This window comes from Arthrobacter sp. NPDC090010, assembly GCF_044748305.1.
Taxonomy (GTDB): Bacteria; Actinomycetota; Actinomycetes; order Actinomycetales; family Micrococcaceae; genus Arthrobacter_E.
In genome coordinates this window covers 1-82604 of record NZ_JBIVFT010000013.1, presented here as the reverse complement: position 1 = coordinate 82604, position 82604 = coordinate 1, and the positions used below count along the sequence as shown (strand labels likewise).

The 82604-nt window shown below is 65.9% G+C and carries 80 protein-coding genes and 1 tRNA gene; 25 read left to right on the top strand and 56 right to left on the bottom strand.

What is annotated here, in order from left to right:
* Window positions 1-160: 160 nt before the first annotated feature.
* On the bottom strand, window positions 161-436 hold the full coding sequence (locus tag ACIPXZ_RS16200) for a GlsB/YeaQ/YmgE family stress response membrane protein (protein ID WP_400596186.1): 276 nt from the start codon (window positions 434-436) through the stop codon (window positions 161-163).
* 166 nt (window positions 437-602) lie between these two features.
* Here ACIPXZ_RS16200 and ACIPXZ_RS16195 point away from each other — a divergent pair, with 166 nt between their 5' ends.
* On the top strand, window positions 603-2564 hold the full coding sequence (locus ACIPXZ_RS16195; protein ID WP_400596184.1) for a penicillin-binding transpeptidase domain-containing protein: 1962 nt from the start codon (window positions 603-605) through the stop codon (window positions 2562-2564).
* 3 nt (window positions 2565-2567) lie between these two features.
* On the opposite strand, the gene ACIPXZ_RS16190 is transcribed toward ACIPXZ_RS16195, so the two are convergent.
* Genes ACIPXZ_RS16190 through ACIPXZ_RS16180 form a run of 3 tightly spaced genes read right to left on the bottom strand, consistent with a single transcriptional unit; the run spans window position 2568 to window position 4790 of the window.
* A complete protein-coding gene (locus ACIPXZ_RS16190) occupies window positions 2568-3071 on the bottom strand; it encodes a GNAT family N-acetyltransferase (protein WP_400596182.1) in 504 nt (167 codons plus the stop codon).
* A gap of 9 nt (window positions 3072-3080) precedes the next feature.
* Window positions 3081-3779 (bottom strand): hypothetical protein, encoded by a 699-nt coding sequence (locus ACIPXZ_RS16185; RefSeq protein WP_400596180.1) that lies wholly within the window; start codon window positions 3777-3779, stop codon window positions 3081-3083.
* A 39-nt stretch (window positions 3780-3818) separates the two neighbouring features.
* The gene (locus ACIPXZ_RS16180; protein WP_400596178.1) at window positions 3819-4790 is read right to left on the bottom strand and encodes an endonuclease/exonuclease/phosphatase family protein; all 972 of its coding nucleotides are present in this window, start codon (window positions 4788-4790) and stop codon (window positions 3819-3821) included.
* A 379-nt stretch (window positions 4791-5169) separates the two neighbouring features.
* Between ACIPXZ_RS16180 and ACIPXZ_RS16175 the strand changes: the two genes are divergently transcribed.
* The gene (locus ACIPXZ_RS16175; RefSeq protein WP_400596176.1) at window positions 5170-6066 is read left to right on the top strand and encodes a LysR family transcriptional regulator; all 897 of its coding nucleotides are present in this window, start codon (window positions 5170-5172) and stop codon (window positions 6064-6066) included.
* A 78-nt stretch (window positions 6067-6144) separates the two neighbouring features.
* On the opposite strand, the gene ACIPXZ_RS16170 is transcribed toward ACIPXZ_RS16175, so the two are convergent.
* The 3 genes from ACIPXZ_RS16170 to ACIPXZ_RS16160 form a co-directional block, all read right to left on the bottom strand.
* On the bottom strand, window positions 6145-6777 hold the full coding sequence (locus tag ACIPXZ_RS16170) for a hypothetical protein (protein WP_400596174.1): 633 nt from the start codon (window positions 6775-6777) through the stop codon (window positions 6145-6147).
* Window positions 6778-6823: 46 nt separating this feature from the next.
* A complete protein-coding gene (locus ACIPXZ_RS16165) occupies window positions 6824-7255 on the bottom strand; it encodes a hypothetical protein (RefSeq protein WP_400596172.1) in 432 nt (143 codons plus the stop codon).
* Window positions 7256-7501: 246 nt separating this feature from the next.
* Entirely contained in the window at window positions 7502-8098 is a 597-nt protein-coding gene (locus ACIPXZ_RS16160; protein ID WP_400596170.1) for a DUF998 domain-containing protein, read from the bottom strand.
* An 82-nt stretch (window positions 8099-8180) separates the two neighbouring features.
* On the opposite strand from ACIPXZ_RS16160, the gene ACIPXZ_RS16155 reads away from it, so the two are divergent.
* Window positions 8181-8573, top strand: a complete 393-nt coding sequence (locus tag ACIPXZ_RS16155; protein ID WP_400596168.1) for a MerR family transcriptional regulator — start codon at window positions 8181-8183, stop codon at window positions 8571-8573.
* Here ACIPXZ_RS16155 and ACIPXZ_RS16150 read toward each other — a convergent pair.
* From ACIPXZ_RS16150 to ACIPXZ_RS16135, 4 genes are read right to left on the bottom strand one after another with little or no spacing between them, the layout of a single operon-like run.
* Window positions 8554-9444 carry a hypothetical protein gene (locus ACIPXZ_RS16150; protein WP_400596166.1) on the bottom strand — a complete coding sequence of 297 codons (891 nt, stop codon included), beginning with the start codon at window positions 9442-9444 and terminating at the stop codon, window positions 8554-8556. The two genes, ACIPXZ_RS16155 and ACIPXZ_RS16150, sit on opposite strands and share 20 nt — an antisense overlap.
* A gap of 48 nt (window positions 9445-9492) precedes the next feature.
* Window positions 9493-9801: a hypothetical protein gene (locus ACIPXZ_RS16145; RefSeq protein WP_400596164.1), complete on the bottom strand. Its 309-nt coding sequence runs from the start codon at window positions 9799-9801 to the stop codon at window positions 9493-9495.
* Between the two features lie 54 nt (window positions 9802-9855).
* Window positions 9856-10890, bottom strand: coding sequence for an aldo/keto reductase (locus tag ACIPXZ_RS16140; protein WP_400596162.1), 1035 nt, complete (start codon window positions 10888-10890; stop codon window positions 9856-9858).
* Window positions 10887-11294: a carboxymuconolactone decarboxylase family protein gene (locus tag ACIPXZ_RS16135; protein ID WP_400596160.1), complete on the bottom strand. Its 408-nt coding sequence runs from the start codon at window positions 11292-11294 to the stop codon at window positions 10887-10889. Before ACIPXZ_RS16135 ends, ACIPXZ_RS16140 begins: the two co-directional genes overlap by 4 nt.
* Window positions 11295-11350: 56 nt before the next feature.
* Between ACIPXZ_RS16135 and ACIPXZ_RS16130 the strand changes: the two genes are divergently transcribed.
* A complete protein-coding gene (locus ACIPXZ_RS16130; protein WP_400596158.1) occupies window positions 11351-11911 on the top strand; it encodes a TetR/AcrR family transcriptional regulator in 561 nt (186 codons plus the stop codon).
* Window positions 11912-12222: 311 nt separating this feature from the next.
* Here the strand turns inward: ACIPXZ_RS16130 and ACIPXZ_RS16125 are convergent, their stop codons facing one another.
* The gene (locus tag ACIPXZ_RS16125) at window positions 12223-12669 is read right to left on the bottom strand and encodes a GNAT family N-acetyltransferase (protein ID WP_400596156.1); all 447 of its coding nucleotides are present in this window, start codon (window positions 12667-12669) and stop codon (window positions 12223-12225) included.
* A gap of 84 nt (window positions 12670-12753) precedes the next feature.
* On the opposite strand from ACIPXZ_RS16125, the gene ACIPXZ_RS16120 reads away from it, so the two are divergent.
* Window positions 12754-13575, top strand: a complete 822-nt coding sequence (locus tag ACIPXZ_RS16120; RefSeq protein ID WP_400596154.1) for an SDR family NAD(P)-dependent oxidoreductase — start codon at window positions 12754-12756, stop codon at window positions 13573-13575.
* Here the strand turns inward: ACIPXZ_RS16120 and ACIPXZ_RS16115 are convergent.
* The gene (locus ACIPXZ_RS16115) at window positions 13545-13919 is read right to left on the bottom strand and encodes a hypothetical protein (protein WP_400596152.1); all 375 of its coding nucleotides are present in this window, start codon (window positions 13917-13919) and stop codon (window positions 13545-13547) included. The two genes, ACIPXZ_RS16120 and ACIPXZ_RS16115, sit on opposite strands and share 31 nt — an antisense overlap.
* Before the next feature lie 217 nt (window positions 13920-14136).
* Entirely contained in the window at window positions 14137-14661 is a 525-nt protein-coding gene (locus ACIPXZ_RS16110) for a MarR family transcriptional regulator (protein ID WP_400596150.1), read from the bottom strand.
* An 86-nt stretch (window positions 14662-14747) separates the two neighbouring features.
* On the opposite strand from ACIPXZ_RS16110, the gene ACIPXZ_RS16105 reads away from it, so the two are divergent.
* On the top strand, window positions 14748-15968 hold the full coding sequence (locus ACIPXZ_RS16105; RefSeq protein WP_400596148.1) for an FAD-dependent monooxygenase: 1221 nt from the start codon (window positions 14748-14750) through the stop codon (window positions 15966-15968).
* Window positions 15969-15991: 23 nt separating this feature from the next.
* Here the strand turns inward: ACIPXZ_RS16105 and ACIPXZ_RS16100 are convergent, their stop codons facing one another.
* Window positions 15992-16594: a hypothetical protein gene (locus ACIPXZ_RS16100; protein ID WP_400596146.1), complete on the bottom strand. Its 603-nt coding sequence runs from the start codon at window positions 16592-16594 to the stop codon at window positions 15992-15994.
* Window positions 16595-16668: 74 nt separating this feature from the next.
* Between ACIPXZ_RS16100 and ACIPXZ_RS16095 the strand changes: the two genes are divergently transcribed.
* Window positions 16669-17460, top strand: coding sequence for an MBL fold metallo-hydrolase (locus tag ACIPXZ_RS16095; protein WP_400596144.1), 792 nt, complete (start codon window positions 16669-16671; stop codon window positions 17458-17460).
* 21 nt (window positions 17461-17481) lie between these two features.
* Here the strand turns inward: ACIPXZ_RS16095 and ACIPXZ_RS16090 are convergent, their stop codons facing one another.
* The gene (locus tag ACIPXZ_RS16090) at window positions 17482-18516 is read right to left on the bottom strand and encodes a DinB family protein (protein ID WP_400596142.1); all 1035 of its coding nucleotides are present in this window, start codon (window positions 18514-18516) and stop codon (window positions 17482-17484) included.
* 107 nt (window positions 18517-18623) lie between these two features.
* On the opposite strand from ACIPXZ_RS16090, the gene ACIPXZ_RS16085 reads away from it, so the two are divergent.
* On the top strand, window positions 18624-19187 hold the full coding sequence (locus tag ACIPXZ_RS16085; protein WP_400596140.1) for a GNAT family N-acetyltransferase: 564 nt from the start codon (window positions 18624-18626) through the stop codon (window positions 19185-19187).
* A 53-nt stretch (window positions 19188-19240) separates the two neighbouring features.
* On the top strand, window positions 19241-19681 hold the full coding sequence (locus ACIPXZ_RS16080) for an SRPBCC family protein (RefSeq protein WP_400596138.1): 441 nt from the start codon (window positions 19241-19243) through the stop codon (window positions 19679-19681).
* Here ACIPXZ_RS16080 and ACIPXZ_RS16075 read toward each other — a convergent pair.
* Together ACIPXZ_RS16075 and ACIPXZ_RS16070 are read right to left on the bottom strand one after the other, a co-directional pair.
* The gene (locus ACIPXZ_RS16075) at window positions 19640-20713 is read right to left on the bottom strand and encodes an IS481 family transposase (RefSeq protein ID WP_400596136.1); all 1074 of its coding nucleotides are present in this window, start codon (window positions 20711-20713) and stop codon (window positions 19640-19642) included. The two genes, ACIPXZ_RS16080 and ACIPXZ_RS16075, sit on opposite strands and share 42 nt — an antisense overlap.
* Window positions 20710-22053: an MFS transporter gene (locus tag ACIPXZ_RS16070; protein ID WP_400596134.1), complete on the bottom strand. Its 1344-nt coding sequence runs from the start codon at window positions 22051-22053 to the stop codon at window positions 20710-20712. The genes ACIPXZ_RS16075 and ACIPXZ_RS16070 overlap by 4 nt, the downstream gene beginning before the upstream one ends.
* Window positions 22054-22401: 348 nt before the next feature.
* Between ACIPXZ_RS16070 and ACIPXZ_RS16065 the strand changes: the two genes are divergently transcribed.
* Genes ACIPXZ_RS16065 through ACIPXZ_RS16055 form a run of 3 tightly spaced genes read left to right on the top strand, consistent with a single transcriptional unit; the run spans window position 22402 to window position 25110 of the window.
* Window positions 22402-23829: a ferric reductase-like transmembrane domain-containing protein gene (locus ACIPXZ_RS16065; RefSeq protein ID WP_400596132.1), complete on the top strand. Its 1428-nt coding sequence runs from the start codon at window positions 22402-22404 to the stop codon at window positions 23827-23829.
* Complete coding sequence (locus ACIPXZ_RS16060; RefSeq protein ID WP_400596130.1) at window positions 23826-24326, top strand: FMN-binding protein; 501 nt, start codon at window positions 23826-23828, stop codon at window positions 24324-24326. The genes ACIPXZ_RS16065 and ACIPXZ_RS16060 overlap by 4 nt, the downstream gene beginning before the upstream one ends.
* A gap of 10 nt (window positions 24327-24336) precedes the next feature.
* Window positions 24337-25110 carry an FAD:protein FMN transferase gene (locus tag ACIPXZ_RS16055; protein ID WP_400596128.1) on the top strand — a complete coding sequence of 258 codons (774 nt, stop codon included), beginning with the start codon at window positions 24337-24339 and terminating at the stop codon, window positions 25108-25110.
* A 98-nt stretch (window positions 25111-25208) separates the two neighbouring features.
* On the opposite strand, the gene ACIPXZ_RS16050 is transcribed toward ACIPXZ_RS16055, so the two are convergent.
* Complete coding sequence (locus ACIPXZ_RS16050) at window positions 25209-27185, bottom strand: alkaline phosphatase (RefSeq protein ID WP_400596126.1); 1977 nt, start codon at window positions 27183-27185, stop codon at window positions 25209-25211.
* Between the two features lie 200 nt (window positions 27186-27385).
* On the opposite strand from ACIPXZ_RS16050, the gene ACIPXZ_RS16045 reads away from it, so the two are divergent.
* Window positions 27386-27703 (top strand): antibiotic biosynthesis monooxygenase family protein, encoded by a 318-nt coding sequence (locus tag ACIPXZ_RS16045; protein ID WP_400596124.1) that lies wholly within the window; start codon window positions 27386-27388, stop codon window positions 27701-27703.
* 74 nt (window positions 27704-27777) lie between these two features.
* On the top strand, window positions 27778-28176 hold the full coding sequence (locus ACIPXZ_RS16040; protein WP_400596122.1) for a VOC family protein: 399 nt from the start codon (window positions 27778-27780) through the stop codon (window positions 28174-28176).
* Window positions 28177-28185: 9 nt separating this feature from the next.
* Here ACIPXZ_RS16040 and ACIPXZ_RS16035 read toward each other — a convergent pair whose 3' ends face one another.
* Window positions 28186-28800, bottom strand: coding sequence for a LysE/ArgO family amino acid transporter (locus ACIPXZ_RS16035; protein ID WP_400596120.1), 615 nt, complete (start codon window positions 28798-28800; stop codon window positions 28186-28188).
* 70 nt (window positions 28801-28870) lie between these two features.
* On the opposite strand from ACIPXZ_RS16035, the gene ACIPXZ_RS16030 reads away from it, so the two are divergent.
* A complete protein-coding gene (locus ACIPXZ_RS16030; RefSeq protein ID WP_400596118.1) occupies window positions 28871-29752 on the top strand; it encodes a LysR family transcriptional regulator ArgP in 882 nt (293 codons plus the stop codon).
* Between the two features lie 2 nt (window positions 29753-29754).
* Here ACIPXZ_RS16030 and ACIPXZ_RS16025 read toward each other — a convergent pair whose 3' ends face one another.
* The 3 genes from ACIPXZ_RS16025 to ACIPXZ_RS16015 form a co-directional block, all read right to left on the bottom strand.
* Window positions 29755-30840, bottom strand: a complete 1086-nt coding sequence (locus ACIPXZ_RS16025; protein ID WP_400596116.1) for an ATP-binding protein — start codon at window positions 30838-30840, stop codon at window positions 29755-29757.
* A 207-nt stretch (window positions 30841-31047) separates the two neighbouring features.
* On the bottom strand, window positions 31048-35376 hold the full coding sequence (locus ACIPXZ_RS16020) for a BNR-4 repeat-containing protein (protein ID WP_400596114.1): 4329 nt from the start codon (window positions 35374-35376) through the stop codon (window positions 31048-31050).
* A 292-nt stretch (window positions 35377-35668) separates the two neighbouring features.
* Window positions 35669-36667, bottom strand: coding sequence for a YeiH family protein (locus ACIPXZ_RS16015; protein WP_400596112.1), 999 nt, complete (start codon window positions 36665-36667; stop codon window positions 35669-35671).
* A 70-nt stretch (window positions 36668-36737) separates the two neighbouring features.
* Between ACIPXZ_RS16015 and ACIPXZ_RS16010 the strand changes: the two genes are divergently transcribed.
* The gene (locus ACIPXZ_RS16010) at window positions 36738-37643 is read left to right on the top strand and encodes a LysR family transcriptional regulator (protein WP_400596110.1); all 906 of its coding nucleotides are present in this window, start codon (window positions 36738-36740) and stop codon (window positions 37641-37643) included.
* Window positions 37644-37655: 12 nt separating this feature from the next.
* Here ACIPXZ_RS16010 and ACIPXZ_RS16005 read toward each other — a convergent pair whose 3' ends face one another.
* Window positions 37656-38060, bottom strand: coding sequence for a nuclear transport factor 2 family protein (locus tag ACIPXZ_RS16005; protein WP_400596108.1), 405 nt, complete (start codon window positions 38058-38060; stop codon window positions 37656-37658).
* Between the two features lie 63 nt (window positions 38061-38123).
* Here ACIPXZ_RS16005 and ACIPXZ_RS16000 point away from each other — a divergent pair, with 63 nt between their 5' ends.
* From ACIPXZ_RS16000 to ACIPXZ_RS15980, 5 genes are all read left to right on the top strand, one after another.
* Window positions 38124-38774 (top strand): peptide deformylase, encoded by a 651-nt coding sequence (locus ACIPXZ_RS16000; protein ID WP_400596106.1) that lies wholly within the window; start codon window positions 38124-38126, stop codon window positions 38772-38774.
* Window positions 38771-39652, top strand: coding sequence for a putative RNA methyltransferase (locus ACIPXZ_RS15995; RefSeq protein WP_400596104.1), 882 nt, complete (start codon window positions 38771-38773; stop codon window positions 39650-39652). The genes ACIPXZ_RS16000 and ACIPXZ_RS15995 overlap by 4 nt, the downstream gene beginning before the upstream one ends.
* 116 nt (window positions 39653-39768) lie before the next feature.
* The gene (locus tag ACIPXZ_RS15990) at window positions 39769-40233 is read left to right on the top strand and encodes an NfeD family protein (protein WP_400596102.1); all 465 of its coding nucleotides are present in this window, start codon (window positions 39769-39771) and stop codon (window positions 40231-40233) included.
* Window positions 40234-40287: 54 nt separating this feature from the next.
* A complete protein-coding gene (locus ACIPXZ_RS15985) occupies window positions 40288-41214 on the top strand; it encodes an SPFH domain-containing protein (RefSeq protein ID WP_400596100.1) in 927 nt (308 codons plus the stop codon).
* A gap of 194 nt (window positions 41215-41408) precedes the next feature.
* A complete protein-coding gene (locus ACIPXZ_RS15980) occupies window positions 41409-41753 on the top strand; it encodes an RNA polymerase-binding protein RbpA (protein ID WP_400596098.1) in 345 nt (114 codons plus the stop codon).
* Between the two features lie 87 nt (window positions 41754-41840).
* On the opposite strand, the gene ACIPXZ_RS15975 is transcribed toward ACIPXZ_RS15980, so the two are convergent.
* From ACIPXZ_RS15975 to ACIPXZ_RS15890, 18 genes are all read right to left on the bottom strand, one after another.
* Complete coding sequence (locus ACIPXZ_RS15975) at window positions 41841-42578, bottom strand: polyprenol monophosphomannose synthase (RefSeq protein WP_400596190.1); 738 nt, start codon at window positions 42576-42578, stop codon at window positions 41841-41843.
* 548 nt (window positions 42579-43126) lie between these two features.
* Window positions 43127-44770 (bottom strand): amidohydrolase, encoded by a 1644-nt coding sequence (locus ACIPXZ_RS15970; RefSeq protein ID WP_400596096.1) that lies wholly within the window; start codon window positions 44768-44770, stop codon window positions 43127-43129.
* A gap of 40 nt (window positions 44771-44810) precedes the next feature.
* Window positions 44811-47654 carry a DEAD/DEAH box helicase gene (locus tag ACIPXZ_RS15965; protein WP_400596094.1) on the bottom strand — a complete coding sequence of 948 codons (2844 nt, stop codon included), beginning with the start codon at window positions 47652-47654 and terminating at the stop codon, window positions 44811-44813.
* Between the two features lie 99 nt (window positions 47655-47753).
* The gene (tatC, locus tag ACIPXZ_RS15960) at window positions 47754-48548 is read right to left on the bottom strand and encodes a twin-arginine translocase subunit TatC (RefSeq protein WP_400596092.1); all 795 of its coding nucleotides are present in this window, start codon (window positions 48546-48548) and stop codon (window positions 47754-47756) included.
* A 48-nt stretch (window positions 48549-48596) separates the two neighbouring features.
* A complete protein-coding gene (tatA, locus tag ACIPXZ_RS15955; protein WP_400596090.1) occupies window positions 48597-48863 on the bottom strand; it encodes a Sec-independent protein translocase subunit TatA in 267 nt (88 codons plus the stop codon).
* Window positions 48864-48900: 37 nt separating this feature from the next.
* Window positions 48901-49239: a hypothetical protein gene (locus ACIPXZ_RS15950; protein ID WP_400596088.1), complete on the bottom strand. Its 339-nt coding sequence runs from the start codon at window positions 49237-49239 to the stop codon at window positions 48901-48903.
* The gene (locus ACIPXZ_RS15945; protein ID WP_400596086.1) at window positions 49239-51233 is read right to left on the bottom strand and encodes a helix-turn-helix transcriptional regulator; all 1995 of its coding nucleotides are present in this window, start codon (window positions 51231-51233) and stop codon (window positions 49239-49241) included. The genes ACIPXZ_RS15950 and ACIPXZ_RS15945 overlap by 1 nt, the downstream gene beginning before the upstream one ends.
* A 104-nt stretch (window positions 51234-51337) precedes the next feature.
* Window positions 51338-51733, bottom strand: coding sequence for an FKBP-type peptidyl-prolyl cis-trans isomerase (locus ACIPXZ_RS15940; protein ID WP_400596084.1), 396 nt, complete (start codon window positions 51731-51733; stop codon window positions 51338-51340).
* Between the two features lie 31 nt (window positions 51734-51764).
* Window positions 51765-52682: an FKBP-type peptidyl-prolyl cis-trans isomerase gene (locus tag ACIPXZ_RS15935; protein ID WP_400596082.1), complete on the bottom strand. Its 918-nt coding sequence runs from the start codon at window positions 52680-52682 to the stop codon at window positions 51765-51767.
* A gap of 102 nt (window positions 52683-52784) precedes the next feature.
* A complete protein-coding gene (gene pafA, locus ACIPXZ_RS15930; RefSeq protein ID WP_400596080.1) occupies window positions 52785-54155 on the bottom strand; it encodes a Pup--protein ligase in 1371 nt (456 codons plus the stop codon).
* A 48-nt stretch (window positions 54156-54203) separates the two neighbouring features.
* Window positions 54204-54962, bottom strand: a complete 759-nt coding sequence (gene prcA, locus ACIPXZ_RS15925) for a proteasome subunit alpha (protein WP_400596078.1) — start codon at window positions 54960-54962, stop codon at window positions 54204-54206.
* Window position 54963: 1 nt separating this feature from the next.
* Window positions 54964-55758 carry a proteasome subunit beta gene (gene prcB, locus ACIPXZ_RS15920; RefSeq protein ID WP_400596076.1) on the bottom strand — a complete coding sequence of 265 codons (795 nt, stop codon included), beginning with the start codon at window positions 55756-55758 and terminating at the stop codon, window positions 54964-54966.
* Window positions 55759-55776: 18 nt separating this feature from the next.
* Window positions 55777-55980, bottom strand: coding sequence for a ubiquitin-like protein Pup (locus ACIPXZ_RS15915; protein WP_400596074.1), 204 nt, complete (start codon window positions 55978-55980; stop codon window positions 55777-55779).
* 92 nt (window positions 55981-56072) lie between these two features.
* Entirely contained in the window at window positions 56073-57686 is a 1614-nt protein-coding gene (gene dop, locus ACIPXZ_RS15910; protein ID WP_400596188.1) for a depupylase/deamidase Dop, read from the bottom strand.
* A gap of 50 nt (window positions 57687-57736) precedes the next feature.
* Window positions 57737-59494, bottom strand: coding sequence for a proteasome ATPase (gene arc, locus ACIPXZ_RS15905; protein WP_400596072.1), 1758 nt, complete (start codon window positions 59492-59494; stop codon window positions 57737-57739).
* A 107-nt stretch (window positions 59495-59601) separates the two neighbouring features.
* Window positions 59602-60639, bottom strand: coding sequence for a tRNA (adenine-N1)-methyltransferase (locus tag ACIPXZ_RS15900; protein WP_400596070.1), 1038 nt, complete (start codon window positions 60637-60639; stop codon window positions 59602-59604).
* Between the two features lie 63 nt (window positions 60640-60702).
* Window positions 60703-61839, bottom strand: coding sequence for a site-2 protease family protein (locus ACIPXZ_RS15895; protein ID WP_400596068.1), 1137 nt, complete (start codon window positions 61837-61839; stop codon window positions 60703-60705).
* Window positions 61836-62600, bottom strand: coding sequence for an HAD family hydrolase (locus ACIPXZ_RS15890; protein WP_400596066.1), 765 nt, complete (start codon window positions 62598-62600; stop codon window positions 61836-61838). The genes ACIPXZ_RS15895 and ACIPXZ_RS15890 overlap by 4 nt, the downstream gene beginning before the upstream one ends.
* A gap of 86 nt (window positions 62601-62686) precedes the next feature.
* On the opposite strand from ACIPXZ_RS15890, the gene ACIPXZ_RS15885 reads away from it, so the two are divergent.
* A complete protein-coding gene (locus tag ACIPXZ_RS15885) occupies window positions 62687-63598 on the top strand; it encodes a PAC2 family protein (RefSeq protein ID WP_400596064.1) in 912 nt (303 codons plus the stop codon).
* An 85-nt stretch (window positions 63599-63683) separates the two neighbouring features.
* Here ACIPXZ_RS15885 and mshC read toward each other — a convergent pair whose 3' ends face one another.
* Both mshC and ACIPXZ_RS15875 read right to left on the bottom strand, forming a co-directional pair.
* On the bottom strand, window positions 63684-64961 hold the full coding sequence (gene mshC, locus ACIPXZ_RS15880) for a cysteine--1-D-myo-inosityl 2-amino-2-deoxy-alpha-D-glucopyranoside ligase (RefSeq protein WP_400596062.1): 1278 nt from the start codon (window positions 64959-64961) through the stop codon (window positions 63684-63686).
* Window positions 64962-64977: 16 nt separating this feature from the next.
* Entirely contained in the window at window positions 64978-65811 is an 834-nt protein-coding gene (locus tag ACIPXZ_RS15875) for an undecaprenyl-diphosphate phosphatase (RefSeq protein WP_400596060.1), read from the bottom strand.
* Between the two features lie 124 nt (window positions 65812-65935).
* Between ACIPXZ_RS15875 and ACIPXZ_RS15870 the strand changes: the two genes are divergently transcribed.
* Window positions 65936-66169, top strand: a complete 234-nt coding sequence (locus ACIPXZ_RS15870) for a DUF5703 family protein (protein ID WP_400596058.1) — start codon at window positions 65936-65938, stop codon at window positions 66167-66169.
* 47 nt (window positions 66170-66216) lie between these two features.
* Here the strand turns inward: ACIPXZ_RS15870 and ACIPXZ_RS15865 are convergent, their stop codons facing one another.
* Window positions 66217-67374 (bottom strand): acyl-CoA dehydrogenase family protein, encoded by a 1158-nt coding sequence (locus ACIPXZ_RS15865; protein WP_400596056.1) that lies wholly within the window; start codon window positions 67372-67374, stop codon window positions 66217-66219.
* Between the two features lie 10 nt (window positions 67375-67384).
* Window positions 67385-68707: a M20/M25/M40 family metallo-hydrolase gene (locus tag ACIPXZ_RS15860; RefSeq protein ID WP_400596054.1), complete on the bottom strand. Its 1323-nt coding sequence runs from the start codon at window positions 68705-68707 to the stop codon at window positions 67385-67387.
* 212 nt (window positions 68708-68919) lie between these two features.
* On the opposite strand from ACIPXZ_RS15860, the gene ACIPXZ_RS15855 reads away from it, so the two are divergent.
* Both ACIPXZ_RS15855 and ACIPXZ_RS15850 read left to right on the top strand, forming a co-directional pair.
* A tRNA-Leu gene (locus ACIPXZ_RS15855) sits at window positions 68920-69003 on the top strand.
* Between the two features lie 64 nt (window positions 69004-69067).
* Window positions 69068-69571 (top strand): hypothetical protein, encoded by a 504-nt coding sequence (locus ACIPXZ_RS15850; RefSeq protein ID WP_400596052.1) that lies wholly within the window; start codon window positions 69068-69070, stop codon window positions 69569-69571.
* 38 nt (window positions 69572-69609) lie between these two features.
* Here ACIPXZ_RS15850 and ACIPXZ_RS15845 read toward each other — a convergent pair whose 3' ends face one another.
* The 10 genes from ACIPXZ_RS15845 to ACIPXZ_RS15800 all read right to left on the bottom strand — a co-directional run bounded on the left by ACIPXZ_RS15845 (window position 69610) and on the right by ACIPXZ_RS15800 (window position 82443).
* Window positions 69610-70710, bottom strand: coding sequence for a PASTA domain-containing protein (locus ACIPXZ_RS15845; RefSeq protein WP_400596050.1), 1101 nt, complete (start codon window positions 70708-70710; stop codon window positions 69610-69612).
* Window positions 70703-71425: a class F sortase gene (locus ACIPXZ_RS15840; protein ID WP_400596048.1), complete on the bottom strand. Its 723-nt coding sequence runs from the start codon at window positions 71423-71425 to the stop codon at window positions 70703-70705. Before ACIPXZ_RS15840 ends, ACIPXZ_RS15845 begins: the two co-directional genes overlap by 8 nt.
* Window positions 71422-72372, bottom strand: a complete 951-nt coding sequence (locus ACIPXZ_RS15835) for a lytic transglycosylase domain-containing protein (protein WP_400596046.1) — start codon at window positions 72370-72372, stop codon at window positions 71422-71424. The genes ACIPXZ_RS15840 and ACIPXZ_RS15835 overlap by 4 nt, the downstream gene beginning before the upstream one ends.
* Window positions 72373-72387: 15 nt before the next feature.
* Window positions 72388-73299: a phosphate ABC transporter ATP-binding protein gene (locus ACIPXZ_RS15830; protein WP_400596045.1), complete on the bottom strand. Its 912-nt coding sequence runs from the start codon at window positions 73297-73299 to the stop codon at window positions 72388-72390.
* A gap of 22 nt (window positions 73300-73321) precedes the next feature.
* Window positions 73322-74263 carry a sortase gene (locus ACIPXZ_RS15825; RefSeq protein WP_400596044.1) on the bottom strand — a complete coding sequence of 314 codons (942 nt, stop codon included), beginning with the start codon at window positions 74261-74263 and terminating at the stop codon, window positions 73322-73324.
* Complete coding sequence (gene pstS, locus ACIPXZ_RS15820; RefSeq protein ID WP_400596042.1) at window positions 74260-76053, bottom strand: phosphate ABC transporter substrate-binding protein PstS; 1794 nt, start codon at window positions 76051-76053, stop codon at window positions 74260-74262. Before pstS ends, ACIPXZ_RS15825 begins: the two co-directional genes overlap by 4 nt.
* Window positions 76050-77291, bottom strand: coding sequence for a PstA family ABC transporter permease (locus tag ACIPXZ_RS15815; RefSeq protein ID WP_400596040.1), 1242 nt, complete (start codon window positions 77289-77291; stop codon window positions 76050-76052). The genes pstS and ACIPXZ_RS15815 overlap by 4 nt, the downstream gene beginning before the upstream one ends.
* Before the next feature lie 13 nt (window positions 77292-77304).
* Window positions 77305-78330, bottom strand: a complete 1026-nt coding sequence (gene pstC, locus ACIPXZ_RS15810) for a phosphate ABC transporter permease subunit PstC (protein WP_400596038.1) — start codon at window positions 78328-78330, stop codon at window positions 77305-77307.
* On the bottom strand, window positions 78327-81107 hold the full coding sequence (locus ACIPXZ_RS15805) for a hypothetical protein (RefSeq protein WP_400596036.1): 2781 nt from the start codon (window positions 81105-81107) through the stop codon (window positions 78327-78329). Before ACIPXZ_RS15805 ends, pstC begins: the two co-directional genes overlap by 4 nt.
* A 64-nt stretch (window positions 81108-81171) precedes the next feature.
* Window positions 81172-82443 carry a hypothetical protein gene (locus ACIPXZ_RS15800; RefSeq protein WP_400596034.1) on the bottom strand — a complete coding sequence of 424 codons (1272 nt, stop codon included), beginning with the start codon at window positions 82441-82443 and terminating at the stop codon, window positions 81172-81174.
* Window positions 82444-82604: the final 161 nt, after the last annotated feature.

Genomic DNA, 82604 nt, shown 5'->3' with positions numbered 1-82604 from the left:
TCGTTTTTTTGTGCGCGTGTGGGCGCGGTGGTGGGGGGGCCGCGGGGCCCGCGGTGCCCCCCCCCCCCCCGGCCCCGGCGCCCGCGCCCCCCCCCCCCCCCGCGCCCCGCCCCCCCCCCCCCCCCCCCCCCCCCCCCCCCCCCCCCCCCCCCCCCGCGTCTCAGTGGCTCACTCGCCGGTGCCCACCATGGCTGACCAGCCCGAAGACGAACAGTACGATGGCAGACCCGACGATGGCCAGGATCCAGCTCTGGAGGCTCCAGAATCCCGCCATGCCGACGTTGAAGACGACGGCTCCGATCCAGCCGCCGAGAATCGCTCCGACGACGCCGAGGATCAAAGTGGTGATCCAGCCGCCGCCATGCTCACCCGGCATGATCATCTTGGCGATCGCGCCGCAAATGAGACCCAGTACGAGGAAAGCCAGGAAACTCATGGCCGACTCCTTCCTTCTGTTTGCCGGTACGTGGCTTATGCCATGACCTACTTTGATTATCCGCCCGGTGGCGCGCTTATACCAGATGCCCAGTATGAGTCGCAATTGGATCTCACGGCCAGCCGCGGATCAGGGCGTCCATACTTTGTCGTAGCCTCAAGGCATAATGGCGCACGTGGGGAAAACACGCCTTCTGACAAGTACTCTGACAGCCCTGATCCTCCTGGGATCCCTGACCGCCTGTGATGACGGGCGCAAGGGAGCCGAAGCAGCGGGGCAGGCCCTGGCCGGAGCGCTCTCCTCTCTGGATCTGAGCAAGACCGCGTTCGACGGCGCCGACTCACAACAGACGGCTCAGAAGCTGAAGGACATCACCGCGGGGATGGGAACCGTCAAACCTGCCGTGACCGTCGACTCGGTGACTGTGAATGGGGACAAGGCGACGGTGAATCTCAAGTACGCCTGGAAGCTCTCCAGCGGCGAGTGGGGCTACACCACGCAGGCGACGCTGGATAAAAAGGGTGATCAGTGGACGTCCCAGTGGAGCCCGGCGAGTGTGGCACCGGACCTCAAAGACGGTGAGGTCCTCAGCCTCGCGAGTCAGAGTCCTGACCGGGCCTCGATCCTCGGTGCCGGCGACAAGGTCCTGGTCACCAACCGTCCTGTGATCAACTTCGGAGTGGACAAGTCGCGATTGCAAGGCAAGGATCCCGCCGCATCCGCCGCACAGGTGGCCCGGCTGGCAGATGTCGACGCAGCCGAGTTCGCAGGCCGGGTGAGGGCTGCCGGACCACAGGCCTTCGTCAGCGCGATCACCTTGCGTGCCGACTCCGCCGAGGCCAAAGCCCTCACCCCTGCCAAGCTGGACACGGTCCCGGGCGCACGGATCGTGGATGGGACTTTGGCTTTGGCCCCCACCCGCACCTTCGCCCGTGCCGTGCTCGGCACGGTGGGCGAGGCGACCGCAGAGCAGGTGGAAAAGTCGAAGGGGGCGCTCAAAGCAGGGGATCTGACCGGACTGGGTGGGCTTCAGGCCCGATACGACGCTCAGCTTCGAGGTCAGGACGGTGTGATCGTCACGGCCGGGAAGGCTGCGGTGAAGGGTCAGGAGCAGTCCGCGGACACCACCTCACGAGTGCTTTTCGAACGCAAGCCTGAGGCCGGCAAGCCCCTGAAGACCACCTTGGATCCTCGCTTGCAGCAGCTCGCGGACGACACGTTGGCGAGCGTTTCCGGAACCGCGTCCGCTCTCGTCGCGGTACGCCCCTCGGACGGGGCCGTCCTGGCGGCGGCTTCGGGGCCGGGAAGCAACGGGTACAACACGGCGATGGTGGGCCAGTACGCGCCTGGCTCGACGTTCAAGATCGTCGACTCCCTCGCCATGATCCGTAATGGCATGTCGCCATCGTCGACGGTGTCGTGCACACCGCAGGTGACGGTTGACGGCCGCGTCTTCAAGAACGCGCCCGGTTACCCGGAATCGTCTCTCGGCTCCGTCCCGCTCGAGACGGCGTTCGCTCACTCGTGCAACACCGCGTTCATCAACGCCCGGGACAAGGTGTCCCAGGCGCAGCAGGAGAACTCGGCACGGTCGCTCGGCATAGGGCTGCCTCCGGCGGACCTCGGGTTCGATGCCTTCCTCGGCTCGGTTCCTGAGACTGCCGACGGCACCGAGCACGCCGCGTCGATGATCGGCCAAGGCAAGATCCTGCTCTCGCCGCTCGCCGGGGCGGTCATGGCCGCCTCGGTCGAGAAAGGTGCCCCGGTGGCGCCGAAACTGATCCTCGGCGAAAGTGCGGGAAGTCTGCCGTCCGCCAGTGCCTCCGCCTCGGCTGCGCCGGTGATCGACAAACCGATCACCAAGGCTGAGGCGACGAAGTTGCAGGAGATGATGCGCGCCGTCGTGACTTCCGGGCACGCGGGTTTCCTGTCTTCAGTGCCGGGAGCCCCTGTGGGAGCCAAAACGGGCACCGCCGAGTACGGCACTGACAACCCGCCGAAGACGCATGCCTGGATCGTGGCCACCCATGGTGACTTGGCTGTGGCCGTCTTCGTTGAAGACGGCGGTTTCGGCGCCGAGACCAGTGGCCCGCTCCTGAAGAAGTTCTTGGACGGCGCGGCCGGCTGACCGTCAGTCCAGCTGGAGCTTCATGCCTACGTGGCTCGGCACAAAGCCGAGTCGCGTGTAGAAGCGATGGGCATCCAGACGCCGCGCGTCGGTGGTGAGCTGCACCAGACCTGCTCCGTGATCGCGGCCGAAGCCGATCGCCCAGCTCATCATGGCGCTTCCCAGACCCTGGCCCCGGTTGGCGGAGGAGATTCTGACACCTTCGACGTTCAGCCGGAGTCGCCCCCCGCGTGAGATCCCAGGGATGAGGCTCAGCTGCATCATGCCGAGCACGGTGTCCTGAGGATCCACCACGACAGCGAGGAACTGGCCTGGGTCGGCGTCGACGGCGGCGAAGCCACGGCGATAGGCGGCATCATCATGCTGCTCCCGGGTTTCGCCCAGGACGTCATCGTGAAGCATCGCGATCAGGACGGGCAGATCCTGTTCGGTCGCCCGCCGGACCCGGAGGTGCGGATGATCGGCTGAGAGTTGCGGCGCATGAGATCTCTGAGGAGAGTGGTCCATGGTCCCAGCCTAGAGTCCGCCCCTCGATTTGTTGTCCGCGTTCAGGAGGAGCTGGCGGATCCGTTCCTGTTCCCCGGGCTGCCACGGGCCGGAACCCGCCAAGGGGATTTCGGTCATGTAGCGGCGTTCGTGCTCGGGAATGCTTGCCGCTACCAGCTCGGGGGTCTCTGAGGCCGCCGTGTAGAGCCCGAGCCCATCCGCGTAGAAGAGGTCCATCACCACCAGATGGCCGTCGGCGGCCCGCATGACATTCGCGGGATTGTTATCGAGCGGACCACACCAGGGGAGCAGAGCGCGGGCGTCCTCGTGCACTCCGTCGATGATGGCGGCCAACGCTGCCGTCTCGGGGCGGCCCGTCGCGATGGCCTGATGGACATCTCGTGCAATATCCTCGGGGACCGGCGCCAGCCATTCCATGATCTGCAGATCGCCACCGCCCTCGAGCCTGAGGTGCAGGAGGAGCATCGGCACGTGCCTGGTGGCCGCGGCTTCCCGGTACAGCCGTGCGGTGTAGGGACCCATGGGGTCGAAGGGGCTGATCCGGGCCGCGAACGCACCGTCCGGCGAGCGGAGTGCGATGGCCCAGTCGCCGGCGCCCGCCGAACTCCAGCCGGCTGAGCGCAGAGCATGCTCGACGTCCCGGTGATGGGGCCGGTCGCCGAGCGCAGCGACGAGCGCAGGCCAAGGTCCGTTCCGCCACGAGGTCATACCTTGAGCTTAGCCATGGGGGTCGTTCAGTGCGCTGCGTCAGGCTGCCTCGAAGGAGGCGACGACGGCGCGGTGGTCGCTGCCCGGGATGTCCTGGACGATGTTTGAGACGGGGGTGAGGCCTCGCTGGTAGACGTGATCGATGCGCGCCAGAGGGAATGCTGATGGCCAGGTCATGCCGAACGACGGCACACTCTGGCGAGGTTCCTCCAGAAGCTCGCGGACGCCGGCCATCGCGGGGTCGTCAGCGACGGCGTTGAAGTCACCGATGGCGAGAATCCTCGGTGAGGAATCCTGACGTATGGCATCCGCGAGGTCACTGAGCATGAGATCACGCGCCTCCTGGTCGCCGGCCCGTACCGACGCCGCGTGGAGCGCGTAGAGGCTCACCGAACCGGCGGGGGAGTCTACGGTGACTTGCAGCGCCCTCTTCCACCCGAGCCCCAGTTCCAGCGGCTGCTCAGCGTGCAGGGGGAATCGGCTCCAGAGGCCCACGGTGCCCACCGTGGATGAATAGGGATAGCTGTCTGCCAAGGTGCGGGCGGCCACCGAGCGGGAGTTCTGGTCGAGCTCCACCAGGGCGATGACATCGGCCCCCTGGTGTTCGAGCGCGCCGGCCTGGGCGGAGACGGTGTCTGCGTCAGACCCCGCATGGACGTTGAGGCTCGCCACCGTCAGTCCCTTGCTCACCCCTCCGGGATGCTGCAGTGGAGGGATGACTCCGGGGAGAACCAGGACCGACCAGAGCCCGAGCGGGATCGCAAGCGCCACTGAGCTGCGCCACCGACGGGCGAAGAGAGCGCCTAGAGCGACAAGCGCTGACGGGAGCCAGAGCCACGGGCGGAGGATGGCCGCGAATGTTCCTACCGGACCGGGGAACAGCGGGCCCAGAACGAGCAGAACGAGAAGGACCAGCGCTAGGACGACTAGCGCGATGCGGATGCCGCCGCGCCGCGAAGGCGCTGACGAAAACGACGCCTGCGCGTTCGTCTCCAGGGTTTCATTGGGCATGTGTCCAACATTTATCAGAACAATCTGATGAGAACCTTGGAAGACCGTTGAGCGGGTGGATGGTGACGCTTTCCAGCCATGCTGTCCGCTCGGGCGGATTTTGCGTAGCTGCCTGGTTTCAATGCCGGAAGACCGGTTTCATCTTGGTGTCAGGCGAGAACATCGGGTTAGGTCAGGAGCAATTCGTGACGATCGAATACGGGCCTCCGGCAAATGCCCGAGAAGCGTTCAGCAATTTCATTGGAACGATTAACAATCAAGGTGGCGAGACGAATCCGAACTGCCGGTCAGGCTCGACTATTTGTTCGCATTTCAATTCGGGTATCCCATAGTCATCCGCCGAATTGGTATGCCTAGTTTCACTGGATATGATCCCTTGGTGAATATCAGGCGCGTGGCGCTCTTTTTGGAGGTTGTCGACCACGGCACGGTGACCGCGGCGGCGGAGGCCGTGCAGTTGGCCCAGCCTGCCCTCAGCCGGCAATTGAAAGCCCTGCAGGCGGAGCTCGGAATCAAGCTGCTCGAGCCCAGCGGACAACGGCTCGTTCTCACGCCCGGGGGAGAGGCATTCGTCCCTATCGCGCGGGAGCTTGTGCGTCAGCAGCGTTATGCCAATCAGGCCGTGGCGGTGCTTCGCTGGGGTTGCGTGAAGGAACTGCGCTGTGTTGCCACGATCGCGACGATCCGCGGTGTCCTTTCGCGCTACATCGCGGAAGCCGGCACGAGGATCCCGATGATCAGTGCACGAGTGGGAGGCCACTTCGGCTTGGACGCTGAGCTCAGCAAAGGTGCCGACTTCGTCATCTCACCGGTTCGCCCGAGCGACGACCTGGAACACGAGCTCCTCGGTTCGGGGTCTCTCAGGGTTCATGTCGGACAGGGGCATGAGTGGCATGGTCGCGCCAGTGTCGACTTTTCGGAGCTGGAGGATCGCACGCTCATTGTTCATCCTTCGCAGACCGTCAGCCGACAGATTCTGGAGGAGGCGCTTGCGCGCTGCGGCGTGACGCCTGGTGAGTTGCTCGAATGTGAAGAAGGAAGCAATATTCTGGCACTGGCCGCGGCAGGTTTCGGCATCGGCATCACAACAGAGCCCAGCGGCTATGGAACCTGGGGGTGCGATCTGGTCGACCCTGGAAGCGCGGAGCGCACTCAGACCGGCCTGTGGATGGCTTGGCGTCCGGGTCACTATGCCGAGAGCTGGTTGCGGGAGATCGCCGAGGACCTGCGTGCATTTGTTGAGAATCCCGAGTACGTGAGAAACAGCCCCGAGTAGAAAGCCTGGGACCCGGAATGACGAAAGCGTGGCATGCCCCGAAGGGCAGGCCACGCTTTCGTCAGGAGCGAGAGTGCCTCAGGGAACCGGGGTGGCCGTTCCCGTGTAGTTGAGCGTTCCCGCTCCGCCGAGGAACGTCGGGGTGACGACGCCTGTGGCGAAGACGTTCAAGTTCCAGGTCAGGGTCACCGGGCAGGTGATCTTGATCAGCGACGGCAGGCCGATCAGGATGATGCTCACCGTGGCAGTGATCCGGACGGGCCGGACCGGATTGCTGTTCAGCAGGTAGGTTCCGGACGGGAAATTGATCCCGCTGAAGAGCCAGGTGCCCGGCAGGGCGCCGATCTGGCCGAAGGTTCCGGTGGCGGTCCCGAGGCCGGTTCCGCTGTGGGTGCTCCCGTCGCTCATCGTCAGGGTCGCGGAGGTGACCACCGAGGTGTAAACCGGCTGGAACAGGGTCAGGTCACACTTCGTGGAGTCGAGTCCGAACACGCCGGCGAAAGCCAGCGCGCCCTTGTTGCCCACCACCGCGGACTGGCTGGTGGTCACACCACCGAGCAAGGTGCCCGCCTTGAGGCAGGTGGGGCAACTCGGTGCGCCGGATGCGACGGCGGCGGGTGCTGCGGCTGCGGCTGCGACGACGGGGGCCGCCCATGCGGCTCCGCGCAGTACTCGGCGTCGTTCCACGGACGTTTTCGTCTCGTTGGTCATGATTAACTCCTGGAATTAGTTGAGCGAAGGGGAAAGAAAACAAATCTCAGGACTGCAGGCCCGCGAGTACACGGGCAGCCGCCGGGCCCTGGATGTAGCCCTCGGCCCTCCACTGGCGGACTTGTTCCGAGAGGGAGACGCCTGATTCCTCGTACCAGACCAATGGCCAGGACTCGACGAGCTGTTCCTGCGAGGCCGGACCAATATCCTCAGACCGATGCCCGATGGAAGAATCACGCCTGAGGTGGCCTGATTCTCCCCCCAACTCACGAGCATCGGTCGAAGGATGAACGTCCGAAATCGAATCACCCCGCAAGCGGCTACGCCGCCGGATCACCGTATAGACGATCAGGGCGCAAACGGCAGCGACGGACCATGCCAGAAGGAAATCCGGCCACAGCAGAATCACCCCCATCGTCGAAAGAATGAGACAGAGCAGCAGGAGGGCGGCCTGTGATTCTTCATACAGTTTCTTCAAGCGCCCTCCTGCGGCCAGACTTTGCGTTTTCCGGTAAGAAGCGCAAAAGCCACTCACCCCCCTGAGTGCACCAGTGTCTTTCACCGTTAGATAAGAATCGAGCCGGTGAAGTGGTGCACAGTTCCTCAGTATTACGAAGCCCGGCGCAGGCGGTCCAAGACCGATGTGAGATGGAAGCGATACCGACTCGGCATGGTTCGCCGTGAGGTCCGTTGAAAGGGTGTGAGTTGGGTCCTCGCAGTGGATTCAGTGGGCCACGAGAGCCACGGCGGCCAGCAGGGGAGCGATGGTCACCACGAGGATGAAGATCCTCTCACTGATCCCGAAAGTGCGTCGACGCAACGCCGGGAGAATCAACGAGGCCACGAGTGCAGCGAGCGCGATCCCCGCCAGTGTATTGAGCGGATCCAGTGCCTGCGTGGGTGCGGCTCCGGCCACCAAGCGGCTCAAGGGACCGATGGTGGCGTACGCAAGGGTGAACCAGGCGATCGCGAGCAGAAGGTGGAGCCGCCCGCGCGCCGTCGTCGTCGTTCCCGTGCGATCGGTCGGTGCGAACGGCATGACCGACAGGAGGACCCCGAGGAGGAGGAGCCAGCCGCCGAGCGCCGGATCCTTCTGTGCGGAGTGAGTCAACACGCCGGCTCCTAGCGCCAGCCAGGCACCTGCCGCGGACCACGAAGCGATGGAGGCCAGCCGACGGGTCAGAGGTGAGTTGGAAGCGGCGTAGTCGCTCACAGTGTCCCGCGCCGGGTGGATTCCTCCCGGGATCAGATGGAGCGTCAGGAACAGGACGAGGCGGAGTGTGAACAGGGCCGCGGCGACGACGGCGAACAGCTGGGACATGATCGATGATCCTTCAATTCGGGAGTGCAATGCCTTTCTTCGAACGTTAAAGTGTGAAGTAACTTGAAGGTCAAGGAGCATCATGAGAATCAGTGAATTGGCGGCGCAGACGGGTCTTGCACCGTCCGCCATCCGGTACTACGAGCAGCGGGACATGTTCAGCACGGGCCAGATCACCCGTCATCCGAACGGTTACCGCGATTACTCGGAAGACGCCCTACGGAGGGTGCTGCTCATTCTCGCCGGTCGCGCGGCTGGTTTCTCCCTATCGCAGATGAGGCATCAGATGAGCGACTGGGAGACGCTGGGGAATGCCGAGCGCAGCCGGCTCCTGGAGGATCAGCTGGGAGTGATCGATTCACGGATCTCCGAACTGCGGCGCGGACGGGAGACCATCCAGGCGGCACTGCAGGAACTACGGCGTCGATCGGGCACGGGGGAGTCCCTGGAAACGCCTACTGGCCGTGAAGGTTGATGTCGGGGAATTCGCTGCTGTCGGGTTGGCTCGGGAGTTCGTAGCCGACGCTGTTACGGATTAGGGGTGCGATGTTTTCGGCCTTCCATCGTGCGGCCGCCAGGACCGATCCGACTATGGTCCAGAGGGCGAGCGGCAGGATGAAGGCGGCGACGTTCCCGGTGCCGAGGGCCGATCCGAGACCGAGCACGGTGACCGCCGTCCAGACCATCAGTGCGCCATCGCAGCTCGTGATCACCGCGGACATCGCAACGCGCGCAAGACGACGGTCAGCGGGTGTGGCCTGGTCGGGTCGCCGAACCGTTCTGCGGAGGGCCGACACCTTACGAAACAACATCAGCCCGTCGACCATCAAGAGTGCTACGAGGCCGATGAAGAGCAGGCCGCCGCCGCTGAGGACGATTCCCCCGATGACAGCCTCAGTGGATGCCGGGTAGGAGACCCTGTCGGCGCGCAGGCCGGGTTGGTGAACGTACAGCCCCAGGAAGATCAGCGCACCACCCCCGCCGGCGATGATCGAGCCGCCCAGATGCCACCAATCAGTAGCTTGCCGGCTACGGCGTGCGCGGCGGCGCTGCTGACGTGTCGTGATTCTGACAGCAGGGCCACGGTCGCCGAAGGAGACACGGGGGAGTGCCGCTCCGACGTCGGCCGTCCAGCGTCGGTTGAGTGCGGCGAGAGCGACAAAGACTGCAGTGCAGACGAGGACGACGGCGAGCAGGGCGCCGGACCATGCTGCCCAGGCGGTGAACGCTTCCCGATGTTCCAGATCGTCGCGCTGATCCGCTTCGCCCAGAGCGAGCACGATGCAGGGAATGGCGCCGAGTAGCGCGATAGACCCGAGCGACGCGCAGCTCCAGAGGGCTGGCACGTAGGGGTCTGACACCTGGCCTCGGACCACGACAGTGTCCGCGAGTTCCTAGCTTCGCGGGGCGAATTCCGAGTAGAACCTCGCTCGGGCGAGCCGCTCCGGAACGGCGCAGAGGCCCCAAAGCAGTCCCAGGAACACGATGCCCGCGGAAGAGGTCGCGAGGACGCCGAGCGCGACGGGACCGGTGCCGGCGGAAAAAGACAGGCTGGCCACCAGCATCACCACCAGGAGGAGGCCGAGTGCAGCAACGCTTCCGAGGACGCCGGCGTGAAGGAGCGAGAGCACCACTCCGGATGTCACGACGGCCCGGGGAGGCAGGGCTTCGCGGTGACGTTGCGGCTTGGAGTGACCTTTCACCTGTTTATTCAATCAGGCGCGGCTCCGGGCATGCCGGGGCGATGCGATGCCCGCTCAGTCGGACCGGCGCCTGAGACTTGGATCCTGTAGATGCGGCGGTGTGTAGTCGACGTCCTCAGGATTCAAATCGGTGGCAGGGGGAACGATTTCATCGATCCGGTCCAGAACATCGTTGCTGAGCCGCACGGAGGACGCTGCGAGAAGGTCATCCAGCTGGGCCGTGGTCCGAGGGCCGAGGAGGACCGAGGACACCGCCGGGTGCGAGGCTGCGAAGGAGAGTGCGAGGTGAGTCAGGGGAATGCCGGACTCGGCGGAGAGCCTGAGCAGTTGTTCTACGGCGTGAAGCTTGCGCTGATTGCCACCCTTGGAGAGATCGAACTTGTAGGAGATCATTTCCCGGAATCCTTCCAGGCGCATCTCGGAGCCGCCGCGGAACCGTCCGGTGAGCCAACCGCTGTTGAGTGGGCTCCAGGTAAGAACGCCCATGTCTAGACGCTGGGCGGTGGGCAGGACGTGGCGCTCGACGCCCCGTACGAAGATCGAGTATGGCGACTGCTCCGTGTGGAAGGGGATGTGCCCGCGCCGGTCCGCGACCCAATGCGCCTCCATCTGACGTTCAGCGGAGTATCCGGAGGAACCGATGGAGATGACTTTCCCCGCCCGGACGAGATCCGACAGCACACCGAGGGTCTCGTCCAGGTCCACGGTGGGATCTGGTCGATGGACCTGATAGAGATCGATGCGATCGGTGTCGAGACGTTTCAGGCTCGCGTCCACGGCTTGGGTGATCCAGCGGCGGGAGGAACCGCGCCGGTTGACATCGGAACCCATGGGGAAGAACCCCTTGCTGGCGAGCACCACATCGTCACGGCGGTCCTTGATCGCTTTGCCCACGATGAGTTCCGACTCGCCGTCGGAATACATGTCCGCGGTGTCCACGAGATTGATTCCGGCATCCAGGGCCCTGTGAACAAGCGCTGTGGCGTCGTCCGTGTCGGTGTTTCCCCAGGCGCCGAGGTGCATGGTGCCCAGACCGAATCGGCTCACGTGAATTCCGGTGCGCCCGAGGCGCCGGAAGGTCATGCTCATCGTGAACCGTCCTCGGATACGTGCTGGGCTTGCGCAAGAACCTCGGAGGCCACGCGAAGTCCGTTGACCGCGCGTGGGTGCCCGGCATAGAGGGCTGTGTGGATGACACTCTCGATGATCTGAGTGGGGGAGACGCCCACATTGAGCGCTGCACGCATGTGGAGTGCCAACTGAGGCTCAGCCCCTCCGAGTGCTGTCAGGATGGCGATGTTGAGAAGCTGCCGTTCGGGCAGGCTCAGACCGTCCCGGCCGTAGATATCTGCGAAACCCGCCTCCACGACGTAGTTGCCGAAGTCGGGGGAGATGGCGTTGAAGCCGTCGAGAACGGTCGAGGCATCCTCAGGGCCGAGGATGCGGTCCATGAGCGCTTTGCCGCGCTCGTAGCGTGATGGGGTAGCTGTCATGTTTAAAACGATACGATGCGTAGCGTTTCGTGTAAATGGCCGATATGATGATGTTCATGCCCGCACAACGCAGTAGCCGAGCCACGGAGAAGATTCAGGACGCCGCCTGGGAGATCTTCATGGAGAGGGGACTGCCGGGGGTCTCGATCGAGGAAATCGCTGGCCGGGCCGGTGTCGCGAAAACGACGGTGTACCGATGGTGGCCGAACAAGTCGGCAGTGCTCATGGACGCCCTGAGCCGGAGGCTCGCCCCCAAGGTCGTTTTCGAGGCCGCCGGATCCGCGCGAGAAGACGTCATGCGGCAGATTGAGCTTGTGATCGAGCTGTTCAACAACCCCGTCGGCCGCGGTTATCTGTCCTTGATCGCCGAGAGCACGCACGACGCCGAACTGGCCGATGCGCTCCGCGAACGGTACATCGCGGGCCGCCGGGAGGCCGCCGTCGAACGTCTGCGTCGTGGAGTGGAGCAGGGGGAGTTGCCTGCTGAGACGGATCTGGAGATGCTCGTCGACAGCCTCTACGGGGCGCTCTACTACAACGCGCTTGTTGCACACGCGCCACTGGACAAGGCCTATGCAGCCCGTCTGATCAAAACCATGTGGCCCACGGTTCAGTAGTCGGTGCAGGCAGGGTCACTTCCGACGGCGAAGAACCAGGACGACGAACAAGGCGACGAACACGGCCACTAGGGCTCCGGCGCTGATACCCACGATTACTCCTTCAAGACGCGCGTCCACTCAGAGGGACGGCCTGCCGCCATTACACCTCTGATGTGCGGTGCTTGCAAGGAGTCCGGGGCGACTGACAGGTGGAGGGGAGCTGGAGATTATTATTAGTTGACATAATGTAGATTATCGGTGCTTTTAGAACATCCTTGGATCTGTTGCCTTGTGTGTTGTCGTGCTGACGAACCTCTTACTCAAAAGCGTCAGATCCGCTGTTCAGGAGTGAACCGCAGAACGTTAGTGTCCCTGCGGATGAAGCCGAGCGACTCGTACAGTCGCAGCGCCGTCTCACGTGATGGCCGTGAGGTCAGCTCCAATGAGCGAAAGCCGCGATCAATGGCAATGTCGATCATTGTCGCCAGCAGGAGTCGTCCGATGCCGTGTCCACGCATCGTCGCGTCCGTGACCACGTCCTCGACGAATCCGCGGAACCCGGTCGGCAACGGAAACGAGACGAGCGTCGCCATGCCGACGATTTGATCATCGACACGTGCGACCAGTAGTTCAGTTGCGTCATGGCTGAGCAGCGATTCCATGCGAACGCGGTCGAACGTCGCGGAGGACGACAGCTGCCCGAGCAGGCCCTCAAGTGCGTCCGCGTCGGAGTCTGACAATGCTGCAAGTGTTTCGATCGTCGCCGTCTTACTCATGTATCGACGCTACCCGACAAGGGGGCCCGACTCCCCCGTACTGGCATCTCGTGCCGGCAATGTTGAGGGTCTACGATTCTCCTCATGAGCGACACTGCAATCATCACCGGCACCTCCTCTGGAATGGGTCTGTACGCGGCAATCAGTCTGGCGAAGCGAGGCTTGAACGTCGTTGCGACTCTCCGCGACACCGGACGAGCCGACCGGCTTCGCGACGCGGCCCAGGAGGCCGGTGTCGAGCTCGATGTTCGTGCATTGGACGTCACCGATCATGCGGCCGCCGCGCAGTTGGTCGCTGATGTCATCAAGGACTACGGGCGGATCGACGTCCTGATCAACAATGCCGGACAAGGCTGCGTCGCAACGGCGGAGCAGCTCAGCATGGAGCAGATCCAGGCGCAACTCGACGTGAACTACCTGGCACCCGTGAATCTGACGAAGCTGGTTCTGCCGGGAATGCGGGACCGTGGCCGCGGCCGGATCCTGACCATCACCAGCGTCGGTGGCGTCGTCGGTCAGCCCTTCGCCGATGCGTATTGCGGTGCGAAGTTCGCCGTCGAAGGTTTCATGCAATCGCTCCACGTCGTCGCCGCCACGTTCGGTGTGCACGTGGGCGTGATCGAGCCCGCGGCGGTGGCCAGCGAATTCGTGAACAACGTCGAGCGTCCCGCCGACGCTGGTGCCTACACTCCCCTACTGGACGCCTATCTTTCCCGCACCGCAGGTGCGTTCGCCAATGCGCAGTCTCCGCAGAGCGCGGGAGAAATGATCGCCGACGCCGCCGCCTCGGCCGACACCTCCTTCCGTCGGCAGTCCTCGGAGGCCGCCACCGCGTTCGTCAGTGTCTCGCTGGCAGACCTTGATGGCGGACGGGTTCAGGAGTTCACGGCGCCCTGGATCGGCTGATCCAGGGCGAGCAGTGCAGCGCGCACTCCCTCTGCCGCATAACGCTGCTTCGGGTGGCTGATGGCGGTCTGCTCGGCAAGGGTGCTGAGTCCGGCGGCCGTGGCAGGATCAATGCTCTGCGGGTAGCGCAGTATGGCCAGTTCGAGCTGACCGAGAAGGGCGCTTCGTCGTCCGATGAGCTGGTGGAACATCTCCCAGGCACGGCCATCTCCGTGCATTGCGAGCAGGTAGGCAGCCTCTGCTCGTATCTCAAGCGACGGCGAGGTCGCCTGCGCATCCGCTACCGCCGCGGACTGCTCATTCCAGGCAGCGGTCTCCCCGGGGCGGGCGACTGGCTCCCACATGGGATGTGAGATGTACCGCTCCGAGGCATTCCGGACAGCATTGAGAAGAAGAGCTGCCGTTTTCGCGCCGCCGCGCGGGCGACGTCGGCGTCCGCGGAGCGGAGTCCGTCCGAGATCTCGGCCAGCTCCTGCGCCACGACCGCGGCGCGCCGGGCATAGCGTTCAGAACTCAGCAACTCGCCGATGCGGCCGTCCCGTGAGTCCTGACCGGTGTATGTCATGGCTCAATCCTCCGTTCCGTCGATGTCCTCACCGCGCCGCCGCCTCGGGCCGGCGTGCCTCGCAGCGCTTCGACATGCCGTTGCTGGATGGCCGTGACAGTGCTCAGGAAGCGCCGCACTGACGCGAGCTCGTCCGCGGTGAAGTCTCCCGCGACGACGGCCGTCGACTCCTCGATGTGCGGACCGATGATCTCCCAGATCGCGGTCTGGGCTGACTCCGTGATCTTGACGATGACGCGCCGCCCATCACTCGGATGAGGACTGCGTGTCAGATGCCCCGCCTGCTCCAGGCGGACGAGCATCGTTGTCACGCTGCCGGTGGTCAGTCCGAGGCGATCGGCGATCTCCCGCGGAGAGATACCCCTCTCCCCCGCCGTGACCGCGAGTTCCAAGCAGCGGAGATCTGTTTCGTTCACGCCCAGGATGCGGGCGGACTCCCGGTCGAAATCATCGACGACGGCCTGATATTCCTGCACCACCGGCCCGAGCGCGGCGACGGAACTTTCAATGTCGCTTGACAATCAAGCTACCTCCTTCTCACAATAGCTTGATAATCAAGTTACTACGTCGGATGCCCGAACACCATCCGACGGGATCGGCAGGAGTCATGTCTCACGCACTCATCATCGGAGCGGGAATCGCAGGCCCGGTCCTCGCCGTCGCCCTGAGCAAAGTCGGTATCGACGCGACACTCTACGAGCGCGATGCGCCGGATCAGGACCGCCTCGGCGCCTGGATCTCCTTCCAGGCCAACGGCATGGACGCCCTGCGTGCGGTCGGTCTGGCCGCGCCTGTCGAAGAACTCGGCTATCCGATGGATGACATCAGCTTCATCAATGGCAAGGGCAAACACCTCGGGAGAATGCCGATGGCCGCACGGCGGCCGGACGGGCAGGTGTCCCTGCTGATGCCCAGGGCCGAACTCTACCGAGCGCTGGCAGATCAGGCACGGGCCCACGGGGTACGCGTCGAGTACGGGAAGGAGTTCGTGACGGCGGAGGCGACGGCAGACGGCGTCACCGCACGATTCGCGGATGGCAGCGTGGCCATGGGCGATTTCCTCGTCGGTGCAGACGGCATTCATTCCCGCGTTCGGACGACCATCGACCCGGACGCCGCCGTACCCCGCTACGTCCCTGTGCTGAATACCGGAGGGTACATCCCTGGCTTCACTGTCGAAGCGCGGCAGAGGGAGTTTCTGATGCAGTTCGGTACGAAATGCTTCTTCGCGTGGATGCCGACTCCCGACGGAGGAACGGTCTGGTTCGCCAACCCTCCGATGAAACACGAGCCTGCCAAGGGAGTGCTCTCCGGAATGAGTGACGCCCAATGGCGCGGCTGGCTCCATGAGCTCATGGACGGAGACGCCGGGCCTGCCGCGGCGATCATCGACGCGGCCCCGGGCCCGCTGACCGGCTGGACGACGTATGACATGCCGGTGGTGAAGCGGTGGCATGACGGCGCCGGACGCATGGTGCTGATCGGCGACGCCGCTCATGCGACGGCACCCTCAGCCGGCCAGGGGGCCGCCATGTCCCTGGAAGACGCCGTCGTCCTGGCCCAGTGTCTGCGCGACTGCCCGGATGCCGCGGCAGCCTTCGCGCACTATGAACTATTGCGCCGCGAACGGGTCGAGAGGATCGTGAAGCACGGACATCGAAGTTCCAACCAGAAGGCAGCGGGTCCGGTGGCCCGTCTGCTGCGCGATGCGATGCTCCCCATGATCTTCCGCCGCGCCGAACGCGATGGCGGCGAGTCGATGATGTGGTTGCAGGGTCATCATCTCGACTTCGATTCGCCCGTCACGCCCATCATCGCGCGCGCCTGATCCGGCCGCTTGCGCCGTGTGGTTCAGGGACGTCGGCTCGCCACGGACATGCGGTCCAGGAGCTGCTTCAAGGGTTCGGGCTCCTCCCCCGGCTCCAGCTCGGCGGCGAGTTCTCCGGCGAGCAGTTCCTTCCGTCCGGAGGCCACCCCGCAAAAGCGATGCAGCTGCTCGGCCAACGGCCGGCCCTGCCAGGCCGGCTGTTGCTGCAGTGCCGTGAGTTTAGGGCGAAGACCAAGCCGTTCGACGACGGCGACCGTGCGGCGCGTGCCGAGTGCCCGGATCAGTTCCTCCTCCAGGTCGGAACGGCAGAGAAAGAATCCGTGGTGCGGCAGTTCATCAACATGGTCGACGGGTGTCCCGATGGCTTGCAAGGCCTTGAGGACGAAGCGTGCCTCGCCTTCGTCGCACAGTCCGAGTGCGTCGTGGGCGACGCCGACGCGGGAGGACTCCACGAGGGCACGCCGGATGTTCGTCACTCCGCCGAGATCGACGAGTCGTATCTTCTGCAGCCCGAGTCCACGTCGACGGGCGAGGGACGAGACGGCCGCCACGTCGCTGACGCCTTCCAGGAACACGGGCACCGCCTCCATCCGATCGTTCCCTCGGCTTTCCGTCAAGTGGTCCATAGCGGCCAAGTCTGACAGCCTGTCTTAGAGCTGCCCGCAAGCCGCGCCGCCGCACATCATCGAAGGGAAGACCCGTGTCGAAGCATCATCACGGCAAGCAGGAGGACGGCACACTGAGCCGGTCTCCGCGAATCACCGAAGTCGAGCCCGGCGTGTTCTTCGTCCAAGGGACGTCCTCCAATTGGACCATCGTCCTGGATCAGGAAGGAGACACCGCGGCACGCCGGGGTTTCACGCTGGTGGACAGCGGCTATGCCGGAGACTATCCGCTGCTTCTTGAATCACTGTCATCGCTGGATCTCCACCCGACGGAGTGCGTGGCCCTCCTGGTCACCCACGGCCACGTCGACCATATCGGCGCGGCGCAGAAGCTGTCGGCTGAACACGGTGTCCCGGTCTGGTGCCATGAGCTGGAATCCGGCAATCTCGTCGGGCCGAAACGCGAGCAACTGAGCCTCCTTCAGGTGCTGCCCCGGCTCATCAGCCCACGGGTCAGGCATTGGCTCCGGCAGGCTCTCCGTCTCGGGGCCTTGGAGAAGGTCTCGATCACGCCGGCGAGGACCTTCCTGGACGGCGAGCGACTGGCAGTGCCGGGCGAACCCACCGTGGTGCACTGCCCTGGACATACGGCCGGGTCATCGGCGTTCCTCTTCGAGAGGTCCGTCGGAGGTGTCCTGGCGACAGGCGACGCACTCGTGACGGGACATGAGCTCCTTGACAGCCCGGGCACTGCCCAGCTCTTGCCGGGCTTCTTCACCGCCGATCAGACGAACGCCCTGCTCAGTTTCGCCGCGCTCCGGAAAAGGTCTCCCGCGTTGATCCTGCCGGGCCACGGCGAGCCTCTCCGGGCTACTCTGTCGTCGTGACACCGGGCTGTCCCGATCCTCTCAATCATCCAGACGAGGCAACGGCGGGAAGAGCGGAATCGGCAGGCCCTCCCGCTCGTCTTCCCAGATGATCGAACTGATCCGCCAGCCCGTGGAAGCGCGCACGCAGTGGATCCCTTTCAGCCCGCGGCCGCGATGGTCCAGGCCGTCCTGGCTCCAGGACTTGGCATAGCCGCACCACAGCTGGGCGATGTCTCCGAACAGATCGATCCGGGCGCTGTCGGCCCACTCACGGAATCCGAGGAGCTCTCCCCGGCTGAGCAGCTCGACCCGGGGTTCGATGAACTCCGCAACTCCGTACACCGCCGTCGAGCCGTTACCGGCACGGATGATCACGGCCTCAGGGAGGAGGGCCTCACGGAGGATCCCGGCGCCACGGTGGACGGCAGGACCTGGAACGAACGCGGAGAAGAAACGCTGGAGCAAGTCGATGATCTCCGCCCGGTCCTGAGCGGACTGCCCGGAACGGCCACCTCCTGCGTCTCTCAGATGGTGGTGAACCTCGTGGAGGAAGGTGGCGCACAGCTGGTTCAGTGTGAGGGTCCGGCCTCCCGAACGTCGGCCCGTCCGCTCCCCCTGAGCGGTGGAACAGGCCTCCAGCGCCGCAGCCGCGGCCGCAGCCCATCGGCTGAGATCATCGGCGATCGCCAAGGGTTCCTCCGTCCAGTACGCGTGCTCTTGTGCCGCCGCGTCCTGGTCCCAGTCCGGATACTCAGGGTTGTCGAAGGACAGGATCATGCTCAGCCGTGCCGGAAGCAAGCGGCACAGATCCCGGACGTGGCAGGCGTACTCGACCGGGGACCACACCGTGGGCATGGGCCGGTGTCGTACGTCATCGCTACGGAGAGCCTCCTCCCAGCCGGGCATGACATCGCGCAAGCGGTGCGCCGTTTCCTGAGGGGTCAATTCCCCCGCGGGGAAGCCGCACTCGGTGCAGCCGGTCTCAAGGACCCCTGACCAATCACGGGTTTCGCGTGGTGGCGGCTCCGGCGACCCGGTCCGCATTTCCTGGGAATCGTTGATCGCGCTGGACACGGCGGCTCCTTAGCTTGCCTGGCGGGTTTCTCATCAGCTTCACATCGCGGCAAGTGCCTGGCAAGAGCCGCCTTGCACTGCTCGGTGAGTCATGGGACGGTGGGGCCGTGATCCTGAACATCCGCCCTGAGCGATCCGATGACTTTCCGGCTGTCCGCGCCCTCGTCGCGACGGCATTCCGCACCGCACCGCACGCAGCGCCAGCGGTGGACTCGACGGGCGATCCGGGCGAGGCGACGCTCGTCGAATGGCTGCGGACGGATCGCTCATATCTGCCGGATCTGGCGCTGGTCGCCGAACTGGACGGTGCCGTCGTCGGGCACGTCATGACCACCCGCTCCGTCCTGGAACAAGACGCGACGGGGAGCGCGGAGGTCCCCGTCCTCGGACTCGGGCCGATCTCCGTCCGTCCGGACCACCAGAAGCTGGGCATCGGCTCGGCCTTGATCGATGCGACGATCGCCGTCGCGGAACGGAACCGCGAGAAGCTGATCGCCCTGCTGGGCGATCCTGGCTACTACGGACGGCACGGCTGGGAGCCGGCGACCCGGCACGGGGTGGCCTCCCCCGATCCCTCCTGGGGCGAATTCTTCCAGGTCAGGCTTCTTGCTGCGTACGACGGCGAGGTCGGCCGGTTCCGCTATGCGGAACCGTTCTCCCGGCTCGGCTGAACGCTGCGACGCACGCCCTTGCCAGGGGCCGCAGCGCGGTATTTGATGAGGGCATGTCAAAGACAGCGCGTGCCAGCAATAGTGTCGTGATCTCAGCTTCCCCGGAGGTGGTCTTCGCCTTCTTCGCCGATGCGGAGAACGATCCGCGCTGGCGGTCAGGAGTCGCATCGATCCGCCGCAAGGGCGACCTCGCCGTCGGTGTCGAATATGAGCAGACCGTTGCGGGGCCCGGTGGCAGACCGATCTCCGCGGACATCCGGGTGACGGCCTATGAACCGCCGTCGCGAGTCGACTTCGAAGGCATCAGCGGCCCTGTCCGGCCGCGGGGTGAGTATCGCTTCGAGCCCGAAGGGTCCGGCACCAGAGTCACGTTCACTCTGGAGGCCGAACTTGGAGGCCTGAAAGCCCTCGTCATGAGTGGGCCGGTCCAGAAGACCATGAACGCCGAGGTGTCAGCTCTGGAGCGGGCCAAAGCGCACTTGCAACAGGACTGAGTGCCCTGAGACGGGGGTGCCCCAGGACAGAACTGATGGCAAGCTGTACTGAACGAGGACGTTAGTCAATCGTGAGAACGGTGGCTGGTTCTCGCAGGCCGTATGCGGACGGTGTTGGTTGTAGTGGTGTAGCCACGCTTCGAGGGCGTCACGGCGTTCCTGCTCGCTGGAGTAGCAACGAGCGTAGGCCCAGCCGTCGGCCATCGTGCGGTGGAAGCGTTCGACCTTGCCGTTGGTCTGCGGCCGGTACGGGCGCGTGAATTTCGGTCGGATCGACAGTGCCTCGCACGTGTCACGCCACAGGTACGACCTGTACGCGCCGCCGTTGTCGGAGAGAACTCGCTCTCTGGTGACGCCCCGATCGGCGAACCAGTCGACGGCCCGGTGCAGGACACCGACGGCGGTGACGGCAGTCTCGTCGTCGTGGATCTCGGTGTAGGCGACGCGAGAGTGGTCGTCGATGACGGTGTGGACGAAGGCGTACCCGAGCTTGGGGTTGTACCACTTGCTCTTGGGTCTGTCCGGGGTGGCGGCACGGTTCTTCTCGCCCTGGCGACGGCCGACGTAGCGCCAGCCACCGCCATCGGGAATGTTCCCGAGCTTCTTCACATCCACGTGCACGAGCGCCCCCGGGTGGTCGTGTTCGTACCGTCGGATCGGTTCACCGGTTGCTCGGTCCACGTAGGAGAGACGATTCACGCGCCCGGCGACGAGGATTCGGTGCACGGTCGACGGCGCGATGCCCGGGCGGGCGGCGAGCTGGACTGGCCCCTCGCGCAGGCGCATGCGCAGGCTGACACACCGCTTCGCCACCGCCTTGTCTGTCTTGTTCGGTGACGTTTTTGGCCTGGAGGACCGGTCCTGCATCGACTCGCCGGCGCGGTAGCGGTCGACCCACCGCTTTACCGTCGGCCAAGAGACCTGGAAGCGGGCGGCCACCTCACTAATCGGATAGCCGCCCTCGACGACGAGCCGGGCGACGATCAGGCGATGGCGCGGCGTCAGAGTCGCGTTTGCATGAACAGCACTCATGAGGAGCCCTCAACATCACCATGGCTACTGGCGTCACCGCGTGATGTCAGCGGCGTGGATAGCAGTACGAGGGCGCAGATGACACCGCTCACGAGAGCCCCCGCTCCAACACCGACCGCTGCGGCAAGGCCTGTTGTTGCCGCGAGCACCAGCGTCTCAATGGTCATCCGCGTCGTGCTGAACAGACCCGCACCAGCGCCTCCGCGTGTGGCCGGCACCTTGGCAAGGCCTTGACCGTCTGGGATGCCCTGGCTCGCGCCGAGGCTCACTCCTAGGCACAAGGCGGCGAGAATCACGGCTACCTGGCTGAAGGGGGAGGGAACTGCCGCGAACGCCGTCAACACGCTGGCGACGCCGCACACCAGGAGGCAGAAACTGACGACTTTTCTCGGTGCACGTCGTGTCAATGACGCAATCAACAGGGGCAAGATCGCGGGGGCTGCAGTGACCAGGACGAGACAGGTCGTGATCAATGCGGGTGACGTCTGCCCAACCGCGAGGAGCGGAAGCAGAGCTAGGGCGCTGACCAGGCAACCCATGAAAGCACCCGAGGCGGTTGCGTACCAACGGAACTCAGGGATGACGAGCAGGTCAAGCGGGAGTGCGGGCGAGTCTGCACGCACCTCCTTGCGAACGAACGACACACCGACCAGCGCGGTCGCGGCGGCCGACATGATCAGCGTCGCAGGCGGGGCGGTTCCGATCAGACCCAGGATCACACAGCCAGCTGCCACCAGACCTGCGAAGGTCAAGACTCCCGCTGAGTCCACTCGTTCCGTGTCGTGTGGCCAGTCCGGCAACCGGATCGAGGCCGCCGCCGCTACGAGGGCCAGCACCGCGGGCACCGCGAAAACGGCGCGCCACCCGAGGGTGCCGACCAACACCTGACTTAGCAGTGGACCAACCGCGAGGCTCGCGCCCAAGACCACGCCGCTGTATCGGTACACACGAGGGCGGTGTGCAGGCTGGAACGCGGCCAAAATCATGGAGGAACCTCCGGCCGCGCACATAGCAGCACCCAAGCCAGCGATGGCACGCAGGGCGATGAGGGACTCGGTGGTTGTAGCTAGCGCCGAAGCGATCCCTGTCACTGCGACGAGGAGATTCCCAGCGAGGAAGAAGCGTGCACGATTCGTCCGGTCGGCGAACCGCCCAGCACCAAGCAGCGTGGCCGCGAAGACTGTGTTGTAGGCCAAGACCACCCAGACGGCGAGACCGGCGGGCGCGTGGAGCTCGGCGCCAACGATCGGAACGACTGCAGTCGAGCCGGTGATGGCCAGCGGGAATACGGCCGTGGAGACGAGGTCCGCCAGGAGTGCACGACGGGCTACCGAAGACATGCCAGAACAGGGATCAAGAGAAGACACAAACAGCTGCTTTCCGCGAAGATTTCGAGCGCTCAAAAATGCGCTCCGGACTCAAGGGGTCAGGAGCGGCAGCTGGACGGGCCGCCGCCGCTATCAGCGACGGCGCAGCGTGTCTGTTTTCGGCACCCACTCAGCGTAAACGGTCGACCTCAGCCGATCCACCCCCGTATTGGCCGGAAGCACCAGCCCCAGCCGAGCCTTCGATCAACGTCCTCGGTCAGTACAGCTAGCCATCACACAGCCCCGACATAGCAGGGGGCGCGAGCATGGGAGCAATGAAAGGACTCCCTCTCAGGGGAGCTGAACTCCCAGGAGCTGGCCATGGACACGATTGCCGACCCCGCCTGGCGTCTTGCCCCCGCAGGGCGCCGGGACACTGAAAGAAGACCGGACTATCGTCGTGCACTGCGCAGACGCCTCTTCTCGGCCGACCTCGCCGTCGTCCTCTGCTGGGCCTCAACCGCCTTCGCCGTCTCGCTGTATCTGCTCAGCGGTGGCCTGGCTGACCTGAAGACTGCGGCCGACGCCGTGAACGGCATCGGGATCGTCGCCGGCCTCGCAGGTACGAATCTCATCCTCATCATGGTGCTGCTGGCTGCTCGGATCCCATGGCTGGACCGTGCTGTCGGTCAGGACGTGGTCATGGCCTGGCATCGCAGGCTCGGCAAACCGGTGCTCTACCTGATCCTGGCCCATGCGGTCCTGCTCACCGTCGGTTACGCGCTGCGGGACCGGATCGACGTCGTCGCGGAGACGGTCGCCTTCTTCAGCTCGACCGATCTGGTGTATGGCTACCTGGCCTTCGCCTTGCTGCTGGCTGTCGTGGTGACCTCTTTGCTTGCGGTGCGTCGCCGTCTCTCCTATGAGCTGTGGCATCTGACGCACTTGCTCAGCTACGCAGCTGTGCTGCTGGCCCTGCCGCACCAGCTGAGTATCGGAGGGGTCCTGGCGCAGGGTACGGTGCAACGGATCTACTGGATCGGGCTCTACGTCGTCGCCTACGGTGCGATTCTGTGGTTCCGCATCGTCAAGCCTCTCCTGCTCTCCGCCCGTCACGGTCTGCGCGTCGCGCGGGTGGAGCAGCACGCGCCCGACGTCGTTTCTCTCCATCTCAGCGGGCGTGGGCTTGACAGCCTCGGGGTCCGCGGCGGACAGTACGCGAACTGGCGGTTCCTGAGCGCCCGGGACTGGTGGCACGCGCACCCTCTCTCCTTCTCTGCAGTACCCGCAGATGGTTCGTTGCGGCTGACCGTCCGGACGGCCGGTTCGGGGACCCACGCTCTCTCCCGCGTGCGGCCGGGCACACGCGTCCTGTTCGAAGGGCCGTACGGGCTCTTCACCCGCGACGCGCGCAGCTCCCCGCGGGTCGCCATGGTCGCGGCAGGAATCGGGGTCACTCCCCTGCGCGCCCTCCTCGAAGACCTCAACCCGTCACCCGGGGAAGCCACGGTGCTGCTCAGGGCGTCGACGGAGTCACAGCTCTATCTCCTGGACGAGATGGAGGCTCTGTGCCAGAGCTCGGGCACCGCACAGTACGCGGATCTCGGTGCACGTTCCGAGGTTCGTTCCCCGTGGCTGTCCGCCGCTTCGGTCGCGCGCGGTGTCAGCCTGGACTCCGTCTTCCCCCGCTTGAAGGACTCGGACCTCTACATCTGCGGCCCCTCGGAGTGGGCCGAATCCGTGGCGCAAGACGCCGTCGAGGCTGGTCTGAAGGATCATCAGATCCACGTTGAACGGTTCGACTGGTGAGGGCGCGCACAGCCCTTGGCGGAGTGCTCTCCTCTGCTGCGATCCTGCTCGGGGCGTGGAGCATGAGCAAGGCGCCTGCCACGCACGGTGCCGCGGCCGCCGCTGTCGTGCCGTCAGCCACCTCGTCCGCCGCAGCGGGGAATGGGACGGCGTCCAGCGGAGCCACCGTCGCGCCGACGCCCTCCGCTGTCACCTCCTCAGGGGCGTCTTCCACATCCGGTGCCACAGGCACCTTCACAGGGAGCACGGTTCAGACGCAATATGGAAATGTCCAGGTCCAAGTCGTCATGTCCAAGGGAACCATTACCGATGTGGTGGCACTGCAGCTGACGGACCGGGACGGGCGATCGCAGCAGATCAGCAGCATGGCGGCCCCGATCCTCCGTCAGGAGGTCCTCGCCGCCCAATCGGGGTCCGTGGACACCGTCTCGGGAGCGACCTACACCTCGGAGGGCTACCTCCAGTCGCTTCAATCGGCATTGGATCAGGCACATTGAGGAGCATCTGATGGCCAACACGGTCTTCCGTTCGATGGGCACCGTAGTGAGCGTCCTGCGACCGGGCCCGTCCCTGCCGCAGCGGATAGGGCAAGCCTTGGAGGAGGAGTTCCGGTGCTGGGATGAACGGTTCAGCCCCTACGATGAACGCTCCGAACTGAGCAGGATCGCCCGGGGCGAGGAGTCACCTTCGTCCGCCAGCAGCCCGTTCCGCGCCAGTCTGCATCGAGCGCTCGGCTGGCAGGAGGCCACGGAATCCGCCTTCTCGGTCTCCTCCCCCGACGGCCGGCTCGATCTCTCAGGCATCATCAAGGCTGAGGCGATGGAGGCTTCCGGGGCCATCCTTCGGGATGCGGGCGTCCGGGACTGGCTTCTCAATGCCGGCGGCGACGTGCTGGTCTCCGGTCACCACTTCGGGAACCCGTGGCGCGTGGGCATTGTGGACCCCGTGGACCGCGGTGCGCTACTGACCTCCGTCGAGCTGGACGGGAACTGGCGGGCGCTTGCCACCTCGGGCGTCTCCGAGCGAGGGGAGCACATCTGGGGCCCGGCGGGCCGGGAGGGGTTCGCTCAGGTCTCGGTGCTGGCCGAGGACATCGTCACAGCAGACGTCCTCGCCACGGCGATCATGGCGGGTGGACGGCGAAGTCTCGATATGGCACAGGCGCGCTGGAACGTCGACGCCCTCTGCGTGGAGCGCGACGGCGGCCTGCTCGTCACGCCGAGGCTCGGGGCACGGATCTCGCCACCGTCTCTCGGCGGCGCGGGCGCACCGGCTGCCTGAGGCGGGTCGCACGGGGCCACGGAAGCGACGGTGGGTACCCGGAGAACCCGGGTACCCACCGTCGTTGTCCGGACGAGCACTGTCCAGACGAGCAGCACTCAGTGCTGCGAATCACCGTCCTGCTGGTCCTTGGACTTGCCACCCTTCACGCCGCCGTCCTTGACCTTCAGTCCCAGGGCGTTGACCACGCTGAAGAAGACCTCGGTGTTGTCATGGAATCGGTTGAAGTCCGCCGAACCGGGACCCGAAGCGACCAGAGCCACGTCGTCGACACAGTGAACACAGTTGGTTTCCGTGTACGGCAGATTGCCCTGCTGCAGCTCGCCACCGGGCTGGTGGGCCGGATTCGGCACCGCCTTGCCCGTGGAGTCCAGCAGCGAGGGCTGCACCGGCACCGGGTTGGGGACGAAGTGGTCCGTGTGATCGGGGTGGTTGGACCACCCGAAGAACAGGCCGATCTCCGGATTCGGATCATCCGGGAAGCCGTCGCCGTTGCTGTCGACATACGTCGGGAAGCCGGCCTCGCCGTAGACGCCGTTGGCCGGCCGGTCCTGATTCTTCCGCCGGTCGTGGGTGCCCACGATGCTCATGGAGTGATTGTGGTCGGCGCACACCACGATGAGCGTCTCCTCGCCGTGGTCTGCGGCCCACTTCTTGGCCAGGCCGATCGCCTGATCGAACTCGATGGTGTCGTAGAGCGCCCGGGGGCCGTCCATCGGGTGTTCCTGCTTGTCGATGGAGGCGCCCTCCACCATGAGGAAGAAGCCGTTGGGCTTCTTCTCAAGGACCTTCAGGGCTGCTGCCGTCATGTCGGTCAGTTTGGGCTGGTCGTTCCAGTCGCCGAGGACCTTCGGATCTTTGAGCACGGCACGGTCCAGATAGACGTTCATGTGACTCATCTGGAACTGGCCGAGAAGCTTCTGCGGGGCCCGGCCACGAACGGCCTGCTGCAGTTCTGTGGCGTTGGTCGCGACCGCGAAGCCCTTGGTCCGGAACTCGTTGACGAGGTTCCGTTCGTCCGGGCGCTTGGAGCCCTTCTGGCTCTTCGGCAGCAGGTATGCCAGACCGCCACCCATCAGGACATCGGGGGTGCGGACCGGGTCCAGGACCTGATCCATGATCGAGATGTACTCGCTGCGGCGGCGCGTGTGCGCCATGACGGCGGCGGGCGTGGCGTCCTGGATCTCGGCGGTGGTGACGACACCGATGGCCATGTTCCTGCTCCGCTTGAGCAGCTCGGCCATCGTCTCGACGCGCGGGTGCTTGTCCGGGTCGGGGTCGTTGCCCTCGTAGACTCCCAGCGCGTTGACCGCGGACTTGTGGCCCGTCATGTACGCGTGCATGGAGTTGGCGGAGTCGGTGGCGATGGAGTCCGAGCCGGAGGTGCTGATGATGCCGCGGGCCTCCATCTGATCCATCTCGAGCAGGCCGTTGTACTTGCCTTCCGTGATGCCCTTGGAGAGGATACGGGCACCGGTGATGGCGCCCTGTCCCATGCCGTCGCCGAGGAAGAAGATGACATTGCGGGCCTTGCGGCCCTGGCTCTTCGCCTCGACCACCTCGTGATTGACCGAGAACTCCCGGGTGGTTCCGCCGCTGGTGACCCGGACGCGGACCACGAAGTCCCCTGCGTAGGGGTACGAGAGCTGCTTGTAGGTGACCTCAAGGCTGTCGGCCGCGCTGCTGGAGCGCACCGGGGTGCCGCTGAGGATGGCGGCCGGGCCGCGACGGCCGGAAACGGAGATCTCGATCCGGGCCGTCTTCGGGTCCACCTGTCCGGCTTCGACGCGCAGGTCGAAGCGTGCCCCGACCAGGAACTTCGCGCGGTTCAGCGGAAGGATGCGGATGGATCCATTGGCAGCGCCACGGATTTCGGCGCCGATGGTGCGGGCCGTGAAGGCGTGAGGTCCGACGGCGGTGAGTCCCGCCGTCGTCGGAGCCTGAACGGTCGCGGCGTGAGCCACGCCGTCACCGAGGCCGACGACGGCGACGGCGGCCAGGGAGCCTCCGCTGACGCGGAGGAGATTGCGGCGGGAAAAGCCGGAGCTTGGGGTCTGATCCTGATCGTTACTCATGAAAGGGTGCTGCCTCTCAGTGGCCTGGGCTGGCGCCCAGGAGGTGGTCATGACAGAGAGGCACGCTAGCCAAGCGGTGTGCCGGGTGCGCCAACCGGAGGTGTCCCGCACACAGCGGCAGGGTTAACGCACGGAGAACTCCCAGGCAGCGACGGCCTGCTTTCGCGCCGGGAAAAGCTCCTGGGCTGGAGAATGGAGACATGAGCATCATCAAGATCAACGCCATCACCGTGCCCGCCGACTCCGGAGACGAACTGGCCAAACGGTTCGCCGGACGCGCGGGCGCCGTGGACGGGCAGCCAGGCTTCGAAGGCTTCGAACTGCTTCAGCCGACCGACGGGCGCACCGTCTGGCTCGTCCTCACCCGCTGGGCCGACGAGGCCAGTTACGAGGCCTGGCGCGCATCGGCATCCTTCGGGCACGGTCACGGCCGAGGCGACTCAGGGGAAACGGCCGCCCGTCCCAAGCCTGTCGGAGTCTCGGCGGAGGTCTGGAGTTTCAGCGTCGCGGAGCTCTGATCCGGCGCTTCACCATCGCATCCGGCCCTCTCAGCCCGCGTGGCGTCCTCGTGGTCTCTTTGTAGACTTCCCGGGTGAACGCCATCCATCATCTCGAGTTGTGGACACATGACCTGGAGGACGCCTTCCCGTCCTTCAACTGGTTGCTGGACCGACTGGGGTTCGGCCTCGACCGCGGAGACGACTGGCCCCAGGGGCGGATCTGGCGCCACCCTGGGGGTTTCTATCTGGTCCTGGAGCAGTCCCCCGACGTCGTGGGCCGCAGCCATGACCGGCATCGTCCTGGCCTCAACCACGTGGCGTTCTCCGTCCCGTCACGCGCGGTGCTGGACGCCGTTCGCGACGAGGCGGCAGCGCATGACTGGCAGCAGCTGTTCGCCGACCGCTACCCGCATGCGGGCGGCGAACAGCAGGAGGCCCTGTACCTGGTCAATGGGCAAGGCTTCGAAGCCGAGCTCGTGGTCGTCGGCTGAGCACGCCGGTCATTTCACCAGCAACTGCAGTGCGATGAGCACCATCGTGACCGCGATCGCGCCGTCCAGGATCCGCCAGGCTCTGGGTTTTGAGAAGACGGGTGCAAGGAACTTGGCGCCGAAACCCAGCAGGGTGAACCACAGCACGCTGGCCACAGCCGCTCCGGCTCCGAAGATCCAGCGGGCGTCACCGTGTGCGGCGCCGAGTGAACCGAGCAACAGCACCGTGTCGAGGTAGACGTGGGGATTGAGCCAGGTGAGTGCGGCCACGGTCCCGAGAGCCGCCCAGAGGCCGCCTCCACTGGAACCCGCGGTGGACAATGCACCGTTCTTGCTGAGGACCCGGCGCGCCGCGGTGAACGCGTAGAAGAGCAGGAAAGCGGCCCCTGCCCACTTGGCCACCTGAAGGATCCACGGTGCAGCGGTGATGATCGCGCCGATGCCGGAGATCCCCGCGAAGATCAGGACGGCGTCGCTGACCATGCACAGCACCACCACGGCCGCCACGTGCTCACGCAGCAAGCCCTGCCGCAGGACGAAAGCATTCTGTGCACCGATGGCGATGATGAGCGAAAGTCCGGCACCGAGGCCGGCAAGAAAAACGGGGAATTCACTGAGAAGCACCCTAGAACGCTATCCAGCAGACGCTCTCAAGTGAAGCTAATTATTTTCACGGTCCATTAGAATTGCTAATGTGATTGCTCATCCGGATCAGCTCCGTGCCCTCAGCGCCGTCGTCGAGCACGGCACCTTCGACGCGGCCGCGCTCGCTCTCCACGTCACCCCCTCCGCCGTGAGCCAACGGATCCGCGCCCTTGAGCAGCAGATCGGCAAGGTCCTGCTGCTGCGTACCAAGCCGGCCATGCCCACGCCGCCAGGCCGTGCGGTGCTGCGGCTCGCCCGTCAGATCACGCTGTTGGAGCAGGAGACCGCCGTCGAACTCGGCCTGGAGGATCCGCACGGCGGACGGATACCGCTCGTGGTGAACGCCGATTCTCTCGCCACCTGGGTGCTTCCTGCGCTGGCGTCCCTGGACGGGCAGAGTTTCGAGTTGCTGGTGGACGACCAGGACCACACCACCTCCTGGCTCCGGGAGGGCGTCGCCATGGCCGCCATCACCTCGGACACCAGCCCGGTCCCGGGCTGCCGGGTCACCCCCCTGGGGACCATGAGGTACCACGCGATGGCGAGTCCCGGGTTCGCTCGGCGCTGGTTTCCCGACGGCGTCGATGAAGCATCCCTGAGCCGGGCGCCCATGCTGAATTTCAACCGCAAGGACAGCATCCAATCCCGGTTCCTGGACCACCACCTTCCCCAGGGCTCGCCACAGCCCCCATGCACGCTGATCCCTTCCAGCGCCGAATTCGTGAAGGCCACGGAGCTCGGCATCGGCTGGTCGATGCTGCCGGACATCCAGACGGAGGACAGCATCACCACCGGGAGACTTGTGGTGCTCGACCGGACGAACCCGGTGGATGTGAGTCTTCACTGGCAGCAGTGGGCGGTGGCCTCGAAAGCTCTCGGACTGGTCGCGGATGCGCTCAGGACCGCCGCTTCCCGGAGGCTGCTTCCCTAGATTCAGCGCCCCCGGAAGTACTCCCCCATGCCAGGAATGGCATAACGCAGCTTTCCATGACCGGCGGCCTCGACCAGGCCCGCGTCGATGAGCCGTGTCCGGTAGTTCCCGACGGCGCTCGCCCGCATGCCGATGCGCTGGCCGATGTCCGCCGTGGTCGAGACCTCATGCTCGTCGTCCGCCATGGCCTCGAGGAACTCACGGTCCCGGGGCGACGCGGCCGCGAGCGCGGCTTCGATCACGGTGCGGTCATGACGACGCCGGGCGGCCGCGACCGCCCGGTCCACGGACGCGTCGTCGAGCGAGCCGGCCTCGGCCTCCTTCCAGAGGTAGTAGCCGACCAGCTGGATGAGGAAGGGGTATCCCCCGGTGGCCTCCGCCGCCCTGCGGGCCCGCGCCTGGGTGAGTTTCCATCCGCCCTCGGCGAGGGTCTCACGCAGCGACCGTTCGACGTCGTCGATGTCGGCGGCGTGCAGATCGATGCGGTCCGCTCGTCGCAGGAAGGTCGCCACCCCCTCGTTCAGCAGGTCCGAGACGGCAGATGGAAGGCCCGCGAAGACCAGGCCGATCGGCAGCGCCTCCCTGATGAGGTGCTGGACGTCTGCCGCCAGCAAGGCGAGCTCGCCACGGTTGGCGGCGTGGATCTCGTCCACGGTGAGAATGAGACCGGAGCCCTTGCCCGCGAGCAGCTCCAGCAGGGCGATCGCCTGGTCTCGCCATTGGACCTGTTCTTCCGGCTGAAGCTGCGTGGTCACGCCGAAACCGGCGACGGAGAGCGCCGTGACCCGGCGTGACGCCCGGCCCTCGCCCAGCTCCCGGGTGAGGCGGCGCATGTGTTCGCCGATGCGGCTCACGAATCCCGGAGTGGCGGTCTCCGAGATGACGGCCCAGCCGGCGTCCAACGCCGCGTCTTCTGCGGCCCCGAGCATGACCGTCTTGCCCACGCCTCGGACACCGGTGAAGATGGTCAGCAGTCCAGGCGCGCCGGAGCCGAGCCTGAGACCGTAGATGAACTCGTCCAGGAGTCCTTCCCTGCCGATCAGTTCGGGTGGTGTGGCACCTGCGGTCGGGCGGAACGGATTGTTCATGTCCCTAGCCTACGGGTGAATCATTGTGAATTCTATGAATTAGGTGAATTTCGGACGAAAGGCCGCCGTGCCAGCAGGGCCGACCCGATTCAACGTCGGCGGCTGAGCGTTCCACCAAGGGATATACGTGGCTGCGCCTGTCTTGTTGGTGACGACCGGTGCATCGGTGGTGCCGATCCGGTCGATCGGCACCACCGTGCCATGCGATCAGGGTGCGTATTTCAGCCGATAGACCCAGAGCTGGCGTGGGGTGAGAGGGAGCATTCCGCGGTCGGTGAGGCGGGCCTTGGCGGCGTCTTGTTCCCAGGGGCCGATGCGGTCGCTGTTTTCCTGAGCGCCTTCCGGGGTGAGTTCACCGGTGAACTGTTGCGGGTTGTATCCCTGCCAGCGCATGACGTAGAAGCTGCCATCGGCGAATGTCGACTTCGTGTCCCACGCAGTGAGCGTGCCGAGGTACCCCGCGTCGCGGCCGGTGGCCGGGTCGGGGACCGCCTTGATGCTCTCAGGCCATGGATTGTCGCTCCCGACGTTCGCGACGACGCGAAGGCTGGCCTCGTCGACAACGAGCACAGCACCCTTGAGGTCTGTGTTTGGCGCACCCTGGATTGCGTAGGGGACGCGCAGGATCGATTCGTGCGTCGCAGAGTTCGCTTTATCGAGCGTGGGGGTCCCGAGCCGGAAGTCAGACGGGATGGTCCCAGCGCCGATGGGAGACCAACGCACGTTCAAGTTGGTCAGTCGTGAGCGGTCCCATGCCCCACCAGTCGGGTTCGCCGGCGTGGGGGTCATGTGGAAGCGTGCCAGGTAGACCTGCGTGCGTCCCGGCCCGTTGAGGTAGCGGCTCTTGAGTATGTCCAACGCGCTTGCTCCGCTGGCGGCTGTTGAGGTGCCATAGGCCGCGTCGTCGAGTTTCACGTAGCTGATGACGGCTTTTCCCGTGGAATCAAGCACGATATTCAGGCCGAGTTGACCCCCTCGGACGGGCACGTCGTCAATGAGATAGAGGCCGGTCGTGCCGCTGTACGAGAAGGGGGCCGTGGTGCTCACTCCTGCGGTGCCAGGATCGGATTCGGGTACCCAGTGCTCGAAGTCGAGGGTTTTCGCTGCGCCGATTCTCGTGTTGCTGTAGGCATCGACCGGATCCGTGGCACCGCCGTTGCGGCGCCACACCCAGGCCACGTGGTAGTAGCCGTCTTCGCTTCGGTTTTTGAGCAGCGATGTCGGGTAGGCGCTGTAGCTGGTGGTCGGGCTGTCGCCGGCTGAACTGAATGGTGTCGCCACATGGGTCCACACCCCGTTCTCGAATTTGTAGACCCTCCATGTGCCGTTGCCGGAAGCACCTTGCCGTGCGGTGAAGTACAGAGGGCGGTTCGCGGTGGCGTGGTCTTTTTCGATCGAGAATTCGGGGTAGGTGATGCTGGCGTTGAAGGCGACTTCATCTGTTTTCTCGGTGCCGCTCAATCCGGCCGTGGGGACGAGTTCGGAGGAGAACGTGAAGTCAGCGAGGTTATCGGTTCCGGATTTTGATCGGTAGTAGATGAGTTGCGATGCGTGGACGTTCGCGACGATGTGCAGCTGGTTCTGCTGGTCGACCGCCATGGCGATCAAGTTGTGTGCGTCGTAGAGAGCCCTGGTCGTTGATGGCGTCTCGATGCGGACGTTGTCGATGAGGACCTTCCCGTCACTGGCGAAAAGTCCGACCGCACCACGACTGATCTGATTGGCGCCCGTGACGTTCACGGTTGCAGGTAGCTGTGTGCCGACGGCTGAGTTCGCCACCGGCTGACCGTCCTTGCTGATCTCGAGGCGGTAGCTGTTCGCAGCGGTGCCAGTGACGGCGAGGCGGTAGGTGCCGCCTGCGACATTGCCCGCCACAGCGCCACTGGTGATCACCGATGGCGCCGTCCAGTTGCCATCGGTGATTCGGATGAACTGCCAGGCACCGCCGCCGACTCCCTGCTTCATACGGAAGACGAGGTAGTCAAAGCGGCCGTTGTTGTTGGGGTCGCTCGCGCCGACGACGATGCCGTTCCAGTCGGCGGCGGTGGAGGTGTTCGTGGAGTCTGCAGCGACGCTGAAGGTGCTGCCGACGACGATGTTTTTCCGGAGTAGTAGCTGCTCGACGCCGGGCGACGCGACGGCTGTCGCTTTGCCCGATTCGACGCTCCACGTACCCGCCGCCGTCGTCCATGTCGCCAACGGGTACTGACCGTCGAAGGATTCCTCCGCGATCCATGGATGCGTCGAGTCCTGTACGACATTCGTCACGAACTGGCTTTGCGAGTTCGAGGGATTGGCCGGATCGATCGTTCGTTTCCCGACGCGTAGCTCCGCATTCTCGTCGTAGTAGGCGACGTACTGCGTCGTCCCATCCGTCAGGATCGACTGTGGGACGGTTGACTTACCTGCGGTGAGGCCAACCTGCACGGCTTCGACTGGCGCTGCTGCGGGTTGATGGCTATTGAACGCATCCGTCTGGTCAGTGGCGGTGACCCGTGGGGCCGCACCTTCGGTCCCGACCGCGTCCGGTGCTGTTTCGACAATTTCCTTCGACGAACGGGACTGGAAGTCATCGAAGCTCGCTTCGCCGTAGTAGGAAACCAGGCCTGCACTTCCGCCTTGGATGCGCGGCGCGTCGTCGGCGGTGACCAGGTTCGAACGTTCAGCGAGCAAAACCGTCGCGCCGCTGCTGATGGAGTAGCTGAGCCTGTCCGCGTTCGTGTCCTTCTGCTGCAGGTTGAGGATGTACGCGCCCCCAGGGATGGCCGGGAACGATCCTGAGTCGACTGCGGTCGGCCAGGCCGGGCCGTCCTTGCGTGCGAGGCGCCAGAAGGCTGAGGTTCCGGATACGCGCAACTCGAGGGAGTAGTAGGCCTCCATTCGTGCATTGTCTCCGTCGCGGCGCCAGCTGCGCGCGTTCAGCGCGACCCCATTCCATGCAAGCTGGTCACCCTGCGTGCTTGGGGCGCGAGGCGCATCGAACCGAACGACGGCGCGAACACTGCTGTCACGATCCGACTGATCGATCCCGACGGGAAGAAGCAGTGCGCGGCCTGCGCCGGAAGAGCTCGGCTCGGTGTATTCCAGGCGCGCACGGTTGTCCGCGATCATCCAGTCGCCGCGTGCCTCGCGCCACTGGAGCCCCGCCGTCGGCGCTGACGCGCGGTCGAAGTCGTCACCGAAAGCGCTCGTGTGCAGTCCACCGGTTACAACCCGGAAGTCATCGAAAGCCCCGGTCCCGAACCCCCCGTAGAGCCCGGCCCTTCCGCCGGTACTGACGTCACCATCGGCCAGCACCACGGAGCCACCGGCCACCGAAACACGCTGGTTCGGCGTTCCACCCGCTGATGATTGCGAGAACGTGATGTCGAGTGTCCCGACCGACGACGAACGCACACCGATACGGATCGGCTTGCTTGCGTCCACCGCACCGATGGTCGCGAAGGAGGCCAGCTGCGTCGTGTTCTTATCGAGATCTTGCTCAGCATCGAAACGGATCCGCAGCAACTGCCAGGCGTAGTCGGGTCTTGTAGCATCCGGTGCCCGGAAGCGCACCGCGTAGTACCCGTTCACGCCGTAGTTGAGCGCGAGTCCGTTCCACGCCGAACTGCCCGCACCTGCAGCCACGTCAACCTGGGCGCTGAAGACATCCCCGAGCAATACGTCGTCTCGCGAGAGCACGCGATTCGTTCCGCCCGTGGGAACAACCGCCTGGCTGCCGGATACCGCCCACGGAGCGCGGTCGTGAGCCGTCCACCCCGTCCCGAACGTCGCACCGTCTGCGCCGGTGAACGAATCAACCGATGACGTGCCCGACGTCGTCACAGAAACTTTCCCCACAAGAGGCGTGCCGCCCTGAGAGAAGACTCCGACGCCCCCGCCGGGCAGAGTGTCACCGGACTCCAGCGATGCGGAAACAGTATTCGCGCCGTTCGCTCCGATCGCGACGGTTTGGCCATTCTTGGCAACTCCGAGAGAGAAGCCAGCCGGTGTGGCGTCGAGTGTCAGCGTGTACGTGGCCGACGAATCATAGCTGCCGCTTGTCCCGCTGGCGAGCACGCGCAGTGCTGCGCCGTCCCAGTTGCTCGCGGTGATCCGAACCAACTGCCACGCGCCAGTACCGCTCGTGCCCTGCTTGATCCTGAAGACCACGTAGTCCCGGTTCGAACTGCCCTTATCGGCACCGACGTTCACCGCGAGCCCGTTCCAGCCGACCGAACCGGTGTCGCGGAAATCGCCGGCGATCGTGCTGACAGCCCCCAGCATTTGACCCGTTCGGAGCAGAAGGCGTTCACTACCAGCCCCGCTCGCGGTCAGCGATCCATCGGATGCGGAGGTCTGACTCCACGTACCCGTCGAGGTCGTCCATGCCGAGAGCGATGCCGCGGTCGCGAAGTCATCGGTGAAGCCCGAATCAGCCGGCGGCGAGGGCGCAGCCTGAGCTGAAGCCGGCGCAAGCACCACAGCAGCACCCATGATCAGCGCACTGACAATCCCGACCCCGGTCCACCTACTCGAACGACGAACGCGACCCATCGAAACTCCTCAAAAAGATGCCGACGAAGTCCACAACGGACGACTGGACTCTAACTCTAGAGAAATTCTCGGATTAACACGTGAATCAGTCTTCCCATGCACGACAGAGCTACGGGCCTGGTTTCAAGCCAGTCCCACAGGGTGTTCCAGCAGACCACAGGGTCTCTCCGCTGGAATCATCCAGTCCTCCTGGGCTGAGTTCCGGTCCGCCGAGTTCCAGGACGACGAAGTGTGCTGCGATCTGGTCCACGGGACGTGGCTTGCCTTCCGCCTCGAGCGTGCCGGGCACTCCTCACCCGATGACCAGCGAGCCGGCCAGGCCCACGACGCCGACCAGCACCGTTGAGCCGGCCGCCAGTGCCAGCAGCCGTCCTCCTCCTGACAACAGCGACTTGATGTGCACGCCGGCTCCCAAAGCGAACATGGCCGCGGCAAGCAGGAATTGCTGCAGCGCCGATGCCACGCCCAGCACCTCCTGCGGCACGGGGACGACGCTCCGCAGCACGACGGCCGCCAGGAACCCCACGAGGAAGGGCGGCACGAGCGGAGGCCTGCGAGCGCCGCCGGGGGCGCCGTCGTCCGTCTGCTCGCCGAGGGCTCGTGAGCGGCTGAGTGAGAGCGCAGCAGCCACGGGGGCGAGCATGAGCACCCGGGCGAGTTTCATGGTCACGGCGAGCCCCAGGGCCCCACCTCCGAGGATTCCCCCGATGGCCACGACCTGCCCCACCTCGTGCACGGATGCCCCGGCCCAGAGGGCGGCGGTCCGTTCCGGAAGCCCGAGCAGGCTCGCGAGCGCGGGAAGGAGCGGGATCATCAGGGTTCCGAAGAGGACGACCAGGGCCACCGCGGTGACGGTCTCCTTTTCCCGGGCATCCACGGTCGACTCGACACCCGCGACGGCCGCGGCCCCGCAGATGGAGAATCCGCAGGCCACCAGGAGCGCCTGGCGACGCTCCACCCCGAGGAGACGCCCCAGGCCGAGAGTTCCCAGGATCCCGGTCGTGACCACGGTCATGGCCAGCAGTGGAACGCCCCATCCGAGCGACAGAAGCATGGGCACCGACAACTGCAAGCCGAGCAGGACGATGCCGAGCCGGAGCGGGACCCGGGCCGCATAGGACAGGCCGGCATCGTGCCGGCCTCGGAGCAATCCCGCATTGCGAGCGCCGACGCCCGCCACCATGGTCACCAGGAGGGGACTCAGTTGAGGGAGGGAGACTGCCAGGAGGCAGCTCGCGAGCGAGATCATGAGGGCGAGGAACAGGCCGGGAAGCTGGCGAACGGAGGGCATGAAATCATGCTTTCAGGACGCGTCCGTCACCAGTAGACGGCAATCCGGCATGAGGTCATATCATGGTGATATGACTGTTCGCGACTGGGATCTACGGCATTTCCGGCTCCTTGACGCCTTGGCCCGTTCCGGAAGCATCGGTGAAGCGGCCCGCCATCTCGGCCTGGCCCAGCCCAACGCTTCACGGCTGCTCGAAACGATGGAACGCGGCGCCGGGTTCCCGCTGGTCCAGAGGTCACCGCGCGGCAGCAGACTCACGGACCGGGGGCTGGTCCTCGCCGGGCTGGCCGCAGAGGTCCTCCTCGCAGCAGGGCAGCTTGAGCACGCCGTGGAGGCTTTGGCCCAGGAACGCGGCACTTTGCGGATCTGCGCCAGTCTCACGGTCGCCGAACACCTCATGCCGTCCTGGCTCGCATCGGCACGCGAGCGGCTCCCGCATCTGACGGTCACACTCGACGTCGGCAACTCAGCATCGGTCTTCACCCGGCTGAGCGAAGGGGCCGCGGAACTCGGCTTCGTGGAGGGTCCCACCGTCGAAACGGGCTATCGCTATCTGGACCTGCTGCGGGACGATCTGCTTCTGGTCGTGCCCGGCACGCATGCCTGGGCCGGCCGGGACTCGGTCATGGCCGAAGAACTGCTCTCGACGACGCTCGTGGTCCGTGAGGCCGGATCAGGGACACGGCAGGTGACCGACAGGGCCCTGAGCAGGCTTAAGGAGTCTGCGCCTCTTCCCTCCTACCTTGAAGTCGGGAGCAACGCGGCCCTGGTGGCCAGTGTCGTCGCCGGACTCGGACCGGGGGTGGTGAGCAGGCTCGCCGTCGCGGCCGAGCTGTCCACCGGACGGCTCGTGGAGGTCCGGGTGCCCTCGCTGGTCCTCGGCAGGACGCTGCGCGCCGTGTGGCCCGCCCGGCCGCAGCTCCCGGCTGAAGCCCAGGACTTCCTGCGGCTCATTCACGCCCTCTCGGAGGCCTGAGGAGGCACGAGTTCAGGCCGGGGTCTCATAGCTGTCGAAACTGTCCTGCGCCCCGATCAAGCCGTCCTTCACGGTGAAGATCGAGACGATGCGCGCCCGCATCCGGTCTCCGATGGACCAGTACGGAAGCTCCATCCGGGCCGTCGCCTCCCATTGAAGCTCCACGACCACGGAATCGCCCTCGGACACCACCCGTTCGATCGTGTACCGCTGTTCCCCGATCACCAGATGCGCTTGCGCGAATCCGTCCAGCGTCTTCTCCCGGTCCCGGGTGGCCGCCTCCGGCGACAGGACGTTGGGCCACTCCCGGAAGACGAAATCCGGGGCGAGGTGCTCGGCGAGCTCTTCCACGGGCGCCTGGCGACCCACTGCCCGCACGTAGTCCAGGGCCACTTCGCGCGATGTCTTGGCTGTCATAGACTGAAATCCTAGCCGGGCAGTCCATGCGAAGGCCCGAACGCCAGTCACCCAAGGAGCTTTGTGCCCAGCCCGTCCCCGCGCCTGAGCGATGCACAGCTACGCGACGCCGTCCTGCGGCTTCTCGAATCCACGGAACCACCCACGATCGTCCAGGCCGGGCATCCCGCGCTCCGCCAGGACGCAGTGGAATTCACCGGCCAGCTGGACGACGAGGAGCTGGCCCGCTTCCTGGAACTCATGCGGCTGGTCATGCACGACGCCCCGGGCGTCGGGCTCGCGGCGCCCCAGCTCGGAATCCCGCTGCGGATCGCCGTTCTGGAGGATCGTTGGCCGGTCCCCGAGGAGGTCGCCCTGGAGCGCTCTCGGGAGCCACTCCCCTACTTCGCCGTGCTGAACCCGGTGTACCGGCCCCTGGGTACGGAGACCTCCGCCTTCTACGAAGGGTGTCTGTCCGTCCAGGGCCTTCAGGCGGTGGTGCGCCGTCCCGCGCAGGTCGAGCTGGACTGGACGGATCCCGGCGGCACCGGACACCGCCAGAAGTTCCGCGGCTGGCAGGCCAGGATCGTCCAGCACGAGACGGATCATCTCGGCGGCACACTTTACCTGGACAAGGCGGTCACCCGCTCCCTCTCCCGCACCGAGGAGTACCTCGATTACTGGGCCGAGCCCGGCATCGCCACTGCCTCCGAGGGCCTCGGGTTCAGCGCATGAGGGATGCGGTGCGTTCCCGGCTGCGCTGCCCTCACTGCGCCGAGGCCTTCCTGCCCGGCCTCGTGGGGCGCTTGCAATGCCCTCGGGGTCACAGCTTCGACGCCGCCCGGCAGGGTTATTTCAACTTCCTGACCGGGAAAGGCACCGGCTTCACGGCCGATTCGGCGGCCATGGCCACGGCGCGGAGCGCCTTCCTGGAAGCGGGCCACTACGCGCCGCTCGCCGACGCCATGGCGGCCCAGCTCGCCTCCCGGCTCCGGACGCCGCGGACGGAGACCGCTCTGCTCGACGCAGGCGCCGGCACCGGCTACTACCTGCACCACCTCCTCGACGCGCTCTCAGAGGACGGCTCCGCGCCGGCCGCCGTCGCATTCGACATCTCCAAGTTCGCCCTGCGACGGGCTGCGAGGCTTAATCCCGAGGCGGCGGTCTTCGTATGGGACGTCTGGAAGGAGTTTCCGCTCCGGAGCAGCAGTATCGACGCCGTGACAGTGGTTTTCGCACCGCGCAATCCGGCCGAGTTCCATCGGGTGCTCGCAGCTGACGGCGTGCTGCTGGTCGTCACGCCACAGCCGTCCCATCTGCGCGAGATCGCGGATTCCAGCGGCCTGCTGGACATCGAAGAGGGCAAGCTGGACCGTCTCGACCAGGCCATGGATCCATTCTTCAGCCTTGAAGACCGCCAGGAGCTCTCCTTCGTGATGCGGCTGAGCCCCGCAGCGATCGCGGCGGTGGCCCGGATGGGCCCGGCCGGACACCACGACACCGTCGAAGAGCCTGGATCCGGTGATGACGAGGCCCTCTCCGTGCTTCCCGTCACGGCATCCTTCACCATTTCTCTTTTCCGGCCTCGTTCTCTCCGCACAGAACGGGACTGAAGCGTTATACCGTCCTGGGCATGACGGTGGACCGCTATGACTAGGATGAGTAAAACGATCGTGGGGAGTCGGTCGCCGCAACAGTGGTCGCGGAACCCCACAGGAGGGGGTCGAACATGGCCTGGCTGCTGGACAATCTCTGGGCTCTCTGGCTCGTGACGCTGCTCGTCTTCGCCGTCATCGAGCTGCTCAGCCTCGATCTGATCTTCCTCATGATGTCCGGGGCATCGCTCATCACGCTGTTCGCGGCGCTGGCAGGAGCACCTTTCTGGCTGCAAGTCATCGTATTCTGCCTGGCCTCCCTCCTGATGATCTTCTTCGTCCGCCCCGTGGCGCTGCGTCATCTGCGCAAGGGACCACGGGACTCCCTGAGCAATGTGGACCGGCTGATCGGCGAGTCCGCACTCGTGCTGGAAGAGGTCACCCCGCTGGGTGGCCTCGTCAAGATCGGTGGAGATGTCTGGAGCGCACGCAGCGCCGACGGTGTCTTCGCCCCGGGGCTCACGGTCCAGGTCGCACGGATCGACGGCGCACACGCCGTCGTCGGCGCCCCGGAGCCGGACGGCTTGGAAACACCCTGATCGCGTCCTGGCCGCTTCGGTGGCCGTGTCCAACCACAGCAGGAAAGGCACCCGATGTTCAATCCTCTACCAGTTGTCCTCTCGGTCCTCTTGATCATTCTGATCATCTTCGTTCTCATCGTGCTCGTCCGCTCGGTCCGTATCGTGCCGCAGGCCAGGGCCGGCGTGGTGGAGCGCCTGGGCAAGTACCAGCGCACCCTCAACCCGGGCCTGACGATCCTGATCCCGTTCGTCGACCGCCTTCTCCCCCTGCTGGACCTCCGCGAGCAGGTCGTGTCCTTCCCGCCGCAGCCGGTGATCACCGAGGACAACCTCGTGGTCTCGATCGACACCGTGGTGTACTTCCAGGTCACCGACGCCCGGGCGGCCACCTACGAGATCGCCAACTACATCCAGGCCGTGGAGCAGCTCACCACCACGACACTGCGTAACGTCGTCGGCGGCCTCAACCTGGAACAGGCTCTGACCAGCCGTGACCAGATCAACGGCCAGCTGCGCGGCGTGCTGGATGAGGCCACCGGTCGCTGGGGCATCCGGGTCTCCCGGGTTGAGCTCAAGGCCATCGACCCGCCCCTGTCCATCCAGGATTCCATGGAGAAGCAGATGCGCGCCGAGCGTGACCGCCGAGCAGCCATCCTCACCGCCGAGGGCACCAAGCAGTCCCAGATCCTCACGGCCGAAGGTGAACGGCAGGCCGCGATCCTCCAGGCCGAGGGCGACGCCAAGGCGGCGATCCTGCGTGCAGACGGCGAAGCGCAGGCCATTCAGAAGGTCTTCGACGCCATCCACGCCGGACAGCCGGACCAGAAGCTGCTGGCCTACCAGTACCTGCAGACGCTGCCGAAGCTCGCCGAGGGCAGCTCGAACAAGCTGTGGATCATTCCCAGCGAGGTCGGGGAAGCACTCAAGGGCATCGGTGGCGTCCTCGGCAACATCGCACCGGAGATCAAGCCGGACGACGGCGGGGCGCCGCGACACTGACCGTTGCTCCCGCCGATAGTCACCGCGGGAATGGGGCGGAGGAACACGGTTCCTCCGCCCCATTCCCGTCCCAGGCCGATCATGGCCTAAAATGGTGTGGTTATGCCCAGGCCCGGGAACAAGCAGGGCCGGCAGTGCGTTGCACAGGGCAGATGTGGCCTGGTGCCACAGTCGGGGCGAGTGAGGGAGAGAATATGAGCGATCGCAGCCTTCGTGGCATGCGCCTTGGCGCACAGAGCATGGAGAGCGAATCCGGCGTCGAGCCGGCCCCCCGCCAGCGGGTCGAGTACCGTTGCGCAGACGGCGAGCAGGTCTTCGTGACCTTCGCCGCAGAGGCGGAGATTCCCCCGGTCTGGACCTCCAAGACCGGCAAGGAAGCCATCCTGGTGGATGGCGAGAAGCCCGTGGACGGCAATGAGAAGGCGGCCCGTACCCACTGGGACATGCTGCTGGAACGCCGTTCCGTTCCGGAACTGGAGCAGATCCTCGAGGATCGCCTGAAGATCCTGCGTGAGCGCCGGGGCGCCCGCGCCAGCTGAATCACCGGAGAACGCCGAATGCCGTGAGGGCCGGAACCTGAAGAGGTTCCGGCCCTCACGGCATTCGGGCGTGATTCCGCCGACGTCTCAGTGCTTGTCCTGCTGTCCGCGCAACGCCGCCCACCGGGAAGTGATGCCCCACTTGGTCACGTTGATCATCGCTTCGACCACGATGTTGCCGCTCATCTTCGAGGTGCCGAACTCGCGCTCGACGAACTTGATGGGCACCTCCTTGATGGCGAGACCCGCCTTTGCGGTGCGCCACTTCAGATCCACCTGGAAACCGTAGCCCTTCGACTCGACGAGGTCGAGATCGATGGTCTGGAGCGTGGAGGCCCGGAAGGCATTGAAGCCACCGGTGAGATCCTTCACGGGCAGGCCCAGCATGGTGCGGGCGTAGAAGGAACCGCAACGCGAGATCAGCTGGCGGTGCGCCGGCCAGTTCACCACACTGCCGCCGGGAACCCATCGCGAACCGATCGCCAAGTCCGCGCCGTCCTCGATGGCCTGCAGCAGCAGCGGGAGCTCTTCGGGCTGGTGGGAACCGTCGGCATCAAGCTCGACGAGGACGTCGTAGCCCTCTCCCAGCCCCCATTTGAAGCCTGCGATGTAGGCGGCGCCGAGCCCTTCTTTGCCCTTCCGGTGCAGCACCTTGACCTGCGGGTCTTCCGCTGCGATCCGGTCCGCCAGCTGCCCCGTTCCGTCGGGGCTGTTGTCGTCCACCACCAGGATGTCCGTGGCCGGCACCGCGGCGCGGACGCGGCCGAGGGTTTTCGGCAGGGACTCAAGCTCGTTGAAGGTGGGGATGATGGTCAGGACGCGCAAAGGCACTTTCCGTTCTTCTCGGGACGGCTGGGGACGCCCGGTCCCTTTCAGGTCTTCTAGTGGGGCGCAACTCCCCATTATAGGTCAGGAGACACCACCTCCGGCCCCACGCGGTACCATCCGCTTCGCTCACAAGGGCGCTGGATCACCGCACGAGGTCCACGGCCGCCGCCCCTGCCCAGCACCCCCAGTAGGGGCACAACACCTCCCCGGCAGGGGCATAACATCTCCCAGCAGGGGTACAAGCGAACGGGCCCGGCGGCACAGGACCAGTTGCAGTCGGCACACATGGATCCGCTGAAACTGTTTTCTGCAACCGCCAGGCCCGCCCTGACGTGCCATCATCGTCATCGGGATCTGCGCGGACCCTCAGGTCTCTGCACGCCCCCACGATGAGGCTTGGGAGGCTCCGGAGATTCCGAAACCGCCCGTTGGAATTCTACTCTACGGGGCACGGAATGAGTGTCAACCCCGGCCCGAACTGGGCCGACATGCTTCGTCCCAGTTCAGCTCGATGGGTCGCTCCCAGGAGGAATCCAGGATTTCTTTCAGAGTCCTTCGGCCCGGAACAGCTCCTGGCCGTCGGCCACTGTCTGCAGGCAGCGCGGCTGCGTGCCGTCGAGCGCCGGGAGCATGGGCGTGCGGGCCCGTGGGTCCGTGCTCCAGGAGGCGACGCGCTCGTCGGCCACCTGGACCATGAGCTCCTCGACCTCCCAGACGGCGTAGTTGGCCGGTGCCCCGGGGACCAGCTGTCCGTTCAGCGGGTTCGTGTCGCGAACGGCCCGCCAGCCGGCCCGGGTATGCCCGATGAAAGCCGCCCGGGCCGAGATCCTCTGCTCGGGCGCGTGGTGCTCCAGGCATGCCCTGATGCTTTCCCAGGGACGGAACGGGGTCACCGGTGCGTCGCTGCCGAAGGCGAGCGGAATGCCCTCCCGGAACAAGGTCGCGAACGGATTCATCCGCTGCTCCCGCTCCCCCAGTCGCCGTGCGTACATGCCGGACGGGCCTCCCCAGGCGGCGTCGAAAGCAGGCTGGGCGCTGATCGTCACGGAGTGCCGGATCAGCGCTTCGATATGTCCTTCGTCGATCATCTCCGCGTGCTCCAGCCGGTGGCCGGCGCGGCGCACCGCGGATTCACCGAGCTCAGACGCACTGAGCCGTAGTGCCTCCACTGCCACGTCCATGCCTCCGTCACCGATCACATGGAAACCACCCTGTAGTCCCAGCTCCGCGCAGACATTCAGATGGCGCGCCGCCGTCCCGGCGTCGAGATAGCGTGCACCACGCTCGCCGGGTGCGTCGCTGTAGTCCTCGCGGAGCAGGGCCGTGCGGGAACCGAGCGAGCCGTCGATGTTCAGGTCTCCGGCGAGGCCCAGGACCGGGACTCCGAGCCGCTCCAGGAGGGCCCGCCCCTCGTCGATGTCGCTGACGGCCTCTCCCCAGTAGGGCAGAACCCGGGGAGCCGAACCGGGCCGGTCGTTCCAGGCGACGGCAGAGCGCAGATCAGCGACACCGGCGATCGCCGGACCGGACATCTCAGTCACCGCGACGTGACCCTGAGAGGCGGCTTCCCGGAGGGCCGCCTCCTGGAATGCGGCCCTCTGCTGCGGAGTGAACTCCCGCACGCGGGTGCGCAGCAGCGCGTGGGCTTCGAGGCTGACCAAGGAACCGCCGGTGTACCCCCGCAGCCCGTCCAGGCCATCGGTCAGGGCGACGGAAGCACCGTTCACCAGTGCAGAGTGCACATCGATCCGGGAGAGATACACCGGACGGCCACCCGCCGCGCGGTCCAGTTCCTCCTGCCGGGGCAGCTCAGGGTCCGACCAGAGCGTCTCATCCCAGGAATGCCCGAAGAGGGCTTCCTGTTCTCCCAGTCCCGCAGCGAAGCCGGCCACCAGGTCAAGCAGTTCGCCTCGGTGGCGGACGGCGGAGAGATCCAAGGAGGACAAGGCCTGCCCTGTCTCGGTCAGATGGGCATGGGAGTCTACGAAACCGGGGGTGACCAGGGCGCCGCGGAGGTCGACGAGCTCCATACGGTCGTCCTTCAGCGACCTGGCCGCCTCTTCCGAGCCGATCCACGCCACCGTCCCGCCGTCCACCAGCATCGCCGTGGCGAAAGGATCCGCCGCGGAGTAGACGCTTCCGTTCACATAGAGCCGCAAGCCGCCGCTCTGCCGTTCTCCCTGGCCCATTCGCTGCCTCAACTCCTCGTCTCGTTCATTCCCATTGAATTCAGTCGGCCAATGGCGTGTACGCCGCCACGCCACGCCGGATCCGCTCGATCGCTTCGCGGCAGATCCGCTTCACCCTAGGGTCAAGGTCCGGTACGGACGCCAGCTGGTCGAGCAGATCGATGACCTGCCGGACCCAGCGCACAAAATCGCCCGCCGCCATCTCGCTGCCGGACAGCACCTCCTGCAGCCGCTTGCCCTTGGCCCACTTGTACATCGGCCAGATGAGCTGAAGCTCAGGCTCGGCCGTGATGGGCAGGCGGTGCCGGCCTTCCGCTTCGGAAAGCCGTTCCCACTCCTTGACCACCGTCTCCACTGCCGTCTCCAGGGAGATGGTGGGCATACGGGGCGGGACGCCGCCGTCGTCGCGCTTGGACTGGAAGACCAGCACGCTCGCAAAGGCGGCCATTTCGGAAGCGTCCAGGTCGCTGAACGCGCCTTCACGCAGCGCCTGGGAGATCAGCAGATCGCGCTCACCATAGATCCGGCGCAGGCTCCGGCCTGCGGACGTGATCTGGAGCCGCCCGCCACCCTCCTCCAGGTAACCGAACTCACCGAGAAGGCCGCAGAGTCTGTCGAAGGTCTTGGCGATCGTGTTGGTCCGTGTCTGGATGCGTGTGAGGAGGCCGTCGGTCTCCTCACGCAGTTGCCACCACCGTTCTCCCCACCGGGCGTGATTCTCCCGGTCGTGACAACCGTGACAGGGGTGGGCGCCCATCTGCTTGCGCAGTTCGGTGATCCTGGCGTCGGCGTCCCTTCGGCCCGGCGCCGTGCGCCGGCCGTTTCGAGAGTCGTTGCCCGGTGTCGCACGCCCATCCAGGAAGCCGCGCTTGTGGAGCTCATGCCGCATCGCCGACGCCAGTGCCCTGCGGTCCTTGGGCGTCTTCGCATTGAAGCTCTTGCCGATCTTGACATGGAACAGCGGCTCGATCGGCCCTTCCAGGTCCGCCAGCCCGATCCTGCGCAGCTGGTGATCGTTCGTCAGCACCGCGGGGCGCGGTTCATGAGCGTGTCCGTCCGCATTGAGCACGACGGCGAAGCCCTGCACCCGCTCACTGTCCAGGTGGATGACGTCCCCCGGCATCAGACGGCTCAGCGAGGACACCATCCAGCCGCGTGCGGCCTTCCGATTCTCTTTGGCGGCCCGGCCTTCGAGGTCCGAAAGCTGTTTGCGCATCCGGGCGTACTCCTCGAAGTCCCCCAGATGGCAGGCCATGGCCTCCGCATAGCCGGCGAGGGATTCCTCCCTGCTGCGGACCTGCCGCGCCAGCTCGACCACGGAACGGTCGGCCTGGAACTGTGCGAAGGAGGACTCGAGGATCTCCCGTGAACGCTGCCGGCCGAACTGAGCCAGCAGGTTGATCGACATGTTGTACCCGGGCCGGAAACTGGAGTTGAGCGGATAGGTCCGCTTGCTGGCCAGCCCGGCCACCGCCGCCGGGTCCATGCCCTCGTGCCACAGCACCACGGCGTGGCCCTCGACGTCGATGCCGCGGCGGCCGGCGCGGCCGGTCAGCTGGGTGTACTCGCCCGCCGTGATGTTCACCCGGCCCTCACCGTTGAACTTGTCGAGCTTTTCGAGCACCACGGACCGGGCGGGCATGTTCACGCCCAATGCCAGGGTTTCAGTGGCGAACACCACGCGGATCAGGCCTTCTGCGAAGAGCTTTTCGACCGTTTCCTTGAAGGTGGGAAGCAACCCGGCATGATGCGAGGCGATCCCCCGGATCAGACCGTCGCGCCAGGCCCAGAAGCCCAGGACGTCCAGGTCTTCACCGGGGATGTCGCGACTCGCCTCATCGACCCGTGACGCGATGATCCTGCGTTCGCGTTCGCTGGTGAGCCAGAGGTCGGCAGCCGCGCACTGCTGGACCGCCGCATCACAGGCCGCCCGGGAGAAGATGAAGACGATGGCGGGCAAAAGCTGCGCCGACTCCAGGCTGCGCACCATGGCAGGGCGGGAGACGCGCTGCATCCCTGGGGCGGGACGGCTCTCCGGGCGCCCGCCCTGCGCCCGGTCGCGACGGCGGCGCGAACGGACGGAGTGGGGGCCCCGAGGACTGTTCGTACGGGCCATCTTGAGGAGTTCGGGGTTGACCTCGGTGGAGGGCGAGTCGCGATCTTCCTCGGGTCCGGCGTCGCTGCGCTCCCCCGCGAACAGGTCGAGCACCTGCCGCCCCGCCATCACGTGCTGCCACAGCGGAACGGGACGGTGCTCGGAGACGACGACGGCGGTGTCGCCGCGGACGGTGGAGAGCCAGGCGCCGAATTCCTCGGCGTTGGAGACGGTGGCGCTCAAGGACACCAACCGTACCGAACGAGGGAGGTGGATGATGACCTCTTCCCAGACGGCTCCCCTGAAACGGTCCGCCAGGTAGTGCACCTCGTCCATGACCACGTAGCCGAGATCCTGCAAGGCGTCGGAACCGGCGTAGAGCATGTTGCGCAGCACCTCGGTGGTCATGACGACCACGGGCGCATGAGGATTGATGCTGGTGTCGCCCGTGAGGAGACCGACATTGGAAGAGCCGTATTTCTCTCCCAGTTCGGCGAACTTCTGGTTGCTGAGGGCCTTGATGGGCGTCGTGTAGAACGCCTTCTGGCCGCGCTCGAGGGCCGAGAACACTGCGAACTCGCCCAGAATCGTCTTGCCTGCGCCGGTGGGAGCGGCGAGCAGGACGCCACGCCCGGACTCCAGCGCGCGGCAGGCCTCCACCTGGAATGGGTCCAACTCGAAGGTCTGGCTCTGCCGGAAGGCTGCCAGCATGGTCTTGCCCTCCCGGTTCCTCTCCTTGGCCGCCTGGTACTTCTCGGCGGGCGACAAGGATTCGTCATTCTCGGGCATTACTCAAGGGTATCGGCTGCGGAGCGGCATCCCGGACGCCGGGCCCGGATACGCAACAGCGGCCGGCCGAAACCGGCCGGCCGCTGTCAAGGTCAAAACTCAGAGCTTGCCCAGGTCCTCAAAAGGCGTGGCCTGGTTCGCTTCCTCTTCGTTCTCCTCTGCCTTCGCGCCCTCACGTCGGGCCCGGCGCCTGTCGTTGAGCAGGCAGATCCCGATGGCCAGGAAGAACAGGACCAGAAGGGGCAACGCGAGCAGGAACATGGAGAACGCGTCGGCTCCCGGCGCCGCGATCGCAGCCAGAACGAACACGCCGAACACCGTGATCCTCCAGGCCTTCAGAATGGCCTTGCCACTCAGAACACCCAGCATGTTCACACCGACCAGAACCACCGGCACCAGGAAGGCGATACCGAGGAAGAGCAGCATGTGGGTCGCGAAGGTGAGGTAGTCGTCCGCACTGATGAGGTTGGACGCGTTCTCCGGCGTGAAGTGCAGCAGGGCACGGACCACGTTCGGGATCACGGACCAGGCCACGAAGACGCCGACCAGGAACAGCGGGATCGCAGCGGCCATGAAACCGAGGGTGTACTTGCGTTCCTTGCGTGTCAGACCCGGAGTCACGAAGGCCCACACCTGGTAGATCCAGACGGGGCTTGAGATGACCAAGCCGATCTCGATGGCGATGCGCAACTGGAACTCGAACGGCGACGCGATCGAGGCATAGTTCAACGACGCCGAACGATGCATCTCCTGAGAGATCTGCTCAAGCGGTGCCGACAACGAGGCGATGACGGGCTGGTACAGGAACCAGCCACCGACGCTGGCAAGAGCCAGGGCGATCAGGCTCTTGATGAGCCTGTTCTTGAGCTCCTTGAAGTGTTCAAGGAGAGCCATGCGGCCCTCAGGATTCCTCCGAGGGCCTTTGGTGAGCGCCACTGGACCTTAGGCGTTGCCGGACGGCGGGTTCTGCTTCCCACCGTTGTCCGAAGCAGACTCCGGGTGCTGTACGACCTTGCCTTCCACCGGCTCCTCAGCGGCTTCGGCCTTGGATTTGCCGTCGCCCTTCATCTGGTTGACCTCGGATTTCATGATGCGCATGGACTGGCCGAGGCTACGGGCCATCTGAGGCAGCTTCGGTGCAGCGAAGAGAAGCAGTGCCACGATGATGATAATGACGATGGGCCAGGGGCCATCAAAAAGTCGTCCCATGTCCGGGTCCTTTCTATTTCCTTCAATGATAGGGCGTTCAAAGGCCCAGATCGCGCAGCCTCTGTGGCCGGTGGGCCGCTGCACGGCGTGCCACGCGACGTTGCCGCCGGCTTTCACGGCGCTCGTTCTTACCGGCTTCGTAGTCGGCCCTCATCTGTTCCGGCTCGGAATAGATGCCCAACACGGGGATCTGGCGTTCCGCGGTCTGCGGATCCTCCAGCTCCGGGGTCAACCGGGACAGCATATCCGTCGCTGCCCCAAGCTCGCGCATCATCGCGGTGAACTGCCGGAAAAGCTTGATTCCGAGCATGACGAACATCAAGGCGGAGAGCGCCAGCACGGCGACCCACAGCAGAATCCACGACCACCACGGCATCATCCAAGAGTACCCTTCCGTTCTGCGAGCCAGCCGTGAGTGTCCGCATAGCGGCCTCGCGCACGGCTCAGGCTTTCACGTACCTCGGCGACGACGGCGGATGGCCCGACCACACGGACTCCCCCGCCACTTCTGGCGACCAGCCCGGCAGCCCAGCTGCCCGAACTCACCGGGAGCTCGGCAAGAAGTGAACCATCCGCCGATTCCGAGGTCCGCACGGCGCTGTAGCGTTCCGCAAGCCACCGCTCTTCGGGTGCCAGGACCACGGTGATCAGAGGACTGCGGTCGTCCGGTTGGTACACCGAGCCGGCGGGCTCCGAGGTCCAGAGAGCGGGATCCACCCGCTCTCCGCTCGGCTCCAGGCGCGCGATCCTGTCGAGCCGGAAATTCCTCGAAGCCTCGGCCGTGTGGCACCAGGCTTCGAGATACCAATGCTGTTCCCTCGACTGAAGCGCTCGGGGATCGACCAGACGGTGCGTGACCTCGTCACGGCTCGGAACGACGTAGTCGATCCAGACCCGCTCTCGACGCTCCAGTGCCTCGCGGAGGGCAGCCAGGTACTGGGCCTCGCGGCCCTGTGGCCGGACCCTGACCTTGATGCTGGAGGCCAGTGTGAGGGCGTCCCCGGCGGCCGTGGACAACCGCAGCCTGAGATCGGCGATGGCGCTGCGGTCTCCCTCGATGCCGAGTTCTTCCAGCGCGTCCAGTCCCACCAGGAGCGTCCACGCTTCCTGGCGGGAGAAACGCACGGGCTGCGCCAGGTCCAGAGCGTTGTCGATCCAGACCCGCTCGCCGTCGTCGACGATGTCCATCAGATCGTTGTGATAGCCCTCAGGACGCCCGACCATCATGATCCGGGTGAGATCGTCATCGAGCTGCCGCGGGGTGATTCCGAACTCGGTGGCGAGCTCTGCTTTCCGGATGCCGCCGTGCCGCACCAGGAAGGGGATCATCGCCAGCAGCCGGCGCACGGTGGTCTCGGAGGATGATTTGGGGCCCCGCTTGGCGGCAGCTTTGGTGAATTCGACAGCGGGGGCGGCTCGGGTCATCGCCTCCCAGGCCCGCTCGAGCCGGCCACGGACAGCCTCGCGCAGGCGCTCCGGTTCCAGGACCTGGACGACTGCCGCCGATGCGGTGAGTTCATCCACGATGGAGGTTTCGTCCCGGTAACTCAGGGTCGCGATGTCGCCGTCGACCCGGCTGGCTCTGTTCCGCCAATCGGCCCCGCGTCCGGACGGCAGTTTCAGGATCAGCTCCTGCGCAGGATACTCCTCCATGTCCTCAAGCACTCGAGCGATCGAGAACGTGTCGGGCCGTTCGAAGGCACGTTTCCGCTCGACGGACACGTCCCCGACGATCCGGTTCAGCCGGAAGGTGCGCTCCGCGTTCCGGTCCAGATCCAGACCGGAGACGTACCACTGCCCTGCCCGGTTGCCGAGTCCGTATGGGTGAAGGCGGCGACGGGACGTGGCGGCCTGAGGTGCCCGGTAGTCGAACTCCACGGGGTGGCAACCGGCAAGGGCCGTGTGCAGGGCTTCAAGCGCGGCGCCCCCGGGGCTGATCCTGGGCAGAACGGACGACGCCGGATCGTCGTCTTCTCCCCCGTCGCGGAGTTTGCGCAGTGCGGAAACCCCGGCGGCTCGCAGGCTTCCCTGTTCCCACATGCGGGCGGCCAGCTGGAGCAGGAAGCGATCCCGGGCGTCGAGGGCTACTTCGGGGAGCTGATAGTCCTCCGGACTCACCCGGTACCTCACTCCGGCGCCGTCGTCGGCCTCTGCGGAGTCTTCGTTCAGGGTCTGGAGAGGTACGCCCATCTCGCGCAGCTCTGCTTTGTCCCGTTCGAACATGCGTTCCAGAGCGGCCTCGGAGATCCCCTCTTCCTCTCGGCAGTATGCATAGACGGTCGACTCGAGGTAGGCGCGAGTGTGCCCTCGGCTCGTCGAGAGGAGGGCGATCAGGAGGTTGAGGATGCGTTCGGTCTTTCGTGCGGACACCCGCTCAGCATACTGAAGACCGCCCTGGCGCGCGGAAGGGGCCGCCCCGTTGCCGGGTGCGGCCCCTTCTCTTTCGCAGAGAGCTGAATGCTCTGCCGAGAGTGTCAGCGAACGCCGACCAGATCCACCACGAAGATGAGCGACTCGTTGGGCCCGATGGCACCACCGGCGCCGCGGGAGCCGTAGGCCAGCTCCGACGGGATTTCGAGACGGCGACGGCCGCCGACCTTCATACCCAGCAGGCCCTGATCCCAGCCCTGGATGACCTGGCCGACGCCGACCCGGAAGTCCAGCGGAGTACCGCGGCCCCAGGAGGAGTCGAACTCCTCCCCGGTGGACCAGGCCACACCGACGTAGTGAGCGGAGACGGTGTCACCGGGAGTGACCTCGGCACCGTCGCCTTCAGTGATGTCGATGATCCGCAGCTCCGCCGGGACTTCGCCTTCGGGGAAGTCGATCTCGGGCTTGGTGCGGTCGTAATTGCGCTGTCCGAAGGACATGGCTGCTCCTTGGGTTGAGTGAAGGGGGCTACTACTGGATGCCCAGGATATCGACGACGAAGACGAGCGGGCCGGCAGGCTGACCCTGAGACGGCTTCTCACCGTAGGCGTCGGCGGCCGGGATCACGAGTAGGACACGGGATCCGACCGTCTTGCCGGTCAGGCCCTTCGTCCATCCGGGGATCACACCGGAAAGCGAGAAGGTCTGCGGACCGCCGTGCTGGAAGCTGGCATCGAAGACCTTGCCGTCCGCCAGACGCACGCCGGTGTAGTTGGCCACGATGGTGTCCGTGGCCTTGACGGCGTCACCCTTGCCCTTGATGAGGTCCTGGGCCACCAGCGCCTTGGGCGTCGCAACGCCCTTGACGTCGATGGTGGGCTTCTGATCCTTGTCCACGGTCACCTTCGGCAGACCGGCCGGCGGCGTCACAGCGTCGCCTTCCGGCTTGGAGAGCACCGGCGCGAGATCCTTGGCCGAGAAGAGGTGCAGGACCATGAGCTGGGTGGTGTTGCTGCCGCTCGTGGGATCAGGCGGCAAGGCGATGCCCAGATCCGAGCCGAGCTTGGCACCGACCACCGCGTTGTAGAGGGCGGAGTTGCCCTTCTTCATCGCATCGTTGAGAGTCAGCTGCTGGTGGTTGCTGAGGTAGTTGTCCGCCAGCTGAGAACCGTCCTGGGCGTTGTAGGCCAGAAAGCCCACTTCCACCTTCTGGTTCTCCTTCACCCGGTCGCCGGTGCCGTCGTGGACCGTCTTGATGGTGGTCTCCGTGACGTTCAGGGGCTTGGCGAACTCCACCCGGGGGGCCTTGTCGGCTCCCTGATCGGTGACCTTGAGCGTGCTCAGCTTGGAGGTGTCACCAGCCGGCTGACTGCTGGGGCCGGGATCCGAGGAGCCACAAGCTGAAAGCAGCAGTACGGCGGGGACGAGGGCCGCGAGAATACGTCGCAATGGTCGTCTTTCCACTAGAGAACAGGGTGGGCGGGCCGCTCTGGGGAACGGGCACCGCCAACCATCGTAACGGAGACGGCTGTGAACTCCCCCAGCACTGCTTCAGCCGGCGTTCATGCCCGCGATGAGGGCATCCACCCGCTCGTCCGTGGAGGCGAACGGATCCTTGCAGATGACCGTCTGATGCGCCCTGTCGTTGAGCTTCAGGTGCACCCAGTCGACGGTGTAGTCGCGGCCCAGCTCCTGCGCTTTGCGGACGAAATCACCGCGCAGCCGGGCACGGGTGCTCTGAGGCGGGGTTGTCGCAGCCTGGCGGATCTCCTCGTCACTGACCACGCGCTGGGCCAGCCCCTTCTTCTCGAGAAGATAGAACAGCCCGCGACGGCGCGAGATGTCGTGGTAGGTCAGATCGATCTGTGCCAGACGCGGGGAATCCAGGTCCAGGCCATTGCGCGCCGCATAGCCGTCCAGAAGCTTCTTCTTGATGGCCCAGTCGATCTCGGTGTCGATGCCTGAGTGATCCCCCGACCGCACTGCCTGCAGCGTGCGGGCCCAGAGATCGAGAATCCTCCCGACCTCCGGGTGGTGCGCTCCCTCGCGGTCCACGAACGCCGTCACCCAGGACAGATACTCCTCCTGGATCTGCAAGGCGGTCAGCTGGCGCCCGGTGGCCAGCCGCACCAGGACCTGCCCGCTGAGATCCCGGGAGATCTCCCGGATGCTGCGGATCGGGTTCTCCATCCGCATGTCCCGCATCAAGGCCCCGCCCTCAAGGGCCCGCAGCACCAGATCGACCGAGCCGGTCTTCAGCAAAGAGGTGGTCTCCGACATCGTGGAATCCCCCACGATGACGTGAAGACGCCGGTAGTACTCGGCATCGGCATGCGGCTCGTCGCGCGTGTTGATGATGGGGCGGGACCGGGTGGTCGCCGAAGAGACCCCCTCCCAGATGTGATCGGCGCGCTGCGAGAAGCCGAAGACGGCGCCCTGAGGCGTCGTGATGATCTTGCCGGCCCCCGCCAGCAACTGGCGCGTCACCAGGAACGGGATCAGCACGTCCGCCAGGCGGTTGAACTCCCCCTTGCGAGGGATCAGATAGTTCTCGTGGCTGCCGTAGGAGTTCCCGGCGGAATCGGTGTTGTTTTTGAAGAGGAAGATCTTGCCGTCGAAGCCATCGGCCCGGAGCCGCTCCTCCGCCTCGGCGCAGAGCTCCTCCAGAATGAGCTCGCCGGCCTTGTCGTGCGAGATGAGCTGAGTGAGGGAATCGCATTCGGCGGTGGCGTACTCGGGATGCGAGCCGACGTCGAGATAGAGGCGCGAGCCGTTCGCGAGGAAGACATTCGAGGACCGCCCCCAGCTGACCACCTTGCGGAAGAGATAACGGGCCGCTTCCTCGGGTGCCAGCCGACGGGTGTTGTTCCCCACGTAGGAGATGCCGAACTCCGTCTCAATGCCAAAAATCCGCCGGTCCATGCCGTCCTTTCCAGATCTCCACCCTCAGTGATTCGTCCGAGGAGACGTTCAGCCTTCGAGCAGCGCCTTCAATGTCGAGCGGCTCAGACGTCTGAAAGCGCGGCGCTTGGACCGCCAGCGGGAGGGCTCCCGCTCGAGCAGCGCCACTTCGAGCCCGACGCCGTCCTCGACGGTGCCGCCGGCCGCCGCTGACGGGCGCTCGGGCTCGGCAGCGGCCTGGCCGGCTTCGCCCGGCTGGCGGGCCGCCCTCAGCGCTGCGGTGGCCAGACGCAGGGTCTCGCCCAGATCCTGTCCCGCCGTCCAGCCCGCGCGAAGCACCTCGGCCATCTGCTCGGTATGCCCACCCATGGCGACGAAACTTCGCTCATCGGTGATCGACCCGTCGAAGGTGAGTCGGAAGATGTGGTCGTCTTCCTGCCCCTCGCCGACTTCGGCCACCGCGAGCTCCACCTCGAACGGCTTCTGTTCCGCCGTGAACACCGCGCCGAGGCTCTGCGCATAGACGCTCGCCAATCCGCGCGCCGTCACATCGCGACGGTCATAGGAGTAGCCCCGGACATCGGCGTACCGCACCCCCGCCTGACGCAAGCTCTCGAATTCGTTGTATTTGCCGACCGCCGCGAACGCGATGCGGTCGTAGATCTCCCCGATCTTGTGCAGGGAGCTGGAGGCGTTCTCCGCCACCAGGGCGATTCCCGCTGCGCAGGAGACCACCACCACGGAACGTCCCCGTGAGATTCCCTTCCGGGCGAAGTCCGCCCGGTCCTTCATGATCTGTTCGGGAGAGACATAGAACGGTTGTGACATCTCAGGCCTCCCGACCGCGGGCATCGCGCCCGGCGAGAACGGTCAGAGCCGTCTCCCGGACTGCTTCGTCGGAGATCCGGCGGCTTCCGCCGTCGTCCACCACGTAGATGACCGGCCAGAGCTGCCGGACCGGATCCGGTCCGCCGGTCGCCGAATCGTCGTCTGCCGCGTCATACAGAGCCTCGACCGCCACGCGCACCGCATCGGGTTCCTCGAGACCGGGATGCCAGAGCTTCTTCAAGGCGCCGCGGGCGAAATTGGAGCCCGAGCCGACGCTGTGGTGCTCGTGTTCCTCGTAGCGCCCGCCGGTCACGTCGTAGGAGAAGATGCGTCCCCGCGGGCTGCCCGCCTCGTATCCGGCGTAGAGCGGGACGACCGCCATGCCCTGCATGGCCATTCCGAGGTTGCCCCGGACCATCGCAGCGAGCCGGTTCGCCCGGCCTTCCAGACTCAGCTGGGTTCCTTCGATCTTCTCGTAGTGCTCCAGTTCCACTTGAAAAAGTTTCACCAGGTCAACGGCCAGCCCAGCGGTTCCGGCGATGCCCAGCAACGACGTCTCATCCGCAGGGAAGACCTTCTCCATGGTGCGGGAGGCGATCAGATTCCCCATCGTGGCCCGCCGGTCGCCTGCCATCAGGACGCCCGAACCGGTCTGCAGCGCCACGATGGTGGTGGCGTGAGGAACCTGCAGTGGGGTCGTCCCCGTGCCGCTCAAGCCACCGAAAGGAAGCAGCTCAGGCCTCGTCTCGGCGAGGTGCTCCAGAAAGGAGGAACTCGCCTCCGAAGTCAGCCGCACGGAGTCCCTGGACACGGCCTACTGGCCGCCCTTCTGGACGAAGCCCTTGACGAACTCCTCGGCGTTCTTCTCCAGCACGCCGTCGATCTCGTCCAGCAGGTCGTCGACGCCCTGGGTCGCAGCATGATCCTGCGCGGCCGGGGTGCTGGGGATCGCGGCATCGGCTTCTTCGATCTGATCCTCGCTCCGTGAGCTGGGATTGATCTGTTCCTGTCCTGCCATGATTCCTCCTCGATTCGGGTCTTCTCTTGCCATCCTGCCACTTCAGAGCGGTGTTGCGTAGCAGTGTCCAGGAACCGTCGGTCGTCGGCGGTTCATTGCTGGAGCAGGGCCCGGAGGAAGTCCCCGGCATCCTCGTGGGCGTCGAACAGCTCACCCGTGAGTTCGCGCGTCCCGCGCAGTGGTTCCCTGGTCGGGATCCTCGTGGAGCGGGCCTGCCCCGGCAACCGGAAGATGACCGAATCCCAGCTCGCGCCTGTCACGGCCCGAGGGTAACGGCTCAGACACATCCCCCGGAAGAAGGCCCTCGTGTCAGCGGGAGCGGTGCTCACCGCGGCGGCGATCTCGGCGTCATCGGCCAGCAGGTCCATCCGTCCGTGCTGCGCCAGGCGGTGGTACAGCCCCTTCTCGGGTCTGATGTCCGACCACTGAAGATCGATCAATCCGAGCCTGGCATCGTCCCAGCCGAGGCCGCCACGATCACGGTAGCCCTGCAGGAGCTTGAGTTTCGCCAGCCATTCGACTCTGCGTGCCGCGCGCTCGTCACCGCGCTCAAGCCAGCTCAGGGTCTCCTCCCACGCCTGGAGCACGGCGTGGGTATGCCCATCCCCCAGGCTCGGATGCCCCGCACCGCTCTGCTCGGCGTACCTGCTGGCGGCCTCGTAGTAGAGCCACTGGAGTTCGACGGCGGTCAGCCGCCGCCCGTCGATCAGTCTCACCCGGTGCTGCAGGGAGGTGTCGTGACTGACGTCCTGCAGGGCGGCGACGGGCTCGAAGACCTGCATCCGTGGCACGCGGCCCGCCTCGATCAGACCGAGGACAAGGGAGGTCGTCCCGAACTTCAGGTAGTTGGCGTACTGGGAGAGGTTCGCGTCGCCGATGATGACGTGCAGACGACGGTACTTGTCCGCCGTCGCGTGGGGCTCGTCCCGGGTGTTGATGATCGGACGGCGGATCGTGGTCTCCAGGCCCACCTCGGCCTCGAAGAAGTCGGCGCGCTGACTGACCTGGAAGCCGCTGCCGCGGCCGTCCTGTCCGAGACCCAGACGGCCGGCGCCGCACAGTACCTGCCTGCTGACGAAGAAGGGGATGAGCCCCTCCGCGATGGAGGAGAACGGCACGGAACGCGGCATGAGGTAGTTCTCGTGGCTGCCGTAGGAGACGGCCTTGTTGTCCGTGTTGTTCTTGTACAGATTGACGGGGCCCAGGCCTTCGGCGGCCTCAAGGATCCGCACCGATTCCAGGGCGACCAGGTCGCCGGCGGCGTCCCAGATGACAGCATCCCGCGGATTGGTCACCTCCGGGCTGGAGTATTCGGGGTGCGCATGATCCACGTAGAAGCGGGCGCCGTTGCCGAGGACCATGTTCATGAGCGGCTGCTCGGCGGACTCGACATCCGAATAGTCGAGCTCACCTCGACCGTGAGCCAGTGCGACAGCCGTGGCGTCCAGCACGGGTGCGACGTCGGTCAACTGGCTGGGGTGGGCCTTGCTGCGGGGCATGCTCCATCCCCGGGCATCGTGCAGCGGCTCCTCGTCGCTGTAGTCCCAGCCGGCGGCGGCCCGCCGCGAGACACTTTCATCCTCACGTTCAGCCTGGCGGCTCGAGGTGAGCCGGGCATAGGCCTCGATGACGCGGGCCGAGAGAACCGTGGCGTTGGCCGTCGGAGTCTCAGGGGCATGGATGCCGTATTCGGTCTCCGAGCCCATGACCCGCAGGACCCCGCCCTGTCCTCCGGAATCGGGAACGGCCGAGCCTGTCACAGGTACTGTCCGGTGTTGGTGGCGGTTTCCAGGGTACGGCCGGGTTCCTGGCCGCCCTTGCCCTGCACGATGGTGCGGATGTACGTGATCCGTTCACCCTTCTTGCCGGAGATCCGAGCCCAGTCATCCGGGTTGGTGGTGTTCGGCATGTCCTCGTGCTCACGGAACTCGTCCGTGACGGCACGCAAGAGATGCTCGATGCGCAGGCCCTTCTCCCCCGTGGTGAGCAGGTCCTTGATGGCGTTCTTCTTGGCCCGGTCCACGACGTTCTGGATGACGGCGCCGGAGTTGAAATCCTTGAAGTAGAGCACCTCGCTGTCGCCGTTGGCGTAGGTGACCTCGAGATACTCGTTGGACTTGTCCGTCGAGTACATCGACTCGACGGTGCGCTGGATCATGTCCCGCACGGTCGCGCCGTGATCCCCGCCGTGCTCGCCGAGATCGTGCGGATGCAGGGGCAGCTCGGTGGTGATGTACTTGGCGAAGATGTCCGCTGCGGCCTCCGCATCGGGACGGTGGATCTTGACCTTCACATCCAGTCGTCCGGGACGCAGGATCGCGGGATCGATCATGTCCTCACGGTTCGAGGCGCCGATCACGATCACATTGTCCAGACGCTCCACGCCGTCGATCTCGCTGAGCAGCTGGGGGACGATGGTGGTCTCGACATCGGAGGAGACACCGGTGCCACGGGTCCGGAAGAGCGAGTCCATCTCGTCGAAGAACACGACCACGGGGCTGCCGTCGCTGGCCTTCTCGCGTGCCCGCGCGAAGATCAGGCGGATGTGCCGCTCGGTCTCACCGACGTACTTGTCGAGCAGCTCGGGACCCTTGATGTTCAGGAAGTAGCTCTTCAGTTCGGCCGCACCGGACCGTTCGGCGGCCCGGGCCGCGAGGGAATTGGCCACGGCCTTGGCGATGAGGGTCTTGCCGCAGCCGGGAGGGCCGTACAGCAGGATGCCCTTGGGCGCCTTCAGTCCGTGTTCGCGGTACAGACCGGGGTGCAGGAAGGGCAGTTCCACGGCGTCACGGATCTGCTCGATCTGAGGGCCGAGGCCGCCGATGTCCTCGTAACTGATGTCCGGGACGTCCTCCAGGACCAGGGTTTCGACCTCGCTGCGGTTGACCTTCTCGAGCGCGAACCCGGTCCTTCCGTCCACCGCCACCGCATCGCCCACCCGGACTCCGGAGTGGCGCAGCGAGCCGGACAGCCGGATGACCCGTTCATCATCGGTGCGGCCGACCACCAGGACACGGTCGTGGCCGATCAGTTCTTTGACGGTCACCACTTCGCCGGCCTGCTCGTAGCCCAGACCGGCGATGATCACGAGCGCTTCGTTGAGCAGGACCTCCTGACCCACGGCCAGCTGGTTGATGTTGACCAGGGGGCTGACCCCCACCCGCATCTTCCGCCCCGCGTTGATCACGTCGACGGACTCCTCGACGGCGGCATTCGCGCTGGCACCCGGCGAGGGTTCACGGCGTGGATTGACCTGCAGGAGCGTCGCGAAGCTGTAGGGCGGCTGGCCCTCCTGTTCCAGCGCCGATTTCAGCCGCTGGATCTCCGTCTTGGCGGTTTCCAGCATGCCGACCAGCCGCGAGTTGTGCTGAGTGGCGGAGGACAGCTGGCGGTCCACATTGCGAAGTTTGTCGCGGAGCACATTGATCTGGCGCTCAGCGATGCTCAGCTGCGCGCCGTCGTTCTGCGACTGCCGGGCACCGTCTGCGGTGTTCCCCTGGGTCTCCTCGCTCATGGCCAGCCCTCTCGTGGACGATCGTCGTGTCTACCCTTCGAGCCTAACGCCTTTGGACCCGGGACACTCCGGCCTGCCCACGATGTGACTACCCGCGCCACCTGGGGTTATTCAGCTTCGGATGCGGGATCCTCGACCTGGGTCCCGGCCATCGCGTCACGGGCCGCCCGGCGCAGCTTACGCTCCGAGATGGGGCGCTCCCCCACGTTCGCAGGGGTCCAGGCGTTCATGTCCTCATCGCTGAACTCGGTCTTCGCCCGCTTCTTGAGGGCGAGGCCCTCGACGCCGTCGGCGAGACGGCGCGTCACGAGCAGGAAACCGGTGTGGGCGACCATGCGGTGATTGGGGCGGACCGCCAGTCCTTCAAGATGCCAGCCGCGCACCATGGACTCCCAGGCGTCGGGTTCGGTGAAGCGGCCGTCGGCCCGGATGGCCTCGGCGGTACGGGAAAGCTGCGTGACCGTGGCGACGTAGTTGATCCACACACCGCCCGGAGCCAGCACGGTCGCAACGGCGTCGAGGCACTCCCAGGGTGCGAGCATGTCCAGGACCACGCGGTCCACGCTGCCCGGCGCCTCGGCCTTGACCACTTCGTCCTGGAAATCCCCCAGCGTGATCTGCCAGGCCGGGTGGGCGCCACCGAAGATGGTCTCCACATTGCCGCGCGCGATGTCCGCGAACTCCTCGCGGCGTTCGAAGGAGTGCAGATACCCGTGATCGCCCACGGCCCGGAGCAGGGAGATGGAGAGGGCGCCGGACCCGACGCCGGCTTCCACCACACGCGCACCCGGGAAGATGTCCGCCATCGTGACGATCTGGCCGGCGTCCTTCGGATAGACGACCGCCGCGCCACGCGGCATGGAGAGGACGAAGTCACTGAGCAGCGGACGCAAGGCCTGGTACTGCTGCCCGATGTTGTTGAGCGCCACGCAGCCGTCCGGCTGGCCGATGAGATCGTCGTGGTTCAGGAAGCCCCGGTGGGTGTGGAACGCGCCGCCGCTTTCCAGGGTGATGGTGTTCATCCGCCCCTTCTCATCGGTGAGCTGAACACGTTCCCCGACCCTGAAGGGCCCACGACGGCGGGCGGCGCCCACCGCCTGACGGGCGTCCGTACCGGGTGCCTGAGGGGTGTCCTGCGCGCTCATCTGAATTCCTTCTCCTGTCCCCTGCCGGGGAGTGGGCAAAATGTCCGGGTAGTAACTCTACCGTCAGCGACTGGGCCGGGGATTCGCGCGGCCCGTGATCGCAGCCACGATGACGGCCTGCCGCAAGAGGCCGGTGACCTGCCCGTGAGTGTCGATCACCGCGTACTGCTGGCCGTCCAAAGGCGCCAGATAGTCGATGAGCTCCTTGCCGGAGGCGTGTTCGGGCACATAGGCACCGGGCGCGAGTGGAGTGCTCACTGCGCTCACCGGCGTCGTGAGCGCCAGTTCCGCCGGGACACTCGACAGAGCCGCCGGGTCCAGCACGCCGCTGGGTGCCCCGTCCGCGGCCGTCACGACGAGCGTCACACCCGAGGAAGCGGCGCGGAGTGCCGTGGCCACCGTCGCCGTCGCCGGAATGCCTTGAGCCGGTTCCGCCAGCGCGGCGGCCTGGATGTCAGGCAGCCTGAGCCGCATGGTCCCGAAGCGGATGGCCTCCCCCGCCCCGAGCCAGAGGAAACCGGCCACGAGGGCTGTGATGATCACGAATTTGAAGTCCAGCGTTTCGCCGAGGAGGAACGGGCGAACGATGAAGTACAGGACGATCGCGGCGACGATGATTCTCCCGGCCCAGCCGGCCGCCACGGTGCCCTTCTCACGGTTTCCGCTGACGCTCCATACGATGCTCTCCACGAGCCTGCCGCCGTCGAGGGGAAGACCCGGAAGCACGTTGAAGATGCCGATCACGAAATTCGTCCAGGTGAAGATGCCGACCAGGATGCCCGGCACTCCGTGCGGATCCGCGGCGACGGTGACGAACCAGCCGACGGCGGCCAGGACGAAGTTCGCGAGCGGCCCGGCGAAGGCGACCACCACGGAACGCCATGGTGTCGCCGTGAACTCGTTGAACTGGGTGTGACCGCCCCAGAGGTTCAGCACGATCTTCTCCGTCGACCACCCGTACGCCCGTGCCGACAAGGCGTGGGCGAGTTCGTGGACCAGGACCGAGATCAGGAGAAGGATCGCGTAGCTCAAGGCGACCGCATAGGCCCACACACCGATGTCCGGCATGGTGGATTGCAGCAGCGGGCCGAAGGAGACCACGGTGAAGGCGGCGATGATGAACCAGGAGTAGGCCAGATAGATCGGCACGCCCCACAGCTTCCCGAGCCGGATGCCGTCCTTTCCGGCGACAGCGCTCACGCGGTCACCTTCCCGGCCTCGGCGCCCAGGTCCCCGGAACCGGAGTCCCAATGCTGTTCCAGCACGCCTCGGACGGCAGTCGCATCACGTCCCTGCAGGGAGTCCCAGCTCGTGTAACGGCCCGTGAAGTCAGGCAAGGGCACGGTGTGCGGAATGCCGATGGTCACAGCCCCCGATGCCAGTGCGGCGCTGACACCCGGCACGGAGTCCTCGAACGCGACGACGTGTTCGACGCCGAGAGAGGGCTCCGTCTCCCGCAGCGAGGCAATGGCCTGCAAGTAGGCCTCCGGGTCAGGCTTTCCACGAGTCACGTCGCCGCCGGTCACCAGGAATTCGAAGTAGTCCCGGGGCAGCTGCCGGACCACCAGGCTCGCCAGCGGCCGTTCACTCATGGTCACGAGAGCGCAGCGCACGCCCGTACCCGCGAGGGACTCGAGCATCTCGCGAGCACCAGGCCGCCAGGGCACTGCTTCTTCAATCTGCTCCATGACACGCCCGGACAGTGTCGTGATGATCTCTCGTTCCGAGAGGGGCACGCCCGCACCCTGGAGGATGCGGGCGCTCCGGTCCAATGCCTGGCCGACCAGTTGCATCGCCTGTTCGTGGCTCCAGCTGCCGCCGTACGACTCGACGAGCTGATGTTCGGCGGCGATCCAGTACGGTTCCGTGTCCACGAGAGTGCCGTCCATGTCCCAGAGCGCGGCTCTCAGAGGGCTCGATGGGCGGAGTTCGGCCGAAGGCGATGGAGCGGAGGAAAGCATGGTGCTCAGTCTACGTGGCCACCCTGTCGCTCCACGCCGGAGGAAGCCTCTGACCAGCCGCGGAAGTCCGTCGTAGGGTAGTGCCCATGGAGAACTTCGACGAGCAGCAAGGCCCGCAGGAGGAGACCTTCCTTTCCCGGGATGGCGACGGCCGGCGCAGAACGGTTCTCATCGCGGCTTTCGAAGGATGGAACGACGCCGGGGAAGCCGCCAGCGACACCGTCAAGTTCCTGGCCAAAGCGTGGCACGCCCGCAAGGTCTCGGTCCTGGAACCGGACGACTACTACGATTTCCAGTTCACCCGCCCCATGGTGCGGACCACTGCCTCCGGGGAACGCAAACTGCGTTGGCCGGGCACCAGGATCCACCGCGCGAGCGTGCCCGGGACCTCGGTGGACGCCATCCTGGTCAGCGGGGTGGAGCCTTCCTACCGATGGCGGGCGTTCACCGCTGAGATCCTGGCGCAGGCCGAAGAACTCGGGGTCGACAGGGTCATGCTGCTGGGCGCGCTCCTGGCCGATGTGCCCCACACACGCCCTCTTCCCGTCACGGTCAGCTCAGAGGACCGTGCTCTTCAGGAACGTCTCAACCTGGAGCCCTCGACCTATCAGGGCCCGACGGGGATCGTCGGTGTGCTGGCGGAGCTGGCGCGGCTGGCAGGCCTTCCCGCGATCTCACTCTGGGCCACCGTCCCGCACTACGTGGCGCAATCCCCATCCCCCAAGGCGCAGTTATCGCTGCTCCACCGCATCGAAGAAGTCCTTCAGGTCCCGATCGAACCAGGGGACCTCGCCGAGGATGCCGACGCCTGGGAACGGGGCGTCAATGAGCTGGCGTCCGATGACCCTGACATCGCAGGGTACGTACGCCAATTGGAAGAGGCCACGGACACCGCGGAGCTGCCGGAAGCGAGCGGCGAATCGATCGCCCGCGAGTTCGAGCGTTACCTCCGCCGCCGGGGAAAGGGCGACGGGCGCACTCAAGGCGAGCAAGGCTGACCCCGCCGATCGACGCAGCGTGCCGGGTCCGACGCGGAATCCCGCCGTCGGCCCCGGCACCGTCAGAAGAGGTTCTGGTGACCTCTCAGAGCTCGACGCCGAGCAGCGCGTTCACCAGGTCGGAGACCAGGTTCGCATCAGCGGGAGAGGCGGTCTGCCCCGCCTCGACAGCCTTCGCCGCCCAGCCATCAATGGCTTTCAATGCGCCGGGCGCATCGAGATCGTCAGCCAGGCGCTCGCGGACCGTGGCCAGCAGGGTTCCGGCGCTGCCTTCGGGTGCGGAGCCCAGGGCCCGGCGCCACGCGGCCAAGCGGCGTGTCGCGTCTTCGAGCAGCTGACCGGTCCAGAACCAGTCCTCGCGATAGTGGTTGGCGAGGACCGCCAGCCGGATGGCCGCAGGCTCCACTCCCTCGCGGCGCAGGCTGGAGACGAGGACGAGGTTCCCCAGCGACTTGCTCATCTTGGCACCGTCCAGCCCCACCATCCCGGTGTGGGCGTAGTGCCGGGCCATGGGCTCACCGGAGAGCGAATACCAGTGCCCTGCACCCATCTCGTGGTGCGGGAAGATCAGATCTGAACCACCGGCCTGCACGGTGAACGGGGACGGCAGGAAGCGCTGGGCGATCACGGTGCACTCGATGTGCCAGCCGGGACGTCCGTCCCCGAGTGATGAACCGTCCCAGTGAGGTTCCCCCGGGCGGGCGACGCGCCAGAGCAAGGGATCCAGTTTGCCGCGCTTGCCGGGCCGGTCGGGATCTCCGCCGCGTTCGGCGAACAGCGGAAGCATCTCCTCCTCGCTCAGCCCGGAGACGGTGCCCAGCTCCCAGGCCTCGACGTCCTGCCCCTGCGAGTCCGCCGCTGCGACGTCGTAGTAGACATCACCGTCCGGCTCACCGTTCACGCCGTCCACGCGGTAGGCGAAACCGTCCCGGAGGAGACGCTCGATCTCCGGGACGATCCATTCGATCGCCTCCACCGCGCCCACGTAATGGGCCGGCGCGATGACGTTGAGAGCCTCCATGTCCTCGCGGAAAAGGTCCGTCTGGTCGACGGCGAGTTCCCGCCAGTCCTGACCGGTCGCGGTGGCGCGCTCCAGGAGCGGGTCGTCGACGTCGGTGACGTTCTGTACGTAGTCCACCTGGCTGCCGGCGTCGCGCCAGGCCCTGTTGAGCAGGTCGAAGGCGAGGTAGGTGGCGGCGTGTCCCATATGGGTTGCGTCATACGGCGTGATCCCGCAGACATACATCGACTGCCGGGGCGCGGACAGGATGGTCGCAGGCCCGCCTTGAGAGGTGTCGAAGATCGTGACCGGGGGCATCTGCCCGGGGAGTTCGGGGACGGGGCGCGTGGTCCAGGATTTCACGCCTCCCACCCTATCGTCAGGCGGCGATGACCCCGAATCCGAGAAGCACGTAGAGGAGCGCACCGAGTCCGATGCGGTACCAGACGAACGCCTGGTAGCCGCGGCTCGAGATGAACTTCAGGAACCAGCCGATGATGACGTAGCCGACCGCGAAGGCGATGACCGTTGCGAGTGCCGTCTCCCCCAGACCGTATGGGCCGGCCGCTTCGGCACCTTTGACCACCTTGAAGAGCTGGTAGAAGCCGGAACCGAAGACCGCGGGGATCGCCAGAAGGAAGGAGTAGCGTGCCGCGGCTTCACGGGTGTATCCCATGAAGAGGCCCGCGGTGATGGTGCCTCCTGAGCGGGACACGCCCGGAATGAGAGCGAGGGCCTGCGCGAAGCCGTAGAGGATGCCGTGTTTGACCGTGAGGTCCTTCAGCTGGCGTTCCTGGCGGCCGTAGACATCCGCCGCAGCGAGGATCATGCCGAACAGGATGAGCATGGTCGCGACGATCCACAGAGAACGGAAGGTGTTCTCGATGTAGTCCTGAAGAAGGATTCCCAGAATGACGATCGGCACGCTGCCGAGGATCACCAGCCAACCCATGCGGGCATCGGGATCGTTCCGCGGCACCCGGCCGCGCAAGGATCCGAACCACGCCTTGACGATGCGGACGATGTCCTTCCAGAAGAACAGCAGTACGGCCGTCTCAGTGCCCAGCTGGGTGATGGCCGTGAAGGCCGCGCCGGGGTCGGAGGCGTTCGGCAGGAACTCCCCCACGATCCTCAGGTGCGCGCTGGAAGAGATGGGAAGGAACTCGGTCAGCCCCTGCACCAGGCCCAGGAGTATGGCTTCGATCCACGTCATGTAGTTGACCTTACGTCATGCCGCTACGCCCGCCCGGCGGCTGACATGGGGCGTCGCGCGGTGATTTCCGGCAAAGCTCGTCGAAAGCCGGGATTTTGCCAGAGAGGAGTGGTAGACATCTCACATGAAGGAACAGATTCTGCCGCGCTCCGTGGAGCAACGTCTGTACCAGGGCCAGAACTATGAGTACATGGTCATCAGCGTCGCCCGCGGAGAGTCCCTGCCGGATGCTCGGCGACGAGTGCTGGAGCACAGCGAGTACGGGAAGTGGGAACTCCACCGCTCCGTTCTCTACATGGGCGGCCACCGCCAGTACTGGATGCGGCGCCGGGTGATGAACGTGGCCCGTACCTTCTGAACGGACTCCCTGGATCCGAACGGATCAGCCGGGCTCCCGGCGTTCCCTCAGCCTTCGCTGACAGGTCCCAGCCAGGCGGTCGCCACCGTCCCGTGCGCCGACTCGTCGTCGGAGGGATGGAACAGGCCTGCCAGCACATCGCGGTACAGGCGCTCCAGTTCGCTGCCCCGGAAGTAACTCCCGCCGCCCGAGACGCGCACCGCCAGACGGACCACGTCCTGTGCGGTCTCCGTGGCGCGCACCTTGAGCGAGACCAGCTTTGAGAACCAGTGGGCTCCATGGTCCACGAGTTCGTCCACGTCGCGCCCCACGCTCTCCAGCTGAGGCCCGATGCCTTCACGCAGCATCGCGGCATCCGCCACCTTCCAGCGGATGTCCGGATCGTTCGCGTAGCTGGCGCCGCCATTCTTGAAGGACTTCCTGCGCCGGACGTTCAGGACGGCGAGTTCCAGGGCGCGGTCGGTGATGCCCGTGTACACCGCCGCGAGCAAGGTCTCGAAGCACGCGAAGATGGCGAAGATGAGCGGATCCGCGTTCGGGCCCACCGGCAGCTTGCGGAAGACCCGCTCCGCCGGGGCGTGCACGCCGTCCAGGACCGTGGTGTTGGACTGGCTTGCCCGCATGCCGAGCGTGTCCCAGTCCTCCAGGATGCGGTAGCCCGGAGTGTCCCGGCCGATGAAGGCGTGCACCAGCACCGGCTCGGCTCCGCTCACGTCCTTGCCGAAGATGCCGAGCCGTGTCCACGCGGGAGAAAGGCTCGTGAAGATCTTGGTGCCCGTGAAGCGATAGCCGCCCTCGCCATCGGGCTCGGCACTGGTTCGCGAGTCGAACAGCACGGCGTCGTTGCCTGCTTCGGAGTTGCCGAAGGCGAAGATCTCGCCGCGGGCGGCCTCTTCCGTGACGAACCGCAGTGAGTCATCGCCCCGGGCCGCGAGCACGTGCGCGACGCCGGTCCAGACCAGATGCATGTTGACCGCCAGGGCCGTGGCCGGCGCGGCCGAAGCGAGACGGCGCTGCAGGCGGACGACGTCGAGCAGGCCGCAGCCCAGGCCGCCGTCGGCCTCCGGAACGAAGGCTTTCAGATAGCCGGCCTCCGCGAGTTCCTCCAGATCTTCGTGGAAGAAGGAGTTCTCCGCGTCGTAGCGTGCCGCCCTCTCACGGAATCGCTCCAGCAGGACGTCCGGCAGGATCGTGGCCGCATCCATCGGGACTCCTCTAGTACCGGGCGAGCAGATCGGACAGGACCCTGGTGCCGAAGCGCAAGGAGTCCAGTGGCACTCGCTCGTCGACGCCGTGGAACATGCCGGTGAAGTCAAGCTCCTCCGGCAGGCGCAGCGGGGCAAAGCCATAGCCTGTGATGCCGAGCTGGCTCAGCGACTTGTTGTCGGTCCCTCCGGACAGGGTGTAGGGCAGGACCGTGGCTTCCGGATCGTGCTTCTTCAGCGAGTCCACCATGGCGTCCACCAGATTGCCCGAGAACGGGACCTCCAAGGAGACGTCCTTGTTGACATAGCTGAGCTCGATGCCGTCGCCGGCAAGGTTCTTGATGATGTCGAAGACCTGCTCCTGCTGGCCGGGCAGGGTCCTGCAGTCCACCAGCGCTTCGGCCGTTTCCGGGATGACATTGTGCTTGTAGCCGCCGCCCAGCAGTGTGGGGTTCGAGGTGTTCTGCAGGGTCGCGCCGACGAAACGAGCCACCGTGCCGAGTTCCTTGAGAAGGATGTCCGGGTTCTCCGGGTCGAACTCGACGCCGGTCAGCTCGGTGACGCCGTCGAGGAACTGCCGTGTCGTGTCCGTCAGTTCGATCGGCCATTCGTACTGCCCGATCCGCCCGACGGCGGCCGCCAGGCGGGTCACCGCATTGTCCGTGTTGATCTGGGAACCATGCCCGGCCCGGCCGTGGGCGACCAGCCGCAGCCAGGACAGGCCCTTCTCCGCAGTCTGCAGCAGGTACGCTCGCTTGCCGCCGATCGTCGAGGAGAATCCGCCGACCTCTGAGATGGCCTCGGTGGCCCCGTCGAAGAGTTCCGGACGCTTGTCGACCGCATAGCGCGCCCCGTAGTCTCCCCCGGCCTCCTCATCCGCGAAGAAGGCGAAGACGATGTCCCGCTTCGGCTTGATGCCGCGCCGCGAGAAGTCACGGAGCGTCGCGAGGATCATGGCATCCATGTCCTTCATGTCGACGGCGCCGCGGCCCCAGATCATGCCGTCCTTCACCTCGGCGGCGAACGGGTCCACACTCCACTGATCCCTCAGGGCCGGCACGACGTCCAGATGACCGTGCACCACCAGCGCGCTGGCAGAAGGGTCCTGCCCCTCCATCCGGGCCACGACGCTGGCACGGCCGGGAGAGGACTCGAAGATCTCGGGTTCCAGCTGGGCTTCGGCCATCAGGCCGGCGACGTACTCGGCGGCTTCCCGCTCCCCGGGCCCGTTGTTGTCACCGAAGTTGCTCGTGTCGAAGCGGATCAGTTCGCGGCAGATGTCCACGACCTCCGCCTCAGCGATGGATCCGTTTCCGTTCTCAGGGGTGCTCATGGTCTCACCTTTCCGTTCCGGCGCAGGGGTGTTCCTCCCCAGCGTAGCCCGCCTTCACGGAGGGCCCGGAGCGTTCCTTCACAGGCCGCAAAAGGGTCTTCTCGCAGCTCAGCCCCGATTTCGCGTTTGCCGGAAAAGCGTGTAAAGTATTTCTCGTTGCCCCGGCGGGTTGAACAGCGGAAACGCTGAGAAACAGGCCGGATCACCCAGATGCGCGGGTGGCGGAATGGCAGACGCGCTAGCTTGAGGTGCTAGTGCCCGAATAGGGCGTGGGGGTTCAAGTCCCCCTCCGCGCACGAACACGAAGAACCCCCGGTCACTGACCGGGGGTTCTTCGCTGTCCAGGCACACAATGGATGCATGAGTCCGCGCCTCTACACCCTGCGTTCCACCTGGCATCTTCCGGCCGGGCCGGACAGGGTCTGGGAGATCATCACCGATCCTGGGCTGACGCCCGGGACCCCGTTCTGGTGGCCGGGGTCGCTGCTCCTGGCACCGCTCCCCCTCAAGGATGCGCACGGTTCCCAGCAGGAGTCCCTGCTGAGGACGACCGCGCAGCTCTCCTTCCGTTCGGGAATCGGCTACCGACTGAACATCGCGGTCCATCCGACGCGAGTGCAGCGGCCGAGCGTGCTGGAGTTCGACGCCGACGGCGACCTTCAGGGATGCGGAGCTCTGCGGCTGAGCGCCGCGGACGACGGTGCGTCGACACGCCTGGAGATCGAATGGACCGTCCGTCCGACCCGTCGTTGGATGATCGTCCTGAGCCCTCTTGCCGCACCGGTTTTCACGGCAGCCCATGCCCGCGTGATGCGTCGCGGCGAAGAAGGCCTGACGCGGCTTCTGCAATCGGGTGCCCCCTGAGCCGGACAGCCCTTCCTTGACCGCAGCTCAGTGGCCCTTCAGCCTGCGGGACCTGTGGAGGGCTCGCCTGGACGGCTGGTATCGCTCACAGAGTTCTGCGGCGACGGCGAAATGGCCGCGGGTCCGCCCGGCGTCGGTGACGGCGGGTCCTGTACGGCCACGGCCACCCGCACCGTGACAACGCTGCCGACAGCGGCCCGCGATCCTTCGGGCACTGACAATCCAGCCACTGCGTCCGCACCTCGCCCACTGTGACCGCCGTCCACGACGACGGCGAATCCTGCGGTGCGCAAGGACTGGATCACGTTCGAAACGCTCCTTCCGAGCAGTCCTAACGGCACCGACTGCATCCCGCTGGCCACGGTCAGATCGACAGGGGCTCCCGGCCGGAGCAGTTCCCGGGCCCCAGGTGACGAAGACAGGACCGTTCCGGCGGGATAGGCGGAATCGGATTCCGTGATCGTCCCCACTGTCAGCCCCAGGGCGGAGAGCTCCCTGGTCGAGTCGTCCAGACGCCTCCCGCTCAGTACGGGGACGGGCAGGCCGGGTGCGGCCGTGGATGGTTCTGCCGTCGCTTTGCCGCGTGGCGGCGGCCCGTCGGAGAGGAGCAGGACGATTGCACTCCCCCGCGTCACGTTGGTGCCCTCGCCAGGGTCCGTCCCGGAGACCTTTCCGCGGGGCACCGTGGGATGGAAACGATGAGTCTGACCGCCCAGCAGTAGCCCGGCGCCACGCAGAGCGTCGCTGGCCTGCTCGGCCGACAGGCCGCGCACTGGCGGAACCGGCACCGAGGCCGCGGCTGCAGGTGAGGCCCACGGCCTGATCAGGGCCAGCATTCCACCGCCGGCGAGCAACACGACCAGCACGAACAGCCAGCCCCCCACGGACTTCGCCTTCCGGCGTGGGCCGCGCTCGTCCGCGGGGATGTGACCGGCGAGATCCTTGGGGACCGCCTCCGTGCTCCAGGAGGAGGCCCGCTCCGCGGCCACACTCATCGCCCGCTCGTGCCGCAGGGCCCTCTGCTCGCGGAGGGTCAATGGCATCGTGACCTCCCGTGCCGCCTGGATCACCGGGGCTGTGCGCTGCGCCGCCGGTAGCGGAACAAGAGGCAGTGGTTCGGTGACCGGTTCCTCAGCCATGCGTGTTTCCCGTGTCCAGTTGGGCATAGACCACGAAATTCTGGTCCGATGCGGCACGGTAGTCGTATTGGAAGCACGTCACCAGGACCAGTCGTCCCGGCACAGCCTCCCAGAGCTTTCCGGCACCTAGGATGTCTGTCTTCGCGTACCGGGCGGAACCGGTGACCGTGTAGCTGTAGCTCCCCTCCGGCGCGGTGACGAGGATCTTCTGTCCCACGTGCACGGCACCGCCGGCTGCGCTCTTGTCCAGAAGCGGGTTGAACGCTGCGGGCACCTCGGACGATGAGTGCGCTGCGATATAGAGGGTGTTGCGGGAGGCCGGGCCCGCGGTGCCGAAGTCCATCACCCAGAAGGCGTCCTGAACCGTGGGCGGGTCCAGCGTCCGGTCTTGGGGCAGTCGGCTCGCGTAGACCCTGACGTCGAGTCCGACGTCGGGCAGTTGAACCCGCAGAGGCTGGCCGGGAACGGGCGGCACTTCCGCACCGCGGCCACTGCTCTCGGACGGGGCGGCGGTTCCCCCGATGAGAACCGGAGCACCGGGCGGCGGGCCGCCGGGCATCGAGGGAGGCACGGGCCTCGCCGACGGCACCGCGGACGCTGATGACGTCCCCGGTCGTCCCGGCTCGGCGCGGATGCCCCAGAGCAGGGCTCCGGCTGCGGCCAGGACGACGCCGGTCAGACCACCTGCGAGCAGGATCCGCCAGATCCTCCTCATGGCCGTCCGGCCCGCTCCGCATAGGCGTCAGCCGCAGCCAGAACCTCTTCAACATAAGGCTGGGAATGGTTGTAGGCGAGGACCGCACGGGTCCACCCGGCGGCCGTGCCGAGATCGCCTCCCGCCGCGCACAGATAGCGGGCGGCAGTCAGGGCCGCGTCGTCCATGTTGTGCGGGCTGGCCGCTCTGCCGTCTCCCGCGGCACGGCTCGCGTACCGGGCCCACGTCGACGGAATGAACTGGAAAGGACCCACCGCACGGTCCCAGCGAGTGTCGCCGTCCAGCGCTCCTCCGTCGGTGTCACGGATCATGGCGAAGCCGTTCCCGTCCAGTGCCGGGCCGAGAATACGCCCCGTGAGCTCGCCGTCGCTCTGGACGTGGTTGCCCCCGAAGGTTCCGTGGCGCGATTCGATGTACCCGATACCGGCGATGGTGTTCCATCCGATTCCGCAACCGGGCGTGCTCCGCTCGGTTTGCACTGCGGCCCCGGCATAAGACTGCAAGGCTCGCACCGGGATCCCCGTCCGCTCCGCCGTCCGTGTCAGCCAGCCACGGTCGATGCCGGCGGTGTCATCGCCGAGGCCGCCGGGATCCGGGCCGACGACCGAGGGCAGGCCGGCGCCGGACCCGGCACCGCTTTCCGCACCGGACTGAGCCACGGACTCACCTGACATCGTCGTGATCTTTCCTGAGACGGGTGCGGGCCCCGCCGACCAACCCGCGGCATGGTCGATCTCCGACTGCCAGAGCGGCCTGCCCGTTTCGGAGGTCTCCTTCTGCCCACCGGTTCCGTGCAACACCACGAGCGCTGCGTCTGCGGCGTCCACCGCTTGCGCTGACCCGGCTCCCGACGGCCGTGAACCGTGCATCGCGAGGGCGCCCCAGCCGGTTCCGGCCAGGAGCACGATGGCTGCAAGGCCCGTGGCCCAGTGTGAACGCCGTGTCATTGCCATCCGCGGGTCTCAGCCGAAACGGCCGTTGACATAGTCCCCGGTGCGGTCATCCTGCGGCTCCTGGAACATGAGCCGGGTAGGGCCGTGCTCCACGATGACTCCCGGGGTGTTCTGCGCCGCCAGAAAGAAGGCGCAGTGATCAGAGACGCGCGCCGCCTGCTGCATATTGTGGGTGACGATCACGATCGTCACCTGATCCCGCAAGGACTCGATGGTCTCCTCGACGCGACGGGTGGACGTCGGGTCAAGGGCGGAGCAAGGCTCATCCATCAGCAAGACCCGCGGCGCGACGGCGAGCGAGCGGGCGATGCACAGGCGTTGCTGCTGCCCGCCGGACAGACCGCCACCGGGCTGGAGGAGACGGTCCTTCACCTCGTCCCAGAGGGAGGCCTTCCTCAGGGAGTCCTCCACCAGGAAGTCCTTCTCCTCACGGGAGGCCTTGATGCCGGTGAGTTTCAGACCGGCCACCGTGTTGTCGTAAATGGACATGGCCGGAAATGGGTTGGCCTTCTGAAACACCATGCCGATATCGCGCCTGGCCTGGGTGATACGGCGGTTCGGATCGTAGACGTCCTCGCCGTCGAGGAGGACCTGCCCGGCCAAGGAAGCAGACGGGATCATTTCGTGCATCCGGTTCAGGATGCGCAGAAAGGTCGATTTCCCGCAGCCGGACGGGCCGATCAGGGAGGTGACCTTCCCCGCCTGCATGGCCAGGGAAACTCTGTCCAGCACCTTGTGGTCCCCGAACCAGGCGGAGATGTCCTGGGCGTGGAGCTCCGCCGGTTCGGAGAGCCGGATGGCCTGCGGCGGGTTGGCCGGAAGTGGGTCTTCGATGTCGTGCAGCATCAATTCGTCCAGTGGCGCCTGCACCTCGAGGGTGGAATCGCGGCGGCCGCGGCGGGCCCGGAGCAGATGAGTCATGGTGAGGGTTCCTTAGACGGTTTCAGAGGAGGTTGGGCAGCAGCATGCCCAAGGGTGTGGCGATGAGCAGGCCGAGGGTGAGGAACGCCGGGATGAAGATCATCCAGCTCTGCCAGCGGCCCCATTTCTTCCAGCTCCAGACACAGGCGACACCCGCGGCGATGGCGAGCTGGAGCAGGAACACCAGCCCCACCAATCCGGAAGTGTCTGATCCGAGAGGTTTCTCCGCGTCGGTGATCGACCCGACCCGGATCGCGTCGAGCGCCTTGGCACCCGCCGTCGAGACGAGCTTGGCATCCACCCGGAGGACGTCGTCGGGCAGGAACGGCAGCCCGCCGGCGGTCGCGAGCGTCATGCGCCCCTCGCTCGGTTTCATGGCCCCGGGCTCAGGGTCTCCGGGGTTCCTGATCCCCGAGACCTCGTAGGTGAATCGGCCCTGGCCGGTGGAGACGACGAACCGGTCTCCGAGCTGAAGCCTGCTCAGACCACCGAAGACCCCGCCGTAGGCGCCATTGCGCCCCATGACGACGGCGTTGCCCGGCTGGCCGGGGAATGCCGTGTCGCGCTGATGTCCCACAGCCTGCGCGGTCTGGGACGAGGTGGTGCCCTCAACCATCACCTCCTTGAGGTCAAGCCGCGGGATCTCCAGATAGGCGATCGGCGTCCCCAGGGGAATCAGCGCGCCGTCGCTGTCGCTCGGCCCCACCGGCACGGACCCTTCGGCCAGCTTGAGTCGCAGCTCAGTGGTCAGCTGCTGCTGCGCTGCGGCATGCTGAACCCGGGACACGAACACCAACTGGATCAGGAACCCCAGAATGACGATCGCCACCAGTTGCAGCATCAAGGAGAAATCCAGCTCCCAGCGCCGGGGCGCCGGCGCTGCTTTGGGGCGAGGCGCTTCGAACAACGACGGCGTTGGCGGGGGCACGTTCTCCGGCGCCGCCGCCTCGACGGTCGCCGTCATGAGTCGGTCCCCTTCCCGCTGCGTCCGCCCTTGATGTAACGCGCCGCGAGCGGCGGCGTCAGGACCAGCAGCAGAAGGAACAACGCGGCCACCAGAAGCAGGTTCTGAGAGGTCCCCCAGCCCGTGTTCCCCGCAAGCACCAGCGGAACCGCCTTCGCGCCAGGGCCGGAAGCCTCCGCCGAGGCGTCCATGTACTGCTGGGCCTGCTCCGCGGCCAGCACATTTCCCTTGGCGTCGGTGCACTGGCCGGTGGCGCGGTTGCAGGACACCCCGGACTTGTTCGCCTTGGCCGGCTGGTTCTTGGCGGCCGGGCTGTTGCCCTGCGGCACCGCCCCGTTGGAGCCGGGGCCCTGTGCCGCGGCCGGGCCCTGCGCCGCCGCAGGTCCGTCGGAGCCTCCCGCCACCTGACCGGGCTTGGCACCCGGGCCGGCGTTGTAGCCGACGTTCTTCCCCCTCCAGGGCGCCTGGCACGCGGAGTCACAGCCGCTCGGGAACGGCGCCGTGAAGACGAGCTGGTTGTTGTTCACGTCCTGGCCCGGCTTGAAGGTGGGGTTGTTGCAGGGGTTACCGGAACTGTTCTGGGCCGCGTTGATCGTCGAGTCCAGCCGGCTCTTGGTGTCCGCGTCCAGTCCGGGGATCTTCTTGACCTGCTGCATCGCGGACATCACCAGGTTCATGGGCAGGGGCGAGTAGCCCAGCGCTCCCATGGTCTGTTGCCCCTCACAGAGTGAATACGTCGAGAAGTTGCCGAGTGCGGCGCCTTTGCTGTTGTCGAAGCTGCCCCGGGTCTGGGCCGGCGCCAGCATGTAGGTGTAAGCGGACAGCGCATAGACCCGTGGGTCCTTGTGCGTGTAGACGGCGGAGAGGTCCTGGCTGAGATAGTTCGGTGAGCTCGCATCCGTGTTGATCTTGGCCTTGGTCAGCGCCACGGCCACGGCCGTATCGGTGGGGATGGTGAAGAACCCTGCCGCATTGCCCACCTGCGCCACCGGGAAGTTCGCCCCGAGAGCGTAGGAGTATTCGTCGTAGTTGATGGTGTACGGAGTGTTCGCCGTGTAGGTCGTCACCCCGCTGGATCCGTTCTGCGCCGAGAAGTTGGATATCCCCTGGCCTGGGAAGTACGAGGTGGCTCCGCCGTTCGGGCAGCCGCCGGTCTTGCCGCAGAGCTCGGCGTAGTAGGACGGGAACTGGCGCTTGAGCCACAGGGTGAACTGGGCTGTGGCCCCGGACCCTTCGGAGCGCACCACGACGCGGATCTGTTGGTCGGGCAGGTTCACTCCGGGGTTGGTCTTCGCAATCGCCGGATCATTCCAACGGGTCACCTTTCCGGTGAAGATCCTGGCCAGCGCATCCTGGGTGAGTTTGAGTTCGGAGAAACGCTTGCCGTTGACCGGCAGGTTGTACATGAAGCTGGTGCCACCGGCGGCGATGGGCAGCATCGAGTATTTGAACCCGGGGAACACCGTGTCCTGAGGATCTGCGGTGTCGCCCTTGTACGGGATTTCGGAGACCGCGAAGTCCACCAGGCCGTTGGCGAATTCCTTACGTCCCGTGGAGGAACCGCTGGGGTTGTAGTCCACGGTGCTTCCCTGGGAGCGGATGTCCGTGACCCACTGGTTGACCGCGTTGCCGGCCCAGGACGAGCCGGATCCGCCGATGCGGGTGTAGCTCGCGGCGAGGGCGGCCGGGACGAAAGTCCCGGAGGCGATGGTCAGGACCGTCAGCAGGGCGAGGACCCGTCGGGTCACCCGGCCCCGGGTCTGCCTGGTCTTCTGGGGCTCGTGTGTCATGGTCGTTCGTCCTCGGGGGTGTATGTCGGGTGGCTGACCAGCCACAGGCTGCGGTTTTCCTCGATGCGTCTGAGCCAGGCGCGGGACCTTGCCGCGCGCCGTCGTTGTTGTCCTGCCGTGAGCTTGCCCGCCTGCTGCCCACCGAGTACACGGGCGAGTATGAACAGCACCAGCACCACGAAGAGGAGGAAGGTGGCCGTGGCGAAGCCGCGGGCCACCATATTGGGCTGGCCCGACTTCACGAATTCCAGGGCCGCAAGCGGGAGGGACACCTGTGGTCCCTCGAAGGGGTTGAAGTTGAGATTGTTCGTGACCCCCGCCGTGAGCAGCACCGGAGCGGTCTCACCGATGCCGTGTGCCGTGCCGAGGATGATGGCCGTCACCAGCCCCGAGCGTACGGTCGGCAGGACCACGTGCAGCACCACACTCCACTGCCCGGCCCCGAGCGCGAGACCCGCCTCGCGCAGATTGCCGGGCACCAGGCGGAGTACGACGTCGGCGGAACGGATCATGATGGGGATCATCAGGACGGTGATCGCCAGGGAGGCCGCGAAGCCGTTGAACTGCCGCGTGATACCGATGATCACTGCCGCGTAGATGAACAGCCCGGCGACCACGGACGGCAAGGCCGTCATCGCCTCCACCACCGTCCGGACCAGCCGCGCGAAGCGGCCTCCGACCTCGTTGAGGAACACTGCGGTGGTGACACTGAAAGGGACCGAGATGGCCAGGGCGATCCCGATCTGCTCCAGTGTTCCCACCAGGGCGTGGATGATGCCACCCTTCTCGAGCGGGGCCAGAGGGCCCGCCACTCCCATGTCCTGGGTGAAGAAGTTCGCGTTGCCGAACACGTCCCATCCACGCGTTCCCGTGAATCCGATCACCAAGGCCAGCGACGCCACCACCACGATCGCGGCGGACCAGAGCATGACGCTCCAGAACCTGTCCCGCACGGCAGGGCCACGGTTCGTGATGAACACCAACGCGGCGTAGGTGCCCAGGAACCAGAGATAACTCAGAAGAGGCATCCAGCCCAGAGGTACGATCCCCAACGCGATGCAGAGCAGGGCTCCCACCGAGAGGCCAGCTGCACCGGCACCGGCGATGGAGAGCACCTCCTCCTTCGATACGCCGATCCGGATCCGCTCCTGAGGAGGTGCCGTCTCCGGCAGGTCCAGCCGAGGCAGGGACGTCTTCTCGGCGTCCAGCCGTTCTTCCGGTGCTCTGGTTCCGATCATTTCCGTCGTCATCTCAGGCCTCACTTTCCGCGCCCGAACGCGAACGCGCGATGATGGCCGACGCCGTGAAGTTGACCAGCATGGTCAGGACGAACAGCGCCAGACCTGCGGCCATCAGCGCGGACATGGTGAATTCGTTGGCCTCCCCGTACTTGAGGGCGATGAGAGCCGCCACCGAGTTGGCCCCGGTCTGGAGGACGTGGAAGTTGATCGCGTAGGAGGCCGTGTTGATGATGAGGTAGATGGCGATCGTCTCGCCGAGCGCCCTGCCCAGTCCGAGCATGGTGCCGCCGATGATGCCGCCCTTTCCGAAAGGGATCACCACCGAACGGATCATGCCCCAGCGAGTGGCCCCGAGCGCATAAGCACCCTCCCGTTCCCCGATGGGTGCCCGGGAGAAGGACTCCATCATCACGGAGGTCTGGATGGGCAGGATCATGAGCGCCACGACGAGGCCCGCTATGAAGGTGGACGAGGTGTAGAGCGAGTCATTGGGCAGCGGATTATCTGGTTCCACGCCGTCCACGGCGAAGATCGGGATCCAGCCGAACCACGTGGAGAGCCAGCGGGCGAAGGGAACGATCTGCACCTGGAGGAAGCTCAGGCCCCAGAGCCCGAAGACCACCGAGGGGACGGCTGCCATCAGGTCGATCACCGAGGTGAGGATGCTCCGCACCCGTCCTCCGGCCACCTCGGTGATGAAGAGTGCCGTGCCCAGCGCAAGGGGCAGGGAGACCAGGAGCGCGACGGCAGCGATCAGCACGGAACCGGTGATCACGGCGGCGATTCCGAAATTGTTGTTCTCCGGCGCCCATTCCTGAGTGGTGAGGAAGTTCCCCAGGCCCACCGAGTTGATCGCGGAGATGCCGTTTCCGGCGAGGAACAGCCCCACCAAGGCCATGACCGCCAGCACGACCACTCCGCCGCTGCGGGTCAGAGCCCTGAACCACAGGTCCTTGCGCTCCAGCACCTGCCGGATCTTGCGCGGCCCGGACGGCGGCGCTCCGAGGGCCGCCTCATTGCGGATGGACGTGCTCATGCTTCTCCCCCACCGCGAAGGCGCTTGAGAATGGGGGATGCGATGGACGCCACGAGCCCGAGCCCCAGGAGGACGAACAGACCGTAGCTGGCCCATGCGGCCGGAGTCACCGCGGTGACTCCGTTGCTGACCGGGCTGGCGGCGTCGGCCTGCTGAGTGCTCTTGCTGCCGTCCGGGGCGGGCTGACCGGCCGCGGCACCGGCATCCGTCGGTTCCGCGGCGGTGTTCGCGGCACCGCCGTCGCCTTTGACGTTCGGCAGGAGGGGTGTGAGCGGTCCCTGGGCACCGTTGGCCGGCCGGCTCACATCTGGGATGAGAGAACCGGAGCCGCCGGGTTTGCTCTCCACTGGAGCTCCGCTGGAACAGCCGGGTTTCCTTTCGCCTTTGAAGGTGGCAAGCGCGCACGTGGCCTGGGCCTTCATCGCCGCCGTGATGGGCGCATAGCCTGGCGGAAGCTGGCCGACGCCGAATCCCGGCTTCTGTCCCGGACCTGTCATGTAGTTGATGACCGTGTCGATCTGCTTCACGACGTCCGGGGTGGCCTTCGCCCCCGATTTGAGCGCCGCATACACCGGCATCGTGAGCGGGTATCCCCCGGCGTCCAGGGCCTTCACGGGATCCGGCTGAGGTGCCGCCTCCGTGGTGAAAGCAGAGGAGGCCTTGGTCAGTGAGGACTCATCGGCACCGACACAGACCTTGCCACTGTCGTCGCAGAGGAGGGCGGTCTGCAGCTGATAGTTGGCGGCCGTCGCGGTGTCGGTGATGCCGAAGACCGAGGAAGTGCCGACCCGCGGGCTCTTGGAGGACTGAGCTTGCCACTTCCCGGGTGGAGGAACAGGACAGAGGCTGACCACGGTGTCGCACCAATAGTCGATGTTCTGCACGAAAGTCATTCGAGAGGTTCGCTGCCCAGCGATCGCCATATTGTCCACACGAGGAAACGCGTCAGGCAAGGTCTGCGGGGCAGTTTTCGCCTCTCCAATCAGGCCGGGTTCTCCCTGGGTCCACAGCACCTGAGGGTACGCCGCAGAATAGGGCGGATAGATTTGCGGACCGTCGACGAATTCCGGGAGTTTAACCGCAGCGGCCCGTTGGGCGGCGGCTTTTGTCTCCAGCGCCTTCGCTTGTGACTCGCACCCGACATAGCTTCGTGTCGAGTAGAACGGCTGAACCGTCATCCCATCGGGATCAGGGCAACCATTCAAAAATGAGGCGGCTGCAGGATCACTGGCGAGCCATTTCCAAACCACCTGCGCGGCATCCGAGTTAAGCAACTCAAGATTGAAGTTCCGGTTGTCCAGAAGGTTCAGATACGGCGGCTTGTCCTTATCGAAATTCAATTGGGGGTTCAGCCGCAGGAACTCCGGGTCGTACGAAAGATAGAACGGGGAATCGTATCCGGGAGGCTGAGGCCGAACCAGATTGGCTTGGCTATAGCTCGACGTCAGCAACTTCGCGAGGAGCCTGGCATTGAGTTTCAGCCCTGTGACCAGACCAGCAGATTGCGGCTTTCCGTCCACAACATCGGTCAACCCGACCCGGTACCCGATACTTACCCCGGCGAGTGCGACTGGTGTGTGCTCCGCCCCGCTGGACGGCTGAGAAGTGAAAGCCAACGGATTGCCACCGGCTTGTTGGACGCGGGCGTTGGAGTCGGCGACTTTGGCGAGGGCGAAGCCTTGTCCCTGGCCGCAAAGGGCCGGGATCCAGGAAGCCGCAGCGGGCGCAAGTACTTCTGAACCGGAAGACAGGAGGCGCTGCTGGGTACTGGAGCACGGCTTGGGGATGTCACGGAACTTGATCTTCACTTGAAGACGCTGCGCCCAAGCAGACGGACTGGCGGCTTTGGCACCTTGAAGCTGGCCCACCTTTGGCACGGCCACTAGCCAGCAGTCACTCGTGGACGGAGCATCCTCTCGCTTGCCACAGCCCATGAATTTGGCTTCCGTGGTGGTATGGACCTCGAACGGCACGCTTGCGGTTCCGGTCTTGTTTACATAGAGACGCGATACCTCATTGGTGGAGTTCTGGTTGATGACCGGGCTCGTCAACGGGTAGCCGGATACGAGCGACCCGTCGATTCCCATCACCTTCAGATAACCGTCCTGATCGATGAGCCCGCCGCGCTCCCAGTCACCTCCGGCGAGCAGTGGATCTCCGCCGATTTGCTGAGCGAAGGTGGTGGGGCCGTCTATGGCGCTTCCTCGCTGTCCCCAACCGGCGGCACCGAGCTCGCAAGTACTCGGATCCGGGGCCTGGGCTGCGGGATCCGGTTTGCCGTTCGGTCCGGGCGCTCCCCAGCACTGAAAGAGCTGAAATTGGTCGCCGCTCTCCCCGCCACCAATACCAGGTGACGGATCGGCAAGCCCATCCAGGCGGATGCCAATCACCTGATTCACCAGATCCTTGCTCTGCGAGACCGTCATGCTCAACCCGCCACGGCCGTTGTCCGGGCCGAGGAGCGACTGAACCGAATTCCTGATCCGCGCCGGGATGTCGGCATAGCTCTTGCCCGCTGTGTGAGGCAGCGGGGTGGCCCGTTCCCTGGCCACCGTGTTCTCGGGGGCGTTTCCCTTGTTGTCCCAGCGGACGGTGACAGCCGAGTCCGAGGCGAAGCTGCCGTCCGGTCCCCAGGCCTTGTCGTTCGAAGGCTGCGGGGCCGCTTGAGCAGCGGGCACCGTGGCGAGTGGCATCGCTATGGCACCGAGCGAGGCGACAGTCACGGCTGCGACGGAAACCAGACGTCCTAATGCAGGAGGAAGAGTTCGCAGAAGCATGATGGGATCTTTCGTGGAACACGGGCTTGAGACGGGGCGGGGATGGGGACGGACACGCAGTGGCTCAGTGCCCGCGCTTCCTGGCGCGCCGAGTCAGGATGTTGAAGCCAAAGGCGAATCCTGTGACCAGGACCAGGGCGGCGGCGAACAGGCCGGTGATTCCTTCGGGTGAGGAGACCGTCTGCCCGAGCCAGCCGGTCAGCGGGGCGAAGCCGCTGTTGGCCCCGGGCGTGTGTGCGCCACCGCCGGGCGCCGGGGCGGCGCTGCTGCCCGTGTCGCCAGGGCCGGGATCGGGCTCGCTCTCGCTCGGGGAGGGCGACGTCGTCTCCGAACTCTCACTGGGCGTAGGAGTCGGGGACGGGCTTTCAGTCGGCGGCGGAGTCGTGGGCGTCGTCGTGGGGACTCTCACGGAGACCACGGTGGACTCGGAGCCGCCGTAAAAGGGTCCGGTGGCACCCGGCTCAGCAGGAACGAACTTCGCGGTGTAGTCATGGGTCGAGCCCGGTTCCAGATTGTTCACCGCAAACGTCGCCTTGCCTGCCGAAACCGTCTGCTGACCGAGCTTGGCGGCACCCTCGTAGAACTCGATGACGCCTTGCGCATCGTCCGCGAGCCCGCCCGCGATGTCGGCATTGACCTCGGCACTGAGATCGACGGAACCGACTTTGCCCGTACCGCTCAACTTGGTGGTGGTGGGATTGAGCTTGGCCGGAGTGCTCCAGTTCTTGACATCGGCGCCGGTGGTGAGGGCCGTCCAGGCCGTGACCGCCTTGCCGTTGATCCCTTGAACCGTCGTCTTGCCCGTCCAAGTGGTCATGTCGAGCACGCTCTCGACGCAGAGAACTCCGAAGCTGTAGCTGTGGTTCGGCTTCAGGACACCGGGCAGCGCGGACTTGGCGACCCAGTTGTTCCTGGTGCTGAAAAATTCCCCGGTGTATGACGAGAACTTCGTACTCCCATCGCCCAGGAGCCCGGTGTCGGAGTACGCCACGAGGGCGCCGGAGTCGATCAACGACTGCGGAGTCGTGTTCGCATCCACCACGGGCAGTTCGCTGCCCTGTTCAGCGATGAACGGTAACGCGCCGACGGTGCCACCACTGCTCGCGGGACATTCGAGTGAACCCGTGACGGTCACGGGGTATCCACCGAGCGGGACTCCGGGGTCCCCCGGGGTGTACCAGGTTCCGGAATTCGGGTCGAGGGTGATGGCCCCTGCACCGGAACCGTCGCCGGGCGCCGCCGCGACAGGCGGGGCGGCCAGCGAGCCGGCGAGGAAGAACGAACCCAGGAGTGCGAAACCGAGAGCGCGGCCGATGCGGGACATGGAGAAGTTCACGATGCTGCTTTCAGAAGTGAGGTGCGAGTGAGGGTGGTGGGGCCGTGGGGGGGGGGGGGGGGCCGGCCCCCCCCCCGCCGGCGGGGGGGGGGGGGGGGGTGCGTGTTAAGCGCGACGGGCGCGGCCCCCCCCCCCCCCCAGGTGGGGGGGGGGAGGGAGGA

Coding starts and splice junctions, on each gene's coding strand:
- ACIPXZ_RS16200 (WP_400596186.1), bottom strand. CDS start 436: ATGAGTTTCCTGGCTTTCCTCGTACTGGGTCTCATTTGCGGCGCGATC.
- ACIPXZ_RS16195 (WP_400596184.1), top strand. CDS start 603: ATGGCGCACGTGGGGAAAACACGCCTTCTGACAAGTACTCTGACAGCC.
- ACIPXZ_RS16190 (WP_400596182.1), bottom strand. CDS start 3,071: ATGGACCACTCTCCTCAGAGATCTCATGCGCCGCAACTCTCAGCCGAT.
- ACIPXZ_RS16185 (WP_400596180.1), bottom strand. CDS start 3,779: ATGACCTCGTGGCGGAACGGACCTTGGCCTGCGCTCGTCGCTGCGCTC.
- ACIPXZ_RS16180 (WP_400596178.1), bottom strand. CDS start 4,790: ATGCCCAATGAAACCCTGGAGACGAACGCGCAGGCGTCGTTTTCGTCA.
- ACIPXZ_RS16170 (WP_400596174.1), bottom strand. CDS start 6,777: ATGACCAACGAGACGAAAACGTCCGTGGAACGACGCCGAGTACTGCGC.
- ACIPXZ_RS16160 (WP_400596170.1), bottom strand. CDS start 8,098: ATGTCCCAGCTGTTCGCCGTCGTCGCCGCGGCCCTGTTCACACTCCGC.
- ACIPXZ_RS16155 (WP_400596168.1), top strand. CDS start 8,181: ATGAGAATCAGTGAATTGGCGGCGCAGACGGGTCTTGCACCGTCCGCC.
- ACIPXZ_RS16140 (WP_400596162.1), bottom strand. CDS start 10,890: ATGAGCATGACCTTCCGGCGCCTCGGGCGCACCGGAATTCACGTGAGC.
- ACIPXZ_RS16135 (WP_400596160.1), bottom strand. CDS start 11,294: ATGACAGCTACCCCATCACGCTACGAGCGCGGCAAAGCGCTCATGGAC.
- ACIPXZ_RS16130 (WP_400596158.1), top strand. CDS start 11,351: ATGCCCGCACAACGCAGTAGCCGAGCCACGGAGAAGATTCAGGACGCC.
- ACIPXZ_RS16125 (WP_400596156.1), bottom strand. CDS start 12,669: ATGAGTAAGACGGCGACGATCGAAACACTTGCAGCATTGTCAGACTCC.
- ACIPXZ_RS16120 (WP_400596154.1), top strand. CDS start 12,754: ATGAGCGACACTGCAATCATCACCGGCACCTCCTCTGGAATGGGTCTG.
- ACIPXZ_RS16115 (WP_400596152.1), bottom strand. CDS start 13,919: ATGTGGGAGCCAGTCGCCCGCCCCGGGGAGACCGCTGCCTGGAATGAG.
- ACIPXZ_RS16105 (WP_400596148.1), top strand. CDS start 14,748: ATGTCTCACGCACTCATCATCGGAGCGGGAATCGCAGGCCCGGTCCTC.
- ACIPXZ_RS16100 (WP_400596146.1), bottom strand. CDS start 16,594: ATGGACCACTTGACGGAAAGCCGAGGGAACGATCGGATGGAGGCGGTG.
- ACIPXZ_RS16080 (WP_400596138.1), top strand. CDS start 19,241: ATGTCAAAGACAGCGCGTGCCAGCAATAGTGTCGTGATCTCAGCTTCC.
- ACIPXZ_RS16075 (WP_400596136.1), bottom strand. CDS start 20,713: ATGAGTGCTGTTCATGCAAACGCGACTCTGACGCCGCGCCATCGCCTG.
- ACIPXZ_RS16070 (WP_400596134.1), bottom strand. CDS start 22,053: ATGTCTTCGGTAGCCCGTCGTGCACTCCTGGCGGACCTCGTCTCCACG.
- ACIPXZ_RS16065 (WP_400596132.1), top strand. CDS start 22,402: ATGGACACGATTGCCGACCCCGCCTGGCGTCTTGCCCCCGCAGGGCGC.
- ACIPXZ_RS16055 (WP_400596128.1), top strand. CDS start 24,337: ATGGCCAACACGGTCTTCCGTTCGATGGGCACCGTAGTGAGCGTCCTG.
- ACIPXZ_RS16050 (WP_400596126.1), bottom strand. CDS start 27,185: ATGAGTAACGATCAGGATCAGACCCCAAGCTCCGGCTTTTCCCGCCGC.
- ACIPXZ_RS16045 (WP_400596124.1), top strand. CDS start 27,386: ATGAGCATCATCAAGATCAACGCCATCACCGTGCCCGCCGACTCCGGA.
- ACIPXZ_RS16025 (WP_400596116.1), bottom strand. CDS start 30,840: ATGAACAATCCGTTCCGCCCGACCGCAGGTGCCACACCACCCGAACTG.
- ACIPXZ_RS16020 (WP_400596114.1), bottom strand. CDS start 35,376: ATGGGTCGCGTTCGTCGTTCGAGTAGGTGGACCGGGGTCGGGATTGTC.
- ACIPXZ_RS16015 (WP_400596112.1), bottom strand. CDS start 36,667: ATGCCCTCCGTTCGCCAGCTTCCCGGCCTGTTCCTCGCCCTCATGATC.
- ACIPXZ_RS16010 (WP_400596110.1), top strand. CDS start 36,738: ATGACTGTTCGCGACTGGGATCTACGGCATTTCCGGCTCCTTGACGCC.
- ACIPXZ_RS16005 (WP_400596108.1), bottom strand. CDS start 38,060: ATGACAGCCAAGACATCGCGCGAAGTGGCCCTGGACTACGTGCGGGCA.
- ACIPXZ_RS15995 (WP_400596104.1), top strand. CDS start 38,771: ATGAGGGATGCGGTGCGTTCCCGGCTGCGCTGCCCTCACTGCGCCGAG.
- ACIPXZ_RS15990 (WP_400596102.1), top strand. CDS start 39,769: ATGGCCTGGCTGCTGGACAATCTCTGGGCTCTCTGGCTCGTGACGCTG.
- ACIPXZ_RS15985 (WP_400596100.1), top strand. CDS start 40,288: ATGTTCAATCCTCTACCAGTTGTCCTCTCGGTCCTCTTGATCATTCTG.
- ACIPXZ_RS15980 (WP_400596098.1), top strand. CDS start 41,409: ATGAGCGATCGCAGCCTTCGTGGCATGCGCCTTGGCGCACAGAGCATG.
- ACIPXZ_RS15970 (WP_400596096.1), bottom strand. CDS start 44,770: ATGGGCCAGGGAGAACGGCAGAGCGGCGGCTTGCGGCTCTATGTGAAC.
- ACIPXZ_RS15965 (WP_400596094.1), bottom strand. CDS start 47,654: ATGCCCGAGAATGACGAATCCTTGTCGCCCGCCGAGAAGTACCAGGCG.
- tatC (WP_400596092.1), bottom strand. CDS start 48,548: ATGGCTCTCCTTGAACACTTCAAGGAGCTCAAGAACAGGCTCATCAAG.
- tatA (WP_400596090.1), bottom strand. CDS start 48,863: ATGGGACGACTTTTTGATGGCCCCTGGCCCATCGTCATTATCATCATC.
- ACIPXZ_RS15950 (WP_400596088.1), bottom strand. CDS start 49,239: ATGCCGTGGTGGTCGTGGATTCTGCTGTGGGTCGCCGTGCTGGCGCTC.
- ACIPXZ_RS15940 (WP_400596084.1), bottom strand. CDS start 51,733: ATGTCCTTCGGACAGCGCAATTACGACCGCACCAAGCCCGAGATCGAC.
- pafA (WP_400596080.1), bottom strand. CDS start 54,155: ATGGACCGGCGGATTTTTGGCATTGAGACGGAGTTCGGCATCTCCTAC.
- prcA (WP_400596078.1), bottom strand. CDS start 54,962: ATGTCACAACCGTTCTATGTCTCTCCCGAACAGATCATGAAGGACCGG.
- ACIPXZ_RS15915 (WP_400596074.1), bottom strand. CDS start 55,980: ATGGCAGGACAGGAACAGATCAATCCCAGCTCACGGAGCGAGGATCAG.
- dop (WP_400596188.1), bottom strand. CDS start 57,686: ATGGGCTCGGAGACCGAATACGGCATCCATGCCCCTGAGACTCCGACG.
- arc (WP_400596072.1), bottom strand. CDS start 59,494: ATGAGCGAGGAGACCCAGGGGAACACCGCAGACGGTGCCCGGCAGTCG.
- ACIPXZ_RS15900 (WP_400596070.1), bottom strand. CDS start 60,639: ATGAGCGCGCAGGACACCCCTCAGGCACCCGGTACGGACGCCCGTCAG.
- ACIPXZ_RS15890 (WP_400596066.1), bottom strand. CDS start 62,600: ATGCTTTCCTCCGCTCCATCGCCTTCGGCCGAACTCCGCCCATCGAGC.
- ACIPXZ_RS15885 (WP_400596064.1), top strand. CDS start 62,687: ATGGAGAACTTCGACGAGCAGCAAGGCCCGCAGGAGGAGACCTTCCTT.
- ACIPXZ_RS15875 (WP_400596060.1), bottom strand. CDS start 65,811: ATGACGTGGATCGAAGCCATACTCCTGGGCCTGGTGCAGGGGCTGACC.
- ACIPXZ_RS15870 (WP_400596058.1), top strand. CDS start 65,936: ATGAAGGAACAGATTCTGCCGCGCTCCGTGGAGCAACGTCTGTACCAG.
- ACIPXZ_RS15865 (WP_400596056.1), bottom strand. CDS start 67,374: ATGGATGCGGCCACGATCCTGCCGGACGTCCTGCTGGAGCGATTCCGT.
- ACIPXZ_RS15860 (WP_400596054.1), bottom strand. CDS start 68,707: ATGAGCACCCCTGAGAACGGAAACGGATCCATCGCTGAGGCGGAGGTC.
- ACIPXZ_RS15850 (WP_400596052.1), top strand. CDS start 69,068: ATGAGTCCGCGCCTCTACACCCTGCGTTCCACCTGGCATCTTCCGGCC.
- ACIPXZ_RS15845 (WP_400596050.1), bottom strand. CDS start 70,710: ATGGCTGAGGAACCGGTCACCGAACCACTGCCTCTTGTTCCGCTACCG.
- ACIPXZ_RS15840 (WP_400596048.1), bottom strand. CDS start 71,425: ATGAGGAGGATCTGGCGGATCCTGCTCGCAGGTGGTCTGACCGGCGTC.
- ACIPXZ_RS15835 (WP_400596046.1), bottom strand. CDS start 72,372: ATGACACGGCGTTCACACTGGGCCACGGGCCTTGCAGCCATCGTGCTC.
- ACIPXZ_RS15830 (WP_400596045.1), bottom strand. CDS start 73,299: ATGACTCATCTGCTCCGGGCCCGCCGCGGCCGCCGCGATTCCACCCTC.
- ACIPXZ_RS15825 (WP_400596044.1), bottom strand. CDS start 74,263: ATGACGGCGACCGTCGAGGCGGCGGCGCCGGAGAACGTGCCCCCGCCA.
- pstS (WP_400596042.1), bottom strand. CDS start 76,053: ATGACACACGAGCCCCAGAAGACCAGGCAGACCCGGGGCCGGGTGACC.
- ACIPXZ_RS15815 (WP_400596040.1), bottom strand. CDS start 77,291: ATGATCGGAACCAGAGCACCGGAAGAACGGCTGGACGCCGAGAAGACG.
- pstC (WP_400596038.1), bottom strand. CDS start 78,330: ATGAGCACGTCCATCCGCAATGAGGCGGCCCTCGGAGCGCCGCCGTCC.
- ACIPXZ_RS15805 (WP_400596036.1), bottom strand. CDS start 81,107: ATGCTTCTGCGAACTCTTCCTCCTGCATTAGGACGTCTGGTTTCCGTC.